Origin of the sequence: Mogibacterium diversum (assembly GCF_002998925.1) — a bacterium.
In the GTDB taxonomy this organism is placed as follows: domain Bacteria; phylum Bacillota; class Clostridia; order Peptostreptococcales; family Anaerovoracaceae; genus Mogibacterium; species Mogibacterium diversum.
In genome coordinates this window covers 1557133-1672475 of record NZ_CP027228.1, presented here as the reverse complement: position 1 = coordinate 1672475, position 115343 = coordinate 1557133, and the positions used below count along the sequence as shown (strand labels likewise).

Genomic DNA, 115343 nt, shown 5'->3' with positions numbered 1-115343 from the left:
ACCCCTTCTACGTTCTCTGATACTCTGAGAGATGGATTGTGTTCCTGAATAAACTTCTTTGTGCCGTCATCATCTATCAGGTCATCACCTGTTTCCACAAATAGCTGCTGCGCTACATCATCAGGAGTAATGGTCTCTCCTCTTTCATTTCTACGAACAATACGGCTATTCATGAATACCTTTTTGCCTCCAAGCTTGAAGTCCTTGTTGAAATTGTTGTATGCAAGGTCTACTCCTTCAAGGTTGTCTAGTGCATTCGCAAATACGGAAATTCCTAGTGGAGAGCCTGGAGATATATTGTTCTCGATATTTGGCATAACGATAGAAAACAGAGGAACGTTTCCCCCTGTTGTCATTTCTTCAAGTATTCCATCTGGAAGTTCTTGCTTTATAAGGCTACCCTCTTCAGCTTTGAAGTACTCGTTTGTAATTACGTACTGCCCATCTACCAGCCTGTGAGTTTCAAGATATATCATCTTCACACCTAACTGCAGCACCTCAGATGCAAATACAACCTCTGTTATCTTGCCCGCATGTACAGATAGAGGGATTATGTGATCTGCAGATAGATATTCGATTCGAATGTCTATATCCGGATTTCGGATTATCTTATCGTTCCTACCGAGCTTTATATTTTCGGCTCTTAACACAAATGCACCTGTACCAAATGCAAAGCTCTTTTCTATCAGTCGGTTACCTTGCTGACGAAAGGCATTGTTTCTAAGTACACCCTTGAATATATCTTTCTTAGGTGTCTTGTCTTCTTTTCCATCTTCATCAGCATCCTTTTCTCCGAGTATGTATGTCTCGGATGCTTCATCATCGATGGCAATATGTAGCTCATCATTCAGTAGTCCTGATGCCCAGTCTTCGCACACCTGCTTCGCCATCTTTAGTGTATAGAGTTTACGCTCTTTCTTCTTGCCATCTAAACCAACCTCTGCAAAAGTGTGGAATGGAGCATAATATCCCATCCACCAGTCTCTCCATATCGATATATTTTGGTAGTAGCTACTATCAAGCTTTATGTCGTATTTTTTATTTAAGTAATCAATAACGGTATTTATATTCATCAGTTACTCCTTTTGGATTCAGGAAGCAGCTTTTTCATAAATCGCTCCCATGAATATTCCCATGCGTCTAATATATCTATGTCACTGCTAAAATTATCTAGGCGAACATCCTTTCCCTTTTCAGCTTCCTTTGGATCCCATATCGCTGACTTCAAACCGGCTATTAGAAGTTTGCACTCCGGTAATACCTTCATCCTTCCACTAGCCAGCAATGTATTACCGCAGTACACACGATCCGTAATCTTCTTTTTTGCACTATCACCTATGCTTGCTGTGATACCTGCTGCCCTGCATGCTTTAGCTAATCCGTTTATCAGATACTGTGCTTCATTATCGGCGAATATGTAGAGTATAGGAATTCCGGGAAAATCCCTCTTCAGCTCCTTGTAAAATATCAAGAAGCTCTTATTAAGCTTGTCAGGATCTATATCACCCTTTTTCCCTTCGATGTTTGCATCTTTTACTACATCGACCTCCTGGAATCTGTAGTGGACTGCTGAAGCTACAAATGTTGTTAACGACCTGTTTCCTCCAAAATCTATCCCTATTGATATAAAGTGAATGGTTCTTAACCATTCCTGCTTTTCGCTATAGTCCTTGAATATCCGAATGTGTTTACTTGGATTATCAGCAAAGCTTTTATATATGACACCCTCTGCAGCACATCTCTCTCCGAGTATGTCTCTCCTGTACCATATTGTTTCAGGATCATAGTCTGCCATCAGTTCTTGCTGTCTCTGCTTGCTAATCGTTACGTTATCAAACAAAGTGAAATGCTCGTAATTATATCCACTAGGAAACTCACCTGCAGCTGCTTTCGCTGCGTACTTTTCTATGTAATCCTTGTATATCGCTGCATATGGATTATCAGGGTTTAAATCCCAAAAGAATTTACGCATCTTAGCTGCTGCCGTACGGTTGATACACTCTTTTATCATGGAGTCATGATGCAGATTTATCTCTGTAGCTATCCACATGCCGTACGAGTTACCACGAACTTTTTTATATGAGTCAGCTTTACCGCCACCTGCAAATATAACCACTCTTAGTTTCCTGTTTGTAGACGGTCCTTGTATATACAGAGCCTCGTTACCTTTAAATTTTCCCCAGTGACATTGCCCTCTGAATATGTGTTCAAGTCCGAATCCGTTTGCATCTCCAATGTTAAGTTTTGCATTTCCCAGGGTTGAACCACTAGCTAGATGTAGCTTGTCCTTTGTCCTCTTCAGCTCATGAGCAAAAGCAAATATGTTATCCGTTGTCTTACCTGCACGGATAGAACCTTCTGCGACATTATATGTGCAGTCTCTGGATCGCCTCATATATGCCTTGTGCTTATCTCCAAACCTGTAAGGAATGCTCTTTCTCTTAACAGGCTCTTTACTCTTCGGTACTGCCATATATCTCTTCCTCTAAGTCATCAACATCTTCAATCTCTGCCCCTTCTCCAGTTAAGGCTTTATTAACTGCAGCTGTCTTTGACTTAATATATTCAACTTGAGCCTTTTGCTCTTCTGTGGCTAAGTCCATATGATCCGCTAGCCAGGCTAGAGCCTTTTGCCTATCCTCGAGTTTAATTTTCTTCGTCTGCCCCATAGATATTTCAGCTATCAGAGTGCCATCAACTTTCGTATCGCTCTTGAATCTCATATAGCTTTGACTTGTTCCATCCTCTGTTTTTTCACTTCCAAATTCTACAAAGTCGGTTATATCCAAGAATGCAATATCTATGTATTTTTGGAAGATATCAGATGGATTTAACATAGCTTTATTAAGCCTGTTTTCCTTTAGCTCCCTAATACACTTTTTGATTTCAGCATTTTTCAGCATTCTGTATCCATTTGACCCTGCTGTTTTACGGCTACATTTATATGCTTTTTGGTATGCTTTTGTAGCATTAAAACAGGTCACATAATATATACAAAATAATTTTTGATTAGATGTAAGAAGTTTATTTTCGACAAGTTTTTCCGCCTCATCTCCGAGTTCCTTTTTCAGATGCTTTTCAGTTGCCTTTTTTGACTGCATTTTTTGCAACGTTTTTGGCGTTGCACTTTGCTCCCATTTCCCACGTCTTTTCCATGACCTCAAAGTCGACTCTTTGACCTCTAGTTTTTGGGCAATAAATATTAAGTTTTCACCGCTTTCATAAAGTTCCATTGCGGTCTTTTTCTTTTCTTCATTCGCCTGCATCGTTCTTCCTGCACTGTTTAAAATTCATTAAAAAAACAGCATGCAACGAAGCAGCTGTTCAAATCCGTCCTATCTGGTGATTTCTTTATACCCACGCATTGAAAAAGGACGCCTTGCAGCGACCTTTTCCGAATGTTTATAGCTTGGGAGAAAAACCTGTGTCTCTTCGACACTTTCTACACTATCATTTTATCAGGAAAAAAAGTGAATTGTGTGAATCTTACTTTTTCACTATTAAATCTTCATTTTCCAAAACCGTTTTAACTTCTTAGTTATTGTGCTTCTGTCATAACCAAGAAGCTTCCCTATCTCTTCCTGGCTTAATCCGTTTATGTAATAGCTACGCAAGATAGTTCTAAGCTCACTATCCGTTTGAGTCTCAATAAATCTCTCTGCATCAATTATCTTAGCTTGCAATTTCTTCTTTGTCGCAATAAGCTTTTTTATCAATTGGTCCTTGCATATTGAACCGTCATCATATCCCATCTCTATTTTAGGAATAGGATATCCAGTTTTATAATCTTTATAGAACGCAAAAGTATATGTGCTTTTAGGAGCACACAATGACATCTCTATTGCGTTTATTTCTTGCTTAATCGATATAAGCTCTTCCATTTCTTTTTTTGTCATATTTCATCCCACTTAAACAATCTTACTCGCTAGAGTAACTCATCATCTTCTGCAATTTTCTGTTTTTCGCATTCGTATAAGCAAGCTGAACCCAGAACCATTACCTCCGTTTTCTTCGTCTTGCCCAAACAAAGCCAATTGCCTTCCATCATGTTCAACAAGGCAATCCGTAAATGTGTACCTTGTCTTGTTGTTTTTATTAATAAGCTTAGAGATATATAGCCCATCTGATGGATCATTAATAATTCTCTCCATCTGGGATTTAGTTATAGCTTTATCTGAAACTATAGGATCAGGCTTTTCTAAATTTATGGAGCTACCCCAGCATCTTTTACTCTTACCCTGTCTAGCCATATATAGAGCTTTGCCTGTGATTCCGTATTCATCAAATTTAAGCTTGTCAGAATTTGAAAATCCAGCCTTCCACTTATCCTCTATGACATCTCTATCCACATTTCCAAATATCATGTGGATATGAGGTCTTGCTTTTGAGCCAGTATCATCTCCCTTGTGATTTGAGATTACATACACATATTTCACTGGCTCACTGGATCTCTTTTTCATCTCCCTGCGGACTCTTGCCACATAGTTAGTTATGTCCTTAAGTACCTGCTCTCTGTCATATGGCAGGTGAGCATCGTCATATGTGAGATCTATGCTAAAGTCTCCCTCTTTGAAATTAAGATTGCATAATCTGACAAAGTATCTCTGACTCCTTTTCGAATTAAGATTTTTCTGTGCCGGTGATGACTCATGTCTTTTTTCTGCTCTTTTTATAATTCTCTTCCTTGGAGACACATTATATATTTCTAACTCGAGATAATCTCCAGTGTAATATTTTTTCGTTCTTATCATAGTTACTTAAATGCCTGACTTGTTAATACTCATTTGAACTCTTAATCCGGCTTAATGCCGGATGATTTTACCGTATTGTTTCTTCCTATATATAAGGAAGAAAGTTTGAAGTTTTAATTCTATATATGAAAGCGGCAAGCATCTGTAAAAGTAGTATGTGCTCTTATATATTTATGTACGATTTTGAAAGAAGTATATCTTCTGCCTACCGCTGTCATATCTTATGTTTTCCATTTATGCATACACATATATACACACTAATAGGATTGTTAGTCCTGTAAGGAGTAGTACATCTGCTATCATGAATAATTTATTTGCCACATCCATCCTCTTCATTGCTGTGAATGATAGAGCTACTATTCCAACCATAAGACCTGTGATTAAGAAAGTTATTATTAAATTAAGCATTTTCTAGTTCTCCAGTAATATTATTAACCTCTTCAGTCTTCCATGCTGGCACTGTGGGAAATGCGCAAGTGGCGCATTTATCATAGTTATGCTTCCGGCACCACTTGCATATACCCTCACGCTGCTCTTCCGTATACATAGCTGCGATATCTTTTGACCTAATCAAGCGGAAAATCTCCTGCCATTTCTACATTAATAGGATCTTCGTATCTTGCAATGATTTCTGCCATCACTCTTTCCTCTTCTTCCGGGTCCGATCCGGGCGGTTCAAGATACTCATTCACTCTTTTTTCACCAAGTAGATCATCAAAGAATTTATGCACTCTACTTTTCCTCATGTGTTTTGGTTTAGCTTTCATTTGGGTTCCTCCCATCGGCTTCTTCAATAATTCTTCTCATTTGTCTTTTAAGTTTGTATTGAATTACTTCAGCTGTATTGATATTTAAACCACCTTTGAGTTGTGCAATCATAATTTCCACATCACCAATTTCTTCTGTGATGTCTTCTTTATTGCCCCAGGTTAGAGCTGTAATAAGTTCTGATAATTCTTCAATTGTTTGTTTAATCTGAAGTTTCTCACCGTAGTGCTCCCATATTTCTGCAATCATCTTGGCGCATAGATTGTCAATGATTTTTGTTTAACTTGTTTGACAAAAATTGTATAATTCGTATAACAAGTTTTACAAGGGCTTCTAGGAGGATTTTATGTCAACGCTTGGAGAAATTATCTATAAATATCGAAAAGAGCACAATTTAAGTATGGAAGCTTTTTCTAAAGCGAGTGGAATTAGCAAGGCTTACATCTCTATATTAGAGCGTAATGCAAGACCAGGAACAAACAAGCCAATAGCACCATCAGTTGAGACGATAAAGTTGGCTAGCGACGGAATGAACATGGACTTTAATAAACTTTTTAGCTTATTAGAAGGAGATATATCATTAGATCATTCAGACCGACCTCTTCCATCAAATATCATTCTACCTGCAGCACACAAGCTCCCTATCATGGGTACTATATGTGCCGGTGATGGTGTGGTGTGCGAAGATGATTACCAGGGCACATTTATAGTAGATACAGATGTTAAAGCAGATTACTGCCTGAGAGTAAGAGGAGACAGTATGATCGGTGCCAATATCTACGATGGCGATATAGTTTTTATTTCAAAGTCTTATGATTTTGTTCAAGACCAAATATACGCTATTGAAAGGTTAGATTACAACGAAGCTTCTCTAAAGAGAGTTACGCAGGATGGTGACACGTTGATACTTAATCCTTGTAATCCTGAGTATCATGCAATGGTTACTGACTACGAAGAAGTGAGAATAATCGGGCGATGTGTTGGTGTGCTGCATAAGTATGTGTAGTTAGTTAAAGCTAAGGAAAACAGAAGGGACATTTATATGGGTTTGTTTAATTTTTTCAAGCATCAAACTGTTAATAATACTGTTGAATCGAACAGTAAAGAAACGGAAATTGGTTACAATTTAGATTCAGAATTTAAACCAGCTGCAAAGTACTACAAATTTGATACAATTGAGCAGATCCAACGAATCCCTGTGCCAAAAACTAACTTTGAGTGCGATTGTGATTTTACACAGAGCGTAGAGTATGTTTTGCAACGCAAAGCCACAATTTACAAACAAGATGGCAATCTCGACTTGGCGATAGAATGTTTAAAAAAGGCTACTGAAATTATGCCATACTCACCCACATTCTACAGTGATTCAGATTATGAGCGTCTTGAGAACTATCTTAAGCAGGCACGGCGATTCGATGAGGCAAGAGAGGTAAACAAAAAGAGAACTTCTAATTCTGCAACAACTTCTTATATTTCATCATTGTCATACTTTAATTTGGTACTTCAAGAAGCTGGAGCTGTAGAAGTTCTCAGAAATCCAAATGTTTGCGGGGATTGTGCTAGATTTCATGGTCGGCTGTATGATTCGAATGCAGCTCACGGATTTCCTAATCCGGAGATTATGAAAAAGTATCTCGAAGTCAAACGCTGTGATTGTAATTTTGATATGTATCCATTTTTCTATGGTATGTCAATACCTACAGACGGTAATATGTCATCATTAAAAAAGCAAAGCAACCGTCGCTTTATTGATGATCGTACAAAAGCTGAAAAAACCGAATTTGAAAAAAACATTGCTGAATTTGAAGCTTTAAGTAAAGATAGAAAAGATTATGACTGGATCTGGGAGTTTTTACCGGAAATAGCACCAAAATCTTTTGGTGGATATCGAAACATGAAGAATAGGAATTCAAAAAATTATCAAAAGTTGGTAAAGGCGGCAAAAGACAAAGGATATAAAATCTAACCTGTTCCAAAATGGAACAAGTTCCATGTAAATATAAATATGTGTAACGATTTGTTTTGTGAGATCGTATAGATTTAATTATGCCGTTGTCGCATCAAGCGATGATTTGATTTATTATGTAGTGTCATGTGCGGTGCATGTGCGGATCCATAATTTATACAACCGTTGAAATTACAAGTCTTTAAGCTGAACATTCTCTAGGTATTGTTTGCTATCATGTGCGATGCATGTGCGGCATATGTTCGACATTAATTATATGGAGGAATTATGACAAATAATGATAAAATCGATATAGAAAAGATACTAAGCAAAGGTGAAAATGAACATTTTGAGTTTAAAAAAGCTCAAAATGAATTCCCAAAAGAAGCATTCCCAACTATAAGTGCCTTTGCTAATTCTTGTGGGGGAATATTAGTTTTGGGTGCATCTCAAAAAAATGGTGAAATATATCCGTCAGGAATATCTAATAAACAAAAAATCATCGACGATATGTTTAATGGTTTGAATAATCCTCAAAGAATTAACAAAAATTTAATAACAAATGATGATGTCATGAGCGTATTTTATCCTGATCAAGATACTGAACTGCTTCTTATTAATGTTCGAGCTGCATCTTTTAAAGAAAAACCAATTTATTTGAATGGCAATTCTAAAAACACATATATCCGTCAAGGATCAGGTGACTATAAATGTTCCGAAAGACAAATTAATGCTATGATACGAGATGCAGCTGAAGACTCTTATGATAGCAGGGGTTTAATTGATTGTAAATTATCTGATTTAGATCCAGAATCAATCTCCACATACTTAGATTTAATCAAAAAAAATAATCCTGAACATCCTTTTCTATTGCTATCAAAAGAAGATTTTTTAGTTAAGATTGGTGCAATGAAAAGAGATCGTGTTAATGATAATTTGCATTGCACACTTGCCGGTCTTCTTATGTTTGGATTGCATTCCTCAATAAAGGAATACTTACCGCATTATCATGTTGAGTATATTCATAAAGAAGATTTCCTTTTAAATGGCAAATTTAAAGACAGAATTATATATGACGGAACTTGGGGAGAAGATAACTTATTAACATTTTTTTCTATTGTTCAGGAAAAGTTATTTTTAACATTAAATGATTCCTCTGCTATTCTAGAGGATGGCACTACTAGAGCGGGGATTTCCAAGTTAAAAATTGCTATACGTGAAGCTTTTGTTAATTCGATTATTCATAATGATTTTTTAAATAATATCGGTATAAAGATCACTAGATATCCTCATTATATTGAATTTTATAATGGTGGTTCTCTAAGAATTAGCAAGTATGATTTTTTTAAAGGTGGACATTCTGAACCACGCAACCACTATATTCAGGAAATGTTTAGATTGATAAATATATGTGAGCGTGCGGGGTCTGGTATACCTAAAATTATGGATGCGGCAACAACTTACAAATTGAGAGCGCCCGAGTTAGAATCATCTTTTGAGTTTGTAAAATTTAAACTGTGGGATACAACTATTGTAGAAAGTGGTATAGTTGATAATCCAACAGAAAAAGAAATATTATCTTTTATACTAACAAAGACACTTGCAACTAGAAAGGATTTAGATTCACATCTTTCCATTCATAAAAATACAACATTAAAGTATCTTAATTCTTTGGAAGATAAGGGTTTGATCACAAAAGTGAAACTTGATGGTAATAAATATTATTACCATCTTAAGGAAAGTCCCCATATGGCAAATTATAACTTCGCCAACACTATTTATACATTACTTAATGATTTAAGTAATAGTTAGTTTAGCTATATAAACGACCGCACCTGCTGCAACAGGCACGGTCGTAGAAATTGGCATCGTTTGAGATACACAAAGTTCCGATAAAAGTATATCAGCGATGCCTTGTTATTACAAGCAGGGTATTTTTTGTGCTCGGAAATGGATATGTCATGGCTGATTATTACAAAAAGACATTTACCTTTGAGGGTAAGCGCAGATATGTGTATGGCAAGACTGAATTAGAAGCCATTGAAAAAAGAGCTATTCTTAAATCGCAACTTGAAGCTGGCAAGGTAGAGATTAGTCGTAATACTCAAGTCTTTATATGGATTAATGAGTGGCTAGATAATTACAAAGAGCCAGAAGTTAATTATCGATGGTATAAAGATATCCAGGCCATGTGTGATCGATTCATTATTCCAGCTATTGGTCATATGAGATTAAGCTCTGTTAAGCCTCTTCATATCAGAAAAGTGCTGAATCCTCTTCAGGATTATTCATACTCATTCAATGCTAAAATCTATGATATTTTGAATCAAATATTTAATACTGCACTTGAAAATGAACTCGTTGTGCAAAATCCTATGACCGGTATAAAAAAGCCTCAAGGAAGGACTCCTAAAAAGAGGCGAGCTTTAACTAGCGAGGAACGAGAAATTTCACTCAAGGTTGCAAATTATCACCGAGGCGGACTATTTATATTGCTTATGTTGTATTGTGGTCTTAGGCCTCAAGAGATCGTACCTCTGCAGTGGTCTGACATTGACTTTGTATCCAAACGTGTAACTGTGAATAAAGCTTTGAAATCAGACGGAATAGTTCGAGGATTTACAAAGACTAAAGCTGGAATGCGGAGCATACCTATTCCAGGAATATTGTTAGATAGGTTAATTGCAGAGCATGATGATATTACAAATGATTCATTGCTTATTTGTGCGAATACAAGAGGTGAAAGATATACTAAGTCATCTATAAACGATTTGTGGAAGAACTTTAAACGCGAAATGAATATAGCTGCAGGCTGTAAGGTTCATCCACAGAAGCACCAGGTTATGCCACCTTATTTTGTTCAAGCAGATCTAACCTTATATTGTTATAGACATACTTACTGTACCGACTTACAAGCTGCAGGTGTACCAATTAATGTAGCTAAGGAACTTATGGGGCATGAGGATATAGCTGTCACATCAAAGATATATACTCATAAATCAAATGCAGCACTTAACAATGCGGCAGAACTAATAGATAAATATAGTCGTGGGGTATAGCCTGTGGTATTAATCTAATAAGGGCTAAAATCACTAATAATAAAACGAGACTCTTAATCAGGGTGTCCAGGGTTCGAACCCCTGATCACGCACCAAAAGGCGCAACTCGATAGGGTTGCGCTTTTATTTTACATAGTCATACTTTGATAGCATTTAATTTTCACATCTTAAAAGCCATTTTTTAGTGTTATCTAAAAAATGGCTTTTGTATGGTTTTAAAGATTAGCCTCGTTTCTCCCTACTTCAAATCCTCCAGCTTATTATCCTGTCGTTTGATCTTGCGCGTAGTCGTCCTCACGAAATCTTCTTTGCGGACGTAGACCTCACGGATTCGCTTGAACGGAGCGAGCCCCATATTGAGCTCCGTGACAACTCCTTTTATGAGCGTTTCAAGCTCATCGTCTGATGGAACACTTCCGAGTTCATCCTTTATCTCGTCTTTATCTGGAAGAATCTGTACTGCAACTACATCCTCTGATTCGCCTGATGCGAATACCATCGAATCAGATATGTACTGATGTCTGTTGATATAGTCCTCAATTTCCTCAGGATAGATGTTCTCTCCAGCATTCGTTACGATTACATTCTTAGCGCGACCAGTCAGAAACAGCCAGCCATCCGCATCGAAGTATCCGATATCGCCAGTTCTGAGCCAGCCATCCTCAAGCACTTCCTCAGTTGCCTCGGGGAGGTTATAGTAGCCGAGCATAACATTTGGACCTTTAAATAATATCTCTCCAATGCCATTTTCATCCGGGTTAATGATACGCACTGTTCCAGTCTCCACTGGCACTCCTACAGATCCAGATTTATCATACCTCGTCTTAGAAGCGCTCTGAGGTGTGCCTGTAATTAGCGGTGTGCATTCGGTCATTCCATACCCCTGAAGCACCATAATCCCAAAGTCTTCAAAGTCCCTACAAATATCTGGTGCAAGCGCAGCAGCTCCTGTGATTACGAGTCTGAGCTTGCCGCCTAGTTCATTTATAATCTGCTTAAATAGAGTTCTGCTCACATTTACGCCGAACTTTCGCGCGCTGCGGCTAGCCTTCAGAGCTCTCCTGAACGTCTTTTCCTTTCCCGACTTCTTAGTGGTTTTCATGATTCGGCCGTGAATCATCTCGAGAACCCTCGGTACAACTATAACAACCGTATTCTCAGCTTCGTGCATATTCTTGACGATATATTTCATGCCCTCGCAAAATGCAGTGCTTGCCCCTCGATATAGCACGAGTAACATTCCGAGCGTGCATTCATAAGTGTGGTGAATAGGCAGTATCGAGAGCGTCTTATCCCATGGATGGATGTTCGCCACGCGGCACACATCCATGATATTTACCGTGATATTGCGATGAGTTAGCATGACTCCCTTAGGAGTGCCTGTAGTCCCTGAAGTGAAGAGAATTACTGCCATTTCGTCGGGATCTATTTCAGCATCTGCAAAAGAAGTATCTCCCCTTGCAAGCTTATCCTCTCCCTCCACTATCAACGCTCTCCATAGATAAACCTTCCTACCAGCCCTTTCAAATTTAGTCACATCCCTAAGAAGTGTCTTTGGCTCATCCTCGAGCGATACTCTATCGCCGTAAAATTCTGTGATTATAAGATCTGTGATTGTTATGATATTAGAGAGCTTAGGGGCACATTCAGATGAACAGATTACCGTATGGCAGTTTGACGCATCGAGGAGGTTCTTTATCTCTTCCCCACCGAGCTCTTTGTCGATTGGAACCACAACAAGTCCTGCATTCATAACCGCAAGATAGGAGGCTATCCACTCATAGCTCCCCTCTCCAATGATCGCAACGCGTCTCTCATCATCTACCAGCTCAAGCAGCATAGTGCCAATGGCTTCGACATCATGGCCTAGAACCTCATAAGATACGGGGATGTATTCTCCACCACGTTTTTCTTTTACCCAAAATGCAGGTCTCTCACTGTGCTTTTCAACGCTTCCAGCAAGAAGATCCTTGAGCGTTGTAATCTCTCGAATATCCTTGTACCAGTACCGACCACAATCCGAGCCTTTCTTCTCGATAAACGAGTTAGCTCCAAATGGGTTAGCTGTAGCCTCACTATTAATCGTGCTTCTCATATCATTCATAGCATGCTCTCCACACAAAATTACATTTAGTTAACATTAATCATACCATATATTCGATTTTAAATTAAGCAAATCGTCATGCTATGCATCACAATACCAGGCTCGAAGCATTCCCTTTTGCCTAGTAATCCGCTCGGCAATGTGTTTGATTTTATATAATCACCGTGTTGCAATTTTCACATAGCCTTTAGATTTTTCATTTATTTATTTGGTACAATAGGCAACATAAGTTATTCCGAACGTAAGGAGACAGTATGAATTACGCAAAGATTAGATCGATAGCGCACCTCGTGTCTCTCGTATGTCTACTACTCATCTTCGTAGTGTCTACGAGCAAGTACGTCGCTGCTGCTACTCAGTCCGATTCAGCTCGTACAGGCATCCCCGCAAAGATAACTGCTCAGCACAAGCAGGAATCCGACATTCCAGACTGCACTGAGATTGAAGTTGCTGTTGATGCAGCTGATTTGTCTGTCCCAACTATGACAGATTCAGCAGCTGACACTGTTGCTACTCATGCAACTACCACTTCTTATTCAGCTCCTTTAGTTTCAACTGGAACTAATACGATAAAGGCAGTCGAGGATGAGAAGGCAAAGAAGAAAGCTGAAGAGGAAGCAAAGAACAGCGAGTCGAGTCGCACAGCTACTTCCATAAAATACACTTATTCTGGAAGTGTACTCTCTAAGTCCAAGGGTACCAACAACGGTCCTTCTGGCAAGGAGACCTACTACAACCTCAACATGTCGAGAGTCGTATCAGCTATGGGCAGGTTTGGATATTCGTCATCTGACTACTGGGTTAGAGCTGACGGAGTTAAGATGCTAGGCAACTACGTAATGGTTGCAGCTAGCTACAAGACTCACCCTAAGGGTTCTTTAGTCCCAACATCTCTTGGAACTGGAATCGTATGCGATACAGGTGGTTTTGCGGCAAGTAATCCAACGCAGATAGATATAGCGACAAATTGGTAAAAATTTACGGCTTTCGTAATCGATATTATACCGGCAAAAGGATCCCTATAATCCCCGCGCTACACGAACATCGAAGCGAGAACCTCGGTCCGTCGGTGCACGGACCAATATATTTGCGATGATACGAATTAAGAGAAGCAAGCAATGCGCTGGCTTCTCTTTTGTTGATTCTCACTTATATTTCTGCAGCTAAGCTAAAATATTTCTAGCAGCTCCTCACGATTAGTTATAAGATAAAGATAGTTATTTGCAAAATACGAGGTACTAACATGGAGAGATATACTTTTTCTGCATCAACTGCTAAATCAGACATTTATGTAGGGCTTCTTTTCCCTGCTCTAATAATGCTGCCCATCCTAGCGATACAACTGATTCTGTTCTACCTTAAACTCAGTGATGTGACTAGGTCCCATCCAAATATTTTCATCTTATTGGTTTTTGCCTGTGTTAATTTCAGCTTTTATATCGCTAAAAAATTTCAATCGAGATTTGTCAAAGACTATACCGTCACACTTGACGGAAGCGAAGTTGCCATTCTGTGTGATGATATTGAGATTCTCTCGGGCACTGTGGTTTCTTGCAAATTCAAGGGCTCAAGTTCTAAATTTTTCGCTAAAGCTGCCTCATTAGATATCTTCACTGACTACGAAGATATAAAACTTCGCGCCAGAGCCAGGGAAGGTGGGAGTTTACTATCCCCTAACTGGAACCCTTTTGCAACAGGCAGCATATCTGACGTGGATACGCTCCTGTCACTGGGCAGAAGGCTTGAGAATATGCTGGAAGCTGAATGAATTTGGCGCCGACTAAAGAATAACAGAAAGCTCGAATACGAGCTTTCTGAAAATCGTCTACTGACTTTGCTCTGCTAAACGCTCCTGTTCCGCCTTCTTGTCCATCTTATACTGCTTACGGAATTCCTCTACTGAACTAGGTAGTTTCTTTATATCAGGTTTACTATACAGGAGGTAATAATATACATCTTTTCTATATGATTTCTTGTCCTCTGTTGGAGCTCCTAGCATATATTCTCCATTTTTGAGCTTACATACTATATCACCCACTGCACGAAAATCCTTCTCATAGTTTTTTTCTTTATAAAAAGAGATTACACCTCTATCTACTGAAGCTGAATCTTTAAATACAACTCTAGCCCCATTAGTGGGTTTCATTAAGTAGTTCCCATTTTCCATTTTATACTTGCCAAAGAAATAGATTATATTTTGCGCATAGCCAGCCCCATCATCTCCATAATCCTCTTGACTACGCCTGCTATCGTCATACATCAAAATATATGTCCCATCTTCTTTAAATTCAACATAATACCTTGATTGATCAGACTCTGGATACTCAAGTCCTGAACCTCCAATATATACTTTGTTTTTTTTAATCTCTGTAATTGGTTTAGGTTTAAAAAATGTTAGTTTCAGAACTACTGAAACTATAATCACAAAAACTATTAGACAAATTGCAATAACAACTATCTTTTTTACATTAATTGCTTCTTTCATGACTTGTCTTCTTTCTAAAATTATCTCGGCGATTTTTTATATCTTCGTTATACTTATACATATCCCTTTTCTCTGGTGCAATATATTTTTTATTTTCATTTAATACACCACTCTTATCTTTTACATACAATTCACTATCTCTAAATCTAGGTTCATATTTAGGTTGTGCTGGTTTTACATCGAACATCTGGTGATAATCATCATTTGCAGTTGCATAATTAAAGTTGGAGCAGTTAACCACGGCATCTTGTGTAGCGTCTTTATCTAAAAGAGTAAGAAATTTACCATCCCCATTGATTATAAACTCTGAACGAAATCTGGCATTGGTCGCAACCTTGAGATTTACTCCTCCATTTGCTGTACTGTGGCCGTCTGGGTATATATTCGTTGTTATTGATAAACACGTCTAACTTTTGCTCTATAAGAATTAACTTCACTAAGATTATCTATAGTCTCTCTACATTGGGCTTTGATTTCGGATGGGTCTAAATAAAATGCGATTTAAAGTGTCACTTAGTATATCATTACTTAATGCGAAAACAGAAAGCTCGAATACGAGCTTTCTGAAAATTGTCTACTGACTTTGCTCTGCTTAACGCGCCTACTCCGCTAGGCGCTCCTGCTCCGCCTTCTTATCCATCTTGAACTGCTTGCGGAATTCTTCTGGGCTGCTTGGAAGTTTTTTTATGTCGGATTTGTTGTATATGTAATAGTACCATTTCTTATCTATGGCTTTTTTGTCCATAGACGTTCTTGATAATATATAGTTCCCTTTATCATTTGTAAATACTCTTTCTGTCATGACTTCGTATTGACTGAATGTTCTAGTATAGTAATAATTAATTTCATTCGAGTTAACCGCACCCACATCCTTAAATTCAACATATGCAGATTTAGCCTTAGATAGGATATATCTGTTATTTCTATCAATTACATATTTGCCATAAATAATCTTTATATGCGGATGACTCCCGTCACCATCCTGATCATAATCATCAATAGTTCCTCTACTACAATCATCCATTAAGATAAATGTTTTATTTTTTTTAAATTCTATATAGAATCTTTGTTGATGGTTTTGTGGATATCTGCCATAGAAACCACATAAATACACATGATTATTTCTTATTTCCTTAATATAATCTGGTTTAAAACATGCATTTCTTATAATAACAAGCATTATCAGTACTATAATAATTGCGATAGAGCAAAGACCCATTTTTTTACATTTACTACTCATGATAGAACTCTTCCCTTAAATTTTTTCTGAAATTTATTAACATTATTTTCATATTGATTCATATTAGATAATTTAGGTGCAGCAAATATTTTTTCTTTTCCTGTGTTTGTATCAATTATTCTGTTGCCATATTTATCATGAATGTATCTAGCTTCTTCTCTAAATTGATGTTCATAATTGTAATTCTCACCAGCAGGGTTCACATCTAGGACTTGATGTATATAATCATTTTGCCTTGCATAGTTAAAGCTAGAACAGTTTACTTTTGCATCCTGAGTAGCATCTTTGTCTAAAAGGGTTAGGAATTTACCATCCCCATTAATTATAAACTCTGAGCGAAATCTCGCATTGGTAACAACCTTGAGGTTTATTCCGCCATTTGCATAACTGTGTCCATCAGGGTAATAAGTATTACTTCCATATTCGTCTTTATAATGCTTAAGGTGAAGTCTTGTAGACTCCTCCGCTGTCCAGTTCCAGATTTTCTCTTTTACTATATAGTTTATCAGCTTTTCTTCGTCTGTTCGACCTTTGTAGTTGTCCACTATGTATTCGGCCTGCTGGTAGGATATTACGTACCTAAAGAGATGTAGCTGCTTTCCATGCACACCACATGTTGTCATATACTTTGGTTACGACCAAAGGAAAACAGAAAGCTTGAATACGAGCTTTCTGAAAATTGTCTACTGACTTTGCTCTGCTAAACGCTTCTGCTCCGCTAGGCGCTCCTGTTCAGCTTTCTTGTCCATCTTGAACTGTTTGCGGAATTCCTCCGGGCTGCTTGGGAGCTTTTTAATATCGGATTTGTTGTAAAGAATGCAAAAATAACGATGTCTGTCATATGATCCATTATTTTTATCCATATACCCTAGGACATAGTATCCATTTTTTGTTAAAATAACACTTTTTTCTGCAACTCTACCTTGGCTCTTTGAAATACGCTTATCACTTTCGAATACTCCTCGGCTATAATAACTAATCTTTTTCTTTTTAACAGCATCTGTATCGAAAAATTTTATACCCGCACTATCCGTTGTAGTTAATATATAATTACCTTTTTTTACTTCATATATGCCAAAATATACTTCTATGCTCGGAGACCCACTGGTTCCATCTTCATAATAATCGTCCTCATTCCCCCTGCTATCATCTTGCATTGCAACAAAAGTACCATCCTCTTTGAATTCGATATAAAATCTCGGATCGTTTTCATTAGGATATTTTTTTCAAAACCTCCAATATATATTTTGTTAGTCTTAACTCTATCGATATATTGAGGATCTATAATTAATACTTTTGATGCTACTGCAAAACAACCAGTTATAATTATCATTGCAACAGCGAACTTTACTTTTCCTCTGTTGTTTATTTTTTCCATGATAACACCTCATTATTAAATGCTTTTTTACGCATTTCCCAAGCTTTCTCATCTTCTGTGTTAATGTGTTTTGGTGATATGAACTCTTTTCCTTTGATTATATCGCCATTATTATCTCTCACCAAATATGCATCATTCCGAAACTTTGGCTCATAATTATATTTTGGTTTTGCAGGATTAACATCCAAAACGGTGTGGATGTAATCATTACGACGTGCATAATTGAAGCTAGAACAGTTTACCTTGGCATCCTGAGTAGCATGCTCGTCCAAAAGAGTGAGAAATTTACCATCCCCATTAATTATAAACTCTGAACGAAATCTGGCATTGGTCACAACTTTAAGGTTTACTCCTCCATTTGCATAGCTGTGTCCATCTGGATACTGCTCACCCTTGTTATATGACTTAAGATGCAGCCTTGTAGACTCCTCTGCTGTCCAGTTCCAGATTTTCTCTTTGACTATATAGTTTATCAGCTTTTCTTCGTCTGTTCGCCCTTTGTAGTTGTCCACGATGTATTTAGCTTGCTGGTAGGATATTACGTACCTGAACAGGTGTAGCTGTTTCCATGCATACCACATGTTGTCATATACTTTGGTTACGACCAAAGGAAAACAGAAAGCTCGAATATGAGCTTTCTGAAAATACATCCCGACAAACGGGCTATCTATTCTGCTCCGCTATGCGCTCCTGTTCTGCCTTCTTGTCCATCTTGAACTGTTTGCGGAATTCCTCTACAGAACTAGGAAGTTTCTTTATGTCGGATTTATCATAAATCTCAAAGTAAAGGCCATTATTACTTATAGTGACTCCATCTTTACTTGGATTTCCAATAACATAATTACCTTTTTTGTTTTTAGCTGCAACCTGTCCTATAATCTCTTTATTGTTCTCAAGATTAGAATATCCATAGGCATCAATTAAGCCTTTTCTTGCATCTGTTGGATTTTTGAATCCTACACTAGCACTTTTAATCGGTGTAAGTTTATATAATCCTTCTTTTTCGTCATATCTACCAAAATATATATCTATATGTGGTTTTCTCCCATCACCATCTTCATTATAATCTTCATACGTTCCTCTGCTATCGTCATATACAAATACATATTTGTTTTTTTCTTTGAATTCAATGTAGCATCTTGGTTGATATTTTGTGGGATATTCAGTAAACAATCCGCCAATATATACTCTATTAATTTGTATTTGATTAATTACCGAAGGCTTTAAAACAAGGTATTGTACTGTTACAATAGCAGTACATGCCAATGTGGCTATAATCGCCAATCTAATTTTTGACTTACTTGTTTTTCGCATCTTTAAACCTCTCTATAAACTGCTTTCTATGCTTCTTCACCAATTCCTTTGTTTCTTGATTTAACTCACTAGGAGATTCGTATAATACTTTATTTCCTTTTTGGTCTTTTATTTTTTCTCCATTACACATTACTACTTTGGATTCATCTCGAAATTTAGGCTCATTATTTGATGTTGGGTATACGTCAAGGACTTTATGCACAAAATCATTTCTCCGTGCATAGTTAAAGCTAGAACAGTTTGCTTTTGCATCCTGAGTAGCATCTTTATCTAAAAGAGCGAGAAATTTGCCATCTCCAATAATTATAAACTCTGAACGGAATCTAGTATTGGTCACGACTTTTAGGTTTACTCCTCCATTTGCATTGCTGTGACCATTTGGATAAATAATTGTATTTTGGGAGTTAGTATAAAGCTTCTGATGAAGTCTTGCAGATTCATCTGCTGTCCAGTTCCAGATTTTCTCTTTGACTATATAGTTTATCAGCTTTTCTTCGTCTGTTCGCCCTTTGTAGTTATCCACTATGTATTTAGCCTGCTGATAGGATATTACGTACCTGAACAGATGAAGCTGCTTTCCTAAGTCACCTTTCATGCCGTTTGGATAGTATGCTTTTCTACTGTACCTGCTAGACTACCCCAGAATTTATCATCGGGCTTCATCTTTTTGTTTATCTTGTCCGCTACTGCTCTTAGTTGGTCTGCTGATGATTTTTCATCCAGTTTGTCCATACCGGTAATTTTCATCAGTGCAGATAGTTTCTTCTTGCTTTCGGACGCGGATATTCTATCTGCCTTCCATGCATACCACATGTTATCAAATACTTTAGTTCCGACTATTTGTGTATCGCTATAGCAGGATGATACGATTTCAGACATATTGGAAGATTGACCTTTTCTCCCAAGCATCTCTTTGAAGTACTTGCCAAATTCTTTAATGCTCTCTATAGGCCAGCCCTGTTTTTCTAACAGTAGCACCTTAGCTGTAACATCCTCTTGGTACTTTTCCCATGTTTTATCATCTATTGACTTAGGTCTCTTAATGCCGAACATGTTAATAACATCCAGCTCCTTTGTCTCTTCCTTTAGCTTTGCTCTCCATGAAGCATCTAGGTTTGGATGAAATGCGCCCGCTTTAAATGACTTACCGAGATCTGATAGTGCTGCGTTTATCTGTTCTGCTGTGCTATCTCCGGTGCTGAATAGGTCCTTTGTAGAATTCTCTATATCGTAATCCCTTAATTTGAAAACAGAAAGCTCAAATATGAGCTTTCTGAAAACCTATCATAACAAATATGCTATCTATTCTGCTCCGCTATGCGCTCCTGTTCCGCCTTCTTATCCATCTTGAACTGCTTGCGGAATTCTTCTATAGAGATGGGCAATTTTTTTATGTCAGATTTGTTGAAAAGGAGATAATAATAGTCATTTTTATCATAATAATTGCCACTATTATCCTGATATCCCAATATATATTCCCTTTTTCCTGTTCTAAAGATAATCCTTTCTGCATTATGTCCATACTGATTTAATACATATTTTTCTATTTCAAATATTCCACGACCATAGTAGTTAATTTTTTTCTTTGCAACAGCCATTGTGTTTTTAAATGACACCCCTGCACTATCTGTCGTTTTTAATATGTAGTTGCCATTCTTTATTTCATATTCACCAAAATATATATCTAGTCTTGGTTTACTTCCATCGCCATCCTCATCATAATTTTCCTCATTTCTTCTGGTGTCATCATACATTAATATAAATGTTTTATTATCTTTGAACTCAATATAGTACCTTGATTGGTCATTATCTGGATATTCACTTCTAGAACCGCCTATATACACAGTGTTAGTCTTAATTTCAGTAATTGGTTTAGGTTTAAAAAACGTTATTTTCATTATAATAGCTATAATTATTGTAATTAAAGAACAAGCAATAAGAACAATAATTGCTTTCTTATTACTAAAAATATTCTTCATAGCTTTACCCTCTTTCTGAAATATTCCTGACGCACATTTATATCATCTTTATATTGTGACATATCTTTAATCGCTGGCGGTTCAAATTTCAACTCATAACCATCCGAACTATATACTCTACAACCATTTTTATCATGTACATATAGCGACTCCCCTCTAAAAATTGGTTCGTATTTATATTTTTCACCAGCAGGGTTCACATCTAGGACTTGATGTATATAATCATTTTGCCTTGCATAATTGAAGCTAGAGCAGTTTACTTTAGCATCCTGTGTAGCATCTTTGTCCAAGAGTGTAAGAAATTTGCCATCACCATTAATTATAAACTCTGAATGGAATTTACCATTAGTAACGACTTTGATATTCACGCCTCCATTTGCGTAGCTATGCCCATTTGGATACATCTTGCTTTTTCGATTTATTTTTAGATGAAGTCTTGCAGATTCATCTGCTGTCCAATCATCATGTCCACTTTCTTTCAGATACCTTATTAACTTCTCTTCATCTGTCCCATCAGTATATTTATTTCTTATGTATTCAGCCTGCTGATAGGATATTACATATCTGAATAAATGTACCCGTTTTCCAAGCGTTCCTGTCATCTCATTTTGTGAATATATGCCTTTAACAGCCTTATCAACTTCAAATGCAACTCCATTAAAATTTGTTTTAGGTGGTGAGTAATATGCTGTTTCTACGGTACCTGCTAGACTACGCCAGAATTTATCGTCAGGCTCAAGATTAGGATCAATTTTATTTGCAATACGCCTTAATTCTTCTGCTGATGAATTCTCATCAATACCGTCCATGCCAGTTACTTTCATAAGCATCTTAAGCTTCTTCTTACTTTCGGATGCAGATAATCCTTCTGCTTTCCACGCATACCACATCTTTTTAAAGACTTCACTACCAACTAATTGAGTTTGCTTATTGCACTTATCTATCTCTACAAGCACATTACCGGCTGGAATCTTTCCTGCTATATTCTTGTTAATATATCTGGCGTAAGCCTTTATACCATCGACTGCCCAGCCCTGTTTTTCTAGTAGAAGTACATTTGTCGTTACCTCACCCTGATATTTCTCCCATGTTTCCTCATTTATGGATATTGGTCTCTTTATACCATAGAGCACTATAGCATCCAGCTCCTTTACCTCTTCCTTTAGCTTTGCTCGCCACGAAGCTGCAAGGTTTGGATGAAATGCCCCCGCTCTAAATGATTTACCGAGATCTGACAGGGCTGCGTTTATCTGTTCTGCTGTGCTATCTCCAGTACTGAATAGGTCCTTTGTAGAATTCTCTATATCGTAGTATGCCTGTTCTTGTTCCTCCCAGATTTCAAGCATCCTGCGGTGGTTATCTGCTAGGTGATCATATAGTGATGCTCTTGTGCTTTGATTTTCTGCATAGACTGCGATTGCGGCGTATGTAACCGCATTCTCTCGGCAACGTTTTGCCCTATCCTCATATGCACGAATTCTACCTCTTGCATACTCTTGTCCTTTGAGGATTTTATCACCATCCAGGACTTTATCACCGACACTACTCATGAGGGTTTTGTATTCGCCTATATTGTATTTAATTAGCGACCTAATACTTTGTAGCACTGTCTTGTAGTCTGCAATCTGCTGCTTTAGAGCATCGAAGGCTTTGCTTTCAAGCTCACTATTATTGATAAATTCATCTAGTTTATGCTCTACATTTATGGTCTTTGATGATACCTCGTTCAGGTTATCTATTGCCTCTCTGCACTGGGCTTTGATTTCTGCTGGGTCTAAGTAAAAACTTGCACTCACACTATTACTTCCTTTCGTAGATTTCTGCTTTCCATATCTTCTAAGAATGCTGAATTTAAAAATTTTAGCACCTGTCTTATAGAGGTTTTCGAATCATCTATTATCCTGCTTTTCTGCTTCTTTCGCAATTATAAGCTGCTGATATAGCCTATCTTCTTCATCGAACAATCTTACGTGATGACGTTGCACTTCATTTCTTACTTCATCATAATCACTAGAATTCTGCATGCTCGCTATACCAAGTGAATCGCAGGTATTGTCGATTATACCGATTAGTTCATTATCATCGTTTCTGCAAAGTTCATATCTGACTTGTTCATTTAGCTGCGCATTACCACTTGCAAAATAGTGTTCATCATCGATTTCACTACCTACTTTGCGCTTCAGATACTCAAGTTCATCATGCTTATTTTCAAACTCTCTGAGTTTGCCTCTTATCTCCTCTTCTGTGAAATTCTTCATATTATCTATCTAGCCTTGGTGCTTTTGACTGCAACTGCATGCTTATATCTCTGTCAAATTCATCGAACTTCACACCGAGACTGCGGATATTCTGTGCATCCACAGTTATTGTCTCGTCAAACTTTGAAGCAGAGTTCCTTACCTTGTCGTAAGCTGTTTTGCTGCTTTTATTAGCTGTTATCGTCGATTTGCCATCCTGAGAAGCTAATGGACTAAGCCTCAAATCGCTAGACGCGCCAGTAATACCGCTTGCTATAGAAGATGTGGTATCTTTGTTTACTTTTATTGATTTTGTCATTATGAGGTTTCCTATTCTTTTTTATTTTATTTAATTATTTTACCATAAATTGTAGAATTATTATATCTCTAGATTTGCACTATTATTTGAGTCAAATGCACTATTCTTAGACGCATTTCAGATTTTCATTCACAGTCACCCATTTTTATATTATTTATAAATTTTCATTTACAATCGCTCTTTTCATATTATTTATAAATTTTCATTCACAGTCACCCATTTTTATATTATTTATAAATTTTCATTCACAGTCACCAATTTCATATTCTTTTGTGGTAGAATTCAACCTATGAAAATTTTAGTAATTACGATGTTTATACTCATGTACGTCGTGATGATCTTCTTCCAGAAGTTCCGCGTACATGCCGCACTGACTTCAGCAGCGGTTTTCTTAATAGCTGGTGTTATGTCCGCTAGTACAGCGATTCAGTCTGTGAACTGGAATATCTTGCTGATGATTTCTGGCACGATGATTCTTGTGCACTACTTTATCGACTCCAAGATGCCGAACAAGCTCGCAGACATACTCCTCGATAAGTCCAAGAACATGATGATGGTCATAATCTTCATGTCGTTATTCTCTGGATTTATCTCTGCGTTTGTAGATAATGTCGCGACTGTACTCATGGTAGCCCCTGTCGGACTAGCCATCTGCCGCAAGCTCGATGTATCACCAGTTCCGATGACGCTATCGATTGCCGTCTCCTCGAACCTCCAAGGTGCAGCTACACTCGTTGGGGATACCACTTCGATGATGCTCGCTTCGTATGCAAAGATGGATTTCTCATCCTTCTTCGTATTCCACGGCAAGCCAGGAATCTTCTTTGCCGTAGAACTCGGGGCTCTCGCAACAGTGCCTGTTATGATGATTTTATTTAGAAGGTATAGGCAGCCTGTTTCAGCTGAGGAATATACAGAAGTTAAAAACCTAGTGCCTACATATATGCTGGTAGGTCTAGTAGCGACTCTTATATTCGTGTCGTTCTTCCCGAACAAGCCAGACATAACTAACGGTGCTATATGTATAACCTTTGCGGTCGTTTCAATAATTTTTGACTATGCAAAAAGGCGCGATGGAGACCGTACGATTGCCGCCTTAAAGGATGCAGACATCGAGACGCTACTGCTACTATTCGGACTATTTATCGTAATCGCGGGTCTCACTGAAGTAGGCGTTATCAAAGATTTGTCTGACCTTATCGTGAGGACTGGCGGAAGCAACATGTTCCTCCTCTACACGATTATCGTATGGGGATCAATTCTGATTTCGGCTTTTGTCGACAATATCCCATATGTTGCGACTATGCTTCCTGTACTTCAGGGTGTAACTGCGACGCTAGGAGTCGATCCTACTCTGCTCTATCTTGGCCTGCTCTGTGGAGCAACGCTAGGCGGCAACCTCACTCCGGTCGGGGCATCTGCGAATATAACGGCGGTAGGCATTTTAAGGAAGAACGGAGAGATTGTAACCTTTGCGGAATTTATGAAAATCGGAGTGCCGTTTACGCTGACGGCGGCTACAGTCGGATATGCATTCATATGGTTCATATACGGCTAGAGAACTTGTAAATTACAAACTAAGAGGGATTCACTTATGTGAACCCCTCTTTTGTTTCCCTATTTCCTCATAAATATATTCGATTCTGATATATTATCGATTATCTAGTTTATATATTTTTTACTGCTCAATCTTCCACTTCTTAGCGAGTTTGTCGTAGGTACCGTTTTCCTTGAGATGCTTTAGTCCCTTGTTAATTTTCTTAAGAAGCTCCTTGTTATCGGTCTTAACTGCAATCGCAACATCAGCAACGCTGTCTGGCTTTATATCACCTACTATTTTGTACTTGTCACCCTGTGAAGCAACGATATCTACAGCAACAGGCTTGTCCACAAGAACTGCGTCAACGTCACCATTTCCAAGCTGCTGAAGTGCTGTTGTGTTCTGGTTTAGGATAACTGTTTTGAATACTTTGCCTTCCTTCTTGAGCTGCTCTGCTATATCAGCCTGAGAAGTACCTGTCTGCGCTGCTACCTTGAGCCCGCTTCCTGCTGTGAAGTTATCCCAACCTGTTATGCTTGTATTGTCTTTCTTTACAAGTAAAACGATACCCGTCTTATAGTAAGGGTCTGAGAAAGCCACCTTCTTAGCACGTTCAGGCGTCACATTCATGCCAGCGATTACGATATCCGTGCTATCAGACTTGAGCGCAGGGATGAGTGCATCGAACTCGAGAGATTCAAATTCGACCTTGAAACCTTGATCCTTCGCAATAGCCTTCATAAGATCCATATCAAATCCCACAATGTCTCCATCCTTATTTGTCGTATCAAATGGAGGGTAGGTCGGTTCAGTCGAAACCTTGTACACCTTGTCCTTGCCACCACATGCAGAAAGTGCTCCTGCCATAATTAGGCACATCATGAGTGCCAAAATCTTTCCGATAGTCTTTTTCATTTTACTGCCTCTTTCTTTAAAATAATGTTCGCTCTAAATATTTTCTCTAAATTCCGCTACTTTTAATTTAACATCCATATTTATGGCTTGCACTTATCCGTGTTGGTGCTGATACTATCGTCGCCCTTTCTAACTACCGAGAATTGCATCAGTTTTTCGGATGTGCATAAAGCTGTTTATATGTGTATTTTTAGTAGTTCTTGTGTATGAATATACTCTCTCTTCTTCCTTTTGTCAACGTCTTTTTGAATTTTATTTCATATTTTCGTTTTTTTATTCAATAATATGTAAAATTAATACATAGGCCCCGCATGTTGCTTGTTACCTATGTATCCTGATTTTAGAACATTCCCATATTCTTAAACAGAAATAACCACCCGAATATGGTTAATATAGAAAAACCAGTTGTGAATATTACTGCATTACCTGCAAGCTCTCCATCGCTTCCCATAGACTCTGCCATTGTATATGATGACACTGAGCAAGGCGCTGCCATCATAACTATTAGCGATACGAACTCTACATCTCTGAATCCGAGCAGCATCGCTATAGGTAGTCCAATTGCTGGGAGTACTATTAGCTTGGCAATTATTGATATACTTAGGTTCCGCCTGCCAGACTTCACACTTTTGATATTAAATGAAGCACCGAGCAGTATCATCGCCATCGGAGTCGTACATTCAGATAGAGAATAGACAACCCTGTCTATCGATTTCGGCACTGTTATATTGAGGGATATCGCTATGCCTGCTGCCACGGCACCGAGAATTATCGGGTTAGTTGCGATCTTGCGGAGCATTTTAGAGATGCTAGCACGACCACCACGGTAATACTCCAATATTATGACAGCTAACACGTTGTACGTCGGAACGATTATAGTGACGAGTATAGCTGTCTTGGATACATTTCCTGCACCGCATATATTAATTGCGATTGGAAGCCCCATAAGTACGAAGTTGCTTCTATACATCGCCTGTATCATCGCTCCGCGTGTCTCTGGTTTCTTCTCTAGCTTTTGAACCACTGGTATGCTAAGCGCTATGTAGGATAAAAGAAATACAAGTGCAAATACTATAAGTCTTGGGCTCAAAGCTGTGCTCAACTTCGCCCCGTAGAGGTTCTCGAACATCATCGGTGGGAAGAGCACAATAAAGACGAGGCGATTGAATCTGTGCACCTCGTCATCATTTATAAGGCCTACTCGCTTTACGAGCATACCGATTATCAGATAAATCATCAGCGGTATGACCGCATTTATACAAATCCAGAAATTTTGTACCATTACAACCTCGACATGACTAATTCTGTGTATTCGCGGCATGTTGCGCCGCCTGCCATTCCTGTCATTCGTGGTCCAAGCTCCTTATCAGCTGCTTCTAGTGCATCTTCAAGCCGCTTCGATTCATCTCTATAGCCCACATGTGAAAGCATCATCACCGCTGCCTTCAGAAGGCTTGACGGATTGGCATATTCGCCCAGCCCTTCCTCAATCATGCGTGGAGCACTGCCGTGAATTGCTTCAAATATCGCGTAATTCCTGCCGATATTCGCACTTCCAGCCGTTCCGACTCCGCCCTGAATCTGAGCTGCCTCGTCAGTAATTATATCACCATACAGATTAGGAAGTACAAAAACTTGGAAGTTATTTCTGATATCCTTGTTGACTAGATTAGCTGCCATGATATCGATGAACCACGAATCCGTCTCAATCTCTGGGTATTCCTTAGCGACCTCACGGCAGATATTAAGGAAGTTGCCGTCAGTCTTCTTCATGATATTGGCTTTAGTCACTATGGATACTCGCTTCTTGCCGTTAGCTCTCGCGTATTCATATGCGGCGCGAGCGATTCTCTCTGTGCCCTCGTCTGTCGTCACCTTAAAATCGACTGCCAATTCTCCCGTGATATATTCACCCTTGCTGCCTAATGCATATTCTCCTTCCGTGTTTTCACGGAAGAATGTCCAGTCGATTCCTTCTTCCGGAATTGCAACTGGTCTGACATTGGCAAATAAGTCAAATGATTTACGCAGGTAGACATTAGCACTCTCGATATTGGCTGTATTCATGGCAGCGTTCGGTGTTGTTGTTGGTCCTTTGAGTAAGACATCGCATTCGCTCATCGCTGCCATGACGGAGTCCGGGACTGTCTTGCCTGCGGCGAGGCGGTTTTCGAGGGTGAAGCCTTCGATTGGCTTTAGGACTAGGGAGCCGCTTGCAAGTCTGTCCCGGAGGACTGCTTCCAGCACTTTCTCCGCTTCGGTCATGATAATCGGGCCGATGCCGTCGCCGGCAGCGGTTCCGATTATTACCTTGTCTCTATTCGAGTTAGGAACAGGATCACCAGTTTTGTTAGCTGCACCTTTCTCCTCTCTCTCAGCTCGCATGCGCTGATTCCTTGCCACCTGTTCACGTAGCACGATTTCAAAATTCTCAACAGCACTCCTGATATCCCGCTCTATTTCTGAGCTATATATCTTTTTATCCATTTCCTTGTCTCCAATTTCAAACTGTACGATTCAAGTTTCCTAGCACAGCCTCAATAATATTGCCCTAAATTATAAAATCACTATTTATGGTATTAATAGTACGATTTTCTAATCTTAACTAGCTTTGAGTTGTGTACCATTCACTGCTCCATCTAGTTTTCCATAGCCGCATAATCAAGAAGTCCTCCTGCTAATAGCACTTCTTTCTGTCTCTCTGCAAGTTCCATGCGGAGCGGAATATTCTTATCTCCAGCATGCAGAATTATTCTGTCATCTTCTAGAGCTGCTCTCACTCCATCTAGTCTGAGCACATCCCCCTGTTCTATCTCATCATAGTCATCTGGATTCTCGAAGATTAGCGGCAGGATCCCCGCATTCACAAGATTTGCCGCATGAATTCTGGCAAAGCTCTTCGCTATAACCGCCTTTATTCCGAGGTAGAGCGGTGCAAGCGCAGCATGCTCTCTAGATGACCCCTGTCCGTAATTCGAGCCGCCAATTATGAATCCCTTACTAGCTGCCTTGGCTCTAGCTGCAAAGGTCTCATCTACTACGCTAAAACAAAACTCAGATATCTTAGGTATATTAGATCTATAAGGTAAAACCTTTGAACCTGCTGGCATGATATGATCTGTGGTGATATTGTCACCAACCTTGAGAATGACCGCAGCCTCTATATGGTCATCCAGCGGACTTGTCTCTGGGAATGGTTTGATATTAGGACCGCGTAGCACCTCTGCCGTCTCGGCTTCTGCTGCTGGCAGTGGTGCGATGATTCCGTCATCATTGATGCGGAATCTATCTGGCTGCTGCGGCTGTGCGATCGGAGGGAGTGTCGTTGGATCTGTGATATAGCCTGTGAGCGCCGACGCTGCAGCTGTCTCCGGGCTTACCAGATACACCTGTCCATCCTTAGTTCCCGAGCGACCGAGGAAGTTCCTATTAAATGTTCTAAGGCTAACACCTTTTGAGTTTGGTGAGAATCCCATTCCTATACATGGTCCACATGCGCACTCCAGGATTCTAGCACCTGCATCGATCATGTCTGTGAGCGCCCCGCTCTCCGCCATCATGGAGAGTACTTGTCTTGATCCTGGCGATATTCCCAGACTCACACTGTCTGCAATCTTATGTCCCTTTAAAACCGATGCAGTCTTAGTCATATCTGCAAATGAAGAATTTGTACATGAGCCTATCGCAACCTGATCAACCTTAATTCCTGCGAGCTCTCTCACAGGCTTTACATTGTCAGGACTATTTGGGCAAGCTGCTAGAGGCTCAAGCTCGCTCAGATTGATAGAGTAACGCTCAGCATATTCAGCATCTGGATCGCTTGCTAGAGGAGACCAGTCAGCCTCCCTATCCTGCGCTGCCATGAACTGACTGGTCACCTCGTCAGAAGGAAAAATCGAGGTAGTAGCTCCGAGCTCAGCGCCCATATTAGTGATAGTCGCACGCTCAGGAACGCTGAGCGTCGCTACACCCTCGCCGCCGTATTCGACAATAGCGCCAACGCCTCCCTTTACAGATAGCATGCGCAGAACCTCCAAAATGATATCTTTGGCGCTCACATTAGGGCGGAGCTCTCCGATTAGTTCCACGAAAATCATCCTAGGCATAGGGATGTGGTAAGCTCCGCCACCCATGGCAACAGCTACATCCATGCCCCCAGCGCCCATCGCCAGCATTCCGAGCCCACCGCCATTCGGAGTGTGCGAATCGGATCCAATCAAAGTCTTGCCCGGAATGCCAAATCTCTCATAATGAACCTGGTGGCAGATGCCGTTGCCAGGTCTCGAGAAGTACACACCGTGCTTTGCAGCCACGGTCTGAATATATTTGTGATCATCTGCATTCTCAAATCCAGACTGCAGAGTATTGTGATCTATATATGCTACGGAACGCTCAGTCTTGACCTGCGGAATTCCCATAGCCTCAAACTCCAGATACGCCATTGTTCCAGTCGCATCCTGAGTCAGAGTCTGGTCAATCCTGAGCCCGATCTCCTCGCCCACCTTCATCTCACCACTAACCAGGTGAGCTTTAATAATTTTCTCAGCTATTGTATATCCCATTTTATGCCCCCTACCAGCTTCCTTCAGACTCTCCAGTTACGAATTTATTTACAAGCGCATCAATCTCATCTGCTCCGATAACAGATACCCTGCCGTTATCATATTGATTATCAATCCAGCTCTTGATATAGCTAACCACTTCGCTGTGCTTATCTACCTTGCGATCGCCATCTAGATGATATTTCTCATTGAGCCAAACAGCTACTCCAGCCGCACCGCTGTTCTGGTTGATTGAAACGAGAGGTGGTCTATTGAGGAATTTCTTAGTGTCAAATATATTGTAAATTTCCTCATTCTTAAGCAGCCCATCCGCGTGAATTCCAGCCTTAGTAACGTTGAAATTCTTGCCGACGAAAGGGGTCTGTTCAGGTAGATGATACCCGATTTTCTTCTCATAATACTCGGCAAGTTCAGTGATAACCGTCGTATCCATCCCGTCCAGTGTGCCGCGCAGCTGCGCATACTCGAAGACCATCGCCTCAAGAGGAACATTTCCAGTCCTCTCTCCTATGCCAAATAGCGTAGTATTTACCGCCGCTGCTCCGTACAGCCACGCAGTCGCCGCATTAGTAACGGCCTTATAGAAATCGTTATGCCCATGCCATTCGATCATCTCACTCGGTACCCCTGCGTAATGCTGAAGTCCATAGATTATCCCAGGAACTGACCTAGGCATCGCAACTCCTCCATAAGGAATTCCGTATCCAAGCGTATCACATGCACGAATTCTAACAGGCATATTAGCCTGCTCTGCAAGGTCCTGAATAGCCTTTACAAAAGGGACTACAAAACCATAGAAGTCAGCCCTCGTAATGTCCTCAAGGTGACACCTTGGCATAACCCCAGCTTCAAACGCATCGGAAATGACCGATAGGTAGTGCTCCATCGCCTGCCTTCTATTCATGCCGAGCTTCGTAAATATATGGTAATCTGAACAGCTAACGAGTATACCAGTCTCCTTAACACCGATGTCGTGCACGAGCTTAAAATCTTCTTTCTTAGCTCTAATCCATGTCGTAATCTCTGGAAATTCAAGCCCCAGTTCTCTGCACTTCTCGATAGCTCGCCTATCTCTATCACTATATACGAAAAACTCCGTCTGCCTAATCTTGCCGTTAGGCCCTGATAGCCTCGACATCATCTCATATATATCTACAATCTGCTCAACAGTATATGGTTCGCGAGATTGCTGCCCGTCACGGAATGTCGTATCGGTAATCCATATCTCCTTAGGCATTCCGAGAGGATTTCTTCTAAAGTTAAAGGACACCTTTGGTATCTCGGTGTACTCGAAAAACTCACGCATCAAGTTAGGTTCTTCAACATCTTGAAGCTGGTAATTGTAAGGATCCTGTTCTAGTAGGTTTGATTTCTTATTGATCTTGATGTCACTCATCTGTTATACCTCGCAAATTTTAGTTTCCCGTCCCCTTAACTATAGCCTCCGCTAATCTACGAGCTTCGTTATAATGTTTTATACCGCCGCACTAGATTGTATACATGTATATTAATATGCAATATTTGCTATGTCAAGTAATCACACCAACTATGACGAATTTTCCATATAAAATACCCTCATTACTGGGTGTCCAGTAATGAGGGTACATATCATCATGACTCTCGGTCCCTCTTCCGTCTATATAAACCACTCAGGGTCTTTTCTCTTAAAATGAAGCTTTTCTCTAGCAATCCTCGTCGCCCTAGCGAGCGAACCGTAGAACCCACGCGCATCTTGAGGACACGCCTTTATGCAAGATGTGCACGAGATGCATTCCTTTGGATCAGACTTCCTGAGATCATCAGTGCTTATTGCCCCAACTGGGCATACTTCCTTGCACTTTCCGCAGCTTATGCATAGAGAATTCGCTGTAGGGTGAATCGGTAATTTCATAGGCTTGCGCTTTGGAATAGAACCAGGAATCATGAGCGGTGCGAGTCTTCCTCTCATAGACGAGATATCTGTGCACACGAAACGTTTCAGCTTCTTAGCACTGATTCTGCTGAACTCAATCATCTTCTTGATATCGTTCGCATCTGGTCTACTCTCTGCAACCTTAGGGAACATCGAGTGCTGTGCGATAAATGCTGCTGCACTTATCACGTTAAAGCCTCTCTCATTCGCATACGTATACAGCTCATATAGCGCATCACCGTAGCTGTTATTTCCATAAGACACAAGTGCAATCAGGTACGCTCCGTTACCATTTACCTTAGACAGCATCTCTTTACAAATCTCTGGGATGCGTCCAGACATAACAGGAAGTCCCATCACGACGATAGTCTCGTCAGTACAGTCAATCGATGTATTGATTCCGTGGCGCTCACTTAAGCACAGCATATCGTAAAAAGAATAGCTGAGGTCATCTAAGCAGCTATCACGCATGTTATCAGTTAATTCAATTGTAATCTTCTTGGTTATCTTGGCTGTCGCGCCCGATGGGCTAAAATACATGCCTACAACGTTCTTAATCATCTTTGAATCTCACACATTTGCAGTGCTCACAGCACTTCGAGAACATCCCTTCATAACATTACATAGATTTTACCATGCAATAGAAAATAATGTGTCTCGGTAATGTGCATTTTTGTGAAGATAAAATGAAGAAGTGCAGGAAATAAAAGTGACAGACCCGAATCATCGAATCTGCCACACATATTTCCCCAATTTCTCTGGAAACTGATTTTTAATTCTTCAGCCTCGCAATATATGATCCAAGGCAAATACTTAACCTTGCCTAAGAGGCTGGTTTCAGGCTTTCACTAGTAAGCCTCGCCTACTTAAGATTGTAATCTTCGTTCCACTGATTGAAGTAATCGATCTGCATCGCTTTCTTCATCTTATCAAGAGTCTTTTCTGCTTCAGAATTAGCTAGTTCTGTGCCCTTACGAAGCATCTCGACAACAACCTCGGGGTGCTCCTCATAATAAGCGCGTCTCTCTCTGATTGGCTCTAGGAACTCATTTAGCACCTTGAGAAGGAACTTCTTAACCTTAACATCGCCGAGACCTCCTCTTCTGTAATGATCCTTGAGCTCATCTAAATCCTTATATTCAGGTAGATACTTCTCGAACGAGTCAGGCTGTACAAACGCATCTAGATATGTAAACACGGTGTTACCCTCAACCTGACCAGGATCCTCAACCTTGATGTGGTTAGGGTCAGTGTACATGCTCATAACCTTAGTCTTGAGTTCCTGCTCGCTATCCGATAGATAGATGGTATTGCCAAGCGACTTGCTCATCTTAGCTTGACCATCAGTTCCTGGAAGTCTGAGGCACGCCTTGTTGTCAGGCAGGTAAATCTCTGGCTCAACTAGAACTTCACCGTAAGTAGCATTGAATTTACGCACTATCTCGCGGCACTGCTCGATCATTGGCTCCTGATCCTCGCCAACTGGTACGATAGTGCCCATGAATGCAGTTATGTCGGATGCCTGGCTGATAGGATATGTAAAGAATCCTACTGGCAGATTTGCCTCAAATCCACGCATCTTAATCTCATTCTTGACTGTAGGATTACGCTGAACTCTAGCTACTGTAACAAGATTCATATAATACATAGTCATCTCGTGAAGTGCTGGAATCTGTGACTGGATAAAGATGGTTGTGCGCGCTGGATCTATGCCGATTGCTAGGTAATCCATCGCAACCTGAAGCACGCTCTCGCGCACCTTTTCTGGATTATCTGCATTATCTGTCAGCGCCTGTGCATCTGCAATCATAACGAACATCTTATCGATGCTCGAATCCTCCTGCAGGATAAGTCTCTGTCTAAGTGATCCCACATAGTGTCCTATATGCAGTCTGCCGGTCGGTCTATCACCGGTTAGTACAACTTTATTTTTGTTCATATTTTTCCCCTTATATCTATATTCATGTCTATGGTGTAACTTACTTTTGATTAATTTGTCTCGAGTTTAGCCACGCCATCGTGTACCATAGATAGAATCCTCAGTCGCAACCCCATCCATATACACATCTGTATCTTCTAGCGGAATATCGTCTGTAAGTAGCTTCTCAAAGCAGAGCGCAATCTTTTTAAATCCTGATACGCTGAGAAATCTATCATAGTAACCAGCGCCATGCCCGATTCTTCGTCCGTCCTTCGAGCATGCCACGCAAGGAACTATTGCTAGATCAAACTCATCTGCAGTAATTTCAGTAGCTTCAGCAAGTGGCTCTCTGATCCCGAACGCACCTCTCGCTAGCTCATCACCGCTCTTATATTCCTTGACTACCATCTCATGCGGTCCAACACAGAGCGGAATCCCAACGCGCTTTCCATCCTCGAGAGCTCGCTCTATAATCTCATCCGTCACTGGCTCGCCACCCATCGACATGTAGCAAAAAATCGTATTCGAATTCTTATATGCATCAATTGCCAGTAATAGATCAGCAATTTTATTGCTCGCTTCTTCGATATATTCAGGTGAGAGCTCCTTTACGATTTCTCTACATCTTGCGCGAAGCGCCTTTTTATTTTCATGTATGTTCTGTTCTCTAAGAGTTTCCACATTCGCTCCTTATCGTGCAGCTACTGCACTTCGTAAGTCTTACGGATATATATGTTACAGATATATATGGTCATTTGATAGATGCAAAATACACCTATAGCTGGCTTATTATATCCTTCTTTATCTTTCTAGTATATATGATTGACATGCTAAGTCCAAAGAATTCTGCAAATACAAACGAGAACCACACGTAGTCGACATTACCGAGCTTAGATAGGAAGTATGCCGCTGGCAGTAACACGATTAGCTGTCTCACTATTGATACGTACATGCTGTACACACTCTTGCCAAGTGCCTGGAATACTCCTCCTCGCATAATCGAGTACCCTGCAAATGGAAATACCAGCGAGATAATTCTAAGCTCAACAGTTCCAATCCTCATCAGCTCTGGGGATGCTGCGAAGAAGCCGAGCAGTACATGCGGGATTGCCCAGAAAATGAACATACCCACGGTCATAATGACTATGCCATAAATCGCAGCCAGTCTCATGGCTTCATTTAGTCTCTTGCGATTCTGTGCGCCATAGTTGTAAGCGATAATCGGAACTATGCCATTATTCATGCCGAACACTGGCATAAAGATGAAGCTCTGAAGCTTGAAGAACGCTCCAAATGCAGCAACCGCAGTGGTTGTAAATTTTACGAGTATCTGGTTGAGGCCGAACACCATTAATGAACCTACAGACTGCATGATGATTGATGGGACGCCGATTTCATATATTTCTCTTATTGTATTCCAGCTAGGTCTGAAACCCTTAAAGGTCAGCTTGACCTCTCTATTCTTCTTAATATTGAAATAAAGCCCTAGCAGCGCACCAACGGTCTGTCCAAAAACGGTGGCATATGCAGCGCCGGCGATTCCCATCTTAGGTGCACCAAACCATCCAAAGATAAGGATCGGATCCATGATGATATTAATAATAGCGCCGGTACTCTGAGTGATAAATATGTATATGGTCCTGCCTGTGCTCTGCAGCAGCCTTTCGATTGTAACCTGCAGGAACACCATGACCGATAGCCAGCATACGATTCTGAGGTACGTTACGCCATACTCGATTATCTCAGGATCATTTGTCTGCATCTCTATAAAAGGTCTTGCAAATAGACCTATAATTACGAATATCGCATATGTTACGAAGCTCAGGAATATTCCATTTTGTGCCGTAGCATTTACCTTATCGAACTCCTTTGCCCCGAGGTACCTTGACATCAGTGCACTCATGCCGACTGCCGTACCTACTCCGAATGCAATCATCATGGATTGAATCGGAAAGCATAGTGAGATGGCCGTAAGAGCATTCTCATTAATCTGAGCGACAAATATGCTATCCACTATGTTATAAAGCGCTAGCACAAACATAGAAACCATGAGCGGAACCGACAATTTTATAATCAGTGACGGTATCGGCGCTGTCCCCAGCTTATTCTCTTTTATATCAGCAGCTGTGCTCATCGTTCCCCCTTTTCTTGTCCCAATAAATAAAAACGACTGAACGGGTATCCATTCAATCTACGGTTTATTATACCATTTTGAGAGCAAAACATTCTAGTGCAGAAACGCAAAATAGTACATAAGAGTTGTACAATCTTTAACTTTATAGCTTCATTTATCATATTGCCGCAAAGGAAAAAACGTAGCCTCAGCCACGCTTTCTCCATTGCAGTATATTTATTATTAAGGATGTTACAGCCCGTAGGCTTGGAACAACTGATTTAAATGAGAGAAGCCACGCACTTCTCCACTTCCTCCATCTTCGCAGTGGGCTCAAATCGCTCAACTACATCGCCGTTTCTGTCGACCACGAATTTGGTGAAGTTCCACTTGATATCAGGATTATTCTTATAATCCTTGTCCATCTTCTTAACCACTAGCGAAAGTCCTGTCGCCTTGAGGCCTTTGCCAAAGCCTTCAAAGCCCTTCTCTTCCTTGAGAAATTTATATAGTGCTAGCTGGTTCTCGCCGTTCACATCAGACTTCTTCATCTGAGGGAACTTCGTGTTGTACTGCAGAGTACAGAAATCATGTATCTCTTCATCAGTCCCAGGAGCCTGTCCCGCAAACTGGTTGCAAGGAATATCTAGCACTTCAAATCCCTTATCATGATACTTCTCATACATCTCTTCAATCGGTTCATACTGAGGTGTGAAGCCACAGCCTGTTGCTGTATTGACAACGAGGACAACCTTCCCCTCGTAATCTTTCATCGATACTTCGCTTCCGTCTATAGCTGGAACTGAGTAATCATAAAATCCCATATCCATTACCTCCTGTTATGACCTTTGAAAAGCCCTTTGAAATCCACATGCCATTTTTATGTGGCATTCTCGTTACTACGTTAATCTTCTAGTCTAATTCCCTTTTTTAGACTCCCCTTACATGTACGATTATATTGCGCTAAATTCTTTTGTCAACAATTAATGATGCACTTATATAAATACTTGTATGCATTATAAGGGTTTCTCCTCCCATATATAAAAAGCGCCAGAGTTTCTACTCCAGCGCAAAATTCACTAAATTCATAATTTATTTTTGAACGGTTATCAATTTACCAGCTGACCTGCCCATCGCCTGTAATATCAATCTTGTCTCCGAGGAACGTCGGTTCTGGTTTCACAAGGCACTGCACAAAAGCTTTTTCTCTAGATAGAAACTCCCTGATTGCACGAGCCTCATCGCCGTCATACTTCTTCTCGGCAGCACTTACTCCTACAGCTTTGATGCCAAGCCGCTTTGCCGTATATAGCGATCTCCCCTCGTGATAATGCTGTGTAACCACTACAGCTGACTTTACACCGAATATATCCTTTGCGCGATACATCGATTCATACGTCGAGAAACCTGCGTGATCGAGGAATATGTCCTTTGCTGGGACACCGTGCTTCAAGCAGTAGTTCTTCATGACCTTTACCTCGTCGTAATTGGTCTTGCCATTATCCCCAGACAGCAGCAGCTTCGGTGCTACCCCCGCATTATAAAGCTCTATACCACGGTCAAGCCTATCCTTCAAGATCTTAGTAGGCTCACCATTTCCGTACACCCCTGCACCCAGCACGATGATGCAGTCATACGATTGACCGCGAATTTGATCTAAGCTGCGGAGACTTCGCTCTCCTTCGAACTTAACAAATAGATTGATTCCCACGATGATGACTACAGCTATCAATATTAACTTAAATATCCATTTAATAACCTTAAGCATAGGTATAATAATATCCCTCATAGGTGATATATGCAAGGAAGTAACGTGTATATAAATCAAAAACAAATGAAAACCGGGTCTTCTAACTCGCTCGTTTAAATAAGCGAGTCTCTGGCCCGGCAAAATTCAATTATTTATAGTACTTTGGCTTGCATCCAAGTCATCTAAGATTAGTCAACGAACTTAACAGCTGTTCCGTATGCCATAACCTCTGCAGCGCTCTGCATTATGGATGCGGATGCATAACGAACTGCAACAACAGCGTCAGCGCCAACACTCTCAGCCTCATCAACCATTCTCTTAGTTGCAAGAGCTCGTGCGTTGTTCATCATCTCGTTATACTTAACGAGTTCTCCGCCGACAAGAGTCTTGAGTCCAGCTCCAAAGTCTCTGATAGCATTAACTGTCTGAATTGTGCTTCCCTTTACAAGTCCGATAGTCTGAACTTTTCTGCCTTCGATTTCGTTAGTAGTTACTAAGATCATCGTCTTCCCCCTTCTGAATCTCGCGGATTCTCTCGATTAAGATGTGCAGTACTCCGTATATAAAGCCAGCACAGATAAGTGCTACAACTATTCTTACGCCAAGCGGTATCCCAGGAATAATTTCGAAACCGATGAAGTAGATCAGTATAATTCCGATGACTATCCCTATTATCGCAACCGCTACGAGAATACTGCCGATTTTATTTTTCTTCATAAAACATCTCTCTTCTCAAATACCCGAGCATGCACGATTGCTTGCCCCGTATTTACGGATAATTATACCATCTGGGTATGGATAGGACAACAGAAGCTTACCTCATACTCCTACTCGCAATCAGATTCACGCCTGTACCCATAAAGTCACTCACGATTACGTCGTCTATCTCCACAGGAGTCGTTACTCTGAGTCCTTTAATCTCACCCATCGCCTCGCGCCAAATGTCCAGAGGAATCTCGCTCTCGGTAATTACCGGCAGCACGCGGTTGACCGCCCCATCGATTCTTACCGTCGAAGTCAGAATCCTCATCGGGCGAGTTATCTCCTGCTCTGCATAGCTAAGACCTTCTTTGCAGCTGTACCCTTCAATTTCTATAATTTTATCATCTTCGAGATGCACAGTAACTCTGCAGCCCTTCGGACAATTTACGCAAATCAATTCTGCATCTCTCATCTTAATTCTCCTTTATCTGAACCGTGAGATCCCCATCGGCTTCTTCAAGGTTCTTACCAGCTATTACCACCTGTTCCATCTCAGAGGGGATAACCACATCCTTGTGGATGGAGCGCATCAGCTTATCACCCTTCGAGATCTCTATCGTGACATCGTTCATCGGTTTACGGACACGGAAGTAAAGTGTCACAGCCTTTGGCAGGCTCTTTTTGTGGAGTTTCGCAGGAACTACGTAGCTCACCATATTTCCAGCGTGAGCTTCACAGTACGAATTACCGGCTAAAGATTCATCGTCATCATCTGTAGATAATCCGAATGTCTCTGCTTCATCATCATCCTGAGTTTTCTCTAATCTGTGCTTTAGAGCGTCATAGTATCTAGCAGCCCCTACCGCCGCCTCACCGGCCTGCTTCGTAACGAAGTCTGCTAGGTCATGCACGTGAAGTCCGTTTCCGCATGCGAATATTCCCGGAACCGATGTCATATAGTTCTCGTCGACAATTGGTCCACGGATGCTCGGATCCATTTCAATTCCAGCCTCTTCAGCTAGAGTGTTTTCAGGAATCAGTCCAACGCTTAGAAGCAGTGTATCTACGTCGAAATACATCTCGCTTCCCTTAATCGGCTGTCTCGTATCATCTACCTTTGTGAGCTCAATTCGTTCGAGCCTATCACGTCCATATATGTTAGTTACAGTATGAGATAGATATAGAGGAATCCCAAAGTCATCGAGGCACTGCTTCATGTTACGAGGTAGCCCATTGCTGTACGGCATAAGCTCTGCAACACCTAGCACTTCAGCACCCTCGAGGCTCATTCGGCGAGCCATTATGAGTCCGATATCTCCAGAGCCGAGTATAAATACTTTCTGACCGACCATATAACCATCTATATTGAGGTATCTCTGCGCCTGTCCCGCTGTGTAGACTCCAGCCGGACGCTCGCCAGGGATTCCAAGAGCACCGCGGCTTCTCTCGTAGCATCCAACGGCAAGGATGATGATATCTGCCTTGAGCTTCTGATATCCCTCTTCCTTACTCACATACTCAATGACGCGGTCTTTACTCATGTGCGTAACCATTGTGCCTAGCTTGATCTCTACACCAGATGCTACCGCGTCCCTCTCGTACCTCTCTGCAAATGCAGGTCCGCTAAGCTGCTCTTTGAAGGTTGTAAGTCCGAACCCATTATGTATGCACTGATTGAGCACTCCGCCAAGCTCGATATCGCGTTCGATTAAAACGACATCCGATAGCCCTTCGTGCTTTAGCTTTGCAGCTGCCGCAAGTCCACCGCAGCCACCACCTATTACCACTGCCTGACAATGTCTCATCTTAGCGATTCTCCCTCTCTAAAATCTTTGAATACTGCCCATCTTGAACGATATCGACAGGTGAGCAGTTTAATTCTCTCGCCAGTATTTCCACGACCTTAGGTTCGCAGAAACCTCCCTGACACTTGCCCATCCCTGGACGAACTCGTTTCTTTATCCCCTTGACGCTTCTAGCTCCACAGACTTCATGTATTGCAGAAACTATCTCTCCCTCGGATATGGTCTCGCACCTGCAAACTATATTTGCATACTGCGAATTTGCACGCACGAGTTTCTCACGCTCCTCTTCAGATAACTCCGAGACGACAATCGGCTTGTCTCTTGTCATCACAGCATCTGGATTTTCCTTAAGGCAGAATCTATCCGCTATAAAATGCTCTATCACATAGTCCGCAATCGCCGGCGCACTGGCTAATCCGGGCGACTCTATGGAAGCGATGTTGATGAAGTTTGGGTTCTCGTCATCTAAGGGGCCTATTATGAAATCCTTTGATGTTGAACTCGGTCTCAGCCCTGCAAATGTCCTTATCGACTTATGCAGTGGAACCGTCTTAATTATCTTGGCGATATTTTCGCGTAGGTATCTAGCCCCAACTGTGCTAGTTGCCGTCGTTATGTTGTCTTCTAATTGCTCGCTATTAGGACCGATGAGCGTATTGCCGTATACCGTCGGAATTGCGAGTACTCCCTTGCCCTTGGCAGTTGGAACTGGGAATATGATGTTATTTACTATATGCTCGTCGTTACTGATGACATAGTATTCGCCTCGCCTCGGAGTTATCTCGAAGCCTGCATCTTCTGTCACCATATGGCAGATCTCCGAGGCGCCTATTCCAGAAGCATTTAGGAGTACTTTTGTATGGAACGGCTTACCGTTTGCAGTGACCGAGTATCCATCGTCATTCTTCTCGACACTACTAACTTCATGATTTAGGAATAGCTCAACACCATTTCCCACCGCCACCTGCATGCAGGCTATAGCAACCTCCCACGGATATATCACTGAGGTCGTCGGAAACGACAGCACCTTGGTTATGCTGTCACTGAGATTAGGCTCCACGGCGCGTGCCTCATCTTCACTCAGAAATTCATGAGGGATCTCCCTACAGACTGCCCTTTCAGCCAGTACATCTAGAAGTTTCTCCTCTTCCTGACCACATGCAACTACGAACGCTCCTGTATTCTTGATATGGCAATGCAAATCCTCGCATATCTTAGGATACTTGCGAGCCCCCTTTACATTGAGCTCAGCCTTGAGCGTACCATCTACAGGATCGTATCCTGTGTGCACTATCGCAGAATTCGCCATCGTTGCGCCATTCGCGATATCATTTTCCTTGTCTAGGACCGCTACTTTGAGCTCGTACCTCGAAAGCTCTCTGGCGAGCATCGAGCCAGTGATTCCTGCACCTATTATGACTATGTCGTAAAGCATGTTTCCTCCGGGTTGGCTTTGGGTTTTAATAACTGTTTAATTATATCATGGATTGCAATCATTATGATATTCCGAGCGCATTTCACGCTTAATTGCAATTATTTACCGAGATAGATTGTAATTAGAAAGAGGGGTGAAGAGTAAGTTCTATAAGTGACAAATTAGGATTATTCAATCCATAATGGATTCACACTAGATATAGATAGATTACTGATGAATACAAAAAGAGAAGGTGATTGCTCACCTCCCCTTGTTTTATAAACCGTTAGCTATTTGTTATACCAGTAGTTCATGTCCACATTGCCGTTTATTCCGTCGACTCTGCCCTTGCTGGTATACTGCCATACTTCGTAGCTTCCATTGTACGTAACTCTATCGTAGTACTGAGCTACCCAAACCTTATATTTGCCTAGCTTACTCATGTCTAGATTGTTGTTCAGCCAACTGGTGCTCGCATAGATCATAGGCGTATATCCGAGCGACTCTATTGTCTCACAGAAACCCCTAATCGCTTCAGTTCTCGCAGCAACCGAGATTCCGTTTGACCTTGCATTGCTCTGATACTCTGTGTCTATCACCAGCGGAAGCTTCACATCATAGTCCTTGACGAGAGATGCGAGGAATTTTGCCTCCTCGGCTCCCTCGGTGTAATCTCTCGCTTCGGTAAACATGTATGCTCCTGCCTTAAGACCGGCTAATATTGCTCCCGATATATGAGTGTCAAATTTAGAGTCTTTTACAAGAGCTCCATTGGTCTTTCCACGATATCCAGCTCTGACGATAGCAAAGTCTATTCCTGCGGCCTTTACCTTCTGCCAGTTAATATCGTCCTGGTATGCGGATACATCCACTCCCTTTAGCTGATTAGCAATTACGCCAGAGGCATTTGCGAAGTATGTCTCACCGTTTAGTTTAAAGATAGCCCGATAGCATCACACCATCAGAATTGAATGCATATTTTTTGCCATCGAGCTCTTTGATGGTGTTCTTAACCATCTTGTGATCTTCACCGAAGTAATACCAATAGCTACCGAGCTGTAGCCATCCAGATACTGCTGCTCCAGATGCATTGAAATAATACCAGTCACCTGAAACTTGCTGCCAGCCAGTCCTCATGGCACCGTCGCCACCTAGGTAGTAAAGACCGCCGTCAATGTTTCTGAGGTCAGTCTCCATTTCGCCGTACTCCCCAAGGTAGTACCAGTAGCTACCAATCTTCTGCCAGCCTGTTCTCGCAGCGCCGTCAGCACCTAAGTATGCCCAGGTATTATCTATCTTCTGCCATCCGGTTTTCATTCTACCGTCGTTTTCTGTGCCAAAGTAGTAGTATTTACCGTCAATCTCCGCCACGTCGGTCTGCATAACACCGTCCTCATCGAAGTGATACCAATATCCGCCATACTTTAGCCAGTTGTTCTCTAAAGCGGCTCCATCAGCTCCGTAGTATCCCCATCTGTCGGCAATCTTTTTGTTTGATTCATAGACTGCACCAACTATCTGCCAGCCTGTCTTCATGGCTCCATCGTTAGCAGCACCTAGATAGTAGCTCTTTCCATCTAACACATGATTGCCTGTAAGCATAACTCCCATCTTGTCGAAGTAGTACCAGTAGCCGCCGATTTTCTGCCAGCCTTTAACGGCTGCACCGCTGGATCCGAAATAGTAGTATGCATCTGAAACCTTATGCCAGCCAGTTTTCATAGCTCCATCATTTGACGCTCCGAAGAAGTAGAGCAACTTTTCAACCTCCTCTAGTCCGTAAGCCATCGAACCATCCGAATGTAGATAGTACCAAGTGCTTCCCGCACTGAGCCAGCCCGTTCTCATGGAACCGTCCGAGCCGAAGTAGTAGTAATGACTGCCAATCTGCTGCCAGCCAGTCTTCATGATTCCGTCTGGTCCTAGATAATACTTCTTGCCGTCGATAGTGAATAGGCCCTTCTGCATTACTCCAGCACTGTTATAGAAGCGCCAGCCACCAGATTCGCTCTTCCACGTTCCAGAAACAGCAGGTGCAGATAACTCGTCATCACTAACATCATAGGTTGCTGCTCTTGCCTGAGCCGCACGATCTGTAGCCTTATTATCCGCAGCCTGAGCTGTTACAGCCGAATCAGCCGAGCTCGCAACTTGACGACTTTCTGTAGCATCTTCGTTCTGGCTCGATGCCGCATCAGTGCTTTCTTCAGTAGATACGGCTTCGTTATTAGCAGCCCCATTTGCTGAAACATCCTCGTCGGTAGCGCTTGCTACAAAGCAGGAGCTAGCTAGCATCATAGCAAGGCAGGTTGCCATTACTAGCAGGTGATGACGTAGCTTCTTGATTTGAGCCATGCCGTTTCCCTGACTTTCTTTCAACATTTCATCCCTCCTTTTTTAAATTTTTTGTAATATACAAAATGACGCTTTTTAGCGTCATTTCATTGTATCATGTTAAATTTTGATATGGCAAGCTTTTGCGCTATTATCCTCTTATCTTGCCGAACTCAAGCACATCAGCTATCCTTTCGCTAGCGTGTCCATCGCCATAAGGATTTGAAGCCTTGCTCATAGCCTTGTATTCTTCCTTATCGGTAAGAAGTCTTGAGAATTCTTTGTATATCGTTTCCTCTTCAGTCCCGACTAATTTTAGTGTGCCGGCCTGGATTCCTTCTGGGCGTTCGGTAGTGTCTCTCATTACGAGAACTGGTTTCCCAAGGCTAGGTGCCTCCTCCTGAATTCCACCTGAATCGGTCAGAATTAGATAACTCTGGTTCATGAAGTTATGGAAATCGAGTACATCGAGCGGTTCTATGATTCTAATACGTTCTTCCTTGCCACCCGGTGAGCTCTCACCAAATACATCCTCTGCAGCCTGTCTTACAGCAGGATTCATATGTATAGGATAAATCGCCTTAACATCAGGGTTTTCATCCATCACGCGTCGAATAGCTCTAAACATGTTATGCATCGGCTCGCCGAGATTTTCTCTGCGATGAGCAGTGATAAGAATAAGTCTCGAATCAGAAGCCCAATCTAGATGCTCGTTTCTATAATCTTCCTTTACTGTCGTACTCAGGGCATCAATAGCAGTATTGCCTGTAATCCAGATTTTTCCTGCATCCTTACCTTCGTTCACTAGGTTCATTTTGCTCTTCTCTGTCGGTGCAAAATTATATTCTGCAACAATCCCAACAGCCTGTCTGTTAAATTCCTCTGGGAAAGGTGACTTAATGTTGTACGTTCTAAGACCTGCTTCCACGTGTCCAACAGGAATCTGTAGGTAGAAACAAGCGAGCGCAGTCACGAATGTCGTGGTCGTGTCTCCGTGTACGAGAACTACGTCGGGATTTTCATTAACAAGAACTTCTCTGATTCTCTCAAGAATATTAGTTGTGACATCAAAGAGTGTCTGTTTCTCTTTCATTATAGAAAGGTCGTAATCTGGAACCACATGGAAGGTTTCGAGAACCTGATCGAGCATCTGTCTATGCTGACCAGTAACGCAAACGCATGTGTCTATTCCAGGTCTCTTTTTCAATTCCTTTACAAGTGGGCACATTTTAATTGCTTCCGGTCTTGTCCCAAAGACCAACATAACCTTTTTCATGATTACCTCTAAATTAATCTATAGTTACTGCTTAGTAGTGGTTAGTGACTCGTCACTCTTTCTAAAACCTACTGTCGTAAGTGCCATGTAGTACATCATGGTGATTGAATATGTCGTAAGTGTATTTATCGTCGAGAATATTCCATTTACACAAAATGCTATCGCCGCGAGTGACAAGAATAGCATCTCTAAATTGTTGTCAGTATATTCTTTTTTCCTAAACAATATTATCAAAGCATAAATTCCGGTTGTTATCTCAATAAGCAAGAAGCCAAAACCAGCAATATATCCTCCGTTAAATGTAACCTCGAGAATCGCATTGTGTGACTGTCTCTCGAAGCCCTTCGTATATCCAGGAATGATAAACGTCCTGCTCTTGTGCCCGATAAAGCCTAAATGCTGCGAATAAATATACCAGATCCAAATTCTGTGCGTTGTAAGCTTGTCTAAATCACTCCATATTTTCCTCTGTGCTTCAGTCAAGTTTTTCGGCTCCATGTAAGCAAAATGGTATTCATCGACATCTTTGAAGTTACTCATTTCTTTTATTCGACCGAACATCATCTGTGAAATTGTATAATTCTCTTTAATCTTTAATGCCCTAAGGTCTCTCTTTAAAATATTGTCAGAAATTTTATAGGCAGTGGCTAGCATAGTCACTGTAATAACAAAAATTATAGCAGTATTTTTAAATGTAAGATGCGATTTAAAAATACCCTTCATTACGATAATAGTATAGAACAATAGTATTGATAGTATGCCAAGGAAAGATCCTCTACTTTTTGTCATAAGAATTGCAAACCACGACATTCCCATACCCCAAACTGATATTGAAAAAACTATCAAGTTTGAGACGTTCTCTAATATATTCTTTTCAACAAAAACCTTCTTATAAATGATATATGCATATACAACAATAAATACATTCAGATAAAACCCTAATATTGTAGGGTTTGTTAGAACACCAGTGTATCTAGCGATACTAAAGGAGGTCTTGGCAACCATAGGCGAAAATATAATATTTAAAAATAAAATTAATACACCAAAAATAGCAATTCCTGTCGCAATTCCATCAATAAATATTTTCTTATTTTTCTTGCTTGCAAGTCGATATGAAATCGGCACGAATATGACACTGTATACAAAGGCCCATACTAGCTGCTTTGGTGCCTTCTCTATTATTCCTGTAACCGTATAGGATATGACGACAAGTAAAAGAGGTATCCCTAGCCATGCATTTAACTTAACATCCTCATCCTCATTCATATCCAACGAAACAACTATTAGCATTAAGAACACGAAGAACATAACGCTACTAGTTACATTCACCATATGTTGATGGATTCCATAATGTGATAATCTTTCCGTAAAATACGAAAATTTGCAGAAAGATGTCATCATCATTCCAAATGCAGACACCGATATGATGGTATTTTGTCCTTTTTTGATACTAATCTTGCCGACTAGCCTATCTATGAAGGCTAGTATATGATTTAAGGTTTTAATTTCGTACATGTTTCTTTCTTTTCATCTCCAGTAGTGCACTTACTATGATTCCCACGAAGATACCTGCAACACCACCTGTAGCATAGTAACCTTTCGTACTTACACTCTCCGCTTCGAGTGGCTTATTAGGCATCGAGACCACCTTCAGTATGTCTTCACCTCTAACCTCTTTGCCAACTTCAACAACAGCTTTGGCCTCTGCATTTGCTAACTTGAGGGCTTCATCTTCAGTATCAGCAGTAATGTAAATATCTACATACTGACCATCCTTATCAAAATCAACTGCAACTCTTGAATTAAGTGCAATTCTGCCCTTTTCGTCGAGCCCTGCGTACTGAGCTACACGGTCGAGAGTCTTCGACGATGTCGAAATCTTCGCATAGAGTCCAACAAGCTCCTCATTCTTCTGAATATCCTCAAGTGTGCTTTTCTGATATCCGTCAGCAGGTGTAACTGCTACGGTTAGCTTCGCCTTGTATGATGTACTAGCCTTGGACCCTTCAACCTTAGCCATTCCGACTGCGCAAACTGCCACGCAGACAATCATTACTACCACATACTTCTTAGCTAGCTCGATAATCCTCTTCTCAAAGCTATTTCCCATCTTGTAAGTCCTCCATACACTTTCTTAAATCAGATGCAAATTCTTCCTGCTTCTTCTCGACTACTCTATCTCCGACAAATGTTTCTATATTCTTCTTGATATCGTTCATATTATCGTGAACACTCACCAGCGCTTTGCCAATATCGCTATCATATGCTCCGATTCCGTACTCGTCCAAAACTCTCTTCATCGGCGGATTATCAGTCGTTGCAACAGCAATCCCTTCATATGCGTATTCATAGATTTTCCCCGACGAACAGTAGAGATTGTTTGAATTCTTCTTGTGATACATTGCGATTCCTACATCACACTTAGAGACGAAGTATTTAAGTTCATCTTGGTTAAGCCTAGGAACCAGCTTAACATTTTTGATTTTATTCTCTTCGATGAATGCTTCAATCTCCTGCTTCTCAGCATTTTCCTTGCAGCCAACTAGGTACAATGTGTTATTGAAGTTCAGTTTCGCTGCTGCTTCGATAAGTTCCTTTGTGCCTCTTTCTATCTCGCAGCCAGCTGTTGAAACGATTTTAAATGAATCATCTCCGTTCAGATAGTCGAATTTCAGCTTCATTACTTCCTCTGAAAACTCCTTAGAATATGATAACTTTCGGAAGTTTTCAAACACGAGTATTGCTCCAATCTTGCCGTACTCCTTCTCCATAACCTGCTTTCGCTCTTCATTTGCACAGATTGTCAGTGCGGCTTTCGCAATCATCCTCGACTCGAAAAAGCAGCCTACCTTACTAGCAAAGCCGTGAGTTTCTCTCTGCAGATATAGTTCTCTGGCATCGTAAATCACAGCTTTGGGCTTAAGAAGCTTATTTAGCTTGAGCGCCGGAACAGTTGCTTTCCTGTTGTCAGCAAAGATAAAGTCCACGTCCCTATGCTCCTTGCCGATTTCTACTGCCTTACGAATAAATTCCTTATATGACTTGTAGTTTACGTAATACGAGCTGTTATTCACAAAGTCACTTTCTTGGGTTGTGGTTATGTCTACGACGTCAGCAAATGAATTTAGGACATCGAGTAACGCCCTCGTCCTGCCGTCAAAGTTTTTATTAGCTGCACTGATAAAGAGTATCTTCACTTGCTCTCCTCCAAATTTTATAAACCACGTATATGATATCCAGTACTAGTGATCCAATAATATAGTTAAATATAGCGTTGTATGTCGCGCCTCTTCCAATAAGAATAAACAGCGTGCAGACCATACTTGCTTTCATGCATCGCATAGTTGGATCCTTCGTAGCCTTGATAAACTCATCTACGAATGACACTAGGATTCCATATACAATCCCCAACAAGAAACACATGAATCCAAAATTAGCGAACACATCACCGAAAAGTGTTGGATGCATTGTCCCCCGAGGATTATCGACGTGCATCCACTCTTTGTACATATCTATAGCAAAGTCCCTCGGCTTAAATTTGGCGATGGCCGCTGGAACAAATAGCAATGCAAGTCTCATGTATCCTAGCCCCATACCGAATTTTGGGAAGTTATTATTATGCTCCACAAAGTAGTAGTATGCCTTGATAAGTCCTAGCTCTCCTCCGCCCTTTCTCATATAGTCGATAGATCTCTTAAAGATTTCTCCGATTCCGACCTTAGGGAGTAAAGATATATCTCCTAACCAACGAATCTGCTGGAATACGAACACAGCAAACACAAGAACTATTCCTGCCGATACTCCTACTGCAACCTTCTTTTTATTTTTATTAAAAAGAAAGTAGATGATGAAAGGAGTTATGAAGCCAAGAAGATTATACCTAGATTTTGAATAAAGTGCGCAGAATAAATAAATCGCAAATGCAATCAAGAAACACAGGCGCTTTTTCTTGCATAGGCAAGCAAATCCGATTCCTGAGAAGGCAACCATGATCTTTCCAGCCAAAATCTCTATAGGTGTCTGTGCCATATTTAGCGTCTGAGTCCATGTTGAGTTAAAAAGAGAATAACCTCTGCCGTAAAACCCTCCAGCCACTATTACGAAGCAAATCAAGTATACACAGAAAATCATCCTGAAAAGGACCTCTGGGGTCTCCTCGAAATCCGAGACCTCCATCTCAAGTTTCTTCGCATTAAACTTTGTAAAATAGAAGAATCTCGTAAACATATACAGTGCCATAAATAGCACCGCTAACATGGTAGCATTGGCAATTGTTATGTCGGAATAGTCTCCTGAATATGCATGCGCTGTGTTAGGAACTGTGAATACCACAAAAAGCATCGCCCAGAGAACCATCCCCAGCGATTTCTTCCTCCACTCATACATCAGGATTACTATATTCAAAATCCATGACATTAAAATTAGCACAATCTAGTCCTTTCGCAACTACTCACGTTAGCGAGTAAACAGCTCTTCTGTCACTGAAACCTCCACAGGTCTATGTCCCACGCGATCCTCTACAGGTGGAAGCTGGTTGTAATCACCGTACATCAGTGTTAAGTATTCTACGAGTTTAGCTGGCGCATAGAATTCCTCTCCCTCAAAATTAATCTTCTGAGGCGGGAACAATAGCTCATTTGGAAAAATGATTCTATCCACAAAGGAGAAGCAAGTGCAAAATCCGTGTTCATTCGGATTTGTATCATAGCGCATGTACTCTTTTTCAATCTTTCCTTCAAGAAGGCTTTCCGGATAAAGCTTTAAAAGATAGTACTGCATCCTTCTCGCCGCAGCTCCGAGCTTCCACTTTAAGCTTTTCTGCGGAATACCTACCCTATCCGGAATATATTTCTTAAACTGCAATTTGTTGAGCTTCAAGCATTTGTCGATATGCTCATCGAGCCCTTCTATAGGAAGTCCATCATAAGGAAATATATCTATGTAAATGCCGTGATGCATCTTGATGTTGCGCTTATTCCACTCTATGAATGTCGTTCCGTTCTTCCTCACCTTAGCGAAAGAGAACGGTGCATTAGGGTCTGTCTTCCTTGTCTGCACAAAGTATTCATCCCCCAGTTCCTCCTGCGCAATATCTAAAAATTTCTCGTAGTCCTGACGTGGCATGCCAATATCTATATCGTCATCCCAAGGTATAAAGCCTCCATGTCTAACGGCGCCAAGAGCTGTTCCACTCTCGATAAAATACGTAAAGCCTCTTTCTTCACAAAGCCTTGCGACTTTTATGAGTATATCTAGCTCAACTCTCTGAACGTCCTTTATCTCTGGAAATGCATCTACATTATAGGTTGTCATCTTCGCTGCTCTCACTCTCAACATCGTTATCGCTATTGTTCTTGTTCTTTGATTTTGATTTCGATTTCGACTTTGGATGCTCGATCTCTTTAATCTTCTGACGAGCCTTCTTAATGCTTTCTTCATCAGGCTTCATAACATATAGCTGCTGATTTCCTGCCGAATACACAGTCGAAAATGCATCGAATCCTTCTAATGAATTTGATTCAAACTTCCACTTCGGATTCTTTCCTAGCTGGAACTTCACAAGAGCCTTAACTTCCGCTCTAGTCAGGTTCATCTCCATCGTTGGGGCCAGATACTTAAGAATTTTGTTATATCTAGTAAGCAGTGTCGTCGATCCTGTAAGCTTTTTCACGATGGCCTTGAGAACTTCCTGCTGATTACGAACTCGATGATTATCACCATCGCTGTATGCGTGTCTCTCTCTCGCATATGCTAGTGCCTTAGCACCATCAAGCTGATTCTCACCCTCTACAAAGCGGTATTTCCCGATATACGATATAAACGCTTTATCAGAGTTGATAGTGATTCCTCCGATAGAATTTACGAGATCCTTAAGCGTATTGTAGTTAACCTTTACGTAGTAATTTATCTTAATACCAAGTAAATCTTCCACATCCGAAGTGGTCTCATCTATACCCATAAGGCCTGTATGGGTGAGCTTATCCTTCTCACCATTTTGTAGTTCAACAAGATAATCTCTTGGGATTGAAGTCATGAGAACCTTGTGAGTCTTAGGATTTACCGTAATAATCATATTAACATCGCTACGAGCTTCTTCTGTAATCTTTCCAGTTGTATCCATTCCACTAATGTAAATGTTGAATGGCTTGCTCGTCACATCTACGGCATCCTCTGCCTTCTTCTTTGCAGTAACCTGCCCTAAAAACTCATGTGTAGCAACCGCATATGCCGTTCCAACAGTGTAAACCACCATTAAGATCAAGCTCAATATAAATGCTGTAACCTTTCTGGATCTTTTTATATTATCTCTGAATAGCTGCACGAAGAATACTGCACTTATTATCAGAAGTACGACAAATGCTCCAAGCAGTAGCTTGGAAGGGACTACGTCTAACACCAGCATAGATGATACGAACACCAGCAGTGCTATTAGATAAAGCAAAGACCATATTTTAGTAAACGTATTGAATTTGCTTTTTCGATAGTTTCTTGCATAACTCATTTGTTTAAGCTCCATTCCTTATAATTACCAGTCATTTAACTGTTTATTGGATCAATTTTCTTTAGGCAACGTATGCTATGTATAAGCGCAGGAATTAGCATTGCAGTTGTAATTACAACTACTGTCAGTGTGGCCCATGCAGCACCATCAATGCCCATATACTTAATCAGCACAGCATCGAGAACTATATTGCTTATACCTGCAACAATATTTATGTAAAAGTTAAGCTTCACCTTCCTGAGACTTGCAAGCAGGTTGCTCACGTTAACTCTAAGAGTTGACGAGACGAAGTAGTTAACCGAAAGTATTCTGAACACTGCAACGGCGCCCATATACTTAGCACCCCACAATAATTTTATTATCCACGGAGCTAGAACAAATAGCATCCCCGCAATAATAAAATTCATAATGGCTGTGATTCCAATTAGACGTTTGGTGTTCTGCTTAATCCATCCGTATTCCATGTTGTGCTCTGCAAAATACGGATACACGAAAATCACTACACTATTAGGTATTACAATGAGCGCTTCAGGTATTGTAGCCGCAACCTTGTATATAGCGATTTTTTCAGGACTAACTATGATGTAACCTATGAGGAATACATCCATCAGGATGAGTAGGTTCGAAATCATAGTGTTCGCACACACATATGCTGAATATTTTATCAGCTCAAGCTTCTGATGCCTCGAGAGGTAGTTCGCATTTCTTAGTGTCCTAATCGAGTAAAACCTCATCCCAACTAACGAGGTTATCATCGTCGCAAGGTAAAGAGCAATGATGATTCCACTAGCTTTTAAGTAATACGCACCGACAATCTCAACAGCCATATAAATAAAGGCATTGAGATTTGATAACAGGGCATATCGTTTATTCTCTCGCTTGCATCGCATCAGCAGGCAATAATATTGATATATATAGTATGTCAATGGGTATAATGAATATATCATCAACACATGTCTCGCCTCAGCTACCTTTAATGGTGCAAACATCGCACATATGAATACGCCTATTGCAATTGCGAAGTTAAATGCCATTCCGAACTTGAGCGAAAACCAATAGTAGGCCTCTTTTTCCTCTTCAGGCCTCTGTTCTGAACAGAATTGAAGCATTCCATATATAATGCCCATTCCATTAAGTATCAAGAAGAAGGTCATTATATTATCAGCGTAGCCGAAAATTCCGTACTCACGCTTGGTCAAGAACCTTACAACAAATACATTCCCGATAAATGTAAACACCTTGTTGAGAAGTCCCGAGCCCATTATATGAACTAGACCCTTCTGATATATGAATTTAATCTTATCCCGCATACTTACTGGCCTAAAAACTCCTTGATAACCGATGCCACCTCATTTACATCATCATCGGAGATATATGGGTGAATTGGCAGCGACAGGACTGTATCGCACAGCCTATTAGTAACAGAATAGTCAACGCCATAGTCGTTTTCGCCACTAAATGCCTCCTGATTATGCATCTGCTTAGGATAGTAAATCATTGAAGGTATTGATCTCTCTTTGAGGCATGCCTGTAGCGCATCTCTCTGCTCTCTACTTTCAAGCCTAATCGTGTACTGTGCCCAGCTACTCAAAAATCCTTCTGGGATAATTGGCGTAGCAACAATCCCCTTAAGAAGTTCAGTGTACTTAGCTGCTGCCCTGTTAACATCGGCTACTTCATACTCCGCAAATGCAGCTAACTTAGGCAGTAGTATACCTGCCTGAATAGAATCGAGTCTGGAATTCATTCCGATGCGCACGTTGTCATACTTCATCTTACCCTTACCGTGTACACAGTAAGATCTGATTAGCTCTGCAGCTTCATCATCATTTGTAAATATTGCTCCACCATCTCCGTAGCAGCCTAGTGGCTTTGCTGGAAAGAATGAAGTTGTCGAGATATCCCCGAAGCTGCATGCCTTCTGTCTATTGATTTCACCACCAAAGCCTTGCGCTCCGTCCTCAAGAATCTTAAGGCCGTACTTATCAGCAACCTTTCTAATCTCAAGGAAATTAGCTGGGAGCCCAAATAAGTCTACGGGAATAACCACGCTCGGTCTTAACTTCCCATCAGCGACTACACCTGTAATTGCCTTTTCTAGCGAAGCGGCATCCATGTTGAAAGTATCCTCGTCTACATCGACGAAAACTGGCGTCGCACCTAAAATTGCAACCACTTCTCCAGATGAGAAAAAAGTGAAGTCGGGAACGAATACAGCGTCACCTTCCCCAATTCCCCATGCCATAAGCGCTAATTCTAGCGCATCTGTTCCATTTCCACAGGTTACACAGTGCTTTACACCAACGTATGCAGCCAGCTTCTCTTCAAGCTCGGAAACTTTGCTACCGCCGATAAACCTACTGCTGGCGATTACTTCGTCAATCTGGTGATCTATGTCATTTTTAAGTGCAGCATACTGCTTCTTTAAATCTCTAAACTCCATTATCTTCCTCCGCTCTATTTGAATTCGCCTCGCATATCAGTGCTTGCAAAGTCTGTTAAAGGAAGCCTAACTGGTGCTCCCTCCTTCTGGCTCTTGTAAATTGCAAGAACCATCTCGAGTGCATTCCTTCCTGCGACCCCGTCTACATACGGTGCCCTATCTTCCTTTATCGCTTCGATTACATCGGCAAATAAGCTGGTGTGTCCGTTACCGTATACGTTGCTAGTTTCTTCTTCAAGACCTTTATTCTTCTGATCTTCAGCGGTCTCATCTTTGAAATCCCACACGTCAATCGTGTTGGTAGATTTGCCACCGATCTTTACAGTACCGTTCTCTCCGAATAGATACAGTGTCTCTTCGAGGTTCTGAGGATATACATTGGTGGTTCCTTCGATGGTTCCTATTGCGCCATTCTTAAACTTAACAACGGCAACTCCAACGTCTTCAGCCTCTAGATAATCATGGAATTGCTGTCTAGTTGCTCCATAAACTTCAACTACCTCATCTCCCATCATCCATCTGAGAAGGTCAATTCCATGGATGCACTGATTCATGAGGCAGCCGCCGTCTTCTTCCCAAGTTCCTCTCCAAGGCGCCTGGTCGTAATATCCCTTGTTTCTATTCCAACGAACATTGATGGATGCATGCGATAGCTTGCCGAAGCGATTTCCTTCAATAGCTTTTCTAACTTCCTGAATAGCTACGTTAAATCTATTCTGGTGACAAGCTGAAACCTTTACGTGCTTCTCCGCAGCTCTCTTTATAATCTCCTCTGCATCAACCATATTCATAGCCATAGGCTTCTCGATAATCACGTTGACTCCAGCATCGATTGCATCAAGTGCGATAGCTGCATGCTTTCCACTCTCTGTTGCAATGCTCACAAGCTCTAGGTCATTCTCCTCGAGCATCTTCTTGTAGTCGGTATATCTCTTTATCGACTTGTCGTCTGCTAAATTGTGCTTTTCTAGAATTGCTTCCATCTTTTCTGGCACTACGTCGCATACCGCAACTATTTCTAGATTATTATTTACTGCAGCAGTCACGTGATTTGTTGCGATTCTACCGCATCCAATCAATGCATATTTCATTTAAATATCCTCCGGAATTTTAGCACTTAATTATCTGTATTGTATCAAGCTTATAGAAGGGAGATATTATCTCTTTCTTCTACGTCCTTGAATGCGTTGCGAGTATCAAAAATTGCCACTGCATTCTTTCTAATCATCTCATAGTCGTATGCATCGTGTGCAGTTGCGACTAGTATGAGGTCATATCCCTTGATAATGTCAGCATTTATCTCGCTGATACCCTCATGCCACTCTCCATTTCTCTTATACTTTGGAATCCATGGATCATAGAAGTCTGTAACTGCGCCTCTCTCCTTGAGAATATCGATAACATTTAGCGCAGGACTCTCTCTGTAATCGTCGATGTTGTTCTTATACGCAACTCCGAGCACGAGAACCTTGGATCCATTGAGCGCTTTCTTATGTTCATTTAGAACAGATGCCGCTCTATCCACTGTGTACTCAGGCATCTTGTCATTGATTATCATTGAATTTTCAATCATCGATGTGTGGAAACCAAACTCTCTAGCCTTCCATGTGAGATAATATGGATCCAGAGGAATACAGTGGCCACCGAGTCCTGGTCCTGGATAGAATGCTTGGAATCCGTATGGCTTGGTCTTTGCAGCATCGATTACCTCCCATAGAGAGATGCCCATCTTGTTGCACAGAATCGCAAGTTCGTTTACGAGACCGATATTGATGTTTCTGTATGTATTTTCCAGTATCTTCTCCATCTCAGCGATTGCCGGTGAAGACACCTCATATATCTCGCCTTCGAGAACCTCTCTATACATCGCAGAAATTACTTCTGTCGCATCCTTACCTACGGCACCAACAACCTTTGGTGTGTTCTTGGTCTTGTATATCAGATTGCCCGGATCAACTCGCTCTGGAGAGAATCCCAGATAGAAATCTTCTCCGCACTTTAAACCTGAACCCTCTTCGAGGATAGGAAGCAGAAGCTCTTCAGTAGTTCCTGGATAAGTAGTTGACTCGAGAACTACCATTGTGTCGCGAGATAGGTGCTTTGAGATAGCTTCTGTCGATGACTTGACATAACTGATATCCGGCTCCTGATGCTTATCAAGAGGAGTAGGTACGCAAATAGCGATGAAATCCACATCCTTTACGAAAGAAAAGTCCGACGTAGCCTTCATCATGCCGCTCTCAACTAGCTCCTTGAGATCCTCATTTACAACATCACCGATGTAGTTATGACCTTCATTTACCATCTTAACTTTTTCTTCCTGTACATCAAAGCCGATGGTCTTGAAGCCAGCCTTAGCCTTTTCAACAGCGAGCGGAAGTCCTACATATCCTAGTCCTACAACACCCACAGTGATGTCACGCTTTGCGATTTTCTCGAGTAAACGTTCCTTCATATTCATATTATTCCCCTTTTCTGACCGAGTTATCTGTTGAACCATTCTATAATATTGCCAAATTCGTCGAGCTTAGCTGCTGGAACTGCTGGAACTCCAACCACTAGCGTGTAGTCTGGAACATCCTTCGTTACAACAGCACCTGCTGCTACCATTGCACACTTACCAACGGTGTGTCCGCACACAATTGTCGCATTTGCACCAATAGATGCTCCCTCTTTGACGAGCGTCTTACCGTAGTTTTCCGAGCCCTTTGGGTAACGAGCTCTAGGAGTGAGATCGTTGGTAAATACGCATGACGGTCCACAAAATACTCCGTCTTCGAGTGTAACGCCTTCGTAAACTGATACGTTATTCTGAATCTTTACTCTGTCGCCAATCTGCACGTTATTCGCAACATTTACATTCTGTCCGAGCGAGCAATTTTCGCCTATTTTAGCTCCAGGCTGTATGTGGCAGAAGTGCCAAATCTTAGTTCCCTTTCCAATCTCTACGTTATCATCTACGTAGCTGCTCTCATGTACAAAGTAATCTGACATTTTATTCCCCCGAAATAATTGTTTTAACTAGCTTGTCTGCGGCATCCCCCGCACCATAGTAGTTTTCTTTTTCCTCTGAAATAACGGTATTGTTAACTTTATCAAGTATGTCATCTTCATCGATATGCGCGAGCACATTATGGTTTCCATTCAGTGTCTCCACCCATTCCGTTTGTTCGCGCAGCGTTACACAAGGTGTATCTAATATGTATGCTTCCTTCTGCAGTCCACCGGAATCAGTCACTACCTTAACCGCATTCTTTGTAAAATACAGCATTTCAAGGTAACCGATAGGCTCTACACATACAGTGTTCTTTAAGTGCTCCTCCTCGTTAATCTGCTCAATCATCTTTCTAGTTCTAGGATGTGCAGGGAGAATCACTGGCGCATCGAATTTTTCGAATGCCCTCAGGATAGTGCGAACCTTCTCAGGAGTATCGGTATTCTCAGCTCTATGAACTGTAGATAGATACCACTTGTTCAGCTCTCCACGCTCACCGAATATGTAGTGAAGATCTTTGAAGTACTGGCTGCGTTCTTTCTTATCTATTTCCTGAGAGTAGTATAGAACCGCATCACACATTACGTCTCCGATTCTGTGAACGCCCTTCGTTATTCCCTCGTTTTCCAGATTTTCAATTGAAGCATCTGTCGAGCAGAAGAGCAGGCTCGAAATGTGATCTGTGAGGATTCTATTCTGTTCTTCTGGCATAGCCATGTTAAAAGACCTAAGCCCCGCCTCTACGTGTATTACAGGAATATGAATCTTAGAAGCTGCAAGTGCTCCCGCGATAGTAGAGTTCGTATCGCCATATACCATCAGATAGTCAGGATTCTCCTTGATCAGAATATCCTCTATTCCAACAAGCATCTCTGCGGTCTGTCTTGCGTGTGAACCAGACCCAACGCCAAGGTTGTACTTTGGCTTTGGGATGTGGAGCTCCTCGAAGAAAAGCTCAGACATGTTCGCATCATAATGTTGACCTGTGTGAACGATTACCTCTTCGCACACCTGCTCTAGCTTGCGAGAAACTGCTGCAGCCTTTATAAATTGTGGTCTAGCGCCAATTACAGTCACTATCTTCATCGCGTCATACCTCTTCTAATTAAACACCTTTTCAAATTCACTTGCAATATTTTCATATGTGTACTTGCTAAGCACAGCCTCACGTCCAAGCATTCCCATCTGGCTTCGCTCTTCCTCGCTCATAGCCTGAATCTTCCTGATTGCCGCCTTTATAGCGTCATTATCGCATGATTTAGTGATGATTCCACACCCCGATTCGCTCACAGGTGTGGATGGCGTCGTTATCGCCATTACAATTGGCTTAGCCGCCATCATGGAATCGAACATCTTGTTCATGCATATTCCGAATCTATAAAGTGGAGACTCAATCGTACCTATAAATATCGCATCGAAGTTATCGATTACCGCAGGAATCGTCCCCTTCTCGACCGGCGGAAGGAATGTTACATTGGCAATATCGTTCTTCTTCGCATAGCTGATGAGTTCATCCTTGAGCTTGCCCTTACCGACCATAACGAGGTGAATATTCTCGTCACGAAGCTGCTTTGTAACATCTAGCAAGTTGTGTAATCCATACGAAAGCTCATGGCTTCCAAAATATCCGATAACGAACTTGCCTTCAGCCTTCAATCTCTTGAATGCTTCTCTATGCTCATCAGGAAGCTCCTTCGATGCATCCCACTCATTTATCACAACTCCGTTGGGTATGTACCTGAAGTGATCAGGCTTCATACCATGCTCAATCATGTAGTCCTTCGCATGCGGTAACAGCGAAACCACGACATCTGATTTCTTGTATGCATGATTTTCCGCAAACTGCATAGCTATTACGAACGGATTTTTCTTACTCATCCCACCAGCTTCATATAGTGTAAGTGGCCACATATCATGAACTTCATGGATATACTTTGCTCCAGCGAGTTTTGCAATGCGGTATGCCGGATAAGAATCGAGCGGATAAGTCGACGACGAGATCACGACATCGGGCTTGTAACGCTCTACGATTTTCTTTTTATTAGCACTTAGCGCCTTACAAAACTGGTACATGCTGAGCGCCCTAGCAACTCCGTTGCTATCATATTCACCAGTCTTAACCCACACATAGCGAATGCCGTCGATCTCTTGCTCCGTAAAATCCTCGGCTATGTCTGGATTTGTCTTTCTTAGATGTGAGAAACTACCTGCAATGATCGTTACATCATGCCCTTTCTTGACGAGTTCTCTCGATATATAGTACGGTCTGAACTCCATTCCCATCTCAGGAGATCCTGCGTAGTGATTAATGAGAAGAACTCTCTTACCCTTCTTCTCCATCACTTCTACGAATTTATTTGCCAGTCTGTCATACGTGTACTCATTCGTAACTAAATTGTGTCCACGCATTCCCATATTCTTAAGTTCCTCAGCCGGTAGGCTCTTGAGTTCCTCAATCGCTTCGATATAGCTCTCTACATCTCCCGCCTTTGTAACAATACCCGCCTCTGCTTTCTCAACTAGAGTCTCTGGCGTAGTCACAGACATGAGCAGTGGCTTTCCACCCATCATAGCATCGAACATCTTGTTCATGCATATTCCAAATCTATATAGCTTGGTATTTGCTGCAAAAATAGTAACTATATCGAAATAACTGATGAGATTAGGAATCGCACCCTTGTCGATTGCAGGAAGAAAAACTACATTATTTATAGACTGCTCCTTTGCAGACTGTATCAGCCTATCCTTGTAGCTGCCATCGCCAACCAGCACGAAACATACATCTCTGTCAGTGATTTTCTTTGCAACAGCGAGAAGCATATCTAGGTTATTGGATATGGAATGCCCGCCAAAATATCCCACTATGAACTTGCCTTCGGCCTTCATCTTGTTAAGTATCTCATTGTGCTCTTCAGGTATCGGCGCAGGGTTTTCCCACTCTTCCTTGATTACACCATTGGATATGCAGTTAAATTTCTCTTCAGCGAGACCATGCTGAACCATGTAATCTTTAGAGTGGTCAAGTAGCGAAACAACCTGGTCACAGTGACTGTATGCAAAGTCCTCCGCACGCTGCATAAGCTTCACAAACGGATTACTCTTCGACATTCCACCTAGCTCGTATAGTGTAGAAGGCCACATATCGTGAACCTCGTGAATGTACTTTGCTCCGGAAAGCTTTGCAATCTTATCTGCGCCATATGTATCTAGCGGATAAGTCGAAGATGCGATTACCGCATCTGGTTGGTATCGTTCTGAAATATACTCTGCATTTGAAAATAGCTTTCTACTGAACTCGAACATGCTGAATGCGCGCGCCAATCCATTGCGAGTGTATGAAGCCGTCTTAATCCATACATAGCGAATTCCGTCAATCATCCTCTCTTCGAAATTTTTCGAAATCTGAGGGTTTAACTTTCTTAGATGCGAATACCCACCAGCTATTATCGTGACTTCATGACCCTGCTTGATCCACTCTCGAGATAGATAATATGGCCTGAACTCCATTCCCATCTCCGGCGAACCGGCATAGTGGTTAATCAGTAATATCTTCAAACTATCCTCCAATACGCTCATTTAAGTAGCAGTGATTGTAATGTATATCCGTACAGCTTACTTTATAACGGCACCGACCGTCTTCAGCATAGTCTTGATTTCACCGAGAAAGCTAAAATTTCTAAGTGCATCAAGATTATATTTCATCTTTTCTGGCAAAACTTTATCTACGTACACCTCGTCAGGGTTTTTCGCACTTCCGATCAGTTCGTTCTCATCCTTGTATGTTATGCTAGCTTCTGATGTCACACCTGCCGGAAGCAGAAGTGTTGCGAGCATCTCTTTCGAGTAGCATGCCACATACCTCGGAACCTCTGGTCTGGTGCCAACAAATGACATGTCGCCAGTGATAACATTGAGAAGCTGCGGAAGCTCATCAAGCCTGTACTTTCTAAGCTTATGCCCTATCTTGGTAACCCTGGGATCATTTTCCTGCGTTACCTGTGCGCCAAGCTTCTCAGCGTTTATAACCATCGTTCTGAACTTGAAAATTCTGAACTCTCTGCCGTTAGTCGTTACTCTTACCTGCCTGAAAAAAGCTGGTCCTGGATCATCTACTTTAATCAAGATAATCAAGATTAGAAGTATAGGTGATATTACGATGGTCATCAGCAATGAAACTACGAAATCAAATAATCTTTTTGCTATAAGCGAGCCTTTTCTTGAGCTTAGGATGTCGTAATATTCCTTTACTTCATCGCATCTCATATGCTCCGGTAAGTCATCCCACTTGCACAAAACCATCTACTTAATTAACCCTCTCTTCTTAAGGATATCAACAAAATTCTCAATAACATATTCATTCTGCTCATCGGTCATCGTTGAGAATATCGGTAACGAAATTAGATTCTCATACTGATGATAAGCATTTGGATAATCCGCAATATCAAATCCAAGATTCTTATATGCAGTCATCATCGGTAGTGGCTTATAGTGGACATTACATGCAATCTCACGCTCCGCCATCTCCTGAATCACCGCATTTCTGTCATCTACAGAAGCACCTGGAATCCTTACCAAGTATAGATGTCCTGTAGAAGTCATCTCGTCTGTATAATGGTGCATAACCTTAATTCCTAGCTTCTCAAGTGCAGCCTCATATCTCTCATTGAGCACCCTACGTCTCGCAAGTAGCCCTTCATATCTTTCAAGCTGAGCAATTCCGATAGCCGCATTAATATTTGTCATGTTGCATTTATACGCAGGATATACGACATCGTACTCCCATGCCCCCGCCTTGTTCTTGGATAGCGCATCCTTAGACTGTCCGTGTAGTGAATAAAGCTGTAGTTCATGATAAAGCTCATCATTATCTACCCCATCGATGTTTCTCCATGCGAGCGCACCGCCTTCTGCAGTGGTAAGGTTCTTAACCGCATGGAAAGAAAACGACGTAAAATCAGCAATCGCTCCGGCCTTAACACCATTCTTCACAGACCCAAAGGCATGTGCTCCGTCAGAAATTACAGCTACTCTACCAATTGCAGCTTGGAGTTTATTCGCAGGCTTAAATAAGTCTTTCTTCGACTCAACGATTTCAAATATTCTGTCGTAGTCGCATATCATTCCTCCGAGGTCAACTGGAATAACGGCCTTAGTATTCTCATTGATAGCTTCAGCGACCTTATCGTAGTCCATCTCAAAGGTTTCAGGCGCAGAATCGATAATCACAAGCTTCGCCCCTTTGTGTACTACAGGGCTAGCAGATGCTGTATATGTGTATGCAGGCACGATAACCTCATCGCCTTCACCGATTCCCAGAATGTGAAGTGCTGCTTCTAGTGATGCGGTAGCCGATGAAAGGGCAACGGCTTTATCAACGCCGATATATTCTGCAATTCTTCTCTCGAATTCCTTAACCTCTGGACCAGTAGTAATCCATCCAGATTTTAGGACTTCTACAACTCTATTAATCTCTAGTTCTGAAATATCCGGTGGTGAAAATGGTACTTTCATGTGTGATATGCCTCCTAGCATTTTTTACAATCATGTAATTATACACCTTAGTTTTTTGGTGTGTATGTTGGGACTATGTTTTTGATATACCGCTTGATATCATCAGGCTCGCCCTCTACATAGTCCTTAAGCTCGTTAAGCTCCTCGATAAATTTCTCTTCATCGATATTAATCGGATGTCCAATGTGGATCATCTTATTTGCTGTATCCTGAAGTCCCTCTTCATCCATTAAAAGTTCTTCGAATAGCTTTTCTCCAGGTCTTAATCCTACATACTTAATCTCGATATCGATTCCTGGCTTAAGCCCTGACAGCAGAATGAGGTTCCTTGCGAGGTCATCAATCTTGACAGGTTTTCCCATATCCAGCACAAAAATCTCTCCACCCTTCGCAAAAGCCCCTGCTTGGAGCACTAGCGAAACAGCTTCTGGAATCGTCATAAAGTATCTGATGATATCTGGGTGTGTAACTGTAACCGGTCCGCCTTCTGCGATTTGTCTTCTAAATAATGGAATAACACTTCCATGACTTCCAAGTACATTTCCAAATCTAACTGCTACGAACTCCGTTTGGGACCTGTTGTTATAAGTCTGAATGATCATCTCACACAGTCTCTTAGATGCTCCCATGATATTAGTTGGGTTTACTGCTTTATCTGTAGAGATGAGCACGAACTTTTTAACATTCCACTTATCCGACGCCTGAACGAGCTTCCATGTACCTAGTACGTTGTTCTTAATCGCCTCATTAGGGCTGGCTTCCATGAGCGGTACATGCTTATGTGCAGCTGCGTGATATACGATTTCAGGTCTATACATCTCAAAGATTTTGTCAATTCTCTTCGTGTTCCTTACAGACGCTATAAGCACAACAAGATTGAGCTCAGGAAATTCTCTCTTAAGCTCATTCTGTATCTCATACGTTGTATTTTCATAGATATCCAGCATGACTAACTGCTTAGGATTGTGACTAGCAATCTGGCGGCAGAGCTCGCTTCCTATCGATCCACCTGCGCCTGTGACCATAACGACTTTGTCAGACACATACTCCATGATTCCATCGATATCGACTTCGATAGGATCTCTACCAAGCAAATCATTTACATCCACATGCTTTAACTGCGATACGCTAACATCTCCGCGAATAATCTGATATATCCCCGGAACGATCATCATCTCACAGCCCGTCTGCTTGCATATATCTAGAATTCTCTTTTTCTCTTCACCAGATGCGGACGGCATCGCAAGGAGAATCTGGTTGATTGAATACCTCTGGGCAAGTGCCTCGATGTCCTTCGTAGTACCAGCGATACGAACACCATTCATTCTCTTACCAATCTTGGACTCGTCATCATCAACAAGGCAGATTATTTTCTTTCTGAGGCTCGGATTTGCCTTTATCTCCTTTATAAGCCCTGCTCCTGCAGCACCTGCACCTATAATCATCGCCCTCTTTGCCTGTCCACGGCTATTTCCAAAGCCCTTAAGCTCTCTCGCTGCCCTAGCAATGAATCTGACGAAAAAAGTTATCGCAAATAAAAATCCACCGGAAAGCAAATAAAAGCTTCTCGGCATCCCGTAGTTCTGCTGTTCAAAGAAAGCGAATATAGTTGTGACCATTAGCGTATACAGGACTGTGGCTACGAGCACATTAAGCATATCTCGTATGCCTACATACGACCAAAGGCTTGAGTACATGTGGCAAACTGTGAATATGACAATTCCTAGGACCATCACGATAAACTGATGACCCTTAAACATCTCCCAGTACGAGCCCATAGGCTCATCAAGCGAGAAATCAAATCTTATAAAGAGCGCTAGAAACGAGGCAACCTCGATCGCCATTAAATCGCAGATTATAAGTAAGCATGTCTTAATCAGAGATGCTTTATCAAAATTCAGTTTGCTGTTAATATCCATAATCATGCCTGCTTTCTTTGAAGTCATCATGTATATTAGTCTCTAATTTTTCGCATACCACGCGAAATTTATCATAATATTATACCTATTATGAGCGAATTAGTCAAAACGCATGACCTATAAAAAGCTAGCAAATTGTGATAAACAACCCTTATTTTTAAATTATTTCACATTAATTCCACACTTGCCATCAATAAGCAAGTTATCTATATAAATTTATCTGAACCGTATTCGTAAGTGTATCCTTTGCCTTTGCACACGAACTTAAAGCCTGTAGCACGATTATCTACAGCCTTAACTGCTTGAAAATCCTTAAGTTCAGCTTCATTTACGCCAAGACTCTCTGCTATATCTTTGAGGATAGACGAGCGCGTATCTCTAACATACGATTCATCAAACTCCCGAAGTTCATCAAGAGTATCGAATTCAAAAATATAATCAGCATCATATTTTTTTAATTTCATCTTAAGCTCTTGTATGTGTTCGATATATATGTCTTCCCAGAGTTTATCGACAATATCCGGAGCATTGTAGCTCTGCTCAAGAATTTCTGTGAAGCGCTTGCTGAATTTTTCATCCCAGAACACATGACCTAGCATGTACCACGCGTCATTTCCACCAATCTTGACTTCAGTTATGTAGCCATCTTGATTGGTTTCCATGCACCATTCTTTCGTATAACCATCTGCATATATCCCACTGTAAAATGCGCCCTCTTCTGCATCATTAAACGGATTTTCTGCAAAATAGTTGTCTGCAGAACATATATAAGAATTGCTGAGCACATCTCTAACCACGTGAATACTCGAGTGGTTGTTGCGAGTCGCATACTCGCTATTGTGCACAAGCTTCACACCAAATTTCTCTACAAGGTATGAGAACTGTTCACTTTTGTAACCAGTAACTACATATATATCTTTGACTCCAGCCTCTCTAAGCTGCCTTATCTGTCGCTCGATTAGCACCTCACCCTTAACTTCGATTAGAGCTTTATGTCTCTCATATGAAAGAGGTGCGAATCTGCTAGATGCACCTGCAGCTAGTATAACCGCATTATCTACCTTAATCATTTTCTGAATCCTCATGTCTCGCACTTCCCTCAGCTTCTTCTTGTGTACGGCCTCTAGGAGTGTATCCTCTTAAGCCTTTCATGAATTCCCCCGCATCCTTTAGGAAGCTAACAGCGATAAGCGTAATCACCGCCGCGATAGGAAAGGCCGCAATTATGCTGACCGACTGAATATTGCTCATAGAGCTTTCAGAGAAAAGCAGCGCAATTGGTAGGACAATCAATAACAAGCACCACATCAGCTGAATCATTCGGTTTGGAGCCTCTCCATCCTTGAGCCTCCTGTAGCTATAGCAGGAAGCGATGTAAGCGATGGAATCGAACGAAGTCGCATAGAATGCAACCATTGTCAGTATCAGTACAATCAGAACCATCGTCGAGCAAGGAAGTGTCCTCACGATATTAATAATGAGTCCATACATATCACCGTTCTCTGTGTACGATTTTATTAGAGGAATGCCGTCGACTAGCTCTTTGCCAAGCGAGTAATTCCCAAGAATTATAAAGCTTATAATCGTCGAACCTGCTCCAAATCCATATCCTCCAACGATGGTCTGTCTTACGGTTCTACCACGTGAAATCGTGCCTATGAAGAATGGAGCTGCGACACACCAAACCATCCAGTATGCCCAGTAATAAATTGTGTAATTCTGCGGGAATAGCGTCTTTCTCTCTGGGTCCGTAAATGTAGATAACTCGATAAAGTGCTGAAGCATTCTGCCTATGGACTCTATACCAGTATCGATAATATATCCTGTCTTACCCCCGACGAATAGCACGTAAGCGAGTAGTCCAAAGAACAGGTAAATGCATATTTTTGCAAGGATGCTGATGCCCTTGAAACCATGCAAAAGCGAGTATGTGTAAATCGCACATGTTATCAGCAGAATTATTATTGAAAGCGTGATGCGGCTAAGCTCTACGTGGAATACGATTTTAATAATGCTAGCCATAAGCGGTGTGGCAACGCTGAATGTTGTAGCTGTTCCGGCAAGCAGTGCAAATACCGCAAGTAGGTCTATAAGCCTGCCTAGAATTCCATCCGTGTGTTTGCCTAGCACAGGTCTGCAGGCCTCTGAGAATTTCTGCTTATCTCTGTTTCTAACATGAAGCATGAAACCAAAGGAAACCGCTAGCACAAGGTAAAACGCCCATGGTATGAGGCTCCAGTGAAACAGCGGAAATACCCCCGCCCACTCCTGAATTGAGCCAAGACTTTTTACATGTGGATCTGTTGCATAGAGCACCCATTCGGCAAATGAATAAAACAGTATGTCTGCAGCAAGTCCGCATGTGAACATCATAGCACCCCAGGTGAAGAAACTGTATTTTGGTTTTTCATCCTGCCCACCTAGGACGATATCCCCATATTTCGAAAATGCCATGTAAATAGAAATTGAGAGTATTAGAACTCCGATGATTAAATAGTATGACCCAAATCTATCTCCGAGGACATATCGAATGCTCGTCAGCACGGATTTAGATTTGTTTGGAAAAGCAAAGAAAAGCACACTCATACAACATATTATCGCTAGTGGCACTAGTGTGATCACCCAATCAATTTGCTTGCGTGTAGCTGGAACGCTTTTTTTATCATTCATATCGGCATTTTCCTTTCTTTATACTGTAAAAATTACAGAGATTCTATCAATTCTGATGCGTATTTGTAGTATTCCTTGGCATATCTATATTGTTTTAGGGAATATTCCCCGAATTCTACTCCAAGCTGTCTCTTATACTCACACCAATTTGACCATAGTAGCCCACAAATTGAGATATATGCATATATCTTCGCTCTATTCTCGTTATTGCATGCCCCATCAAAGTAGATATTATTTAATTTGTCAATTTCATCCTTCGAATACATGCTGTATAAAGAAAACATCGCCAAATCTACGTGAGGATCCTGCATTCCAGCATATTCCCAGTCGATAATTCGAATGTCATCCTTTCCGCCTCCATGATTACAGAACAAGAAGTTATCTGGAACCGCATCGATATGCGCTAGGCACCTATGAGGATTTAACGAATCAACAAATTGCTTGAGTTTATAGATCTTCTGTTTTGTCTTCGTATAATCTCTGTAGATCGATTTATTTTCACCCCAAAGCTTTTCATATAATTCGATTTCACCAAATATATCGAAGTCGTGCTCAACTTTTAAGTCCAAACTATGGAACTTCCTTAGAACTTTCATACACTTTGCGACTTCTTCCCAATCTTCTGGGTCGCAATTTCGCGTATTTTCGAGGAATTTCGTCACTTTATACCCATTTTTTACATCGAAGTAGATGATATCATCGCTAATCCCCTTATCTTTTATAGCTTCATATACCTGGTATTCGTGTTCCCTATTGATTAGCCGTTCGGTGCCTTCTCCAGGGATTCTCATGATATACTTTTCGCCCTTACACCTGAACAGGAATGATCTATTTGTCATCCCTTTCTTAAGCACCTCTATGTTCGTAATTTCACTAGTGTCGACGTCAAACACTTTAGCTAGTATATCTATTGCGTCAGACTGAAGGCTCTCCGAACCAGAGTCGAAAGTGCAGAGTTGGTCATACGTATTGATTCCCACAGCGAAATTTTCGGGTACTTTCTTGGCAAGCAGCATCATCTTGCGAGGTCTCGATTCTGTGTATAGCGCATCTTCCCAGTAACAATCATCTTGATCACTAAATTTCGCAATCCTTATTCTCACCTCATCTGCATCTATATTGCTTATATATGCAACCCCCATCATCTTGAGCTTCTTATTCGTAGAATTCCCGATGTCTATGAGCTCTTTATTTCTGTTCAGCTTAACCCTGCTATGCGCATTCTTACTCTCAGCTACCATATACCATGAGTATGGTTCGCACTCTGCAAATGGGTTCTCTCTAAACCAGATATCTGACGGAATCACATATGTATTGCCGAGCTGAGCGCTTGCAAGCTTAAGCGAGTGGAGGTTTTCCTTGCTTGCATAATCTCTGTTAGTAATCAGGTTTACACCATACTCATCTATGAGATATTCGAAGCTCTCTTTCATGAATCCAACCACGACATCAATCTTGGTGATTCCAGCCTCATGCAGTTGCCTTATTAAACGTTCTATCAGAACTTCCCCATGAACCTTTAGCATGGCTTTCGGATAGACGGTGTTAATCGGAACCATTCTCATGCCAAATCCAGCCGCTAATATAACCGCATTTTGCGGCTTAGTCCCCTTAAGCAGTTCCTTCGCCTCGTCTGTAAGTGTATTCTCAGCACTTATATACCCGAGCTCTCTGAGCTTAACAATCGCACCGTTCACACTGCCGAGCGATGCGCCGTTCATCTCGGCTATTTCTCTCTGAGTCGCACCCTCCTGACTATTCAAGGTCTTTAGAACATCTAGTTCAATAATAGATAGTTTAGTATTCATATCGCGTCCCATTACTTATCATGAATTAATTTTATAATAACTTACTTTGTTCGATATATACAATATCACTATTTTCATGAACATGCAATATTTGTATTTAATGAACACAATTTAAGACGCCGTTTACCTCGCTTCGTTTCCAATGCACAAAAAATACTAGGCTGCACATATTGCTTCTGCCTAGTATTTATGTTCGCTATAAGCTTGCCGTTACCCGACTCGCTGCATTGATGTTTTTGATATAAGCATTATCTTGGGCTAAAGATATTTCTGATATTCTTTGAACGCCTGGTCCTAATTGCAACAACGCCGTTATTCGTATTTCCCTCAAGTGTTGTGAATGTACCATCTGCATTTCTAGAAATGAGGAAGCCAATGTGATCTCTATTTCCGCGTCCACTGTTATTTCCCTCTCCTGTCCAGCAGAAAACGATTACATCACCAGCTTTTGCATCCTTGAAGTCAACCCACTTGTAGTTGTTATGCATCCACTCCTCTGAGTAAGGCACATAAGCATTCTTCTTAAAGTTAACTCCGCATTGATACATTACATACGACACAAAGGTGTTGCACCAAGACCATGTACGATAAGCAGTGTTTCCATTATAGTACCAATCGTTGAATCTATTTCCATTCTCTCCGAGGAACTTCTTGCCGTATTCGATAACGTTGGCATTTGACCCCTCACCTATAACTGCGCCAGATGCATCTGTAAGGTACTTCTTGCCTTTAAAATAGAATGACTTCGTCATCATGACGCCATCTGCATTGAACACGTAAGTGCTTCCAGCTATCTGTTTAACCGTATCACTTACGAGAACATGGTCATTTTCAAAGTAGTACCAGGAGCCACCAATCTGCTGCCAGCCTGTAAGTGCAGCACCAGATCCATTTAAATAGTACCAATTGCCATTGACTTTCTGCCAGCCTGTCTTCATCGAGCCGTCATTAGAGCCACCGAGATAGTATAGGCTTCCCGCTATAGTCTGCAAGCCTGTCTTCATGATGCCATAACTATCGAAGTAGTACCAATATCCGCCGATTGAATTCCAGCCTGTCTTCGCAGAGCCATCTCCTGCACCATTTAAGCACATCCAGTCATTATCGACCTTCTGCCAACCTGTCTTCATCGAGCCATCACTCGCCGAACCAAGGTAGTAATTCTTACCGCTTATAGACTGTCTACCAGAATACATATATCCCGTACTATCGAAACAATACCAGGAACCACCTATCTGCTGCCAGCCTGTCTTCATAGCTCCGTCATTAGCGCCACCAAAGTAGTAGTAAAGGTCATATATTACCTGCCAGCCAGTTTTCATAGCTCCATCGCCGGAAGAACCGAAGTAGTATACTGAAGATCCTACATCTACCATTCCATATGACATTACCCCGTTAATCTGGAAGTAATACCATGACCCACCTATGTTATGCCAACCAGTCTTTACCGAACCATCGTCAGCAGAGCCTAAATAGTAATAATACCTACCAACCTTCTGCCAACCAGTTTTCATGAGCCCATCGCTTGGTCCGAAGTAATACTTCTTGCCGCTAATGTAGCAGAACCCCTTCTGCATTACACCAGAATTGCTGTAGAATCGCCATCCACCGGCTTCTCGCTTCCATGTGCCTGAAACAGATGGTGCATCTGCAATCCTGTTACTTGCCGCCGAAGCTGTAGCCCTTGTCTCGCGATTATCGTCAAGTGCCTTTGCGCTTGTTCCGCTATCGGTTGCTTGCGATGATGCATTGCTCTGATTCGCTTGTGTTCCTGTTTCACTTTGTCTAGATTCAGCAGATGTTCCGTTTGCTACAGACTCACTGTTAGACGCTACTTCAGTTGAGGCATTTCCTACGATGCAAAAACTAAAAATGAGCATTGACATACATAGGAAAGATAATGCTTTATGACACCAATGTTTATTCGAGTCAGCTAAATTCTTAGCTTTTCTTGACATTTATCGCCCTCCTTTACGCAAATTGAACAAACACCGTAAATTCTCTATACTATATAATATTTTTCTTACTAAATCAAGCTACGCGCTGCTTCACCCCTTATGTTCTACATTTTCGCAAATCACAAAAGCAGGACTTTTGCCCTGCTCTAAAGTTTAAATTTTTCATGTTATTATCTCTCGAGTGCACTCGTAGAATCGGCTCTGACGAAGGCATCACCTATACTTCTTTCCCTCTTCAGTCAGCACATAGCGAGTAGCTCTTCCTGCGCCCTGCGCCTTAAGGTATCCACCATCTACGATTCGGCCGAGCAGCTTGCTTGACTGCGAGGGAGTGAGCTTGCAAAGGTCTATCACATCCTTGCGCCTTATCCCGTCAAACGCCCTCGCATACTGTAGTATCAGCTGCATGCTTCGGCTGTAATTCTTCCCCCGAGGCTTTGCCGGTCTGAGTCCATCTATCTCAAAGCTGCTGAGCCACGGCTTCTCTTCATATCTAATCCCTATATTCCCAACCTTGACAACTTTTCGCCTCGGATAATAGACCTTGCCGAGTTCACTTTCTTCCACACGGTATCCCCGCTCGATGTAATAATTTGCATCCTTACCCTTGTCAGCAAAACCTACTGACATCTCCATCTTAGGAGGCGCGCATCAGCTCGTAAATTTTATAACATCGATGATAATGTCCGAGAAGCCCATATTATTGATATATTTTACGGCATTTTCGTTTAAATAAATCATTTCGATTCCTTTTCTCTCGTTTCTTGTATTCCTCGTATTATTTCTCTTACTTCTCTCATTACTTTTATCTTTCTGATTCTTAATTGCGAAAAGCAAAGACATATAAGATATCAAATCTGCTATTTAATTATAGATATTATAGAAATATCTCCTTATTAATTCAATATTCGAAGCAAGCATAACAATTATTCTTTGATTAGTTAGAGCAGTAGTGGTATTTCTTTTATCGCTTCCGATTGTCTTGATGCTATCTTGCTAATGAAACACAAAAGCAGGACTTTCGTCCTGCTCCTGCATATACTCTATTATGTCGGTTTAGTATATGTTATGTTATGTCGGTTTCCCTAAGTGTACACTTGCGGGTTGATCCTTATACACTTGTAAGGTATGTCGCTATGCTTGATTTACTTATACAGTCAAGCTGCTCAGTTTACTTAATTGCCTCAAAAGCTACATCTAGCGCTGCCTTCAGATCCTCAACATCCTCGATTCCGATGGATAATCTGATTGTTGAAGGTGTGATGCCCTGTGCGTATAGCTCTTCCTCGCTCAGCTGCGAATGAGTTGTACTCGCTGGGTGAATTACAAGCGACTTTACGTCAGCTACATTTGCAAGGTCTGAGAAGATAGGCAGATTGTCGATGAACTTCTTCGCATCATCTCTACCACCCTTTAGGTCGAAAGTGAAAATCGAACCTGCGCCCTTAGGGAAGTACTTCTTATAAATCTCATGTGATGGCTCACTAGGTAGCGATGGATGATGAACTCTCTCAACCTGTGGGTGCTTGTCGAGGTACTCTACTATCTCAAGAGCATTGCTTACATGGCGCTCAACTCTGAGAGAAAGTGTCTCAATTCCCTGAAGTAGAAGGAAGGCATCAAAGGCTGAAAGTGACGCACCACCGTCTCTAAGCAGTATAGCTCTGCAGTATACCGCAAATGCAGCAGGACCAACAGCTTCATAGAAGTTTAGTCCGTGATATGATGGATTTGGCTCAGCAATCCATGGGTATTTACCAGATGCACTCCAGTCAAATTTTCCACCATCTACGATTAATCCACCGATTGTTGAACCGTGACCACCAAAGAACTTAGTAGCTGAGTGGATAACCACATCTGCGCCGTGCTCAAATGGCTTAATCAAGTATGGTGGTGTAAATGTTGAGTCAACGATTAGCGGAAGCCCATGTCTATGTGCGATTTCTGCGATTCGTTCAATATCTGTAACGTTGGAGTTTGGATTCCCAACTACTTCGATATATAGAGCCTTGGTATTGTCCTGAATCGCTGCTTCCCAGCCCTCATAATCATCTGACTCAACGAATGTTGTCGTTACTCCCGAAACTAGCGGAAGGGTATTTGCAAACAAGTTGTATGAACCGCCATAAAGCGTTCTTACCGCCACGATATGCTCACCGTGCTGCGCTACTGCCTGAATTGCATATACGATTGCAGCCGTTCCAGAAGCAACCGCTAGCGCTGCCGATCCACCTTCAAGTGCTGCGACTCTTGCTTCGAGTACATCGTTAGTAGGATTCCCGAGTCTCGAATAAATGGAACCAGCTTCCCTTAGAGCAAATCTTGCCTCTGCTGAATCCGCACTGTCGAATGCGTATGAAGCCGACTGATAGATAGGCACGCATCTTGCGCCAGTAGCTGGATCCGCATGCTCCTGTCCTGCCTGTACCTGTTTAGTGTTAAATCCCCAATTTTTTGAATCTCTAATATCGCTCATCTGTATATCCCCTTTCTGTGTTTCATTTTAATTTTATGTTATCTGTGGCCTCCCTGTGAGCCGCATCTGTTTTGCTATGGTTGAATTATATGGTATAGATATGCATCTGTCTAATTCAAAAAAATAAGAGTGAGTTATAGGATAAAACTATAACTCACTCTTGTGAATATATTACATATTCTCGCCTTACTTTATATTGAGCTTAGCTCAGATATGCTTTCATCTCTTTTATGTATAGCTCCGCCATCTTGCTCAAGATGGAATTCTTCTTCATTATATACCCGATTTGCATAGCTCCTTCAGTATCCACGCGTTCGTCTTTAATTGGCACCATGTTGCAGTCGTCACCATTAAGCTCCTCACAGATGATGCCCGAGCACACTGTGTAACCGAATAATCCTTGCATCAGATTGAGCATAGTCGCTCTATCGTTTACCTTAATCATATGATGATGATTGATATCTGCGAAAAGCTCCTCCGCAAAATAAAGAGTCGAATTATCTCCTTGATCAAACGTCATGTTCGGATAATCCGCAAGGTCATCGAAGCTCACGCTCTTGCGATTTGCCAGCGGATGATTTTTCCAAACGTAAGCATATGCGTTGCAGTCAATTAGCGGCACAAACTCAAGCCCATTCTGTCTAAGTACCTTGGAGATAGCCTGACGATTGAAATCACTCAGGTAGATGATACCAAGTTCGCTTTTTAGCGACACGACATCGTCGATTACCTCTTGTGTCTTGGTCTCCCGGATAGCGAAATCGTACTCATTCATGTCGAATTTCTTTACCATCTCCACAAAAGCCTTTATCGCAAATGAGTAATGCTGCGTTGAAACCCCGAACTTCGTTTTAAGCCCTCCCTCATCCGAGTACTTGCCCATCAGCGATTCGTACTGGCTATATAGATGTCTGGCATTCTGCAGGAACTCTGCACCATCGTTAGTCACAGTGACACCTCTACCAGTTCTGCGGAAAATGGTCACGCCAAGCTCCGACTCAACCTCTCGCAAAGAACTGGTAAGCGATGGCTGGGTCATGTAGAGCTTCTCCGCCGCTTTATTGAGCGAACCCTCGTCAGCTATTGTAATAATATAAAGTAGTTGGTTTAACGTCATGTACCGAGCCTCTTTCGATGAATCTTAAGCCTTATTGATTAACTTAGCCGAAGAAACGCTTAATCTCTATCTCTGCATTCTCTAGGGAATCAGATCCATGAATCAAGTTCTCGCTAGTGCTGTGTGCAAAATCGCCACGAATAGTCCCAGCTGTAGCTTCTTCGAACTTAGTCACGCCCATGATAATTCTCATTCCCTGGACTGCATTCTCGCCTTCAACAATCATTCCGAGGACTGGGCCAGATGTCATAAATGATACAATTTCTGGGAAGAAAGGCTTATCAGCGAGGTGCGCATAGTGCTCCTTTAGAATTGCCTCATCGAGATTCATCATCTTCGCATCAACAATCTTGTAGCCCTTTCTCTCAATTCTTGAAATGACCTCCCCCATAAGGCCTCTCTTAACGCAGTCTGGCTTAAGCATAATGTATGTCTTTTCAATACCCATAGTTCTTCTCCTTTTAAATACTTTATTTGAATTCTCTTAAATACTCTTCTATAGTTTATACCATATCCATATGGTCATTTCACGTAGTTTCCCGACTTCCCGTTCACATTTTATCATGGATTTTGTGCTTATTGATATATACGATACACCAACACAATAGCAAACCATTACAGAATCGTCATAATCGAATGTTAGTATAATGGTGCAAAAGGAATTAAGTGCATAAAACATTTTCTTTTGATTGTTCTTTCTTAATTAAATAATTTCGTAGTAGAAATGAACCGCTGACGCCAAGCAGCGGTTCATTTTGTTTTTGATTTAATTTCTCTCAATCCGTTTCATGCTGTTGACATGGTTGCTATCTACATGTAAAGTCTTTGATGATAATAAAAGGAGAAAGATAATGAAAGACACTAATTCCAGCTTTTCTAGCTACATTTTTAGTAAGCAGTTCCTGCGAAATGCACTAACTGTCATATTGGGAAACTTCATTTATGCTATCGGTGTTGCATTCTTCATACTCCCGACTGGCCTTATCACCGGCGGAACTACGGGTATTGCGATTATAATGAATCACCATTTTGGCATAACCATTTCTCTGTTCGTCGGAATGTTCAACGCAGTCATGTTTGTCATAGGTTTTGGGCTGCTCGGCAAAGAGTTCGCACTCACCACGATGATAAGCACATTCGCATTCCCGACTATCCTCGGATTTTTGCAGAAGCTCGTAGGTAGCTTCGTCCTTACAAATGACATGTTTCTCGCGTCATTATTCGGCGGTCTGTGCATAGGAACTTCACTCGCGCTGATTATTAGAATTGGTGCTAGCACTGGCGGTATGGATATTCCTCCGCTCGTTCTCAATAAATATTTTAAAGTGCCTGTTTCCGTCAGCCTATATGTATTTGACTTTATAATCTTGATTGGACAGATGATGTTCTCTCCAAAGCGCACCAGCTTGTACGGAATCGTGCTCGTGCTTGTGTATACAATTACTCTCGATAGACTCCTCGCTATAGGAGCAGCTAAGACTAAACTTGAGATTGTAACTAAGGCTTCTGAAGAGATTACAAATGCTATTCTTCACGACATTGACCGAAGCGCTACACTGCTTCACGGTAAGACCGGTTACCTAGGAAGAGAGACTGATATCGTGATGACTATTATATCCTCGAGAGAGCTATACAAGGTCGAAAAGCTCGTTCATGACCTCGACCCGGATGCCTTTATCATCCTTAGCAAGGTTGGCAGTGTTCACGGCAGAGGCTTCAGCCGTGAGAAGAGATATCTAGAGCAGAAATAGATAAATTTGAATTTAAAGCATATGAAAAGCGGCTAAGGTTTTTAACACCTTAGCCGCTTTCCGTTTGGTTAGAACTATTGCCCTATTCTTTTATTTTTTGTGCTTACTAGGCTTTTTGTTCTCTTTTGAAGCCTTAACTTCACCACTCTTGAAGATTAATCTGCTCTCACCAGTCATACTGCCTTCCTTGCCACCTACAAACACTTCGTGCTTTGAAGCTGCTATTGTCGCTTCTAGTCTGCTAGTTATTTTTCCTATATCTGCTTTACTGAGAGTACTTATAAATTTCTGGATACCTTGCTCATTAAGCTGAGTCATGCCTGATGCTAGCTGTGTTGCTCCCGAATCGAGCTTATTTGAGCCCGCATCCAGCTTTGTGATTCCGTTATTCAGTTGCTCAAGACCCGATACTAGCTTGCTACTTCCTGCTGCAGCAGCATCTACACCTGCGGTGTACTGCTTAACACCAGCGATAAACATCTCTAGCGAATCCAGCTGTTCCTTGAGCGACTTTAGCTTTGCAGGAACATCTTTGCCCACAGCAATTGCTGATAGCTTTTTTACATTATCGCTTGCACCTTGACTAGCAATCTCGTACTCCTTAGCTGATGTTAGCAGCTTAGTTGCATTAGTCTGCTGTGCCTGAAGTGTCGCTAGATTTGTACTGCCTCCCGTCAGCCCCATCTCTACAGATGTTAGCATTACTGCTTGCTGACCTGTTCCTGAAGCGAGCTGCTCATCTGAGTATCCGGCAGCCTTTAGAGCTGTTACCGCAGTGCTCTTATACTGATTTATATATCCTGCTGCCTTCTGCGCTTCCTTAGCAGTTACCCCTGCCTGCTGTATATATTGCACAACCTCTGCTGCAGTAGCTTCGGATTTTCCATCTGCCATCATCTTGTTATATGCTAGGGAAATGATGTTGTTCTGTGTGCTTGCATCAGATACACCTGCTGCAGATAAAGCTGCTCTCATCTTCCCCTCTGCCTTTGCCATAGCTCCATCGGAGATTCCTGCAAGCACCTTCGCATACGTCGAAGGAGACAGAACTATTGTATCGTCACCTAACTGATCTTGTAGCTGGGTTGTGGCATTTGCAAAGATCTGTTTCTCAACCTGCGCAGCACCATTTCTAAGAGATGCGCTATTTGCAGTTAGCTGCTGTAAGCCACTGTTTAGTGAAGTCGCTCCACTGAGCACCTCGCTGCTTCCAGACTTAAGACTCTTAGTTCCACTAGCTAATTCATCTGCACCTGCCTTAAGATCCTTGCTTCCCTGCTCTAGCTTGTCAGATGCCTGTCCTAGCTTCTTAAGTGAGCTCTCCAGCTTAGCAGCTTTTCCTTTTACACTGCTTAGATTTCTGTCAAAATCATTTGCAATTCCTGACATCGCAGCTGTATATGTTCCATCTATTTCGAATTTCTCAGTGTATGCATTTATAACGACACTATTAGGAATATCCAATTTAGAACGGCTTATTCCAAGGTTCTCATTCATCTCTGGAAAAGCAATGCCCATAACAACTGTCTTGTTGCCGTCATCTATCGCTTTACCATTCGATACCGTTATATCACTGAAGTTATCATCATTAAGAACTAGCCCGCTCGCAACTGTATATGGGTGCTTAATCAGCTTTCCATCTACGATATCTGACTGGTTTACGGTATAGTCAAATCTGATGGTCACGTTACCTGCCTTACCAGCGATATCCTTTGCTGACATCTTCTTGCCATTCAGATAGTAAGTGATTTTGACATTGACAGGTAATCCTGTGGTTGGAGTGCCCTTATATTTAATCGACTTACCCTTAGCATTCCACACGATATTATTGCCATTCTTCGAAAACTTCTCATGACCTGAGGTATTCTCGATATTCTTCAGTGTCGAGTAATCGCTGATAGTGTCATACTTGCCATTGTTTGCAAGCTGTTCAGTAACTACAGATTCGAGCACATTGCCGTCTGCATCCATCGAAGTATAGGTTGTCTCGTTCTTATCTTTTTGGGAAATATTTCCCCTACCAAGGCTAGGATATGATGTCTCCACGGCTTTCTCGGTACTGGTTGACTTAGTCACATCTACAGGTCTCTTGTTAGCTGCTCCTACAGTAACAGGATTTATCATATACATAGTTCCGACTGTCAAGCAAAGAGCAAGTGTAGCTACCCCGTTCTTAACATTCTTATGATTTTTCATTCTTTTCATCTCAACGCCTCCTATATTGCGCTACCCTTAGCGTGTGTACCCTTGTTCTGCCTATGTTCATATACATCTCTTAGTCCGCCTGTAGTGTGGCAAATCAAGTTGTCGAATGCCATCAGGAATGAAGGCAGTATGAGGATTACTGTTAACATACTTATAATCGCTCCACGTGCCATCATCGTGCAGAGGGTGCTAATGATGCCTATATTTGAGTATATTGCCACTCCGATTGTCGCTGTAAAGAACCCGAGTGCGCTCACGATAATCGATGGTATGGAAGCTGCTGCAGCTGTGCTGACCGCATCGCGCTTATCAAGCCCCAGCATTCTTTCAGTCTTATACCTTGTCGACATCAATATCGCATAATCAACCGTCGAACCAAGCTGAATAGTACTTATGCAGACTGGAACTATGAATGGAAGCTCAAGACCTGTGAAGCCCGAAATCCCCATATTGACGTATATCGCAAATTCTATCGCTATTACGAGTATGAACGGTAACGATACGGACTTTAGAACAGCTAGTATTATCAGGAATACGAGCCCTATAGATATCCAATTTACGACTTTAAAATCCTTATCTGTCAGTTTTATTAAGTCCTTAGTTGCCGGAGCCTCTCCGATTACAGTCGCTGATTTATCGTATTTATGAGTAATCGCTTTTACATTATCTATTTGTCTATTACAAGCGTTTGTCGAAACCTTATACTTCGAATTTATTACTATCATCTGATGTTTATCTGACATCAGGCCACTTTTAATCGAAGACGGAATCATGCTCCTAGGGATTGAAGTCCCTACAATCGAATCTATGCCTAACACGCTTTCAACGCCATCAACCTTCTTAATCTCGTCGCTCATCTCCTTGCCTTTTAATGCAGAAAGCTTCGAGTCAGCCATCACGATATAAGAAGTATTTATCCCAAAATCCTCACTTAGCTTGTTATTAGCCGTCAAGAACTGCATCTTCTCTGCCGGCAAACTGTTTTGTCCACTAGATAGCATCTTGGTGAAGTCATACACGATATTCTGATGATTGTATCCATAGATTGCAGGTCCAATTAGCACGCAGAATATCGCGATATAGATTCCATATCTGCCGGTTAGTCCGTGTGCCACCTTCGTCATATCTGGTATTAGTGATCTGTGTCTCGTCTTCTGCACAAGCTTATTAAATTTAAGTAAAAGGACAGGCAGTATAGTTACACTTGCTATTACTCCAAATACAACACCTTTTGCCATAACGATTCCGAGATCACGGCCCATCGTGTACGTCATGAAACAAAGTGCTAGGAACCCTGCAATTGTTGTAGCCGAGCTTCCAGTTACAGAAACGAGTGTAGCATCGATGGCCTCCGCCATAGCGTCATCTTCCTTGAGACCTGAGTCGAGTTTCTCCATATAGCTATGCCACAGGAATATGGAGTAGTCCATGGTTACACCAAGCTGCAGAACTGCAGCTATTGCCTTGGTTATATAAGAAATCTCACCGAGGAATATATTAGAGCCCATGTTATATAAAATAGCCATGCCAATGCTCACCATGAATAATACCGGTGCTATATATGAATCGAGGAGCAGCATCATTGCGAGTAGCGATAGCAAAACAGCTACTGTAACATACTTGACCTCTTCCTGTTCGCAAATATTCTTTAGATCTTCTACCAGAGGTGATAAGCCAGATATATATGCGTGCTTATCACTGACTTTCCTCATCTGTTCAACAGCCTTGAGCGTCTTATCGTCGGACGTCGAGTTGCTGAAGAATACGACCATCATGCTCGCATCTTTATTTGATAAATTCTGCGCCACCTGGTCTGGTAGCATAGACTTCGGAACTGTTGGATCTAGCACATCTTCGAGATTTAAAACCTCTTCGACTCCATCGATTCTGCTGTAGTCTGCTTTTAACTGAGTGACATCATCACTCTTCATGTTTTCAAGCACGACTATCGAGAATCCGCCTTTGCCAAATTCCTTCATTAAAACATTCTGACCTTTCATCGTATCCATAGTAGATGGAAGGTATGTAAGCATGTCGTAGTTTATCCTCGTCACCTTATATCCTATAAGTGATGGTATGAGCAGTAGCAAAGATACAATGAAAATTATGTGTCTGTGCTTTACGACTTTAGCCCCTAGATTCATCGGTTTTCCCTCCTTGCGTATTTGACGGAAATCAATATATCATCTTTCTGACCAATAGTCAACTTTTAATTTAATTAAAAGTTATTTAAAGTTTTTAGACTTAATAAAACAGTTATTTATCAAGGTCTATTAGTATTATATGAGTAGAATTACTGAATAATTAACATATTGACTATAAGTCATTTATTGCTGTATCATTGTAAAAATCTACACTGCATGTTATATATAATTTAGTGAATAAAATTTTGGAGGAGCATCTATGACTAAAAGAGTGCTTAATAAAGAGAAAAAACGCACCGATATTCTGGACGCGGCATATGAACTATTTACGACACTTGGATTTGCAAGGACGACTATACTAGGCATCGCATTAAAGGCAGGCGTCGGAAAAGGCACGTTCTATCTATATTTTGATAGCAAAGAAGATGTTAGAGATGTGTTAATCGCAAGAAAGTCATCTGAACTGCTCCTAAGTGCAGTTGAATCATTAGAAAGGCATATAGAGGAAACAGGCGATGTAATGAATCTCGCTGACAAAGTCTTATATGCTACTGATTGCTTGATAACCAAGCTCTCAAAGGATATAGCGCTGCTACAGTTTATATCCAAGCACCTGAGCTGGGGGCTACTGAGCGGATCGAAGAGCATTAAACATGAGGATGATGAAGTGCTCGACTTCAAGACTTTTTTTATGGATATTATCGAAAAAGAGCAGATTCCAATTGATAATCCTGAACTCATGATATTTACGATTGTTGAGCTAATTAATTCAACATGCCACAATGTTATTCTCATGGGCGAGCCTGTAACTTACAGTGACTACAAGCCTTATTTATTTAGAACCATAAGGCTGATAATTGAGGATGCGATTAATGGTTAGATAACAGTTGATGATGGTATGGCAGCTGGAATTTAAGATGTAGACAGAGATACGTTGTAGATAAAAATGAATATCAAAATAAAAAACACCCCTGAAAAATATAAAAGCATGGCAGATGAAATAATACTACCATTAGTTGAACTATTGCAGGAACTCAATTCACTTGAAGAAGAAGTTTTTAAGAGAAATAGTGAGCTAAATGCTGAAAAATTAAGATTGAATATTCCTGCCAACCAAAATCATCCGAAATGGATTGGGCTTATGGCAGAATATGAAAGTCGCTATGAAGAAATTTTGAAAGGAAAGGCTAGTTCGAATCTCATATCAAAAGGATATGCGAATCATTACAGCAATCCCAGCGAGTATTTTTATGCGAATAGCAAAGATTACTCATTGGAATTTACTATGCAACAATCAGATATGGCGATTATTATTATCCACTTTAGCGGAGCTACTGACATGAAGCACAAATTTATCGTTAGGCAGATAAACAAAAGATGGGTAGTAGACGAAAAATATTATGGTTTTGCAGATGAAGCAATCTGGTACTCGGATAGTATATAAACATATTTATAAGCAGAAAGAGCTGGCGGCTAGAGCTGCCAGCTCTTTATATAGTGTGGGTTACAGTACTATGTGCTTACTTACATTTTATCGATAATGAAATTAACGCAACTAATGGCAATGACCCTTGCTTGACTGCAATCATCCAATCAATGATAGCCCTTTATGTACTATGATAAATAAAATAGACAAAAAACAGAAAAAGGACGCTTACGCATCCCTTTCCTGTAGTGTGTGTGTATTCAATAAAAGAAGGAAAGTTTGTATTAGAATAACAAACCTCATTGAACAATTAGAAGTATAGCATCTATTAAAACACCTTGTGTGAAGGTTATGTGAAATGTTTACTATAATTTATGTTTCATTTAGAGCTTATTTTCTAAAAACCAATGATTTTAAGCCTTTTACGCATATTTTCTGCACAAAATATTATTTTTTGCTGCAAAGTATTTTTGCAGATACAGCATTTGCCTCTTCTGACAGCTTTTCTGATTCCTTTTTCCAGCTATCTGCGAGCTCGCGATCAGGAATATATGGCACATTCGCCGACACATTGAATTCTGCTGCCTGAACGCCTGCATTTAGATTGAGAGCAGCTACGTACAGATCGCTTACCAGCTGCTTGTTGGATCTGTCAATCAGACTATCTGCGAGTCTGAGCGCGCAGGTGCCCGCTCTCATGACTTTGAGCGGGGCTTCGGCTGCGCCGACCGAGGCGATGGCAATCGCCTCACTGCGCGCTGCCTTCTCCTCATCAGTTTCCTTTGGCATTCCATATGCACTAGCAACCTGCCCAAATGCTTTCTTATCTTCATCTACTCCAGCCATCAGCTGATCTAGATATCCCTTTGCTTCCTCTATCGCTGCTACATTGAGTTCCTCAAATTCAGCGTATTTCTTCTTGCCAACAGTTAGGTTTGCAACCATCATAATTAACGCTGCGCCTTGCGCTGCAGTTAAAGCCGCAACTGCACCACCACCTGGAGTTGGTGCTCCCGAGCTAAGCGCATCAACGTAATCATTTATTTTTTCATCTATCAACTTATTTGCCATATTCCCTCCGCATTCCTCACTTAATTTTATAATTCAAAGCTTTAGTAACTATAAAAGCCTTTATTCACTAGCTTTTACATATATACATTATAAAATTGTACGAATAAATACACAATGAGCAAGTAAAATTTTTATATGCCGCGTAACGAATGTTACGAATATTTGCAGGTTAGATGGATATAATCAACTTAGGCGGAGTAATTCGCACCATTGCATAACAGAAATTTACATATAGGAGGTAACGAAATGAAAGAGCCTATGAAAAACATATCCAAGTCTGAAGTTTTAACACTTAAGAACGAAGTTAATTATCAGGATGGTCAGGTGGTAAGCAAGACGCTCGCACAGAACGATGCTGTTAGTGTTACGCTATTCGCTTTTGATAAAGACGAAGAAATCAGCACACACGAATCCGGCGGAGATGCATTTGTAACTTGCCTTGACGGAGTAGGCCGCCTCACTATTGACGGAATTCCTCACGAGCTTCATGAAGGAGAATCGATTGTAATGCCTGCTGGTCATCCACATGCGGTATATGGTCAGGAGCGTTTCAAGATGCTACTCGTGGTGGTATTCTAGAGCCCTAATAGGACTTACCAGGAATCCCTTGATTCAGTACACACTAACTATGGATAGTGGTAATACAAAATTACATATGTTTATAAAATCCTCTTTACTGGATATCAGTACGGAGGATTTTATTTTAATTTAAATCTGCTGTTAAAGAAAACTCTATCTCCAATAAGCAAGATAAAGGATAGAGTTCTTTAACTAAATTCTTTGATATGACTCTTATAAATGAAAAGACTATTAAATCACTAAAATATTTTGCAGGGTCAAACCTTTCCTGCATTTTATTACGAAATGTAGAGATTATCTCTTTGCTCGAGTACTTCTCATACTCTATATCGGATAATTTTCGAAATTCTAATATCCATGAATCCCTTACATTAACTGGGACATCAAAATCTAAACATAATAAGTTAAGGGATTTTGGATTTATTTGAGTATCACCAATTTCTGTTGCTAATTCAGCTAATCCTTCTTTTAATAATTGTAATTTATCCTCTAGTTCTAATTCACACATGATAATCCTCCTTGCTTAAATATAAGCTATGTTATATATGGGCTTATATCAACCTACTAACAGATTCCTTATTCGATTTAGTCTATCATCATTAAGGCAAAATATCTTCTATATAAAACCCCGCTCATACGAGCGGGGTTTTCGTTCATTATTATTCGATCTCAGAATCGAAAGGCATTAGAGCTACCACACGAGCTCTCTTAATAGCAGATGTAACTGCTCTCTGGTGCATAGCGCATGTACCAGTAACTCTTCTAGGAAGAATCTTACCTCTCTCTGTAGTGTACTTCTTTAGAGTCTCTACATCTTTGTAATCGATCTTCTTTTCCTTATCTGCGCAGAACTGGCATACTTTTCTTCTTCTCATGCCACCGCGTCTCTTATTGTTCTCCATTAGACTTGTGCTCCTTTCTCAAGATGTTTAGAACGGGATATCCTCTTCAGTTGCCTCAAATGAATCAGGCATCGAAGGCTCCATCGGCGAGCTAAAGCTATCGTTAAATGCACTAGGCTCACTCTCGGATCTGCGACTATATCCAGAATCGTTTCCGCCGTTACCACCGCCGAGGAACTCGACGTTGTTAGCGATTACGTCTGTAGTGTATACAGTCTGTCCTTCTCTGTTCTTGTAGCTTCCCGTCTGAATTCTACCGTTGATTGCTACCTGACGACCCTTGCTCAGATATCTGTCACAGTTCTCAGCCTGCTTACCGAAAACAGTGATTCTGATAAAATCAGCCTGTCTGTCACGACCCTGCGTTCCAGGTCTATCAACTGCAATGCTGAAGTGCGTAACAGCTGTCTGGTTGTTAGGTGTGTAAGTAAGCTCTGGGTCTCTGGTCAATCTTCCAATCAGTATTACACTGTTCATCGCTTACCTCCCGACTTAGTTCTCGTCCTGGCAAACAATAATGTGTCTCATAACCGCATCAGAAATCTTGAGTCTTCTGTCAAGCTCCTTAGGTAGCTCAGTGCTAGCCTTGAAAGGAACAACTACGTAGAATCCTTCTTTCTTCTTGTTGATCTGATAAGCAAGCTTCTTGTTGCCCCATACATCAGCTTCGCCAGCCTCACCATCTTCATTGATGATGTTCTTAACGTTCTCGATTGTGGAGTTCTTCACTTCCTCATCTAGAGTTGGGTCAAGAATGAACATTACTTCGTAATCTCTCATGTTTTCACCTCCTATGGCCTACGGCACCTTTCGGTGCAGGATTTGGCTTGCGTATTCAAGCCATACCGTTTAATTATACTGATTTATCGTAGAAATTCAAGGTTTAGAAGCTATTTCCTTGTACCTCTTCAAAAACCAGTTCGCCTCGCTGTGCTATTAAGGCACACGAAGCACCATATCTTGTAGCAGCATTTGTAATTTCGTCTGCATCTATATGCAATTAATTTAAGGTCAGCTTTGATTTAATCAAAGATAGTTCCCTTGCTTTCCGCTAAACAACAGCTATATGCACTTATTATCTTCCAGTAGCCGCCAATCTGCCTATCTGCGTAGCGATATACCCTGCTCCATACCCGTTATCTATGTTTACCACAGAGATACCGTTCGCACATGAGTTAATCATCGTGATTAAGGCAGAAAGCCCGTGAAAATTCGCACCATAACCAACAGATGTAGGCACTGCGATTACTGGGTTTCTTACGAGTCCACCGAGCACTGTCGGTAGCGCACCTTCCATGCCCGCAACTGCAACAACGGCATCGGCGCTGCGTATGATATCAACTTTTGACAGAAGTCTGTGGATACCACTCACGCCTATATCGTATACGCGAATCACCTCAGCGCCAAAATATTCTGCAGTTTGCGCTGCCTCCTCTGCAACCGATATGTCGGCAGTGCCTGCGCTGCAGACGGCAACAACACCACCAGCGCCAGTCCTCTTGTAGCCGCCAGCAGGCTCCACCTTCAAAATCCGCGAGACAGGATCATACACCGCTTCAGGAACAGCTGCCTTAACGAGCGCTGCCTGCTCCTGACTCGCCCGAGTCCCGAAGGCACAGCCGTCATTTGCGACCATCTTCTGATATATCGAAACGAGGTAATCATCTGGCTTACCAGCGCAGAATATTACCTCCGGAAAGCCGGATCTCTGCTCGCGCTGAGTATCTAGCTTCGCGAATCCCATCTCATCATAACTGCTACTTTTTATAAGCGTTTCAGCTTCGGCCATATCTAGCTCGCCGCCCTTATATTTATCTAATATCTCTGCTATTTTCATCTATCTATACCTGCCATGTATTTTTAGTTTTATGTCGAGGATTTTTAGTGAGATTTTATGATTGGCGGATTTCTCATACTATTTGTCCACATCCGCTATCATAAGTTTATTGCTCAAGTGCTTTATAGCACCTCATTCATACTGCCCACTCTATACCCGAGTAGATCCATGGTTACATATGTGAATCCTATTTCCTTGAACTTTGCTACAATTTCCTCTCTGAGAGAAAGGAGCCTCGCCAGCTCATCTGGTGTAACCTCTATGCGCGCGAGGTTTTCCCCGTGCATGCGAACACGCATTTGAATGAATCCATAATCTTCCAGAATCCGTTCTGCTCTCTCAACCATGCCTAGCTTCTCGAGTGTAATTGTCTCGCCGTATGCAAACCTTGAGGCCAGACATGCTGCCGAGGGCTTATTCCACGTCCACAGACCATGCTCATGCGATAGGTTTCTGATATCCTGCTTGGTCATGCCAGCTTCTCTGAGCGGACTCTTTATATCTAGCTCCTTGAGTGCCTGTAGCCCAGGCCTGTAATCACCTAGATCATCTACGTTTGAACCATCAGCTACGTACTCTATTCCGAGTTCAGCCGCCTGTCCCTTTAGCTGCGTAAATATACCTGTCTTGCATATATAACACCTATCCGGTGGATTCTCTTTGAATCCTTCAATCTCAAGCTCATTGGTCTGCACTACAATCTGCCTGATGCCCTGCTCCTTGCAGAAATGAGCAGCTTCGCCAGTTTCCCTCTTAGGAAAAGAACCTGACTCTGCCGTAACCGCAATCATCTTATCTCCTAGCACATCATGCGCAACCTTGGCGAGATATGTAGAATCAACTCCCCCCGAGAAAGCGACTGCTAGACTACCCAGATTTTTTATATATTCCTTTAGCCGTTCTTCTTTCTGTCTCTCAGCTACGGATACTCCCATAGTTTTACCCCTTTTCTGATGTTTAACTCTTATTTTACTCTATTCGTCCATGCTCACGATTCTATCGCACACATGTTCAACCATAGGGATATCATGCGATATAAGAATCATCGTCAGCTGTCTTTTTTCGTGCAAATCTCTTAGCAGATGAACTATCTCGGCCTGTGTTGGCACATCGAGAGATGACAGTGGTTCGTCTGCGATTATGAATTCAGGTTCTGTTATAAGTGCTCTCGCAATTGCCGCCCTCTGGCGCTGTCCTCCCGACACATCGTAGGGATATCTATCCATGAGCTGTTCCTCTAGATGAACCTGATTCATAACTTCCACGACTTTCCTTCGTCTCTCTTCTCTGTTTCCTACTCTAGCAATTACAAGTGGTTCGGCGATTATTTCTTCTATAGTCATGCGTGGATTAAATGCCGATGCGGAGTCTTGAAAGATCATTTGCGCGCGAACCTCACGCCTATCTCTACTTCCACATCTTCCCCATTCTACACTTCCGCCATTAGGTATGGTGATCCCCATGATAATCCTCGCCAAGGTGGACTTCCCACAGCCCGATTGCCCTACGAGTCCAAGGATCTCACCTTTCACTACATCTAATGAATATCCTGATAGAACCTTCTTACATCCGTGCTTCTTGGTTCTGTAAATCATGTCTATATCTTTGGCAATCATTATTTTTTCAGCTGACTTCCCTTGATCCGCTATCTCACTCGAAGTGATTATCCCATCTCGATTACCAATCGTCTGACCAAAGTTTCCATGATAATGACTTCCCATTTTGCCATATTGAGAATACCTAACTAAAGCTTTAGTATACTCATGCTGTGGATTTTCAAAGATCTCTTCAGTTTCGGCAACCTCGACAAACCTTCCATCCTTCATAACTGCAATTTTAGTCGCTAACTCGCGCGCTAATCCGAGGTCATGAGTGATGAATAGGATGCCCTTTCTTCTCTCCTCAGCAAGCCTCTTCAGCACAGCTATTATTTGCTCCTGATTGTCAGGGTCTAGTGCCGTAGTCGGTTCATCTGCGATAATGAGTGCAGGGTCACATGCAAGAGCAATAGCAATCGCAACCCTCTGTCTCTGCCCGCCAGACAGCTGATGCGGGTAACAGGATAAGTATTTCTCAGCATCTTTCATGCCCATTTCTCTAAGTAATCCTACTGCCCTCTCGGCGTATTCTCGTTCTGCTTCCACAGGCTCACCATCTTCGTGTAGCTTCATAGGGGTAGTAATCTGCTCCCCAACAGTTCTTACAGGATCTAGAGAATTGAGTGGATCTTGAAACACTATCGAAGCCGCCTTGCCCCTAATTTGTTCAAGCTCCTTTTCTTCCATCTTAGTGACATCTTTCCCAGATAGGCATATGCTTCCCGATAGATGTCTCGCGTGATGTCTGTGTAGCATTAGAATTGAGAAGCAGAGCGCCGTCTTGCCTGAGCCTGACTCGCCAACGATTGCGGCGATTTCTCCTGATCTCACTGTAAGAGAAACGCCTTGAACAGCATGAACTACCCCCTGCTTCCCGTCGAAGCACATACTGAAATCCTCGATATTAAGAAGTTCTGTGTTGCTTCTATTTTCTGTCATATATTTTTATTTCTCCAATTTCCAATCTGCTACGTTCCAGAAGATTCCAACTCCGTGATGTCCTAGCATTGTGTCCTTTGTTATTCCCTTGATATCCTTTTTAACCGCATAGTCAGCATCTATGTATGCGATGAACGTGTAAGGCATCTGCTTAGTCATGGCTCTGAGAAACTCTGAGTAATATCTCTGTCTCTCAGGCTCTTTAGTCGTCGCTCTAGCTTTTGCCAGCGCTTCATCTACCGCTGGATTTGCATATCCTGTATAGTTGTCCCCAGCTTCCGATGTAAATATCTTGTACGTATGATCGTCTGCGTCAAATGGGCTACCCCATCCGATTATTGTAGCATCCTGCTTCTCCCAGTCGAGCTCTTTTCTAGCTTCGGCCTTTACTGATATCCCGTGTGCTTTTAGCTGTTCTGCACACAGCTTGGCCATATCCACGCGCACCTTGTCGTTTGCCATCGCAGTGATTGTAAACTTAAGCTCAGTACCGTTCTTCTCGTAGATACCTTTCTTATTCTTAGTCCAACCGTCCTGCTGCAATAGTTGCTCCATCTTATCTGGATTATACGCAAACTTCTCGATATCACTGCTGTTAAATTTATTTTTCTGAATTGGCGAGTATGCCACCTGGCCTTCTCCGAGAAGTGCGCTCTTAACGATAGCCTCTCTGTCTATTCCATAGCTCAATATATTTGCTAGCTCTGGATATGTCTTAAACAGCTTGCTTCCTGCAAAGTTATACGCAATCGCGCGATAATCCGCTGTGTTCATGCGATAGATATCGAAATCCTTGCTATCCTTCTTGAGGCTCTTCGCCTGCTTAGGCTCAATCTGCGCCATATCTAGATCTCCAGACTTTAGCTGCAGCAGCCTTGCGTCACTATCCTCTACAATCTTGAAAATAATCTTCTTGATGTGAGGTTTTCCTGCGTAGTAACCATCAAACTTCTCGAGGGTTATACTCTGTCCTTCATCCCAGCTAGTTAACTTATATGGACCTGCTCCTACTGGCTTCTGGTTGAACTCTGCAGTCGCGAGCTTCTTGCCCTTAAGAAGGTGCTTAGGCAGAATTCCGATAGTCATGTAGTCCGCGAATGCTACATTTTCTTTGCTCAGCTTAATAACAACTGTCTTCTTGTCTGGGCAAGTGATATTTTCAATATCCTGATAATTCGAGACGATTTCGGAATTGTTTTTCTTATCGAGGATTGCCTCTAGAGTAAACTTAACATCCTCCGAAGTAAGATCCTTTCCGTCATGGAACTTCAGTCCATCCCTTAGGTGGAATGTCCAAGTATGAGTAGCTGCATCGTACTCCCACTTCTCAGCAAGTGCAGGTACGAGCTTGTTATCCTTGTCGTGTGCCGTAAGCCCAGCGAATATCAAGGAGTTAATTTCTCCATGCTCATAGAGAGCAGGATTTATAGCTGTATAGTCATGACTTCCGTACACCAGCGTGTCCGCATCATTTTCGCTCTTCGAGCCACATGCGGAAAGTGAAATAATCATGATTAGAGTGACGGCAAGAGCCGCAATTTTTTTAAAGTGAGTTTTCATAAATGTGTGTCCTTTCAAATAAATTAATTTCTTAATCTATAGTCCTAACCCCACACATGTACTTGTGCGTTTACATTTAAATGTTGCTACCCTTGGAGGTATTGCGCCCTCTGATGTATTCCCCAATCTCCGTTATTGATACCAGAACACTTATCAAGATAAGTCCCGGAATTATGATCATCCACCATTGGTCGGATAGCAGTGCGTCTTGTGAGAGAGACATAAGGCTCCCCCATGATATCTCCGATATCGGTAGTCCAAGTCCCATAAAGCTAAGTGTCGATTCTACTATTATCGCAGAGCCCACGTTGCTTACTGCCATGAACATAATCGATGAAAAGTAGTTCGGGAACAAATGCCTACGTAAAATGTACCAGAAGCTTCCCCCGTACATCTCTGCGGCTATTACAAATTCACTTTTCCTAAGCCGTATCACCTCGCTCCTGATGACTTTCGACATCTGCATCCAGCTAGTTATCCCGATTACCAGTGATAATGATGTGTAGCTAGCTTCTCCCCAGATAGCCTCAAGAACGATTACAAGCAATAATGCTGGAATGCTCATGAACAAATCCGTAGCTTTCATCATCAGTCTATCCACGTGTTTATTTGCCATCCCGCTAAGTGTCCCGTACACTGCTGCAATCAGCGTTCCTATTACAGCGCTTGCGATTCCAATCGTAAGGCTTGCCCTTCCACCATATAGGATCATAGAGAACAAATCCCTTCCCAAATTATCTGTTCCAAATATATGGCCCAGCGACGGGGCTGTTCCGATGGCATATTCATTCATGAAATTCGGTTTATATGGAGCTATGAATCCGGCAAATACGCTCAGAACTGCACTGATTGTAAGTATAGCTATGGCAATCTTTGGTCTTCGCTTCCTATTCATACGAACCCTCCTCATGACGCATCCGCGGGTCGATTTTCTCACCTATTATCTGTGCAAGATAATTTGAGAGCACAACCACGCTTCCTGTGAGAAGTGTTGTCGCCATCAGCATGTTGTAATCCTTATATAGGGCGCTTTCGAAGCTGAGCCGTCCTAGACCTGGATAGCCAAATACCATCTCTACGACATATGTCCCACCAAGGAGATGTGGAACTGCGATTGCCATGATGGTTATCATCGGTGGCAGGATATTCTTCATGCAGTAATTATTGATTATCTTAGTGCGAGGCATTCCCTCTGCCTTGAGAAGCAGCACGTATTCCTTGCGCATTTCCTCGAGTAGCAGATTTCGCACCATATACGAGTAATACCACAGATGCCCTATAACGATTACAAATACTGGCAGTACGAGGTGCCAGGCTCTGTCCAGGATATTTCCTTCAGCCCCGTACGAGTAAGCCCCTCCAGTTGGCAAGATTCGGAGATTTACCGCAAATATCAATATGCATATCAGCGATAAAAAGAATACTGGTATATTTCCCGATATCACCCCCGCCTTACAAATGAATCTATCGAGCTTCGTACCTTCTCGCTTCGCCGACAATCTTCCGATACGAAAAGCCAGCACGAAGGTCATGATGTAAGCTGTTAATCCAAATACTATTGTATTTGCTAGCACGCCACGAATTACCTCAGCAACAGGTCTCTTGTACTTATACGATAATCCTAGCTCCCCATGAGCTAGATCTTTAAGCCATATGCCGTACTGAACAGGCAGTGGTTTTTCGAATCCGAGGCTCTCACGGGCAGAAGCCTTCTGCTCGGCACTCATTCTGTCCACACCATCTCCGTACCACGAACGGAGCGGATCACCGGGACAGAGGCGAGATAGCGCAAATACAATCATTGAGAGAATGAGCAATATGAGAATCATCTCAGCGATTCTGCAGAGGGCGTATTTAAATGTGCTCTTTCTCTCATAATCCATGTGAATATAGTTACTCCTGTAAATTTGCGTATAAAAAGACCGGGTATGATTGCTTCAGCAATCTATCCGGCCTTCTTGGCTTGGTTAATGTTTTATAAAGGCTATTTAATTGTCTTCGCCACCATGGATTCTTACAATCCTATCGACCGCATCTTCGATGCTGTCTTTTACTGGTAGCGCTTTAGTGCCTGCAATTATGGTGTTGCAATGCGCAGTCGGTATTAGCACCTTCGGGGCGGTACTAGAACCTACGCTTTCCGCTATAGCTGGAGATATCTCTCCAAGCATCGCATTAGCAACAAGAATACCAATTGGTCCTGTGATAATCTCTGCCTGTGATGCGCAGTATCTGATAGCGTTCTCACCTGTCGCCGCCTTCTTAGCTCCTGCTTTAATCATGGCATTCGTTGCCATGCTATTGGTCCCTGCAGCTACTATATCTGCTTCTGGAATCCTCTCTAGCAGCTTAGCTACCAGCTGACGTCCTATGCCGCCACCTTGCGCATCGATTACTAATATATTCATATTATCGCCTTTCTAATTTTATCAAGTGCTTCATGCACTCTAATGACAATAATAATTATAACATAGTTCAATGCGCTTTTTTCTGGGGCGAGCTAAGTTACCATAATTAGGCGAGTCTGTATGGAATTATCTTCTTTGTTATATGTTGTTATGCACTTTTATGCTGCTACTAATTATGCTTTTATGCAAAAGCTATTAGTACTTTAGTCCAAGACCGTCGGCGATATTGCAGATGAAGTCCTGTGCATTTGTTATGATGCCCTTCGAAGAGAGGGATCCTCTATCAGCTAGCTTGTTTACTACAAATTCAGATGCATCGCAAACGTAGAAATATGTCTGACGAATTGTGCCATCTTCTAGCACACGGAAGCTTGGTGTCATGTTACCAACAGCGATTGAATGAAGCATTGTAGCCATTGTAATTACAGTAGTAGCTTTACTAACGTGAGCTCTCATAGCATCCTGTGCATCGTAGCAATCCCCGTATACCTCTGGAAGAGGGCCATCATCACGGATTGAACCGCCGAGCACGATAGGAACATCGTTCTTGATAGCTGCTGTCATTACGCCATTGTCTAGGTTCTCCTGCTCAACAAAAGCCTTCATAGATCCTGCAGCTCTTACTCTGTTTATCAGGTCTAGGTGGTTGTAGTGACCATTTGGCACGTTCTCCTGCGTATAGATATTCTGTCCTAAAGCTGTCTGCATATACGCACCTTCAAGGTCATGAGAAGCAAGAGCATTTCCTGCTAGAACTGCATGAGCATATCCATTTTCGATGAGTGCCGAAAGTGCTCTTCTAGCCTTGATATCGAACGAGAAAGCAGGTCCCATAACCCAAACGATCTTCCCGTTATCCTTCTCGTGCTTTAGTAGCTCAACGATTTCGTCGAAATCCTTGGAAAATGCAGTCTCTCTCGAGCGTCCTGTTCTAAATGCAAATGTATCTGCCTTTACGCCTGTGTTTTCATTGAATCCATCGGCATGCATGTAGATTCCTTCCTCGCAGCATTCTGTACGTCCGCAAACTACAAGCTGTCCTTTCTTAACTCTTCTTGCCTCTAGAGCGAGTACCTTTCCGCCATCGTATACTGGAACTGTGTCCATTCTGCTCTCTTCACAGAGCAACCATTCTCCGTTGATCTTGAAGTACTCAGGGAAAATACTTAGTGCGTGGAAGTCAAATGGAACTACACCATCCTTAGGTGCTTCCTCAAGTCTGCAATCTGGTGAATCAATAAATTTCTGCTCAGCGAAATCTGGATGTGTATATTTTCTTAGTTCGAATGCCATAATCAGTCTCCTTGTACATCTGATTTTTGATAATAACGATTATTTTAATATATACAGTTCTACGATTTTACTCGATATTGTTCGATAATGCGCAATAATATGTATTATCACGTTACTTTTACGAGTTTACGCAGTCTGTTCCTCTTGCGCTTCTCTTGCCTTATCTGCCTTGCTCTTTAGGAAGTTTGGCTGTAGTTCAGCGATTAGAATAGCGGCAAACATGAGTACGAATCCTATAGCCTTATTCACAGTCATCGTCTCGTTGAAGAATACCATTCCGAACACGATGCCGAAGATGTTCTCAAAGCTGAGAATGATGGATACGCTTGTAGGCGACTCTGTCTTCTGTGAAATAGTCTGGAAGAGGAAGCAAAGTCCTGAACAAACTATACCTAGGTAAAGAACTCCAAAGATTACTTCTCCGTTAATCTGCACTTTCCCGAGATGTTCCTGAGTTAAGGTGAATCCCCATGCCAAGACTGCAGATACTATGAACTGTAGCATTGTGATGATTCCTGGGTCCTTATCCTTGCCCCATTTAGCAATAGCGATAATCTGAGCAGCCCAGAACAGTGAGCTTAGAATTGAGATACTATCGCCAAAGCTGATGCTAAATGTTCCTGCAACTGATACGAATATGATGCCGACTGCACACATTGTCGCAGCAACGATGTGGTACATCTTTGGTTTCTCTCTGAGAACTATCCATCCGATAAACGGTACAAATACGCAGTATGCGGATGAGAGGAAGTGGCTCTTTCCAGGCATCTCAAGCATAACTCCGATAGTCTGCGTAAAGTATGCGCAGAATAAGCATACTCCGATGAAAATACCTGCCTTGATATAATCCTTATCTATGAGCTTAAGCTGCTTGCGATAAATAAGAGCTAGTATGACACTTGCAATCGTAAAACGTAGTGCAAGAAGCATACCTGGTGGGATAAAGTCCGTAGAGCCTTTAATGACTACCATCGAGCTTCCCCATGCAACCGCGATAAATAGTAGTAAAAGTTTACCTTTAATGCTACCTGACTTCTGCATAAGACAACTCCTTTCATGTCTTTACTTTACTAGAAATAATTTCGTTATTATCTTGTCAGTGTGACTTCAAAAAAACTCACAGAACCTCATAAAGATTCCGCGAGTTTATTATAATACATATTTTTTAATTATTTTTCTTTTATTCGCAAAATTTATTCCTCAATAAAGTCCCGATATACATTAAGCCCATCCATGAACTTCGAGATACTAACTCGTCCTCCTGCTGGCGAAAGTCCTTCTTGAAAGTTGACCTCCATTTTGATGGAAAGATGGTCAAATACATATTTTGCATATATCTGAATATCGTCCTGAACCATATCAATCTTTGCTGCCGCAACATTACTTAACGCTTTTTTAAGAGCCCTTCTTACTCGTTGTTCAACATTTTTTTCGCTATCCCCAAGTGATCGAGCAACGTCACCTAAAATATGCTTAGAATATGCACTATTGCTCTTCTCCATGCACGCGTAAATCTTGCGTATATCGTTAGTTCCTTTTTCCCCAAGTATGCCAAGCGATCCGAGCAGAACATCTAGCCAGTTTTGCTTCCTTTCAGCCGCCAATTCCCTTTTGCCTTGTATCGAGTCACTGGAATTGCTCACCTCCATAAATGCATTTTGAATGTTATCCACGACTTTCTTGAGCTTTATTCTCTCAATTATGTTCTGGCACACGCGCTCTATCTCTAACACGTTAATCGGCTTGCTTACGAAAAATTCGACTCCTGCATCATAAGCCTGATTTACTAGAGACTTATCGGATAATTTAGAGATCATGATAAATGCCGCCTCGCGATTAAACTTCTTAACTTCCTTAATAAAGGTGATTCCGTCCATCTCTTTCATCATGAAATCCACCATTATTATCGATGGATTTTCTTCTTTTATATCCTCAATCGCACACTCAACATCGGTGTTATATCCGATAACTGTTCCGATTTTCCTCTCCGTAATTATGTGTTTCAGCGTTTTTACAACCGCTATATCGTCATCTAGGATGTAAAAATCCATCTGGTTTCCTCCTCAAAATTTCCCGGTGGTATCTCGATTACGAATCTAGTACCACCTTCTTTTCGATTCTTAACTTTGATTCTGCCACCGAAGTCATTCTCTACATAGTCTCGTACAAGCGAGAGTCCAAGTCCTCGCTGCACAATCCCTGTGTCCATGTTCATCTTGGTAGAATACCCTGGAAGAAATATTGTTTCGATATCCGCCTCGTCGATTCCAGGGCCATTATCTTCGACTTCAATACGATGACACGGTCCTAAGCTGCTGTGTCTGCACCAGGTAGCCATTACTCTAATCTCTCCATCTGAGCCTTCAAATGCCTCTAGCGCATTAACCGTGAGGTTCCTTAGAACCGAAATCGTCTTGTAGCTCTCCTTGACTTTGAAATCTATGCGCTGATCTATCTCAAACTTCACGTTCATATGCTTGGTTAATGCAGTCTTCAAGACATTGCTCTTCATGAACTTCAAGATTTCCGACATCAGAAGATCTGGCTCACCTTGAGAATTTCTATTTAGGTTGTCTAGCGTGTCTAGAATCTCCTGATAGCAGCCTTTGATCTCATGCGTTCCTCTAGCTATTTCGAGGGCTCGCCTTGTGAACTCATCTGGAATCCCTGCCTCTTTCATATCCGTGTGTAGAGCATATGCCTCTTTGAGGATACGCTCTACATCCTCCTTATTGTTGAGGATAAATCTCATCTCATCAGATATGGTTACACTTTGATCCACCATGAATTGAATCTTGCGATTATGCGAACGTTCTGTCTGCACCTTTGTGTAGTATTCCATGCTGATAATTATTGTCAGAGCTATCCCAGTTCTCGCCATCGCTATAATCATAAGTGTGTTAAACATATCTGTTGATATGAAATTTCCATTTCTTATCAAAGACAGCACGTACACTTCCGCAGCATTTCCTCCAAAATCCGCTACAAAAATCGAAATACAAAAGTACATTAGCGGAACTTTCTTGTCTCTATATGTCATAAGACATACTGTAATTATCAGACCATACGTGATAAAAAAAATGGCATCAGGGAAACAATTTAACGCATTTTCCTTGAAGCTCATATCTGCGCTCATCGACGTAATAAAACGGAACGTCGGAGAAAATACTGCAGAGATGAGAGCTATTTGCATAGCAGAATATTTATCTGAAAAGCAAAAAATGAACAGATTAAGAACGATTACATCTATGGCAAACACGAATCCTGGTGCTACCTTGGGTGCATCTATGTTTATCTGCGCCGCGACTGATATAACAAGCGCAATCGCAAGCACGTTCTTGTGTTTATCTAGATAGTGATTCATTTCAGCTCCTTTGATCTTTGTGTATACGATAACAGTATATTATCTTGACCTGCTACTAGCAATAAAAAAATGCCTCGACCCATTAAGGGCCGAAGCAAATATTTGATCACATTATTAAGAAATTTTTAGTCTTTTGCTAACCTAAATAGCATTATAGATCAGTAAGTTTCGTAGTATACTACGCTCTCTTTCTTCTGTAGGAAACAACTCCTGCAAGAGCTGTAGCTGCGAGAACTAGAACTAGAGCATATGTAAATGCATTTGAACTGTCGCCAGTCTTAACGACATTTCTGTGCACAGCGCCAACTCTAGCCATTCCTGGTCTTGATGCTGCACCAGCACCTGCTCCAGGTCTTGAGCTTACGCTCGATCCAGCACCTGCTCTAGTTACAGAGAAGCTTGTAGATGCGGATTCTCCACCCCTGAACTTAGCCTTGATTGAGTGTCTTCCAGTACCTAGGCTTCTGATGTAGCTCTCTCTTAGTGTTAGGACAACACTTCCAGCCTTTGCTTCGTAGTTTGAAGGATCTACAGTCTGTCCATCAACTTCGATTCCCTGGAATCTGTCGAACACTTTGTCTCCAGCAGCATTCTTGTCTACTTCTGTATTCTCAATCTTGAATCCTAGATCTCCAGCACTCCATACGGCGTCCTTACCAACTGTGAAGTTATATCCTGTAGCAATTGGCGCTGGAGTAGCAGTCTTCTCGTAAGTGTATGTAATTGTATTGTAAGGGAATGCCTTTACGAATACAGTTGCACCATTTAGTCTTCCATCCTCCAGTGAATCTGGTGTTGCAAGCATTGCGTCTAACAGGGCCTTATCTGGGTCTGCTTTAACTAGCTTATAGCCGTCGATTTCCTTTGCAGTTAGTCCAAGTGCGTATAGCTCATGGATTCCGTATGCCTTTACATGCTTTGGTTCAGCAACCTTGTTTCCGTTCTTATCAACGTAATTAACTGTGATGGTTCTCAGCTTAGTGTAGTCATCCATGTTAAATGCAGCATTAGAAGTATCTATTATGCCATCATTTCTTACGATTACAGTTGCCTTGAGGTTCTCGTCAAAGTTCTCCCCATCTGGTGCGAATGTTAGTGTGAATGTATGATCCATACCTAGTGCGCGAGGAACGAGAAGCTCGATGTGCTGTTCGTTCTTTGAAGGTACATTTGGAAGGTACATGTTGCTCCACTGCCATCTGTAAGTTGCTCCGCACTCGTATACTGGCTTAGCTGGCCACTCTGTTCCGTTTTCGTCAACAACCTTGACCTTCATCTTCTTTGCATCAAGATTAGTTCCACGGAGAACAGCATTTATCTTGAGTGATACGTTGTGACTCTTAACGTCTACTTCGTAGATTTCTGGAGCAGGGTTTTCATCACTTGCTCCGCTGACCATAACTGTAGATAGCGTCTTGTCTGCAGAGTTCTTTCCTGCAGGTAGAACGGAGACTATATCGTATCCCTTTATATATGTCGAATAAATCTGTCTGCCATATATTACAGGGATGATTCTGTATGACTCAGTCCTATCTGTTGTATTTGCTGGTAAATCAGCAGTTACAACTGCCTCAGTGTTGCTCTTCACATCAACAGTGAGGTTGTACGGTGTAACATCGCTCAGCGTAACATCATTCTTAGCGACATTTACATTGAACTCAGGAAGTCCTGCTACGTTGTTCTTTAGATTGTGACCCTTAATAGTCGCTACGAGATGTCCTCCGTTCGAATCGAATGTAATCTTATTAAATTCCATCGAATCAACGTGTGCTCCATCTGTAATATAACGGAAGTGCTCTCCTGTGCCATCCATCTTGTATTTTAGGTATGCACCCTTATCATTCTTAAGAGCGCCTGCCTTAACCATTAGATAAGAAGGTACCTTTTTATCCTTATCAGCAAGCTGAATAGTTAGAACATTTCCCTCTAATGTTACTGTGTCGCTATCGGTGAGCTCAACCTTCTTGCTTCCTCTATCGGAAAAATAGATGAATTTCTTTATATCAATCTGACTGTTAAGAGAAACTGGTTTCTTAAATATAACGTTAAACTGACCATCTCCCATGTTATAAGCCGACCAATCATCGATATCCAGCGCAAATGTCTTTGCTCCTGCTGGAATAACAGAGTTATCACCTGTCTGCTCCTGTGCCTTTGCAGCAACAGTTAATAGCTGTTCCTGATTGGATAGGTCTTTAATTGCAGAATAATTTACATTTCCCTTAGTTGCCACTCTGAGTGCGTAAGAAAGCGTTGATGTGCTGCTATTTGCAGGAAGCGTAAACTTAACCTTAGCGTGTGTGTCATCAACTACTTCTACCTGTATAGGAAGTAGGGCATCATCCACAGTACCCTCTGGATTAACTTTATAAACCTTTGCCTTAAGAGCATCTACCTGAGTAAATCCAACACCGCTTAGCTCTGCAACTACTGCTCCGCCGTTTGAGTCTAGTGATGTCTTGTCGTAGCTTACAGAGTTAACCTTTACCTCAGTTGGAGCAACTGGTGTCACACCTGTTCCAGGTGTAGAAGATCCTGTCTTTCCTGCCTGTACAAGCGAGAATGATGCGTCAACATCCTCATAGCTGAAAGTATAGCCCTTTTGTTTCTTAATCTTATATGTTATCGAGTCTGCACTTGTATTCTCAGGAATCACAAGCTTGATAGTTCCTGTTGTATTGCTTGTCGCAACTAGCTTTGCCTCGATATTTGTCTTTGTTGAACCAGCATATACCTTTAGGTTGATAGGATCCCCAAAGTCGAGGTTCTTACCAGTAACCTGAACGTTCACGGTCTTTCCTGCTGCTGGAACATTCTTATCAGCAACGCTTAGTGATGTTATTCCCTTATCTAAAGAAATAGAATAACCAACTACATCACTAGTCGTAGGAGTTCCATCTGCTGACTTCAAAGCTCCTGCCTTGAATTTTAGACCACTATAGTACTTATAGCCTCCTGCTAGTTTAATCTTGACATTCTTTCCACTAGCGGTTACCTCATCTGAAGCGTTCAATGGAGTTTCCTGTCCGTAGGTTGTCAAAACCACCTTTTCTTTTGCATCATCAGCCAATGTAACATTGTCGCTAAATGTAACAGTTACAGTGTCAAATGATGTCCACTTTGATCCTTCGATTATCGGTTTAAAATTAGCAGCTGAAACGCTCGGCAGTATAACTCCGCTCGTCATCAGCATTGAAACCGAAAGGACCATAGTTGAAAACTTTTTAATAAAGTTTTTCATGCTTTCTTTCCTTTCTTTTTCTTAATATGTGACTAATAACATAGACATAGTTATTCTAATACATTCACACAACTATCACTGTTTGATTTATCTATAACAAAAGTCCCAAGTATAGATATAATCTATACTTGGGACTGCCTTTCTTAAACTCGTTAATATTTCAACGCTTTAAAAATTTAAAAAAATTTAGTTATTTTTTATCAGATTGTATTTATTTACATAATTTCTGAACTATCGAGCACTATCGTGAACGGTCCGTCATTTAAAAGGCTAACCTTCATGTCGGCACCGAACTCACCACGCTCAACTACATTTACACGTTCCTTACACCTCTCGATTATATATTCATATAAAGCGTTTGCCTCATCAGGTACACCCGCGTCAATGAACGATGGTCTGTTGCCCTTCTTGCAATTTGCATAGAGCGTAAACTGGGAGATAAGGAGAAGTTCCCCACCTACGTCATCTAGGGATAGATTGGTCTTTCCATTCTCATCTTCAAATATCCTGAGCTTAATCATCTTATCCACCATCTTATCAGCGATAGCCTTGTCGTCTTCCTTCGACACGCCGATGAGCACCATGAATCCCTTGCCTATCCTACCAATCTCATTTCCATCAACGACCACATCTGCATGTGTCACTCTTTGTATTACAAATTTCATATGTCTTAACAGCTCCTTAAATTCTTGATTTTTCACGCATATTTTCATAAAATTATAGCATTATTATAGATATAATTACACGATTAAGAATATTCAATTGGAGGACATTATGAACCCATTTAAAAATACAATAGCACTCAACAAGATCAGATCTGGCTTTCGCAAATACATGAAGCATGTGCCAGCAATCAGAGCCGCGCAAGCACAGGATGATCACGCTAAAGCACAGAGGCTCATTCGTAAAGCGGAGGATGAATTTTGTGATTATACAGGTAAGACGCTCGGGATTACGGTTGACGTTATTAATCCAGAAAACATTCCTGCCAAGAGCCCTTTCCTCGTTGTTGCCAATCACCAAGGATATGCAGACATATATGCGATGATTGCGGCTTTCCGTTCTACTCAGATAGGTTTCATCTCTAAATCCGAGACTAAGAAGCTCAAGCCACTCGCTGATGTTATTCGAGGCACACAGTCGGTGTTTATCGACCGCGGCAATCCTCGTTCTGCCGTAAAAACTCTAGCAGAGGTTACCGACCTATTCAAGAAAGGATATTCTTTCGTAATATTCCCAGAGGGTACGAGAAGTCACAGCAATGATATGGGTCATTTCAAGGAAGGTAGCTTTAAATTTGCACAGAAGGCTGGCGTTCCAATCGTACCAGTTTCGATTATCGATTCATATAAAATATTTGAGGAGCACAATACATTCACTGGCGGAACCATTAAGGTTGTAATACACCCAACTGTAGACCTCTCGGGCATGCCTAGGAAGGAGCAGCTTGCTGCGCAGCACGAAGTTGAAGATACTATAAGGGCTGGGATCGAGAAGTATCGCTAGATATTAACTGCGCTCTCTGAATAGGAACTAAGCTACTAAGTTTTAAATATTGGAATCACGATAAAACCACTGCAGCCGCGCTTGCGACCACAGTGGTTTTTGATTTAATTAGAATCGATATTTATTGAAATGATTCTCTGATTATTTATGCCCTCTTCCTTCTGTAAGTAGCAACTCCTGCGAGAGCTGTACCTGCGAGAACGAACATGATTGCAAATGCAACTGTGCTTGAGCTATCTCCTGTCTTTACGACCTTCGCACGCACTGGAGTCTTCTTAACTACTCCTGGTGTTCCAGGCTTTGGTGTCTTCTTTGCTCCTGCTACAGTGAAGTATGTAGTTGCTGGATTTCCACATCTGAACTTTGCCTTGATGGTGTGCTTTCCTGTGCTTAGGCTTCTGATGTAATTCGACTTAAGTATAAGTACGACACTTCCTGGCTGTGCAGTATAGTTCGCTTTATCTACGGCTTTGCCATCTATTTCGATTCCCTGGAATCTGTCGAATACTCTTTCGCCTGGCTGATTCATATCTACTAGAGGATTCTCGATTTTAAATAGCAGATCTCCACCATTCCATACTGCATCGTTACCAACTGTAAATCTGTAGCCATCTTCAGCATTGACAGGGTCTGGCTGAGGTGCTGGTGTAGGCACAACAGGCTGTGGTGAAGGCTGTGGCCTTACCGCATCATTCTCATCTGCTTCCTGAATAAGTATAAATGACATAGTAGGTGCATCCTTAAAGAAATCATCATATGTCTTACCACCGTCAACTGAGTACTTAAATATGTAACCGAGTCTCTTTCCTGTCCTGTTCTCAGGAATTGTTACATAGCAATTACCAGCAGTGTTGTCCTTTACATTAAGAGTTGCCTCTATATTTGTAGGTTTAAAGTTTGCTGTACTGCCTCCGGATTCGCCTGAATATAGCTTAAGCTTAATATCATGTCCATTATCAAGCTTTAAATTATATCCACTTGCACTTATTTTTAAGGTTTTTCCCTCTTTAGGAACCAAGTTAGTAGTTGGTACTCCTTCGTATTCAATGCCAACGCGACCAAGAGTCTTTTCTACCTTGACATTTGATACTCTAATATCTTCAGTGTTCTTTATATTTTCATCGTTTGCGTCTACTAAAGAACCCTTCTTGAATACCACACCTGTATACTCTTTCTTCTGTCCTTCTAGAAAACGTATAAAGATAGTGTCGTTTAGATATCCAAAGTCATCATTAGGTCCTAAAGCAACTTCCCTGCCATCAGAAGTTAGCAACTTTACACCTGCTTTGCGGTTCTGTGGAAATGGGTTAACTTTGATATTGCGATCGAACTTTACTCTAATCTCCTGTGGTGCAGCCCATCTTGCATCAACTGGCTTAGCATTAAACTCAGCTGCTGAAACGTTAGGCAGGAAAACGCCACTTGTAAGGAGCATCGTAGCCGATAAAATTAATGCTGAAAACTTCTTGAAAAAGTTTCTCATATTACGGTTCCTTTCGTCTTTCTTAATCATTTTGCTAATAACGTACTTATATATTTTACTATAAATAAATATCCATTACCATAAATATGACTAAAATAGTCTTGATTAATCGTATTAATTCTATTAAAGTGCTATAATATTTCCATTTTAATACAATACTAGAAAAGCACCGCATCCATTTAGAATGCAGTGCTTTGCGCTTATATGATCCTTGCAAATTCATTTTTATAATATGGAACCAGTATAAACATGGAATTTCTTATCTCCCACTATGATCGAACCCCTTAGATACATAGTTGTTATCACCGTTTTCGTTATTTGGCACGATTACACGTGAGTTATTCAAGATTTCGATCTGCTTCTTCATATCATTAATGCATAGTATCGCCAGATTCATTCCGAAATCCTGTCTGAGTACTAGCCTCTGCACATCGATATCCTTGATATTCTCTGGCATTGGATATGCAGGCACCATCCAGCCCTGCATACGGAGACGATCTGCCAGATCATATAGTGTCCACTCCACCTTTACGTCGTCCTTGAGCTTCCAGCAGATGATTGGAATCTGTTCTGCGCCCTCAAGCACTTCAAAGATTCCCATCTTCTCAATCTCGGAAGCCATGTATCTAGCAACCTCTAGGGTCCGCTCATGGATTTCTTTGTATCCCTTAAATCCATTTCTAAGCAGCATATAATACTGTCCGACGATTTGCGAAGCGCTACGAGAGAAGTTAATCGCCATAGTTGCTTCCTTGCCACCGAGATAGCTTACCCAGAATATTAATTCCTCAGGGAGAGCTTCCTTGCTGCGCCAAATTACCCAGCCAACTCCTGGATATACGAGTCCGTACTTATGTCCAGATGTGCTTATCGACCACACATTCTTGAGCCTGAAATCCCACTCTAGTTCTGAATCGATAAATGGAGCAACCATACCGCCGGAAGCTGCATCTACGTGAATACGGATTGGCATATCGGCATGCTCTTTATTGTATTTCTCAACAAGGTTATCGAGTGCCTTAACATCATCGTACTTTCCAGTATAGGTTATGCCCAGTATCGCTACTATTCCGATAGTGTATTCATCGACATAATCCATAACCGTATCCATGTTAAGAGATAGATGATCAAGGTCGATTGGCACAGTTCTCATCTCGATATCCCAGTAGCGGCAGAACTTTTCCCAGCACACCTGATAAGCTGATGAGATTACGAGATTAGGTCTTCTCTTGGTAAATCTATCTACACCAGCTGCATCTGCTAGCTTTTTCCATCTAAATAACATTGCTAGTCCGCCGAGCATGCACGCTTCAGATGAGCCAACCGTGGAAGTTCCGAGTGGCTCTTCCTTTTTATCTACATTCCATAGCTTTCCAATAATATCTACGCAGCGATTTTCAAGGTCTGCTGTCATAGGATATTCATCCTTATCAATCGCATTTTTCTCGAAATTCTCTGCCATAAGCTTTGTTGCTTCTGGTTCCATATATGTCTGGCAGAATGTCGCAAGATTCTGAGTCGCATTACCCTCAACACTCAGATACTGTCTGATCATCTCTGCAGCCACTCCTGGAGCAACTGGCTCATCATTTATCTTATCCTTTGGCATTGCAGCACCGCTAGTCTCTGTACCGAAAATAGGTGTGCGGTAACCCGTATCATCATTCAAAGAAGATAGACTATCATTCAGTTTTACTTCGTTATTTTCCGAATTTCTCATTTCCGTACCTCTTTTCATCATTAATTGACAATGGTTTAAAACATTTTACTATCTTTTGTTTGAATACACCATATCTACTGATAAATGGTTACTTTTCATCACCTGTAGCTTTCCCGTTCGACGACCATCTATGCCTATTTGAATAGATAATCAATGGTGCAGCCATCGAAACGATAAAGCATACTATAAGCACTATTTGATATACCCTGTTATCTGCAGCAGTAAGCTTTGATGAAGGGAAGAATGAAATGACTAAAGTTACAACAGTCATAAATAGTCCAACTGCGGCAACGACAATCTTTACCGCGCGTCCTCCAGGAATATGGAATTCACGCTTCATATTCCCCTTTCTTAGAATTAATACAAAGTAACCTAGGAAGAATAGCACGTACGCAGCTAGGTAAATTACAACCGTAAGACCAATCGCTGTTAAGTATCCGACCGATGAATCAGAACCGCCTGCGAGTGCAATCGAACCGCATAATACAGCATCCCAAATTGTAACGATTACAGCCTGGAGCATAATCGTGAATACAGATACGCCGTTCTTATTAGTCTCTTCAAATCTTGCTGGTAAAATTCCATCATAAGCAGCTTCTAAGAGTGCTTTTGATGGTCCTACAATCCATGCAGAAATCTCTGCAAATACTCCAAGTGCAAGCAAGAGCGCAACTACAAATACGATCCATCTATACTGTTCTCCAAAATGATTTACATAGATATTCTCAAAAGTCTCAATTACACCATAGGAGAGATTTCCATTTAAAGTCTTGGCTGGAAGAGTAGTTGCAACTGCTAGTCCACCAACGGCATCCAAACAGATAGTAAGTACCGTAAGCATAATCATGACTTCAGGATACATTTTGTTTGGCTCCTTAAGTTCATGAACATGTGATGCAGATGCTTCAACACCCATATAAGCGAGGATGAATGAAGCGAATATTACAAGCGTCTTAACATCGGAAAAATCAGGTACTAACGATTTAACGCTTAAATCTATTTGTGATTTTCCACCAGTCATGAAGTATGCAACTAAGCCTATATTTAAAATTAGGATAGGAACTGCGATTCCTCCAATCAATCCAATCTTAGAAATCTTCTCAGTGTACTTCGTTCCTCCAAGCTGAGCAAATGTCAAAACCCACACGATAACCGCAACGCCGATGAACATTGTTAATGGATTTTTATATAAAGCATCTACCTTGAATACATAAGCTAAAGCAGCAAGGATGAAGAAGCACATTGTTACAAATCCAACTGTTATCTGGAACCATTGAAAGAACAGTGCCGAAAAACCCCATCGCTGGCCCAGGGTATTTCCTACCCAAGAATATATGCCGCCTTTCTCCCAACCTTCAACGGTTGCCATCTCAGCTGCACAAAGTGAAACAGGTAAAAACCAAAGTAAACCACCAACAACTAGGAAGAAAACCAGCTTAAACCCCGAAGATGCAAATGACGGATATTCATATACAGTCATGACCATCGAAGCAGTCATTGCGAAAAATCCAAAGACCCCAAGTTGATGAACCGCTTTTTTCTTATTCAGATCTTTATTACTCATAACAATTCTCCTTTCTGTCCAAAATCTTCATAACAGATAATTAGTAAATACAATTCGAATTGTTTTAAATCACTAATAACTTTTTACGGGTTTGGTATATACCCATAGACTGGTCATTTCAAGGCATAAAATTTTGTTTTTTTAAACATGCAGTAAATTTTTCATTCTATTAAAAAAATTTGTGAATTGCCCTAAAATCGCTATTTTTTCATTAAAAAATGGCTGAGATTCTTTCTCAGCCATTACAAAATTATAATTGTTTTATACCAGCATCATCTGCTCACTATCAGCCTTTTCCTTCTTAGTCATAGGCTTCGAAGCATCATCCTCGTCGAGGACCTTTGCAAATGATACGATTTCGTCACCAGACTCAACCTTCATGATCTTAACACCCTGAGTTGTTCTGCCTGACTTCGATATCTCGTTAGCTCTGATTCTGATAATTACACCGTTCGAGTTGATCAGCATAATCTCATCATCCTTGCTTACAAGCGTTGCACCAACTAGCTCTCCAGTCTTTGAGAACTTAGTCTTATCGTAAGTCGAAACTCCCTTTCCACCTCTGGTCTGAAGTCTATACTCATCGAGGCTAGTTCTCTTACCAAAGCCCTTCTTAGTCATTACAAGCAGTTCACGCTCACCAGTGCTATCGAGCTCCATAGATACTACTTCATCGTCCTTATCTAGCGTGATAGCTCTTACACCGCCAGCACTTCTTCCCATGCTTCTAACATCGTCTTCGTGGAATGTTATTGACTTACCTTTCTTGGTCACAACGTATACGCTCTCTTCACCGCTCGACTGACTTACAGAGATGAGCTTATCATCATCCTTGAGTGTGATAGCGATGAGTCCGGTCTTACGGTTAGTATCGAACTGAGACATTGGAGTCTTCTTGATAGTTCCATTTCTAGTAACCATGATTAAATAATTGTCGTCTGCAAATTCCTTAACTGGTATAACCGCAGTTACTCGCTCGCCCTGATCGAGATTTAGGAAGTTAATAACCGGAGTGCCCTTCGCAGTTCTCGATGCTTCAGGAATCTCGTAAGCCTTGATTTTATAAACCTTACCTAAATCTGTAAAGAACATCAGATAGTCGTGAGTCGACGTGATTATGAGATCTTTTACAAAGTCAGAGTCTCTAGTTGTGAGACCTACTATTCCCTTTCCACCGCGACGCTGTGCCTTGTAAGTATTCTCAGGAACTCTCTTGATATATCCGAGATGTGTAAGCGTAACTGCAACATCCTCTTCATCTATCAAGTATTCTTCATCTATCCCACCATCATCAGCAACGATTTTGGTTCTTCTGCCATCACCGTACTTCTGCTTGATTTCGGTAAGCTCATCCTTGATAACACCCATCAGTTTGTGCTCGTCAGCGAGGATTGATTTATAGTAAGCGATCTTCTGCATGAGTTCGTTATGCTCGTTCTCAATCTTCTCACGTTCCAGACCCTGCAGTCTAGCTAGTCTCATGTCTAAGATTGCCTGAGACTGAATCTCACTGAGACCGAATCTAACCATCAGCTTTTCCTTAGCATCATTGTAGCTAGAACGGATTACCTTGATTACTTCGTCTATATTATCTAGCGCAATCAGAAGACCTTCTAAGATATGAGCTCTTGCCTCAGCTTTAGCGAGGTCGAACTTTGTTCTTCTTGTGATTACAATCTTCTGGTGCTTTAGGTACTCATCGATAATCTCACACAATCTGAGAATCTTAGGTTCACCGTTAACTAGAGCTAGCATAATCATGCTGTAAGTGCTCTGAAGCTGAGTGTGCTTATATAGTCTGTTGAGAATCACATTAGGATTAGTATCCTTCTTGAGTTCGATTACGATTCTCATTCCCTCTCTGTTAGATTCATCTCTAATAGCGGAAATTCCATCGATTTTCTTATTTCTAACGAGGTCAGCCATAGATTCGATGAGTCTCGCCTTGTTAACCTGGAAAGGAATCTCAGTGATTACGATTCTCATCCTACCGCGAGCAGTTTCCTCAATCTCGCTCTTAGATCTTACTGTAATCTTTCCTGTTCCTGTCTCATAAGCTTCTCTAGCCGCATCCCTTCCGAGAATGCTTGCACCCGTTGGAAAATCTGGTGCCTTTATAATCTTAATGAGCTCATCATTACTACAATTCTCATCGTCGATTCTCTTAATACAAGCATCGATTGTGTCGCTTAAGTTATGAGGAGGAATGGAAGTCGCCATACCTACGGCGATACCGTTCGATCCATTTATGAGCAGATTAGGCACTCTCGAAGGTAGAACCACCGGCTCCTTCTCCTCACCGTCGAAGTTGTCTGTAAAATCAACAGTGTCTTTCTCTATGTCGCGAACCATCTGCAGCGAAAACGGTGACATTCTAGCCTCCGTATAACGCATAGCAGCTGCTCCATCTCCGTCAACAGAACCGAAGTTACCGTGTCCGTCTACTAGCGGATATCTCGTCGAGAAATCCTGTGCCATCTTAACCATGGCATCGTAAATTGAGCTGTCACCGTGAGGGTGATATTTACCCATTACTTCTCCGACAATACGCGCCGATTTCTTGTGCGGCTTGTCAGGAGTAATACCTAGGATGCTCATTCCATATAGAATTCTTCTGTGTACTGGCTTGAGTCCGTCACGAACATCTGGGAGTGCACGTCCGACAATAACGCTCATCGCGTAGTCGATATAAGAATTCTTCATCTCATCATATATTTCATGAGTGATGATTTTGCTATCTTCTAAAAGCGTAGTCATTATATCTCCTTAATGTCCATTAAATATCTAGTGTTGCGTATCTTGCATTGTCTTCAATGAACTTCTTTCTTGGCGGAACCTTATCTCCCATCAATGTCGTGAAGATTTCATCCGCTGCTGTAGCATCCTCAATCTTAATCTGCACAAGAGTTCTGTGGTTATAATCCATAGTAGTCTCCCATAGCTGATTGAAGTCCATCTCTCCTAGACCTTTGTATCGCTGTATTTCAATCTTAGCATTCTTGTTTTTAGCTTTTAACTCAGCGAGTAATTTATCCTGTTCAGCATCTGAATAAGTGTAGTGAATTTCTTTTCCCTGCTTAACTCTAAATAGAGGTGGCTGAGCTGCGTACACATATCCGCCTTCGATAAGAGGTGTCATGAATCTGTAGAAGAATGTAAGAAGCAGCGTTCTGATATGAGCACCATCGACATCGGCATCAGTCATGATGATAATCTTATGATATCTAAGCTTAGTGATATCAAAGTTGCTTCCTACTCCGCATCCAAACGCAGTTATCATGTTCTTGATCTCATCTGAATTAAGAATCTTATCTTCTCTTGCCTTCTCAACGTTGAGAATCTTACCTCTTAGCGGAAGTACAGCCTGACGATTACGATCTCTTCCGGACTTAGCGCTACCGCCGGCAGAATCTCCCTCTACTAGGAAAATCTCTGACAGCGCTGGATCCTTCTCCGAACAGTCAGCTAGCTTGCCAGGTAGAGAAGTTGTCTCGAGTACCGAAGTCTTACGAGTAATCTCTCTAGCCTTTCTAGCTGCCTCTCTCGCACGAGCGGCTTTAAGACACTTATCTACGATTAGCTTTGCTTCCTTTGGATTCTCATCAAGGAAGAAAGAAAGATTCTCGTTCATGTTACTCTCAACGAATCCCCTAACCTCGCTATTTCCTAGCTTAGCCTTAGTCTGTCCTTCAAACTGAGGATTTGTCAGCTTAACACTAACGATTGCTGTCAGACCTTCTCTAACATCCTCACCCTGAAGTGAGTCATCATTATCCTTGAGAAGTTTAGTTCTTCTAGCATAATCGTTAATAGTTCTAGTGAGAGCCGCCCTTAAACCAACTAAATGGAAACCACCTTCTACGGTATTTATATTATTTGCATAAGAAAGTGTTAGCTCACTATACCTATCCGTATACTGCATAGCAACCTCTACTTCGTATCCTTCTTTTTCATATTCGAAGTAGAAAATCTTATTGTTTATTACTCCCTTATTTTTGTTGAGGTACTGAACAAATTCAATAATTCCACCTTCGTAGTGGAAACTCTCTTTTTTCTTTTTGCCCTCTCTCTTATCCTCGATAGAAATTCTTAGTCCCTTGTTAAGAAAAGCCATCTCACGCATACGTCTCTGAAGTGTATCGTAATCAAAGACAGTTTCATCAAATATTTCTGCATCTGGCCAGAAAGTTGTTTTGGATCCTGTTTCCTTTGAAGTTCCAATAATCTCTAGCTCAGTAACTGTCTTTCCTCTCTTATACTCCTGCTTATAGAGATTACCGTTTCGCTTAACCTCTACAATCATATGAGTGGAAAGTGCATTAACTACAGATGCACCTACTCCGTGAAGACCTCCAGAAACCTTATATCCGCCATCTCCGAATTTACCACCTGCGTGTAGCTGAGTATGAATAACTTCAACTGCAGGAATTCCAAGCTTAGGGTGAATATCTACTGGCATTCCTCGTCCATCATCGGTAACGGTTATAGAGTTGTCTTCATTTATCGTAACAGTGATGTGCTTACAATACCCAGCTAGTGCTTCATCGACAGAGTTGTCAACAATCTCATATACGAGATGATGAAGTCCTGCAGGTCCAGTACTACCTATGTACATACCAGGTCTAACCCTTACAGGTTCTAGTCCCTCAAGTACGGTAATCTGGGAGGCATCATATTTATTTTGCTTATTTTCTGCGCTCATATTGACCTTCCTTTTTATATTTCTAACCCATTTATTTTAGCATAGAGGCTTTAAAATATCAATAAAGGTAGTTTTACCCTTTTACGGAATAAAACTACCTTAAATCGCTTATTTTTCGATATTTTTATGTTTTATAGCTCTTTTTTTCTAAATTTTGTTCCAAATTTATACAAGTGAGCCACTTTTTACGTTAAATACCTTTCCTTCTTTCATACCATGAAGGAGTTCCGAATTAACCTCGGTCGACGTAAGAAATAACTGAACATCTTCTATCTCATTTAGCAGATAACTCTGTCTCTCTCTGTCGAGTTCAGATAATACATCATCCAGAAGCAAGACTGCGTTCTCACCCAGAATCATCTCGGCGAGCTGAATTTCAGCAAGCTTTAGAGATAGAGCAACGGTCCTCTGCTGACCTTGTGAGCCAAACTTCTTGGCATCTATTCCATTGATATAAAAATCAAGGTCATCTCTATGAGGTCCTATGCTGCAGTGACCATTGTAAATATCTCGTTCACGGGAATTTATAATTTCATCTAGGATATTCTCAGCTGCTACCGACTCAACGTATTTTATCTCTAGGTTTTCTCGACCTTTTGAGATGTTGTTCTGTATCTTGGAAGCTTTCTCTGATAGCATCTCCACAAATTCACGGCGAATTTTGATAATTTCACTACCGTATTTTGCAAGCTGCATATCGTATATTTCAAGCATATCTCGCATCTTGGATTCGCTACCAGGTGCTCTTAGCTGTTTAATCAGTGAATTCTTTTGCTTAAGCACATCTTTATAGTTACGAAGAGCTTCAAAATAGCTAGGTCTAAGCTGACTTATCTCTTTATCTATGAAATTTCTACGCTTCTCTGGACTGTCTTTTATTATTCTTAGATCGTCCGGTGAGAATACAACGACTACGAGGTTATTTAATAGCTCTGCAGTTCTACCAAGAAATTTATTATCCTTCTTAATCATCTTCTTACCACGATTATTGATGGTAATACTAATTTTCTTATCTATATCTTCGCTGACTGCTTCTACAGATACATTACAGTTCTCCTCTCCAATCTTGATTAGATCTGTAGAATTGCTCGTGCGAAAAGAACGCGCAAACGCGCAGAGATATATGGCCTCTATGAGGTTAGTCTTACCCTGCGCGTTCTCACCTATTATTATATTTCGTTTACAATCGAACTCTACCTCAAGCTCGCTATAGTTTCTGAAATTTTTTACCTTTAAACTATTTACTCTCATCCACAGTTTCCTATTACTAGCTAATTCTTACAGGAAGCACCAGATACAGATAAGTGTCTCCCTTTAGTGGAGTTATGATGCATGGCTTTACACTATCGCTCATGCTTAGGATGATTTCTTCATCATCGATTACTTTTAGCACATCCATCATGTATCTTGAGTTGAATCCAATCTCGAGGTTATCTCCCTCTTTCATAATTTCAACCATTTCTTTTATGCTGCTCTTCTCAGAAAGAGAAGTGATTTCAATCTGATCATCCTCGATTTTCATCTTTATGAGATTGTTATTCTGAGCAGAAGCGATGATAGCAGCTCTATCGATGCTCTTCATGAGTTCAATTCTGCTAGTTCTTATCTTGATGCTGCTCTCAGCCTTGATAATTCTATTGTAATCTATATATTTTCCATTGAGTGTGTTTAAGATAACTCTGTTGTTATCGAAGAGCATTACTACCTTGTTATCCACAATCTCCATGAATAGCTGCTCGTCGTTATCATCGTCACTTATAATCTTTGACACTTCACCTAGAAGTTTTGCAGGAACAACGATGCTAAGTTTTTCATCAGTATCTACCTTTGCATTGTAAATAGCCATTCTAAATGTATCCACCGCTACCATGCGAAGGTTTCCATCACCAAGCTCGATGAGGATACCCGTAAGTACTCCGTTAAGCTCATCAGCGCTTGCAGAGAACGAAGTCTTGCGAATTAAGTTTTTTATATCTTTCTTGGAGAGAATAATCTTCTGACCTTCTCCAATATTGAATCTTGGAAATTCATCTGCTGAGAAACAATTAAATGTAGATGAAGATTTGCCACTGTTAATCTTAATCTGATTCTTTTCATGATTGTAGTCCATCAGTACTTCCTCTTCAGGAAGCTTATTAACGATGTTGGCAAAATTCTTTTCCTCTATAACAAATGAAACGTCACCTTCACTATCAACAGGAATATTCGACTCGATAGTCATGTTAGTGTCTGTTGCTGTCAGATACATTCTATCACCCTTAGTTTCAATAAGTATTCCTTCTAATATAGGTGAAGGAGTTCTTGTTGGAATTGAGTGAGATACATTGTTAATAGCTCTATTAAGTTCATTTCTTGTGCAGTATATTTTCATAGAAATTCCCTTTCTTTATATATTATATATTTAGTAATAATAGTAGGGGCTGTTGATAATGTGGATAACTTTCTTTTTGCTTATATTATCTCGCATCTAGTTCAAAAAGTATATTGATAACCCCTGATGATAACTAGTTAGTAAAATATGGATAATTAAACTTCATGAAAAATTAGTTGTTCACACCTATAAATCATGCTTTTTAAGTTTCTTGTTAATCTCATCTATATCATATTTGATTAGCTCATCTTCTTGATATAGGGTCTGTATTTTATTGCAATTACTCATTACCGTTGAGTGGTCTCTACCACCGAATATCTCACCTATCTTAGAAAACGAGAAATCAGTGCTCTCTCTACATAGGTACATCGCAACCTGCCTAGCAAGTGCAATTTCAGCAGTTCTACGCTTAGAGTCGAGGTCTGAAACCTTGATATCGTAGTAAGAAGCTACTGTT

The 115343-nt window shown here is 41.4% G+C and carries 107 protein-coding genes (2 of these 107 only partly in view); 12 read left to right on the top strand and 95 right to left on the bottom strand.

Going from position 1 to position 115343, the window contains the following annotated elements; genetic code table 11:
• The 9 genes from C5Q96_RS08005 to C5Q96_RS07975 all read right to left on the bottom strand — a co-directional run.
• Nucleotides 1-1073 carry the 5' portion of a phage portal protein gene (locus C5Q96_RS08005; RefSeq protein WP_106057855.1) on the bottom strand. 439 nt of this gene lie to the left of the window's left edge, so 1073 of the gene's 1512 nt are visible here — the first part of the coding sequence; it begins with the start codon at nt 1071-1073; its stop codon lies beyond the left edge, outside the window.
• Nucleotides 1073-2473, bottom strand: a complete 1401-nt coding sequence (locus tag C5Q96_RS08000; RefSeq protein WP_106057854.1) for a terminase large subunit domain-containing protein — start codon at nt 2471-2473, stop codon at nt 1073-1075. The genes C5Q96_RS08005 and C5Q96_RS08000 overlap by 1 nt, the downstream gene beginning before the upstream one ends.
• On the bottom strand, nt 2454-3266 hold the full coding sequence (locus C5Q96_RS07995; protein WP_106057853.1) for a terminase small subunit: 813 nt from the start codon (nt 3264-3266) through the stop codon (nt 2454-2456). Before C5Q96_RS07995 ends, C5Q96_RS08000 begins: the two co-directional genes overlap by 20 nt.
• Before the next feature lie 234 nt (nt 3267-3500).
• Nucleotides 3501-3896, bottom strand: a complete 396-nt coding sequence (locus C5Q96_RS07990; protein WP_106057852.1) for a helix-turn-helix domain-containing protein — start codon at nt 3894-3896, stop codon at nt 3501-3503.
• 42 nt (nt 3897-3938) lie between these two features.
• Nucleotides 3939-4751, bottom strand: a complete 813-nt coding sequence (locus C5Q96_RS07985; protein ID WP_106057851.1) for a rolling circle replication-associated protein — start codon at nt 4749-4751, stop codon at nt 3939-3941.
• A 234-nt stretch (nt 4752-4985) separates the two neighbouring features.
• The gene (locus C5Q96_RS08685) at nt 4986-5159 is read right to left on the bottom strand and encodes a hypothetical protein (protein ID WP_158696730.1); all 174 of its coding nucleotides are present in this window, start codon (nt 5157-5159) and stop codon (nt 4986-4988) included.
• Nucleotides 5152-5325: a hypothetical protein gene (locus tag C5Q96_RS08680; protein WP_158696729.1), complete on the bottom strand. Its 174-nt coding sequence runs from the start codon at nt 5323-5325 to the stop codon at nt 5152-5154. Before C5Q96_RS08680 ends, C5Q96_RS08685 begins: the two co-directional genes overlap by 8 nt.
• On the bottom strand, nt 5318-5518 hold the full coding sequence (locus C5Q96_RS07980; RefSeq protein WP_106057850.1) for a hypothetical protein: 201 nt from the start codon (nt 5516-5518) through the stop codon (nt 5318-5320). Before C5Q96_RS07980 ends, C5Q96_RS08680 begins: the two co-directional genes overlap by 8 nt.
• Nucleotides 5508-5768, bottom strand: coding sequence for a nucleoside triphosphate pyrophosphohydrolase family protein (locus C5Q96_RS07975; RefSeq protein ID WP_106057849.1), 261 nt, complete (start codon nt 5766-5768; stop codon nt 5508-5510). The genes C5Q96_RS07980 and C5Q96_RS07975 overlap by 11 nt, the downstream gene beginning before the upstream one ends.
• Nucleotides 5769-5865: 97 nt before the next feature.
• Here C5Q96_RS07975 and C5Q96_RS07970 point away from each other — a divergent pair, with 97 nt between their 5' ends.
• From C5Q96_RS07970 to C5Q96_RS07955, 4 genes are all read left to right on the top strand, one after another.
• Nucleotides 5866-6525 (top strand): helix-turn-helix domain-containing protein, encoded by a 660-nt coding sequence (locus C5Q96_RS07970; RefSeq protein WP_106057848.1) that lies wholly within the window; start codon nt 5866-5868, stop codon nt 6523-6525.
• 36 nt (nt 6526-6561) lie between these two features.
• Entirely contained in the window at nt 6562-7485 is a 924-nt protein-coding gene (locus C5Q96_RS07965; RefSeq protein WP_106057847.1) for a tetratricopeptide repeat protein, read from the top strand.
• Between the two features lie 267 nt (nt 7486-7752).
• Nucleotides 7753-9276, top strand: a complete 1524-nt coding sequence (locus C5Q96_RS07960; RefSeq protein WP_106057846.1) for an RNA-binding domain-containing protein — start codon at nt 7753-7755, stop codon at nt 9274-9276.
• 149 nt (nt 9277-9425) lie between these two features.
• On the top strand, nt 9426-10523 hold the full coding sequence (locus C5Q96_RS07955) for a tyrosine-type recombinase/integrase (RefSeq protein ID WP_106057845.1): 1098 nt from the start codon (nt 9426-9428) through the stop codon (nt 10521-10523).
• Between the two features lie 238 nt (nt 10524-10761).
• Here C5Q96_RS07955 and C5Q96_RS07950 read toward each other — a convergent pair whose 3' ends face one another.
• Entirely contained in the window at nt 10762-12627 is a 1866-nt protein-coding gene (locus tag C5Q96_RS07950) for an AMP-dependent synthetase/ligase (RefSeq protein ID WP_106057844.1), read from the bottom strand.
• A gap of 254 nt (nt 12628-12881) precedes the next feature.
• Here C5Q96_RS07950 and C5Q96_RS07945 point away from each other — a divergent pair, with 254 nt between their 5' ends.
• A complete protein-coding gene (locus C5Q96_RS07945) occupies nt 12882-13601 on the top strand; it encodes a hypothetical protein (RefSeq protein ID WP_106057843.1) in 720 nt (239 codons plus the stop codon).
• 269 nt (nt 13602-13870) lie between these two features.
• The gene (locus C5Q96_RS07940; RefSeq protein ID WP_106057842.1) at nt 13871-14395 is read left to right on the top strand and encodes a hypothetical protein; all 525 of its coding nucleotides are present in this window, start codon (nt 13871-13873) and stop codon (nt 14393-14395) included.
• Between the two features lie 57 nt (nt 14396-14452).
• Here C5Q96_RS07940 and C5Q96_RS07935 read toward each other — a convergent pair whose 3' ends face one another.
• From C5Q96_RS07935 to C5Q96_RS07875, 14 genes are all read right to left on the bottom strand, one after another.
• A complete protein-coding gene (locus tag C5Q96_RS07935; protein WP_106057841.1) occupies nt 14453-15112 on the bottom strand; it encodes a hypothetical protein in 660 nt (219 codons plus the stop codon).
• A complete protein-coding gene (locus C5Q96_RS08840) occupies nt 15096-15494 on the bottom strand; it encodes a DUF3114 domain-containing protein (RefSeq protein WP_273066906.1) in 399 nt (132 codons plus the stop codon). The genes C5Q96_RS07935 and C5Q96_RS08840 overlap by 17 nt, the downstream gene beginning before the upstream one ends.
• Before the next feature lie 219 nt (nt 15495-15713).
• On the bottom strand, nt 15714-16352 hold the full coding sequence (locus C5Q96_RS07925) for a hypothetical protein (protein ID WP_106057839.1): 639 nt from the start codon (nt 16350-16352) through the stop codon (nt 15714-15716).
• Nucleotides 16349-16975 carry a DUF3114 domain-containing protein gene (locus C5Q96_RS07920; protein WP_106057838.1) on the bottom strand — a complete coding sequence of 209 codons (627 nt, stop codon included), beginning with the start codon at nt 16973-16975 and terminating at the stop codon, nt 16349-16351. Before C5Q96_RS07920 ends, C5Q96_RS07925 begins: the two co-directional genes overlap by 4 nt.
• 60 nt (nt 16976-17035) lie before the next feature.
• Nucleotides 17036-17509: a hypothetical protein gene (locus C5Q96_RS07915; RefSeq protein ID WP_106057837.1), complete on the bottom strand. Its 474-nt coding sequence runs from the start codon at nt 17507-17509 to the stop codon at nt 17036-17038.
• The gene (locus C5Q96_RS08675; protein WP_158696728.1) at nt 17440-17730 is read right to left on the bottom strand and encodes a hypothetical protein; all 291 of its coding nucleotides are present in this window, start codon (nt 17728-17730) and stop codon (nt 17440-17442) included. The genes C5Q96_RS07915 and C5Q96_RS08675 overlap by 70 nt, the downstream gene beginning before the upstream one ends.
• On the bottom strand, nt 17718-18311 hold the full coding sequence (locus C5Q96_RS07910) for a DUF3114 domain-containing protein (RefSeq protein WP_277612256.1): 594 nt from the start codon (nt 18309-18311) through the stop codon (nt 17718-17720). The genes C5Q96_RS08675 and C5Q96_RS07910 overlap by 13 nt, the downstream gene beginning before the upstream one ends.
• Nucleotides 18312-18393: 82 nt before the next feature.
• Complete coding sequence (locus C5Q96_RS07905) at nt 18394-19044, bottom strand: hypothetical protein (protein ID WP_106057835.1); 651 nt, start codon at nt 19042-19044, stop codon at nt 18394-18396.
• Entirely contained in the window at nt 19028-19639 is a 612-nt protein-coding gene (locus C5Q96_RS07900; protein WP_106057834.1) for a DUF3114 domain-containing protein, read from the bottom strand. The genes C5Q96_RS07905 and C5Q96_RS07900 overlap by 17 nt, the downstream gene beginning before the upstream one ends.
• Entirely contained in the window at nt 19636-20097 is a 462-nt protein-coding gene (locus C5Q96_RS07895; protein ID WP_106057833.1) for a DUF3114 domain-containing protein, read from the bottom strand. Before C5Q96_RS07895 ends, C5Q96_RS07900 begins: the two co-directional genes overlap by 4 nt.
• Before the next feature lie 245 nt (nt 20098-20342).
• Nucleotides 20343-21023: a hypothetical protein gene (locus C5Q96_RS07890; RefSeq protein ID WP_106057832.1), complete on the bottom strand. Its 681-nt coding sequence runs from the start codon at nt 21021-21023 to the stop codon at nt 20343-20345.
• Nucleotides 21020-22819 carry a DUF3114 domain-containing protein gene (locus tag C5Q96_RS07885; protein ID WP_106057831.1) on the bottom strand — a complete coding sequence of 600 codons (1800 nt, stop codon included), beginning with the start codon at nt 22817-22819 and terminating at the stop codon, nt 21020-21022. The genes C5Q96_RS07890 and C5Q96_RS07885 overlap by 4 nt, the downstream gene beginning before the upstream one ends.
• A 93-nt stretch (nt 22820-22912) precedes the next feature.
• Nucleotides 22913-23281 carry a hypothetical protein gene (locus tag C5Q96_RS07880; RefSeq protein WP_106057830.1) on the bottom strand — a complete coding sequence of 123 codons (369 nt, stop codon included), beginning with the start codon at nt 23279-23281 and terminating at the stop codon, nt 22913-22915.
• A 1-nt stretch (nt 23282) separates the two neighbouring features.
• Nucleotides 23283-23579, bottom strand: coding sequence for a TIGR04197 family type VII secretion effector (locus C5Q96_RS07875; protein ID WP_106057829.1), 297 nt, complete (start codon nt 23577-23579; stop codon nt 23283-23285).
• A 289-nt stretch (nt 23580-23868) separates the two neighbouring features.
• On the opposite strand from C5Q96_RS07875, the gene C5Q96_RS07870 reads away from it, so the two are divergent.
• Complete coding sequence (locus C5Q96_RS07870) at nt 23869-25137, top strand: ArsB/NhaD family transporter (protein WP_106057828.1); 1269 nt, start codon at nt 23869-23871, stop codon at nt 25135-25137.
• 120 nt (nt 25138-25257) lie between these two features.
• On the opposite strand, the gene C5Q96_RS07865 is transcribed toward C5Q96_RS07870, so the two are convergent.
• From C5Q96_RS07865 to ndk, 43 genes are all read right to left on the bottom strand, one after another.
• Complete coding sequence (locus tag C5Q96_RS07865) at nt 25258-26034, bottom strand: basic amino acid ABC transporter substrate-binding protein (RefSeq protein WP_106057827.1); 777 nt, start codon at nt 26032-26034, stop codon at nt 25258-25260.
• A 340-nt stretch (nt 26035-26374) separates the two neighbouring features.
• Nucleotides 26375-27316 (bottom strand): AEC family transporter, encoded by a 942-nt coding sequence (locus C5Q96_RS07860; RefSeq protein WP_158696727.1) that lies wholly within the window; start codon nt 27314-27316, stop codon nt 26375-26377.
• Entirely contained in the window at nt 27316-28521 is a 1206-nt protein-coding gene (locus C5Q96_RS07855; RefSeq protein WP_106057825.1) for an isocitrate/isopropylmalate family dehydrogenase, read from the bottom strand. The genes C5Q96_RS07860 and C5Q96_RS07855 overlap by 1 nt, the downstream gene beginning before the upstream one ends.
• A 152-nt stretch (nt 28522-28673) precedes the next feature.
• Complete coding sequence (locus C5Q96_RS07850; RefSeq protein ID WP_106057824.1) at nt 28674-30596, bottom strand: aconitate hydratase; 1923 nt, start codon at nt 30594-30596, stop codon at nt 28674-28676.
• A gap of 10 nt (nt 30597-30606) precedes the next feature.
• Nucleotides 30607-31992 carry a beta/alpha barrel domain-containing protein gene (locus C5Q96_RS07845; protein WP_106057823.1) on the bottom strand — a complete coding sequence of 462 codons (1386 nt, stop codon included), beginning with the start codon at nt 31990-31992 and terminating at the stop codon, nt 30607-30609.
• 240 nt (nt 31993-32232) lie between these two features.
• Entirely contained in the window at nt 32233-33069 is an 837-nt protein-coding gene (locus C5Q96_RS07840; RefSeq protein WP_106057822.1) for a 4Fe-4S binding protein, read from the bottom strand.
• 301 nt (nt 33070-33370) lie between these two features.
• Nucleotides 33371-34447, bottom strand: coding sequence for a tryptophan--tRNA ligase (trpS, locus tag C5Q96_RS07835; RefSeq protein WP_106057821.1), 1077 nt, complete (start codon nt 34445-34447; stop codon nt 33371-33373).
• A 66-nt stretch (nt 34448-34513) separates the two neighbouring features.
• The gene (locus C5Q96_RS07830) at nt 34514-35110 is read right to left on the bottom strand and encodes a 5-formyltetrahydrofolate cyclo-ligase (RefSeq protein ID WP_106057820.1); all 597 of its coding nucleotides are present in this window, start codon (nt 35108-35110) and stop codon (nt 34514-34516) included.
• Nucleotides 35111-35204: 94 nt separating this feature from the next.
• Nucleotides 35205-36563, bottom strand: coding sequence for an MATE family efflux transporter (locus C5Q96_RS07825; RefSeq protein ID WP_106057819.1), 1359 nt, complete (start codon nt 36561-36563; stop codon nt 35205-35207).
• Between the two features lie 260 nt (nt 36564-36823).
• Nucleotides 36824-37366 (bottom strand): glutathione peroxidase, encoded by a 543-nt coding sequence (locus C5Q96_RS07820; RefSeq protein WP_106057818.1) that lies wholly within the window; start codon nt 37364-37366, stop codon nt 36824-36826.
• 290 nt (nt 37367-37656) lie between these two features.
• Nucleotides 37657-38310: a SanA/YdcF family protein gene (locus C5Q96_RS07815; RefSeq protein WP_106057817.1), complete on the bottom strand. Its 654-nt coding sequence runs from the start codon at nt 38308-38310 to the stop codon at nt 37657-37659.
• 170 nt (nt 38311-38480) lie between these two features.
• Complete coding sequence (locus tag C5Q96_RS07810; RefSeq protein WP_106057816.1) at nt 38481-38795, bottom strand: YbjQ family protein; 315 nt, start codon at nt 38793-38795, stop codon at nt 38481-38483.
• The gene (locus tag C5Q96_RS07805) at nt 38776-39009 is read right to left on the bottom strand and encodes a hypothetical protein (RefSeq protein WP_106057815.1); all 234 of its coding nucleotides are present in this window, start codon (nt 39007-39009) and stop codon (nt 38776-38778) included. Before C5Q96_RS07805 ends, C5Q96_RS07810 begins: the two co-directional genes overlap by 20 nt.
• A 97-nt stretch (nt 39010-39106) precedes the next feature.
• Entirely contained in the window at nt 39107-39466 is a 360-nt protein-coding gene (locus tag C5Q96_RS07800; protein ID WP_106057814.1) for a DUF1667 domain-containing protein, read from the bottom strand.
• A gap of 1 nt (nt 39467) precedes the next feature.
• Nucleotides 39468-40799, bottom strand: a complete 1332-nt coding sequence (locus C5Q96_RS07795) for an NAD(P)/FAD-dependent oxidoreductase (RefSeq protein ID WP_106057813.1) — start codon at nt 40797-40799, stop codon at nt 39468-39470.
• Between the two features lies 1 nt (nt 40800).
• Nucleotides 40801-42234: an NAD(P)/FAD-dependent oxidoreductase gene (locus tag C5Q96_RS07790; RefSeq protein ID WP_106057812.1), complete on the bottom strand. Its 1434-nt coding sequence runs from the start codon at nt 42232-42234 to the stop codon at nt 40801-40803.
• Nucleotides 42235-42503: 269 nt separating this feature from the next.
• On the bottom strand, nt 42504-43085 hold the full coding sequence (locus C5Q96_RS07785; protein WP_158696726.1) for a glycoside hydrolase family 25 protein: 582 nt from the start codon (nt 43083-43085) through the stop codon (nt 42504-42506).
• Nucleotides 43086-43146: 61 nt separating this feature from the next.
• Nucleotides 43147-44595: an N-acetylmuramoyl-L-alanine amidase family protein gene (locus C5Q96_RS07780; protein WP_106057810.1), complete on the bottom strand. Its 1449-nt coding sequence runs from the start codon at nt 44593-44595 to the stop codon at nt 43147-43149.
• 103 nt (nt 44596-44698) lie between these two features.
• Nucleotides 44699-45823, bottom strand: a complete 1125-nt coding sequence (wecB, locus tag C5Q96_RS07775) for a non-hydrolyzing UDP-N-acetylglucosamine 2-epimerase (protein WP_106057809.1) — start codon at nt 45821-45823, stop codon at nt 44699-44701.
• A 24-nt stretch (nt 45824-45847) separates the two neighbouring features.
• On the bottom strand, nt 45848-47338 hold the full coding sequence (locus C5Q96_RS07770) for an O-antigen ligase family protein (protein WP_106057808.1): 1491 nt from the start codon (nt 47336-47338) through the stop codon (nt 45848-45850).
• Entirely contained in the window at nt 47325-47933 is a 609-nt protein-coding gene (locus tag C5Q96_RS07765) for a YveK family protein (protein WP_106057807.1), read from the bottom strand. Before C5Q96_RS07765 ends, C5Q96_RS07770 begins: the two co-directional genes overlap by 14 nt.
• Complete coding sequence (locus C5Q96_RS07760; RefSeq protein ID WP_106057806.1) at nt 47923-49020, bottom strand: glycosyltransferase; 1098 nt, start codon at nt 49018-49020, stop codon at nt 47923-47925. The genes C5Q96_RS07765 and C5Q96_RS07760 overlap by 11 nt, the downstream gene beginning before the upstream one ends.
• The gene (locus C5Q96_RS07755) at nt 48992-50251 is read right to left on the bottom strand and encodes a hypothetical protein (protein ID WP_158696725.1); all 1260 of its coding nucleotides are present in this window, start codon (nt 50249-50251) and stop codon (nt 48992-48994) included. The genes C5Q96_RS07760 and C5Q96_RS07755 overlap by 29 nt, the downstream gene beginning before the upstream one ends.
• Nucleotides 50252-50278: 27 nt before the next feature.
• Nucleotides 50279-51136 carry a LicD family protein gene (locus C5Q96_RS07750; protein ID WP_158696724.1) on the bottom strand — a complete coding sequence of 286 codons (858 nt, stop codon included), beginning with the start codon at nt 51134-51136 and terminating at the stop codon, nt 50279-50281.
• Nucleotides 51123-52325, bottom strand: coding sequence for an LCP family protein (locus C5Q96_RS07745; RefSeq protein WP_158696723.1), 1203 nt, complete (start codon nt 52323-52325; stop codon nt 51123-51125). Before C5Q96_RS07745 ends, C5Q96_RS07750 begins: the two co-directional genes overlap by 14 nt.
• 35 nt (nt 52326-52360) lie before the next feature.
• A complete protein-coding gene (locus tag C5Q96_RS07740; RefSeq protein ID WP_106057802.1) occupies nt 52361-53635 on the bottom strand; it encodes an oligosaccharide flippase family protein in 1275 nt (424 codons plus the stop codon).
• 2 nt (nt 53636-53637) lie between these two features.
• Nucleotides 53638-54768, bottom strand: a complete 1131-nt coding sequence (locus C5Q96_RS07735; RefSeq protein ID WP_106057801.1) for a DegT/DnrJ/EryC1/StrS family aminotransferase — start codon at nt 54766-54768, stop codon at nt 53638-53640.
• 14 nt (nt 54769-54782) lie between these two features.
• Nucleotides 54783-55859, bottom strand: a complete 1077-nt coding sequence (locus C5Q96_RS07730) for a Gfo/Idh/MocA family protein (protein WP_106057800.1) — start codon at nt 55857-55859, stop codon at nt 54783-54785.
• A 50-nt stretch (nt 55860-55909) separates the two neighbouring features.
• Nucleotides 55910-57223, bottom strand: coding sequence for a nucleotide sugar dehydrogenase (locus tag C5Q96_RS07725; RefSeq protein WP_106058025.1), 1314 nt, complete (start codon nt 57221-57223; stop codon nt 55910-55912).
• Nucleotides 57224-57252: 29 nt separating this feature from the next.
• Nucleotides 57253-57762, bottom strand: coding sequence for an acyltransferase (locus C5Q96_RS07720; protein WP_106057799.1), 510 nt, complete (start codon nt 57760-57762; stop codon nt 57253-57255).
• Between the two features lies 1 nt (nt 57763).
• Nucleotides 57764-58849 carry a non-hydrolyzing UDP-N-acetylglucosamine 2-epimerase gene (gene wecB, locus C5Q96_RS07715; protein ID WP_106057798.1) on the bottom strand — a complete coding sequence of 362 codons (1086 nt, stop codon included), beginning with the start codon at nt 58847-58849 and terminating at the stop codon, nt 57764-57766.
• 15 nt (nt 58850-58864) lie between these two features.
• Complete coding sequence (locus C5Q96_RS08795) at nt 58865-61318, bottom strand: glycosyltransferase family 4 protein (protein WP_245905559.1); 2454 nt, start codon at nt 61316-61318, stop codon at nt 58865-58867.
• 57 nt (nt 61319-61375) lie between these two features.
• Nucleotides 61376-62026 carry a sugar transferase gene (locus C5Q96_RS07705; protein ID WP_245905558.1) on the bottom strand — a complete coding sequence of 217 codons (651 nt, stop codon included), beginning with the start codon at nt 62024-62026 and terminating at the stop codon, nt 61376-61378.
• A 36-nt stretch (nt 62027-62062) separates the two neighbouring features.
• Complete coding sequence (locus tag C5Q96_RS07700; protein ID WP_106057797.1) at nt 62063-63274, bottom strand: DegT/DnrJ/EryC1/StrS family aminotransferase; 1212 nt, start codon at nt 63272-63274, stop codon at nt 62063-62065.
• Between the two features lie 47 nt (nt 63275-63321).
• A complete protein-coding gene (locus C5Q96_RS07695) occupies nt 63322-65223 on the bottom strand; it encodes a polysaccharide biosynthesis protein (RefSeq protein ID WP_330403793.1) in 1902 nt (633 codons plus the stop codon).
• Nucleotides 65224-65399: 176 nt separating this feature from the next.
• Nucleotides 65400-66278, bottom strand: coding sequence for an NTP transferase domain-containing protein (locus tag C5Q96_RS07690; protein ID WP_106057796.1), 879 nt, complete (start codon nt 66276-66278; stop codon nt 65400-65402).
• Nucleotides 66256-67863, bottom strand: a complete 1608-nt coding sequence (locus C5Q96_RS07685; protein WP_106057795.1) for a BCCT family transporter — start codon at nt 67861-67863, stop codon at nt 66256-66258. The genes C5Q96_RS07690 and C5Q96_RS07685 overlap by 23 nt, the downstream gene beginning before the upstream one ends.
• Before the next feature lie 32 nt (nt 67864-67895).
• Nucleotides 67896-69671 carry a phosphotransferase gene (locus C5Q96_RS07680; protein ID WP_106057794.1) on the bottom strand — a complete coding sequence of 592 codons (1776 nt, stop codon included), beginning with the start codon at nt 69669-69671 and terminating at the stop codon, nt 67896-67898.
• A gap of 248 nt (nt 69672-69919) precedes the next feature.
• The gene (locus C5Q96_RS08835; RefSeq protein WP_106057793.1) at nt 69920-71629 is read right to left on the bottom strand and encodes a CHAP domain-containing protein; all 1710 of its coding nucleotides are present in this window, start codon (nt 71627-71629) and stop codon (nt 69920-69922) included.
• 213 nt (nt 71630-71842) lie between these two features.
• Complete coding sequence (locus tag C5Q96_RS07670; RefSeq protein WP_158696722.1) at nt 71843-72259, bottom strand: hypothetical protein; 417 nt, start codon at nt 72257-72259, stop codon at nt 71843-71845.
• A gap of 541 nt (nt 72260-72800) precedes the next feature.
• Nucleotides 72801-74105, bottom strand: a complete 1305-nt coding sequence (locus tag C5Q96_RS07660; RefSeq protein WP_106057790.1) for an O-acetylhomoserine aminocarboxypropyltransferase/cysteine synthase family protein — start codon at nt 74103-74105, stop codon at nt 72801-72803.
• A gap of 202 nt (nt 74106-74307) precedes the next feature.
• The gene (locus C5Q96_RS07655; RefSeq protein ID WP_106057789.1) at nt 74308-75222 is read right to left on the bottom strand and encodes a LysR family transcriptional regulator; all 915 of its coding nucleotides are present in this window, start codon (nt 75220-75222) and stop codon (nt 74308-74310) included.
• 43 nt (nt 75223-75265) lie between these two features.
• The gene (ndk, locus tag C5Q96_RS07650; protein WP_106057788.1) at nt 75266-75670 is read right to left on the bottom strand and encodes a nucleoside-diphosphate kinase; all 405 of its coding nucleotides are present in this window, start codon (nt 75668-75670) and stop codon (nt 75266-75268) included.
• Between the two features lie 403 nt (nt 75671-76073).
• On the opposite strand from ndk, the gene C5Q96_RS07645 reads away from it, so the two are divergent.
• Nucleotides 76074-76973, top strand: a complete 900-nt coding sequence (locus C5Q96_RS07645; protein WP_106057787.1) for a YitT family protein — start codon at nt 76074-76076, stop codon at nt 76971-76973.
• 90 nt (nt 76974-77063) lie between these two features.
• On the opposite strand, the gene C5Q96_RS07640 is transcribed toward C5Q96_RS07645, so the two are convergent.
• Complete coding sequence (locus tag C5Q96_RS07640) at nt 77064-79178, bottom strand: hypothetical protein (RefSeq protein ID WP_106057786.1); 2115 nt, start codon at nt 79176-79178, stop codon at nt 77064-77066.
• A gap of 11 nt (nt 79179-79189) precedes the next feature.
• Nucleotides 79190-81322 carry an efflux RND transporter permease subunit gene (locus C5Q96_RS07635; protein WP_106057785.1) on the bottom strand — a complete coding sequence of 711 codons (2133 nt, stop codon included), beginning with the start codon at nt 81320-81322 and terminating at the stop codon, nt 79190-79192.
• 259 nt (nt 81323-81581) lie between these two features.
• On the opposite strand from C5Q96_RS07635, the gene C5Q96_RS07630 reads away from it, so the two are divergent.
• A complete protein-coding gene (locus C5Q96_RS07630) occupies nt 81582-82202 on the top strand; it encodes a TetR/AcrR family transcriptional regulator (RefSeq protein ID WP_106057784.1) in 621 nt (206 codons plus the stop codon).
• 66 nt (nt 82203-82268) lie between these two features.
• Nucleotides 82269-82766 (top strand): hypothetical protein, encoded by a 498-nt coding sequence (locus C5Q96_RS07625; RefSeq protein ID WP_106057783.1) that lies wholly within the window; start codon nt 82269-82271, stop codon nt 82764-82766.
• A 429-nt stretch (nt 82767-83195) separates the two neighbouring features.
• Here the strand turns inward: C5Q96_RS07625 and C5Q96_RS07620 are convergent, their stop codons facing one another.
• Nucleotides 83196-83819 carry a cyclodeaminase/cyclohydrolase family protein gene (locus C5Q96_RS07620; protein WP_106057782.1) on the bottom strand — a complete coding sequence of 208 codons (624 nt, stop codon included), beginning with the start codon at nt 83817-83819 and terminating at the stop codon, nt 83196-83198.
• 246 nt (nt 83820-84065) lie between these two features.
• Between C5Q96_RS07620 and C5Q96_RS07615 the strand changes: the two genes are divergently transcribed.
• Entirely contained in the window at nt 84066-84398 is a 333-nt protein-coding gene (locus C5Q96_RS07615) for a cupin domain-containing protein (RefSeq protein WP_106057781.1), read from the top strand.
• Between the two features lie 124 nt (nt 84399-84522).
• Here C5Q96_RS07615 and C5Q96_RS07610 read toward each other — a convergent pair whose 3' ends face one another.
• The 17 genes from C5Q96_RS07610 to dtd form a co-directional block, all read right to left on the bottom strand.
• A complete protein-coding gene (locus C5Q96_RS07610) occupies nt 84523-84906 on the bottom strand; it encodes a hypothetical protein (protein WP_106057780.1) in 384 nt (127 codons plus the stop codon).
• Between the two features lie 151 nt (nt 84907-85057).
• A complete protein-coding gene (gene rpsR, locus C5Q96_RS07605; protein WP_106057779.1) occupies nt 85058-85300 on the bottom strand; it encodes a 30S ribosomal protein S18 in 243 nt (80 codons plus the stop codon).
• Nucleotides 85301-85327: 27 nt separating this feature from the next.
• A complete protein-coding gene (locus tag C5Q96_RS07600) occupies nt 85328-85777 on the bottom strand; it encodes a single-stranded DNA-binding protein (RefSeq protein WP_106057778.1) in 450 nt (149 codons plus the stop codon).
• A 15-nt stretch (nt 85778-85792) separates the two neighbouring features.
• Complete coding sequence (gene rpsF / locus C5Q96_RS07595) at nt 85793-86080, bottom strand: 30S ribosomal protein S6 (protein ID WP_106057777.1); 288 nt, start codon at nt 86078-86080, stop codon at nt 85793-85795.
• A gap of 295 nt (nt 86081-86375) precedes the next feature.
• Nucleotides 86376-87137 carry a nickel pincer cofactor biosynthesis protein LarB gene (gene larB / locus C5Q96_RS07590; RefSeq protein ID WP_106057776.1) on the bottom strand — a complete coding sequence of 254 codons (762 nt, stop codon included), beginning with the start codon at nt 87135-87137 and terminating at the stop codon, nt 86376-86378.
• Between the two features lie 122 nt (nt 87138-87259).
• Nucleotides 87260-88072, bottom strand: coding sequence for an ATP-dependent sacrificial sulfur transferase LarE (larE, locus tag C5Q96_RS07585; protein ID WP_106057775.1), 813 nt, complete (start codon nt 88070-88072; stop codon nt 87260-87262).
• A 39-nt stretch (nt 88073-88111) separates the two neighbouring features.
• On the bottom strand, nt 88112-89674 hold the full coding sequence (locus C5Q96_RS07580) for an ATP-binding cassette domain-containing protein (protein WP_106057774.1): 1563 nt from the start codon (nt 89672-89674) through the stop codon (nt 88112-88114).
• A gap of 6 nt (nt 89675-89680) precedes the next feature.
• Nucleotides 89681-91234: an ABC transporter substrate-binding protein gene (locus C5Q96_RS07575; protein WP_106057773.1), complete on the bottom strand. Its 1554-nt coding sequence runs from the start codon at nt 91232-91234 to the stop codon at nt 89681-89683.
• A gap of 76 nt (nt 91235-91310) precedes the next feature.
• Nucleotides 91311-92129 (bottom strand): ABC transporter permease, encoded by an 819-nt coding sequence (locus C5Q96_RS07570; protein ID WP_106057772.1) that lies wholly within the window; start codon nt 92127-92129, stop codon nt 91311-91313.
• A complete protein-coding gene (locus C5Q96_RS07565; RefSeq protein WP_106057771.1) occupies nt 92122-93117 on the bottom strand; it encodes an ABC transporter permease in 996 nt (331 codons plus the stop codon). Before C5Q96_RS07565 ends, C5Q96_RS07570 begins: the two co-directional genes overlap by 8 nt.
• 105 nt (nt 93118-93222) lie before the next feature.
• Nucleotides 93223-93642, bottom strand: coding sequence for a DUF3842 family protein (locus C5Q96_RS07560; RefSeq protein WP_106057770.1), 420 nt, complete (start codon nt 93640-93642; stop codon nt 93223-93225).
• A 195-nt stretch (nt 93643-93837) separates the two neighbouring features.
• Nucleotides 93838-94935, bottom strand: a complete 1098-nt coding sequence (locus C5Q96_RS07555) for a putative NPN-dependent ornithine cyclodeaminase (RefSeq protein ID WP_106057769.1) — start codon at nt 94933-94935, stop codon at nt 93838-93840.
• 126 nt (nt 94936-95061) lie between these two features.
• Nucleotides 95062-95976, bottom strand: a complete 915-nt coding sequence (locus C5Q96_RS07550; protein ID WP_106057768.1) for a DMT family transporter — start codon at nt 95974-95976, stop codon at nt 95062-95064.
• 152 nt (nt 95977-96128) lie between these two features.
• A complete protein-coding gene (locus tag C5Q96_RS07545; protein WP_106057767.1) occupies nt 96129-96986 on the bottom strand; it encodes a response regulator in 858 nt (285 codons plus the stop codon).
• Nucleotides 96968-98299, bottom strand: coding sequence for a sensor histidine kinase (locus C5Q96_RS07540; protein ID WP_106057766.1), 1332 nt, complete (start codon nt 98297-98299; stop codon nt 96968-96970). The genes C5Q96_RS07545 and C5Q96_RS07540 overlap by 19 nt, the downstream gene beginning before the upstream one ends.
• Before the next feature lie 178 nt (nt 98300-98477).
• On the bottom strand, nt 98478-101540 hold the full coding sequence (locus C5Q96_RS07535; protein ID WP_106057765.1) for a MucBP domain-containing protein: 3063 nt from the start codon (nt 101538-101540) through the stop codon (nt 98478-98480).
• Nucleotides 101541-101755: 215 nt separating this feature from the next.
• Nucleotides 101756-102205 (bottom strand): D-aminoacyl-tRNA deacylase, encoded by a 450-nt coding sequence (gene dtd, locus C5Q96_RS07530; RefSeq protein ID WP_106057764.1) that lies wholly within the window; start codon nt 102203-102205, stop codon nt 101756-101758.
• Nucleotides 102206-102314: 109 nt separating this feature from the next.
• Between dtd and C5Q96_RS07525 the strand changes: the two genes are divergently transcribed.
• Nucleotides 102315-103046: a lysophospholipid acyltransferase family protein gene (locus C5Q96_RS07525; protein WP_106057763.1), complete on the top strand. Its 732-nt coding sequence runs from the start codon at nt 102315-102317 to the stop codon at nt 103044-103046.
• Nucleotides 103047-103191: 145 nt separating this feature from the next.
• Here the strand turns inward: C5Q96_RS07525 and C5Q96_RS07520 are convergent, their stop codons facing one another.
• From C5Q96_RS07520 to dnaA, 8 genes are all read right to left on the bottom strand, one after another.
• The gene (locus C5Q96_RS07520) at nt 103192-104529 is read right to left on the bottom strand and encodes a hypothetical protein (RefSeq protein ID WP_106057762.1); all 1338 of its coding nucleotides are present in this window, start codon (nt 104527-104529) and stop codon (nt 103192-103194) included.
• Nucleotides 104530-104788: 259 nt separating this feature from the next.
• Nucleotides 104789-106249, bottom strand: a complete 1461-nt coding sequence (locus C5Q96_RS07515) for a glutamate decarboxylase (RefSeq protein WP_170035506.1) — start codon at nt 106247-106249, stop codon at nt 104789-104791.
• An 88-nt stretch (nt 106250-106337) separates the two neighbouring features.
• Nucleotides 106338-107813 carry an amino acid permease gene (locus tag C5Q96_RS07510; RefSeq protein WP_106057761.1) on the bottom strand — a complete coding sequence of 492 codons (1476 nt, stop codon included), beginning with the start codon at nt 107811-107813 and terminating at the stop codon, nt 106338-106340.
• Nucleotides 107814-108074: 261 nt separating this feature from the next.
• Nucleotides 108075-110570 carry a DNA gyrase subunit A gene (gyrA, locus tag C5Q96_RS07505; protein ID WP_106057760.1) on the bottom strand — a complete coding sequence of 832 codons (2496 nt, stop codon included), beginning with the start codon at nt 110568-110570 and terminating at the stop codon, nt 108075-108077.
• Nucleotides 110571-110589: 19 nt separating this feature from the next.
• Nucleotides 110590-112515, bottom strand: a complete 1926-nt coding sequence (gene gyrB / locus C5Q96_RS07500) for a DNA topoisomerase (ATP-hydrolyzing) subunit B (protein ID WP_106057759.1) — start codon at nt 112513-112515, stop codon at nt 110590-110592.
• Nucleotides 112516-112680: 165 nt separating this feature from the next.
• Nucleotides 112681-113766, bottom strand: a complete 1086-nt coding sequence (gene recF / locus C5Q96_RS07495) for a DNA replication/repair protein RecF (RefSeq protein WP_106057758.1) — start codon at nt 113764-113766, stop codon at nt 112681-112683.
• A 16-nt stretch (nt 113767-113782) separates the two neighbouring features.
• Nucleotides 113783-114886 carry a DNA polymerase III subunit beta gene (gene dnaN / locus C5Q96_RS07490; protein WP_106057757.1) on the bottom strand — a complete coding sequence of 368 codons (1104 nt, stop codon included), beginning with the start codon at nt 114884-114886 and terminating at the stop codon, nt 113783-113785.
• Nucleotides 114887-115072: 186 nt separating this feature from the next.
• Nucleotides 115073-115343, bottom strand: the end of a protein-coding gene (gene dnaA, locus C5Q96_RS07485; RefSeq protein WP_106057756.1) for a chromosomal replication initiator protein DnaA. 1079 nt of this gene lie beyond the right edge of the window; only the last 271 of its 1350 coding nucleotides appear in the window; its start codon lies off the right edge, out of view — the gene reads right to left on this strand; it ends in the stop codon at nt 115073-115075.

Coding starts and splice junctions, on each gene's coding strand:
- C5Q96_RS08000 (WP_106057854.1), bottom strand. CDS start 2,473: ATGGCAGTACCGAAGAGTAAAGAGCCTGTTAAGAGAAAGAGCATTCCT.
- C5Q96_RS07995 (WP_106057853.1), bottom strand. CDS start 3,266: ATGCAGGCGAATGAAGAAAAGAAAAAGACCGCAATGGAACTTTATGAA.
- C5Q96_RS07990 (WP_106057852.1), bottom strand. CDS start 3,896: ATGACAAAAAAAGAAATGGAAGAGCTTATATCGATTAAGCAAGAAATA.
- C5Q96_RS07985 (WP_106057851.1), bottom strand. CDS start 4,751: ATGATAAGAACGAAAAAATATTACACTGGAGATTATCTCGAGTTAGAA.
- C5Q96_RS08685 (WP_158696730.1), bottom strand. CDS start 5,159: ATGCTTAATTTAATAATAACTTTCTTAATCACAGGTCTTATGGTTGGA.
- C5Q96_RS07980 (WP_106057850.1), bottom strand. CDS start 5,518: ATGAAAGCTAAACCAAAACACATGAGGAAAAGTAGAGTGCATAAATTC.
- C5Q96_RS07975 (WP_106057849.1), bottom strand. CDS start 5,768: ATGATTGCAGAAATATGGGAGCACTACGGTGAGAAACTTCAGATTAAA.
- C5Q96_RS07970 (WP_106057848.1), top strand. CDS start 5,866: ATGTCAACGCTTGGAGAAATTATCTATAAATATCGAAAAGAGCACAAT.
- C5Q96_RS07965 (WP_106057847.1), top strand. CDS start 6,562: ATGGGTTTGTTTAATTTTTTCAAGCATCAAACTGTTAATAATACTGTT.
- C5Q96_RS07960 (WP_106057846.1), top strand. CDS start 7,753: ATGACAAATAATGATAAAATCGATATAGAAAAGATACTAAGCAAAGGT.
- C5Q96_RS07955 (WP_106057845.1), top strand. CDS start 9,426: ATGGCTGATTATTACAAAAAGACATTTACCTTTGAGGGTAAGCGCAGA.
- C5Q96_RS07950 (WP_106057844.1), bottom strand. CDS start 12,627: ATGAATGATATGAGAAGCACGATTAATAGTGAGGCTACAGCTAACCCA.
- C5Q96_RS07945 (WP_106057843.1), top strand. CDS start 12,882: ATGAATTACGCAAAGATTAGATCGATAGCGCACCTCGTGTCTCTCGTA.
- C5Q96_RS07940 (WP_106057842.1), top strand. CDS start 13,871: ATGGAGAGATATACTTTTTCTGCATCAACTGCTAAATCAGACATTTAT.
- C5Q96_RS07935 (WP_106057841.1), bottom strand. CDS start 15,112: ATGAAAGAAGCAATTAATGTAAAAAAGATAGTTGTTATTGCAATTTGT.
- C5Q96_RS07925 (WP_106057839.1), bottom strand. CDS start 16,352: ATGAGTAGTAAATGTAAAAAAATGGGTCTTTGCTCTATCGCAATTATT.
- C5Q96_RS07920 (WP_106057838.1), bottom strand. CDS start 16,975: ATGACAACATGTGGTGTGCATGGAAAGCAGCTACATCTCTTTAGGTAC.
- C5Q96_RS07915 (WP_106057837.1), bottom strand. CDS start 17,509: ATGCAAGATGATAGCAGGGGGAATGAGGACGATTATTATGAAGATGGA.
- C5Q96_RS08675 (WP_158696728.1), bottom strand. CDS start 17,730: ATGGAAAAAATAAACAACAGAGGAAAAGTAAAGTTCGCTGTTGCAATG.
- C5Q96_RS07910 (WP_277612256.1), bottom strand. CDS start 18,311: ATGTGGTATGCATGGAAACAGCTACACCTGTTCAGGTACGTAATATCC.
- C5Q96_RS07905 (WP_106057835.1), bottom strand. CDS start 19,044: ATGCGAAAAACAAGTAAGTCAAAAATTAGATTGGCGATTATAGCCACA.
- C5Q96_RS07900 (WP_106057834.1), bottom strand. CDS start 19,639: ATGAAAGGTGACTTAGGAAAGCAGCTTCATCTGTTCAGGTACGTAATA.
- C5Q96_RS07895 (WP_106057833.1), bottom strand. CDS start 20,097: ATGTTCGGCATTAAGAGACCTAAGTCAATAGATGATAAAACATGGGAA.
- C5Q96_RS07890 (WP_106057832.1), bottom strand. CDS start 21,023: ATGAAGAATATTTTTAGTAATAAGAAAGCAATTATTGTTCTTATTGCT.
- C5Q96_RS07880 (WP_106057830.1), bottom strand. CDS start 23,281: ATGAAGAATTTCACAGAAGAGGAGATAAGAGGCAAACTCAGAGAGTTT.
- C5Q96_RS07875 (WP_106057829.1), bottom strand. CDS start 23,579: ATGACAAAATCAATAAAAGTAAACAAAGATACCACATCTTCTATAGCA.
- C5Q96_RS07870 (WP_106057828.1), top strand. CDS start 23,869: ATGAAAATTTTAGTAATTACGATGTTTATACTCATGTACGTCGTGATG.
- C5Q96_RS07865 (WP_106057827.1), bottom strand. CDS start 26,034: ATGAAAAAGACTATCGGAAAGATTTTGGCACTCATGATGTGCCTAATT.
- C5Q96_RS07860 (WP_158696727.1), bottom strand. CDS start 27,316: ATGGTACAAAATTTCTGGATTTGTATAAATGCGGTCATACCGCTGATG.
- C5Q96_RS07855 (WP_106057825.1), bottom strand. CDS start 28,521: ATGGATAAAAAGATATATAGCTCAGAAATAGAGCGGGATATCAGGAGT.
- C5Q96_RS07850 (WP_106057824.1), bottom strand. CDS start 30,596: ATGGGATATACAATAGCTGAGAAAATTATTAAAGCTCACCTGGTTAGT.
- C5Q96_RS07845 (WP_106057823.1), bottom strand. CDS start 31,992: ATGAGTGACATCAAGATCAATAAGAAATCAAACCTACTAGAACAGGAT.
- C5Q96_RS07840 (WP_106057822.1), bottom strand. CDS start 33,069: ATGATTAAGAACGTTGTAGGCATGTATTTTAGCCCATCGGGCGCGACA.
- trpS (WP_106057821.1), bottom strand. CDS start 34,447: ATGAACAAAAATAAAGTTGTACTAACCGGTGATAGACCGACCGGCAGA.
- C5Q96_RS07825 (WP_106057819.1), bottom strand. CDS start 36,563: ATGAGCACAGCTGCTGATATAAAAGAGAATAAGCTGGGGACAGCGCCG.
- C5Q96_RS07820 (WP_106057818.1), bottom strand. CDS start 37,366: ATGGGATTTTATGATTACTCAGTTCCAGCTATAGACGGAAGCGAAGTA.
- C5Q96_RS07815 (WP_106057817.1), bottom strand. CDS start 38,310: ATGCTTAAGGTTATTAAATGGATATTTAAGTTAATATTGATAGCTGTA.
- C5Q96_RS07810 (WP_106057816.1), bottom strand. CDS start 38,795: ATGATCTTAGTAACTACTAACGAAATCGAAGGCAGAAAAGTTCAGACT.
- C5Q96_RS07805 (WP_106057815.1), bottom strand. CDS start 39,009: ATGAAGAAAAATAAAATCGGCAGTATTCTCGTAGCGGTTGCGATAATA.
- C5Q96_RS07800 (WP_106057814.1), bottom strand. CDS start 39,466: ATGAGAGATGCAGAATTGATTTGCGTAAATTGTCCGAAGGGCTGCAGA.
- C5Q96_RS07795 (WP_106057813.1), bottom strand. CDS start 40,799: ATGAGACATTGTCAGGCAGTGGTAATAGGTGGTGGCTGCGGTGGACTT.
- C5Q96_RS07790 (WP_106057812.1), bottom strand. CDS start 42,234: ATGCTTTACGACATAGTCATAATAGGTGCAGGAATCACTGGCTCGATG.
- C5Q96_RS07780 (WP_106057810.1), bottom strand. CDS start 44,595: ATGTTGAAAGAAAGTCAGGGAAACGGCATGGCTCAAATCAAGAAGCTA.
- wecB (WP_106057809.1), bottom strand. CDS start 45,823: ATGAAAAAGGTTATGTTGGTCTTTGGGACAAGACCGGAAGCAATTAAA.
- C5Q96_RS07770 (WP_106057808.1), bottom strand. CDS start 47,338: ATGTACGAAATTAAAACCTTAAATCATATACTAGCCTTCATAGATAGG.
- C5Q96_RS07765 (WP_106057807.1), bottom strand. CDS start 47,933: ATGGGAAATAGCTTTGAGAAGAGGATTATCGAGCTAGCTAAGAAGTAT.
- C5Q96_RS07750 (WP_158696724.1), bottom strand. CDS start 51,136: ATGACAACCTATAATGTAGATGCATTTCCAGAGATAAAGGACGTTCAG.
- C5Q96_RS07745 (WP_158696723.1), bottom strand. CDS start 52,325: ATGAGTTATGCAAGAAACTATCGAAAAAGCAAATTCAATACGTTTACT.
- C5Q96_RS07740 (WP_106057802.1), bottom strand. CDS start 53,635: ATGCGGGATAAGATTAAATTCATATATCAGAAGGGTCTAGTTCATATA.
- C5Q96_RS07735 (WP_106057801.1), bottom strand. CDS start 54,768: ATGGAGTTTAGAGATTTAAAGAAGCAGTATGCTGCACTTAAAAATGAC.
- C5Q96_RS07730 (WP_106057800.1), bottom strand. CDS start 55,859: ATGAAATATGCATTGATTGGATGCGGTAGAATCGCAACAAATCACGTG.
- C5Q96_RS07725 (WP_106058025.1), bottom strand. CDS start 57,223: ATGAAGGAACGTTTACTCGAGAAAATCGCAAAGCGTGACATCACTGTG.
- C5Q96_RS07720 (WP_106057799.1), bottom strand. CDS start 57,762: ATGTCAGATTACTTTGTACATGAGAGCAGCTACGTAGATGATAACGTA.
- wecB (WP_106057798.1), bottom strand. CDS start 58,849: ATGAAGATAGTGACTGTAATTGGCGCTAGACCACAATTTATAAAGGCT.
- C5Q96_RS07705 (WP_245905558.1), bottom strand. CDS start 62,026: ATGAGATGCGATGAAGTAAAGGAATATTACGACATCCTAAGCTCAAGA.
- C5Q96_RS07700 (WP_106057797.1), bottom strand. CDS start 63,274: ATGAAAGTACCATTTTCACCACCGGATATTTCAGAACTAGAGATTAAT.
- C5Q96_RS07695 (WP_330403793.1), bottom strand. CDS start 65,223: ATGATGACTTCAAAGAAAGCAGGCATGATTATGGATATTAACAGCAAA.
- C5Q96_RS07690 (WP_106057796.1), bottom strand. CDS start 66,278: ATGAGGATTCAGAAAATGATTAAGGTAGATAATGCGGTTATACTAGCT.
- C5Q96_RS07685 (WP_106057795.1), bottom strand. CDS start 67,863: ATGAATGATAAAAAAAGCGTTCCAGCTACACGCAAGCAAATTGATTGG.
- C5Q96_RS07680 (WP_106057794.1), bottom strand. CDS start 69,671: ATGAATACTAAACTATCTATTATTGAACTAGATGTTCTAAAGACCTTG.
- C5Q96_RS08835 (WP_106057793.1), bottom strand. CDS start 71,629: ATGTCAAGAAAAGCTAAGAATTTAGCTGACTCGAATAAACATTGGTGT.
- C5Q96_RS07670 (WP_158696722.1), bottom strand. CDS start 72,259: ATGTCAGTAGGTTTTGCTGACAAGGGTAAGGATGCAAATTATTACATC.
- C5Q96_RS07660 (WP_106057790.1), bottom strand. CDS start 74,105: ATGAGCGATATTAGAGATTCAAAAAATTGGGGATTTAACACTAAACAG.
- C5Q96_RS07655 (WP_106057789.1), bottom strand. CDS start 75,222: ATGACGTTAAACCAACTACTTTATATTATTACAATAGCTGACGAGGGT.
- ndk (WP_106057788.1), bottom strand. CDS start 75,670: ATGGGTATTGAAAAGACATACATTATGCTTAAGCCAGACTGCGTTAAG.
- C5Q96_RS07645 (WP_106057787.1), top strand. CDS start 76,074: ATGAAAGACACTAATTCCAGCTTTTCTAGCTACATTTTTAGTAAGCAG.
- C5Q96_RS07640 (WP_106057786.1), bottom strand. CDS start 79,178: ATGAAAAGAATGAAAAATCATAAGAATGTTAAGAACGGGGTAGCTACA.
- C5Q96_RS07635 (WP_106057785.1), bottom strand. CDS start 81,322: ATGAATCTAGGGGCTAAAGTCGTAAAGCACAGACACATAATTTTCATT.
- C5Q96_RS07630 (WP_106057784.1), top strand. CDS start 81,582: ATGACTAAAAGAGTGCTTAATAAAGAGAAAAAACGCACCGATATTCTG.
- C5Q96_RS07625 (WP_106057783.1), top strand. CDS start 82,269: ATGAATATCAAAATAAAAAACACCCCTGAAAAATATAAAAGCATGGCA.
- C5Q96_RS07620 (WP_106057782.1), bottom strand. CDS start 83,819: ATGGCAAATAAGTTGATAGATGAAAAAATAAATGATTACGTTGATGCG.
- C5Q96_RS07615 (WP_106057781.1), top strand. CDS start 84,066: ATGAAAGAGCCTATGAAAAACATATCCAAGTCTGAAGTTTTAACACTT.
- C5Q96_RS07610 (WP_106057780.1), bottom strand. CDS start 84,906: ATGTGTGAATTAGAACTAGAGGATAAATTACAATTATTAAAAGAAGGA.
- rpsR (WP_106057779.1), bottom strand. CDS start 85,300: ATGGAGAACAATAAGAGACGCGGTGGCATGAGAAGAAGAAAAGTATGC.
- C5Q96_RS07600 (WP_106057778.1), bottom strand. CDS start 85,777: ATGAACAGTGTAATACTGATTGGAAGATTGACCAGAGACCCAGAGCTT.
- rpsF (WP_106057777.1), bottom strand. CDS start 86,080: ATGAGAGATTACGAAGTAATGTTCATTCTTGACCCAACTCTAGATGAG.
- larB (WP_106057776.1), bottom strand. CDS start 87,137: ATGAAAATAGCAGAGATATTAGATAAATATAAGGGCGGCGAGCTAGAT.
- larE (WP_106057775.1), bottom strand. CDS start 88,072: ATGGGAGTATCCGTAGCTGAGAGACAGAAAGAAGAACGGCTAAAGGAA.
- C5Q96_RS07580 (WP_106057774.1), bottom strand. CDS start 89,674: ATGACAGAAAATAGAAGCAACACAGAACTTCTTAATATCGAGGATTTC.
- C5Q96_RS07575 (WP_106057773.1), bottom strand. CDS start 91,234: ATGAAAACTCACTTTAAAAAAATTGCGGCTCTTGCCGTCACTCTAATC.
- C5Q96_RS07570 (WP_106057772.1), bottom strand. CDS start 92,129: ATGAATAGGAAGCGAAGACCAAAGATTGCCATAGCTATACTTACAATC.
- C5Q96_RS07565 (WP_106057771.1), bottom strand. CDS start 93,117: ATGGATTATGAGAGAAAGAGCACATTTAAATACGCCCTCTGCAGAATC.
- C5Q96_RS07560 (WP_106057770.1), bottom strand. CDS start 93,642: ATGAATATATTAGTAATCGATGCGCAAGGTGGCGGCATAGGACGTCAG.
- C5Q96_RS07555 (WP_106057769.1), bottom strand. CDS start 94,935: ATGGCATTCGAACTAAGAAAATATACACATCCAGATTTCGCTGAGCAG.
- C5Q96_RS07550 (WP_106057768.1), bottom strand. CDS start 95,976: ATGCAGAAGTCAGGTAGCATTAAAGGTAAACTTTTACTACTATTTATC.
- C5Q96_RS07545 (WP_106057767.1), bottom strand. CDS start 96,986: ATGGATTTTTACATCCTAGATGACGATATAGCGGTTGTAAAAACGCTG.
- C5Q96_RS07540 (WP_106057766.1), bottom strand. CDS start 98,299: ATGAATCACTATCTAGATAAACACAAGAACGTGCTTGCGATTGCGCTT.
- C5Q96_RS07535 (WP_106057765.1), bottom strand. CDS start 101,540: ATGAAAAACTTTATTAAAAAGTTTTCAACTATGGTCCTTTCGGTTTCA.
- dtd (WP_106057764.1), bottom strand. CDS start 102,205: ATGAAATTTGTAATACAAAGAGTGACACATGCAGATGTGGTCGTTGAT.
- C5Q96_RS07525 (WP_106057763.1), top strand. CDS start 102,315: ATGAACCCATTTAAAAATACAATAGCACTCAACAAGATCAGATCTGGC.
- C5Q96_RS07520 (WP_106057762.1), bottom strand. CDS start 104,529: ATGAGAAACTTTTTCAAGAAGTTTTCAGCATTAATTTTATCGGCTACG.
- C5Q96_RS07515 (WP_170035506.1), bottom strand. CDS start 106,249: ATGAGAAATTCGGAAAATAACGAAGTAAAACTGAATGATAGTCTATCT.
- C5Q96_RS07510 (WP_106057761.1), bottom strand. CDS start 107,813: ATGAGTAATAAAGATCTGAATAAGAAAAAAGCGGTTCATCAACTTGGG.
- gyrA (WP_106057760.1), bottom strand. CDS start 110,570: ATGACTACGCTTTTAGAAGATAGCAAAATCATCACTCATGAAATATAT.
- gyrB (WP_106057759.1), bottom strand. CDS start 112,515: ATGAGCGCAGAAAATAAGCAAAATAAATATGATGCCTCCCAGATTACC.
- recF (WP_106057758.1), bottom strand. CDS start 113,766: ATGAGAGTAAATAGTTTAAAGGTAAAAAATTTCAGAAACTATAGCGAG.
- dnaN (WP_106057757.1), bottom strand. CDS start 114,886: ATGAAAATATACTGCACAAGAAATGAACTTAATAGAGCTATTAACAAT.